The sequence below is a fragment of the Trueperaceae bacterium genome (genome assembly GCA_023954415.1).
Classification (GTDB): Bacteria; Deinococcota; Deinococci; order Deinococcales; family Trueperaceae; genus JAAYYF01.
The window spans coordinates 137,672-253,014 of the sequence record JAMLIB010000001.1 but is presented as its reverse complement, the minus strand read 5'-3'; the positions used below and the strand labels follow the sequence as shown (position 1 = coordinate 253,014).

General features: G+C 71.8%; 98 protein-coding genes, 1 tRNA gene, 1 pseudogene and 1 riboswitch (2 of these 101 running past the window's edge). Of the genes and pseudogenes, 56 read left to right on the top strand and 44 right to left on the bottom strand.

What is annotated here, in order from left to right; genetic code table 11:
- Both M9914_01115 and M9914_01110 read right to left on the bottom strand, forming a co-directional pair.
- On the bottom strand, window positions 1-1,488 hold the 5' portion of the coding sequence (locus M9914_01115; protein MCO5172770.1) for a valine--tRNA ligase. The gene continues 1,182 nt to the left of window position 1, outside the view; 1,488 of the gene's 2,670 nt are visible here — the first part of the coding sequence; its start codon is at window positions 1,486-1,488; its stop codon lies beyond the left edge, outside the window.
- A gap of 410 nt (window positions 1,489-1,898) precedes the next feature.
- Window positions 1,899-2,954: an Mrp/NBP35 family ATP-binding protein gene (locus M9914_01110; protein MCO5172769.1), complete on the bottom strand. Its 1,056-nt coding sequence runs from the start codon at window positions 2,952-2,954 to the stop codon at window positions 1,899-1,901.
- Window positions 2,955-3,055: 101 nt separating this feature from the next.
- Between M9914_01110 and M9914_01105 the strand changes: the two genes are divergently transcribed.
- From M9914_01105 to M9914_01015, 19 genes are all read left to right on the top strand, one after another.
- Window positions 3,056-4,639 (top strand): hypothetical protein, encoded by a 1,584-nt coding sequence (locus M9914_01105; GenBank protein MCO5172768.1) that lies wholly within the window; start codon window positions 3,056-3,058, stop codon window positions 4,637-4,639.
- Between the two features lie 87 nt (window positions 4,640-4,726).
- Window positions 4,727-6,295, top strand: coding sequence for a glutamine-hydrolyzing GMP synthase (guaA, locus tag M9914_01100; GenBank protein ID MCO5172767.1), 1,569 nt, complete (start codon window positions 4,727-4,729; stop codon window positions 6,293-6,295).
- A 70-nt stretch (window positions 6,296-6,365) separates the two neighbouring features.
- A complete protein-coding gene (locus M9914_01095; protein MCO5172766.1) occupies window positions 6,366-6,827 on the top strand; it encodes an EVE domain-containing protein in 462 nt (153 codons plus the stop codon).
- 127 nt (window positions 6,828-6,954) lie between these two features.
- Window positions 6,955-8,004 carry a DeoR family transcriptional regulator gene (locus M9914_01090; GenBank protein MCO5172765.1) on the top strand — a complete coding sequence of 350 codons (1,050 nt, stop codon included), beginning with the start codon at window positions 6,955-6,957 and terminating at the stop codon, window positions 8,002-8,004.
- Between the two features lie 221 nt (window positions 8,005-8,225).
- A complete protein-coding gene (locus M9914_01085) occupies window positions 8,226-9,092 on the top strand; it encodes a hypothetical protein (GenBank protein MCO5172764.1) in 867 nt (288 codons plus the stop codon).
- On the top strand, window positions 9,089-10,990 hold the full coding sequence (locus M9914_01080; GenBank protein ID MCO5172763.1) for a hypothetical protein: 1,902 nt from the start codon (window positions 9,089-9,091) through the stop codon (window positions 10,988-10,990). The genes M9914_01085 and M9914_01080 overlap by 4 nt, the downstream gene beginning before the upstream one ends.
- Before the next feature lie 55 nt (window positions 10,991-11,045).
- Complete coding sequence (locus tag M9914_01075; protein ID MCO5172762.1) at window positions 11,046-13,913, top strand: hypothetical protein; 2,868 nt, start codon at window positions 11,046-11,048, stop codon at window positions 13,911-13,913.
- Window positions 13,910-14,437, top strand: a complete 528-nt coding sequence (tsaE, locus tag M9914_01070; GenBank protein MCO5172761.1) for a tRNA (adenosine(37)-N6)-threonylcarbamoyltransferase complex ATPase subunit type 1 TsaE — start codon at window positions 13,910-13,912, stop codon at window positions 14,435-14,437. Before M9914_01075 ends, tsaE begins: the two co-directional genes overlap by 4 nt.
- Entirely contained in the window at window positions 14,434-15,066 is a 633-nt protein-coding gene (gene tsaB, locus M9914_01065) for a tRNA (adenosine(37)-N6)-threonylcarbamoyltransferase complex dimerization subunit type 1 TsaB (GenBank protein ID MCO5172760.1), read from the top strand. Before tsaE ends, tsaB begins: the two co-directional genes overlap by 4 nt.
- A 132-nt stretch (window positions 15,067-15,198) precedes the next feature.
- Window positions 15,199-16,236 (top strand): rod shape-determining protein, encoded by a 1,038-nt coding sequence (locus M9914_01060; GenBank protein MCO5172759.1) that lies wholly within the window; start codon window positions 15,199-15,201, stop codon window positions 16,234-16,236.
- Window positions 16,237-16,415: 179 nt separating this feature from the next.
- Window positions 16,416-18,020, top strand: coding sequence for a hypothetical protein (locus tag M9914_01055; GenBank protein ID MCO5172758.1), 1,605 nt, complete (start codon window positions 16,416-16,418; stop codon window positions 18,018-18,020).
- Window positions 18,013-19,176, top strand: a complete 1,164-nt coding sequence (lpxD, locus tag M9914_01050) for a UDP-3-O-(3-hydroxymyristoyl)glucosamine N-acyltransferase (GenBank protein ID MCO5172757.1) — start codon at window positions 18,013-18,015, stop codon at window positions 19,174-19,176. The genes M9914_01055 and lpxD overlap by 8 nt, the downstream gene beginning before the upstream one ends.
- Before the next feature lie 6 nt (window positions 19,177-19,182).
- A complete protein-coding gene (locus M9914_01045; protein ID MCO5172756.1) occupies window positions 19,183-19,953 on the top strand; it encodes a UDP-3-O-acyl-N-acetylglucosamine deacetylase in 771 nt (256 codons plus the stop codon).
- Window positions 19,950-20,945 carry a Gfo/Idh/MocA family oxidoreductase gene (locus tag M9914_01040; protein ID MCO5172755.1) on the top strand — a complete coding sequence of 332 codons (996 nt, stop codon included), beginning with the start codon at window positions 19,950-19,952 and terminating at the stop codon, window positions 20,943-20,945. The genes M9914_01045 and M9914_01040 overlap by 4 nt, the downstream gene beginning before the upstream one ends.
- Window positions 20,946-20,950: 5 nt before the next feature.
- Window positions 20,951-21,379, top strand: coding sequence for a 3-hydroxyacyl-ACP dehydratase FabZ (gene fabZ, locus M9914_01035; protein ID MCO5172754.1), 429 nt, complete (start codon window positions 20,951-20,953; stop codon window positions 21,377-21,379).
- Window positions 21,379-22,242 carry an acyl-ACP--UDP-N-acetylglucosamine O-acyltransferase gene (gene lpxA / locus M9914_01030; protein MCO5172753.1) on the top strand — a complete coding sequence of 288 codons (864 nt, stop codon included), beginning with the start codon at window positions 21,379-21,381 and terminating at the stop codon, window positions 22,240-22,242. The genes fabZ and lpxA overlap by 1 nt, the downstream gene beginning before the upstream one ends.
- Window positions 22,242-23,477, top strand: a complete 1,236-nt coding sequence (locus M9914_01025; protein MCO5172752.1) for a hypothetical protein — start codon at window positions 22,242-22,244, stop codon at window positions 23,475-23,477. The genes lpxA and M9914_01025 overlap by 1 nt, the downstream gene beginning before the upstream one ends.
- On the top strand, window positions 23,474-25,336 hold the full coding sequence (locus tag M9914_01020) for an ABC transporter ATP-binding protein/permease (GenBank protein MCO5172751.1): 1,863 nt from the start codon (window positions 23,474-23,476) through the stop codon (window positions 25,334-25,336). Before M9914_01025 ends, M9914_01020 begins: the two co-directional genes overlap by 4 nt.
- On the top strand, window positions 25,333-26,073 hold the full coding sequence (locus M9914_01015; protein ID MCO5172750.1) for a class I SAM-dependent methyltransferase: 741 nt from the start codon (window positions 25,333-25,335) through the stop codon (window positions 26,071-26,073). The genes M9914_01020 and M9914_01015 overlap by 4 nt, the downstream gene beginning before the upstream one ends.
- Before the next feature lie 79 nt (window positions 26,074-26,152).
- Here M9914_01015 and M9914_01010 read toward each other — a convergent pair whose 3' ends face one another.
- The 6 genes from M9914_01010 to recG all read right to left on the bottom strand — a co-directional run bounded on the left by M9914_01010 (window position 26,153) and on the right by recG (window position 33,214).
- Window positions 26,153-26,794 carry a histidine phosphatase family protein gene (locus M9914_01010; GenBank protein MCO5172749.1) on the bottom strand — a complete coding sequence of 214 codons (642 nt, stop codon included), beginning with the start codon at window positions 26,792-26,794 and terminating at the stop codon, window positions 26,153-26,155.
- Window positions 26,791-28,005, bottom strand: a complete 1,215-nt coding sequence (locus tag M9914_01005) for an aminotransferase class V-fold PLP-dependent enzyme (GenBank protein ID MCO5172748.1) — start codon at window positions 28,003-28,005, stop codon at window positions 26,791-26,793. The genes M9914_01010 and M9914_01005 overlap by 4 nt, the downstream gene beginning before the upstream one ends.
- Window positions 28,002-29,573, bottom strand: a complete 1,572-nt coding sequence (gene serA / locus M9914_01000) for a phosphoglycerate dehydrogenase (GenBank protein MCO5172747.1) — start codon at window positions 29,571-29,573, stop codon at window positions 28,002-28,004. The genes M9914_01005 and serA overlap by 4 nt, the downstream gene beginning before the upstream one ends.
- A 123-nt stretch (window positions 29,574-29,696) precedes the next feature.
- Window positions 29,697-30,623: an LEA type 2 family protein gene (locus tag M9914_00995; protein MCO5172746.1), complete on the bottom strand. Its 927-nt coding sequence runs from the start codon at window positions 30,621-30,623 to the stop codon at window positions 29,697-29,699.
- A gap of 27 nt (window positions 30,624-30,650) precedes the next feature.
- Window positions 30,651-31,136, bottom strand: coding sequence for a hypothetical protein (locus M9914_00990; protein MCO5172745.1), 486 nt, complete (start codon window positions 31,134-31,136; stop codon window positions 30,651-30,653).
- A gap of 14 nt (window positions 31,137-31,150) precedes the next feature.
- Entirely contained in the window at window positions 31,151-33,214 is a 2,064-nt protein-coding gene (gene recG, locus M9914_00985; GenBank protein MCO5172744.1) for an ATP-dependent DNA helicase RecG, read from the bottom strand.
- A 162-nt stretch (window positions 33,215-33,376) separates the two neighbouring features.
- Here recG and M9914_00980 point away from each other — a divergent pair, with 162 nt between their 5' ends.
- From M9914_00980 to alr, 3 genes are all read left to right on the top strand, one after another.
- Window positions 33,377-34,132 carry a basic amino acid ABC transporter substrate-binding protein gene (locus tag M9914_00980; GenBank protein MCO5172743.1) on the top strand — a complete coding sequence of 252 codons (756 nt, stop codon included), beginning with the start codon at window positions 33,377-33,379 and terminating at the stop codon, window positions 34,130-34,132.
- A 24-nt stretch (window positions 34,133-34,156) separates the two neighbouring features.
- Entirely contained in the window at window positions 34,157-35,386 is a 1,230-nt protein-coding gene (locus M9914_00975) for an amino acid ABC transporter permease (GenBank protein MCO5172742.1), read from the top strand.
- Between the two features lie 128 nt (window positions 35,387-35,514).
- Entirely contained in the window at window positions 35,515-36,621 is a 1,107-nt protein-coding gene (gene alr, locus M9914_00970; protein MCO5172741.1) for an alanine racemase, read from the top strand.
- Between the two features lie 61 nt (window positions 36,622-36,682).
- Here alr and M9914_00965 read toward each other — a convergent pair whose 3' ends face one another.
- Window positions 36,683-38,164, bottom strand: coding sequence for a hemolysin family protein (locus M9914_00965; protein ID MCO5172740.1), 1,482 nt, complete (start codon window positions 38,162-38,164; stop codon window positions 36,683-36,685).
- Between the two features lie 173 nt (window positions 38,165-38,337).
- On the opposite strand from M9914_00965, the gene M9914_00960 reads away from it, so the two are divergent.
- The 4 genes from M9914_00960 to M9914_00945 all read left to right on the top strand — a co-directional run bounded on the left by M9914_00960 (window position 38,338) and on the right by M9914_00945 (window position 42,602).
- Complete coding sequence (locus M9914_00960) at window positions 38,338-38,940, top strand: deoxynucleoside kinase (protein ID MCO5172739.1); 603 nt, start codon at window positions 38,338-38,340, stop codon at window positions 38,938-38,940.
- Window positions 38,937-39,575, top strand: coding sequence for a deoxynucleoside kinase (locus tag M9914_00955; GenBank protein MCO5172738.1), 639 nt, complete (start codon window positions 38,937-38,939; stop codon window positions 39,573-39,575). Before M9914_00960 ends, M9914_00955 begins: the two co-directional genes overlap by 4 nt.
- Window positions 39,576-39,609: 34 nt before the next feature.
- Window positions 39,610-41,193 carry a UDP-N-acetylmuramyl-tripeptide synthetase gene (gene murE, locus M9914_00950; protein ID MCO5172737.1) on the top strand — a complete coding sequence of 528 codons (1,584 nt, stop codon included), beginning with the start codon at window positions 39,610-39,612 and terminating at the stop codon, window positions 41,191-41,193.
- Window positions 41,194-41,306: 113 nt separating this feature from the next.
- Complete coding sequence (locus tag M9914_00945) at window positions 41,307-42,602, top strand: thymidine phosphorylase (protein ID MCO5172736.1); 1,296 nt, start codon at window positions 41,307-41,309, stop codon at window positions 42,600-42,602.
- Between the two features lie 77 nt (window positions 42,603-42,679).
- On the opposite strand, the gene M9914_00940 is transcribed toward M9914_00945, so the two are convergent.
- Window positions 42,680-43,936 (bottom strand): hypothetical protein, encoded by a 1,257-nt coding sequence (locus tag M9914_00940; GenBank protein MCO5172735.1) that lies wholly within the window; start codon window positions 43,934-43,936, stop codon window positions 42,680-42,682.
- A 547-nt stretch (window positions 43,937-44,483) separates the two neighbouring features.
- On the opposite strand from M9914_00940, the gene M9914_00935 reads away from it, so the two are divergent.
- The 8 genes from M9914_00935 to M9914_00900 all read left to right on the top strand — a co-directional run bounded on the left by M9914_00935 (window position 44,484) and on the right by M9914_00900 (window position 49,649).
- Window positions 44,484-44,711 (top strand): hypothetical protein, encoded by a 228-nt coding sequence (locus M9914_00935; GenBank protein MCO5172734.1) that lies wholly within the window; start codon window positions 44,484-44,486, stop codon window positions 44,709-44,711.
- Window positions 44,712-44,810: 99 nt separating this feature from the next.
- Entirely contained in the window at window positions 44,811-45,233 is a 423-nt protein-coding gene (locus M9914_00930; GenBank protein ID MCO5172733.1) for a DUF1801 domain-containing protein, read from the top strand.
- Complete coding sequence (locus M9914_00925; GenBank protein MCO5172732.1) at window positions 45,230-45,820, top strand: pentapeptide repeat-containing protein; 591 nt, start codon at window positions 45,230-45,232, stop codon at window positions 45,818-45,820. Before M9914_00930 ends, M9914_00925 begins: the two co-directional genes overlap by 4 nt.
- Window positions 45,821-45,992: 172 nt before the next feature.
- Window positions 45,993-46,069: transfer RNA gene (locus tag M9914_00920), tRNA-Met, on the top strand.
- 306 nt (window positions 46,070-46,375) lie between these two features.
- Window positions 46,376-47,515 (top strand): multidrug effflux MFS transporter, encoded by a 1,140-nt coding sequence (locus tag M9914_00915; GenBank protein MCO5172731.1) that lies wholly within the window; start codon window positions 46,376-46,378, stop codon window positions 47,513-47,515.
- A 193-nt stretch (window positions 47,516-47,708) separates the two neighbouring features.
- On the top strand, window positions 47,709-48,665 hold the full coding sequence (gene era / locus M9914_00910; GenBank protein ID MCO5172730.1) for a GTPase Era: 957 nt from the start codon (window positions 47,709-47,711) through the stop codon (window positions 48,663-48,665).
- 7 nt (window positions 48,666-48,672) lie between these two features.
- Window positions 48,673-49,038 carry a GIY-YIG nuclease family protein gene (locus M9914_00905; GenBank protein ID MCO5172729.1) on the top strand — a complete coding sequence of 122 codons (366 nt, stop codon included), beginning with the start codon at window positions 48,673-48,675 and terminating at the stop codon, window positions 49,036-49,038.
- A 152-nt stretch (window positions 49,039-49,190) separates the two neighbouring features.
- The gene (locus tag M9914_00900) at window positions 49,191-49,649 is read left to right on the top strand and encodes a hypothetical protein (GenBank protein MCO5172728.1); all 459 of its coding nucleotides are present in this window, start codon (window positions 49,191-49,193) and stop codon (window positions 49,647-49,649) included.
- Between the two features lie 72 nt (window positions 49,650-49,721).
- On the opposite strand, the gene mfd is transcribed toward M9914_00900, so the two are convergent.
- The 4 genes from mfd to M9914_00880 are packed head-to-tail and all read right to left on the bottom strand — an operon-like array spanning window position 49,722 to window position 55,165.
- Window positions 49,722-52,823, bottom strand: coding sequence for a transcription-repair coupling factor (mfd, locus tag M9914_00895; protein ID MCO5172727.1), 3,102 nt, complete (start codon window positions 52,821-52,823; stop codon window positions 49,722-49,724).
- Window positions 52,824-52,873: 50 nt separating this feature from the next.
- Window positions 52,874-53,716 carry a 16S rRNA (cytidine(1402)-2'-O)-methyltransferase gene (gene rsmI / locus M9914_00890; protein MCO5172726.1) on the bottom strand — a complete coding sequence of 281 codons (843 nt, stop codon included), beginning with the start codon at window positions 53,714-53,716 and terminating at the stop codon, window positions 52,874-52,876.
- Window positions 53,713-53,970, bottom strand: coding sequence for a hypothetical protein (locus tag M9914_00885; protein MCO5172725.1), 258 nt, complete (start codon window positions 53,968-53,970; stop codon window positions 53,713-53,715). Before M9914_00885 ends, rsmI begins: the two co-directional genes overlap by 4 nt.
- Before the next feature lie 31 nt (window positions 53,971-54,001).
- Entirely contained in the window at window positions 54,002-55,165 is a 1,164-nt protein-coding gene (locus tag M9914_00880) for a SpoIID/LytB domain-containing protein (GenBank protein ID MCO5172724.1), read from the bottom strand.
- Window positions 55,166-55,311: 146 nt separating this feature from the next.
- Here M9914_00880 and M9914_00875 point away from each other — a divergent pair, with 146 nt between their 5' ends.
- Entirely contained in the window at window positions 55,312-56,163 is an 852-nt protein-coding gene (locus M9914_00875; protein MCO5172723.1) for an SDR family oxidoreductase, read from the top strand.
- Here the strand turns inward: M9914_00875 and M9914_00870 are convergent.
- Together M9914_00870 and acnA are read right to left on the bottom strand one after the other, a co-directional pair.
- A complete protein-coding gene (locus M9914_00870) occupies window positions 56,160-56,579 on the bottom strand; it encodes a hypothetical protein (GenBank protein ID MCO5172722.1) in 420 nt (139 codons plus the stop codon). The two genes, M9914_00875 and M9914_00870, sit on opposite strands and share 4 nt — an antisense overlap.
- A gap of 117 nt (window positions 56,580-56,696) precedes the next feature.
- Window positions 56,697-59,429 carry an aconitate hydratase AcnA gene (gene acnA / locus M9914_00865; protein ID MCO5172721.1) on the bottom strand — a complete coding sequence of 911 codons (2,733 nt, stop codon included), beginning with the start codon at window positions 59,427-59,429 and terminating at the stop codon, window positions 56,697-56,699.
- Window positions 59,430-59,517: 88 nt separating this feature from the next.
- Between acnA and M9914_00860 the strand changes: the two genes are divergently transcribed.
- Window positions 59,518-60,234 carry a hypothetical protein gene (locus tag M9914_00860; protein ID MCO5172720.1) on the top strand — a complete coding sequence of 239 codons (717 nt, stop codon included), beginning with the start codon at window positions 59,518-59,520 and terminating at the stop codon, window positions 60,232-60,234.
- A 227-nt stretch (window positions 60,235-60,461) separates the two neighbouring features.
- Complete coding sequence (locus M9914_00855; protein MCO5172719.1) at window positions 60,462-60,878, top strand: hypothetical protein; 417 nt, start codon at window positions 60,462-60,464, stop codon at window positions 60,876-60,878.
- Window positions 60,879-60,986: 108 nt separating this feature from the next.
- On the opposite strand, the gene trxA is transcribed toward M9914_00855, so the two are convergent.
- The 3 genes from trxA to M9914_00840 all read right to left on the bottom strand — a co-directional run bounded on the left by trxA (window position 60,987) and on the right by M9914_00840 (window position 63,799).
- Window positions 60,987-61,316, bottom strand: coding sequence for a thioredoxin (gene trxA / locus M9914_00850; protein MCO5172718.1), 330 nt, complete (start codon window positions 61,314-61,316; stop codon window positions 60,987-60,989).
- 132 nt (window positions 61,317-61,448) lie between these two features.
- Window positions 61,449-62,633: an amidohydrolase family protein gene (locus M9914_00845; protein ID MCO5172717.1), complete on the bottom strand. Its 1,185-nt coding sequence runs from the start codon at window positions 62,631-62,633 to the stop codon at window positions 61,449-61,451.
- Entirely contained in the window at window positions 62,633-63,799 is a 1,167-nt protein-coding gene (locus M9914_00840; GenBank protein ID MCO5172716.1) for a CofH family radical SAM protein, read from the bottom strand. The genes M9914_00845 and M9914_00840 overlap by 1 nt, the downstream gene beginning before the upstream one ends.
- A 110-nt stretch (window positions 63,800-63,909) precedes the next feature.
- Here M9914_00840 and M9914_00835 point away from each other — a divergent pair, with 110 nt between their 5' ends.
- Genes M9914_00835 through M9914_00815 form a run of 5 tightly spaced genes read left to right on the top strand, consistent with a single transcriptional unit; the run spans window position 63,910 to window position 70,502 of the window.
- Window positions 63,910-67,083, top strand: a complete 3,174-nt coding sequence (locus tag M9914_00835; GenBank protein ID MCO5172715.1) for a hypothetical protein — start codon at window positions 63,910-63,912, stop codon at window positions 67,081-67,083.
- A gap of 7 nt (window positions 67,084-67,090) precedes the next feature.
- Window positions 67,091-67,702, top strand: a complete 612-nt coding sequence (locus M9914_00830) for a GNAT family N-acetyltransferase (GenBank protein ID MCO5172714.1) — start codon at window positions 67,091-67,093, stop codon at window positions 67,700-67,702.
- Between the two features lie 25 nt (window positions 67,703-67,727).
- Window positions 67,728-68,384 carry a CBS and ACT domain-containing protein gene (locus M9914_00825; GenBank protein MCO5172713.1) on the top strand — a complete coding sequence of 219 codons (657 nt, stop codon included), beginning with the start codon at window positions 67,728-67,730 and terminating at the stop codon, window positions 68,382-68,384.
- A complete protein-coding gene (locus M9914_00820) occupies window positions 68,381-69,580 on the top strand; it encodes an acetoin utilization protein AcuC (protein MCO5172712.1) in 1,200 nt (399 codons plus the stop codon). Before M9914_00825 ends, M9914_00820 begins: the two co-directional genes overlap by 4 nt.
- Before the next feature lie 46 nt (window positions 69,581-69,626).
- Complete coding sequence (locus M9914_00815) at window positions 69,627-70,502, top strand: NAD(P)-dependent oxidoreductase (GenBank protein MCO5172711.1); 876 nt, start codon at window positions 69,627-69,629, stop codon at window positions 70,500-70,502.
- A 3-nt stretch (window positions 70,503-70,505) separates the two neighbouring features.
- Here the strand turns inward: M9914_00815 and M9914_00810 are convergent, their stop codons facing one another.
- Window positions 70,506-71,198, bottom strand: coding sequence for a class I SAM-dependent methyltransferase (locus tag M9914_00810; GenBank protein ID MCO5172710.1), 693 nt, complete (start codon window positions 71,196-71,198; stop codon window positions 70,506-70,508).
- Window positions 71,199-71,302: 104 nt separating this feature from the next.
- The gene (locus M9914_00805) at window positions 71,303-72,355 is read right to left on the bottom strand and encodes an NAD(P)H-quinone oxidoreductase (protein MCO5172709.1); all 1,053 of its coding nucleotides are present in this window, start codon (window positions 72,353-72,355) and stop codon (window positions 71,303-71,305) included.
- 56 nt (window positions 72,356-72,411) lie between these two features.
- On the opposite strand from M9914_00805, the gene M9914_00800 reads away from it, so the two are divergent.
- On the top strand, window positions 72,412-73,419 hold the full coding sequence (locus M9914_00800; GenBank protein MCO5172708.1) for a rod shape-determining protein: 1,008 nt from the start codon (window positions 72,412-72,414) through the stop codon (window positions 73,417-73,419).
- Window positions 73,420-73,422: 3 nt separating this feature from the next.
- Here M9914_00800 and M9914_00795 read toward each other — a convergent pair whose 3' ends face one another.
- Both M9914_00795 and M9914_00790 read right to left on the bottom strand, forming a co-directional pair.
- Window positions 73,423-73,953, bottom strand: a complete 531-nt coding sequence (locus M9914_00795) for a hypothetical protein (GenBank protein MCO5172707.1) — start codon at window positions 73,951-73,953, stop codon at window positions 73,423-73,425.
- Between the two features lie 191 nt (window positions 73,954-74,144).
- Window positions 74,145-75,500, bottom strand: coding sequence for an MATE family efflux transporter (locus M9914_00790; protein MCO5172706.1), 1,356 nt, complete (start codon window positions 75,498-75,500; stop codon window positions 74,145-74,147).
- A 58-nt stretch (window positions 75,501-75,558) separates the two neighbouring features.
- Here M9914_00790 and M9914_00785 point away from each other — a divergent pair, with 58 nt between their 5' ends.
- Window positions 75,559-76,650 (top strand): peptidoglycan DD-metalloendopeptidase family protein, encoded by a 1,092-nt coding sequence (locus M9914_00785; GenBank protein ID MCO5172705.1) that lies wholly within the window; start codon window positions 75,559-75,561, stop codon window positions 76,648-76,650.
- 13 nt (window positions 76,651-76,663) lie between these two features.
- On the opposite strand, the gene M9914_00780 is transcribed toward M9914_00785, so the two are convergent.
- The 3 genes from M9914_00780 to M9914_00770 all read right to left on the bottom strand — a co-directional run bounded on the left by M9914_00780 (window position 76,664) and on the right by M9914_00770 (window position 80,660).
- Entirely contained in the window at window positions 76,664-77,350 is a 687-nt protein-coding gene (locus M9914_00780) for a TIGR00730 family Rossman fold protein (GenBank protein MCO5172704.1), read from the bottom strand.
- A gap of 154 nt (window positions 77,351-77,504) precedes the next feature.
- Window positions 77,505-78,134, bottom strand: a complete 630-nt coding sequence (locus M9914_00775) for an HAD-IA family hydrolase (protein ID MCO5172703.1) — start codon at window positions 78,132-78,134, stop codon at window positions 77,505-77,507.
- Window positions 78,135-78,320: 186 nt separating this feature from the next.
- A complete protein-coding gene (locus tag M9914_00770; GenBank protein MCO5172702.1) occupies window positions 78,321-80,660 on the bottom strand; it encodes a Smr/MutS family protein in 2,340 nt (779 codons plus the stop codon).
- Window positions 80,661-80,700: 40 nt separating this feature from the next.
- Between M9914_00770 and M9914_00765 the strand changes: the two genes are divergently transcribed.
- Window positions 80,701-81,798: a hypothetical protein gene (locus M9914_00765; GenBank protein MCO5172701.1), complete on the top strand. Its 1,098-nt coding sequence runs from the start codon at window positions 80,701-80,703 to the stop codon at window positions 81,796-81,798.
- 85 nt (window positions 81,799-81,883) lie between these two features.
- Here the strand turns inward: M9914_00765 and pta are convergent, their stop codons facing one another.
- Window positions 81,884-84,034, bottom strand: coding sequence for a phosphate acetyltransferase (gene pta, locus M9914_00760; protein ID MCO5172700.1), 2,151 nt, complete (start codon window positions 84,032-84,034; stop codon window positions 81,884-81,886).
- Between the two features lie 217 nt (window positions 84,035-84,251).
- Here pta and M9914_00755 point away from each other — a divergent pair, with 217 nt between their 5' ends.
- Window positions 84,252-84,809 (top strand): RDD family protein, encoded by a 558-nt coding sequence (locus M9914_00755; GenBank protein MCO5172699.1) that lies wholly within the window; start codon window positions 84,252-84,254, stop codon window positions 84,807-84,809.
- Between the two features lie 86 nt (window positions 84,810-84,895).
- On the opposite strand, the gene M9914_00750 is transcribed toward M9914_00755, so the two are convergent.
- From M9914_00750 to M9914_00735, 4 genes are read right to left on the bottom strand one after another with little or no spacing between them, the layout of a single operon-like run.
- Entirely contained in the window at window positions 84,896-85,381 is a 486-nt protein-coding gene (locus M9914_00750) for a hypothetical protein (protein MCO5172698.1), read from the bottom strand.
- A gap of 13 nt (window positions 85,382-85,394) precedes the next feature.
- Window positions 85,395-85,802 carry a DUF2249 domain-containing protein gene (locus M9914_00745; GenBank protein ID MCO5172697.1) on the bottom strand — a complete coding sequence of 136 codons (408 nt, stop codon included), beginning with the start codon at window positions 85,800-85,802 and terminating at the stop codon, window positions 85,395-85,397.
- Window positions 85,792-86,118, bottom strand: coding sequence for a cupin domain-containing protein (locus M9914_00740; protein MCO5172696.1), 327 nt, complete (start codon window positions 86,116-86,118; stop codon window positions 85,792-85,794). The genes M9914_00745 and M9914_00740 overlap by 11 nt, the downstream gene beginning before the upstream one ends.
- 1 nt (window position 86,119) lies before the next feature.
- Window positions 86,120-86,398 (bottom strand): DUF1858 domain-containing protein, encoded by a 279-nt coding sequence (locus M9914_00735; protein MCO5172695.1) that lies wholly within the window; start codon window positions 86,396-86,398, stop codon window positions 86,120-86,122.
- A 122-nt stretch (window positions 86,399-86,520) separates the two neighbouring features.
- On the opposite strand from M9914_00735, the gene M9914_00730 reads away from it, so the two are divergent.
- Genes M9914_00730 through M9914_00720 form a run of 3 tightly spaced genes read left to right on the top strand, consistent with a single transcriptional unit; the run spans window position 86,521 to window position 88,460 of the window.
- A complete protein-coding gene (locus M9914_00730) occupies window positions 86,521-86,742 on the top strand; it encodes a DUF2249 domain-containing protein (GenBank protein MCO5172694.1) in 222 nt (73 codons plus the stop codon).
- Between the two features lie 6 nt (window positions 86,743-86,748).
- Window positions 86,749-88,131 carry a hypothetical protein gene (locus M9914_00725; GenBank protein MCO5172693.1) on the top strand — a complete coding sequence of 461 codons (1,383 nt, stop codon included), beginning with the start codon at window positions 86,749-86,751 and terminating at the stop codon, window positions 88,129-88,131.
- Window positions 88,128-88,460 carry a metal-sulfur cluster assembly factor gene (locus tag M9914_00720; GenBank protein ID MCO5172692.1) on the top strand — a complete coding sequence of 111 codons (333 nt, stop codon included), beginning with the start codon at window positions 88,128-88,130 and terminating at the stop codon, window positions 88,458-88,460. The genes M9914_00725 and M9914_00720 overlap by 4 nt, the downstream gene beginning before the upstream one ends.
- Window positions 88,461-88,513: 53 nt before the next feature.
- Here the strand turns inward: M9914_00720 and M9914_00715 are convergent, their stop codons facing one another.
- Window positions 88,514-89,191, bottom strand: coding sequence for a Crp/Fnr family transcriptional regulator (locus M9914_00715; protein MCO5172691.1), 678 nt, complete (start codon window positions 89,189-89,191; stop codon window positions 88,514-88,516).
- Window positions 89,192-89,255: 64 nt separating this feature from the next.
- Between M9914_00715 and M9914_00710 the strand changes: the two genes are divergently transcribed.
- Complete coding sequence (locus M9914_00710) at window positions 89,256-90,491, top strand: MFS transporter (protein ID MCO5172690.1); 1,236 nt, start codon at window positions 89,256-89,258, stop codon at window positions 90,489-90,491.
- A 55-nt stretch (window positions 90,492-90,546) separates the two neighbouring features.
- Window positions 90,547-90,649: riboswitch (TPP riboswitch) on the top strand.
- 40 nt (window positions 90,650-90,689) lie between these two features.
- Window positions 90,690-91,796: a thiamine ABC transporter substrate-binding protein gene (locus M9914_00705; GenBank protein ID MCO5172689.1), complete on the top strand. Its 1,107-nt coding sequence runs from the start codon at window positions 90,690-90,692 to the stop codon at window positions 91,794-91,796.
- Window positions 91,797-91,807: 11 nt separating this feature from the next.
- Here M9914_00705 and M9914_00700 read toward each other — a convergent pair whose 3' ends face one another.
- The 3 genes from M9914_00700 to M9914_00690 form a co-directional block, all read right to left on the bottom strand.
- Window positions 91,808-93,625: an ABC transporter ATP-binding protein/permease gene (locus tag M9914_00700; protein ID MCO5172688.1), complete on the bottom strand. Its 1,818-nt coding sequence runs from the start codon at window positions 93,623-93,625 to the stop codon at window positions 91,808-91,810.
- A complete protein-coding gene (locus M9914_00695) occupies window positions 93,622-95,526 on the bottom strand; it encodes an ABC transporter ATP-binding protein/permease (protein MCO5172687.1) in 1,905 nt (634 codons plus the stop codon). The genes M9914_00700 and M9914_00695 overlap by 4 nt, the downstream gene beginning before the upstream one ends.
- Before the next feature lie 366 nt (window positions 95,527-95,892).
- On the bottom strand, window positions 95,893-96,897 hold the full coding sequence (locus M9914_00690) for an LLM class flavin-dependent oxidoreductase (GenBank protein ID MCO5172686.1): 1,005 nt from the start codon (window positions 96,895-96,897) through the stop codon (window positions 95,893-95,895).
- Window positions 96,898-96,972: 75 nt separating this feature from the next.
- Here M9914_00690 and M9914_00685 point away from each other — a divergent pair, with 75 nt between their 5' ends.
- Window positions 96,973-97,776, top strand: coding sequence for a hypothetical protein (locus M9914_00685; GenBank protein MCO5172685.1), 804 nt, complete (start codon window positions 96,973-96,975; stop codon window positions 97,774-97,776).
- 54 nt (window positions 97,777-97,830) lie between these two features.
- Here the strand turns inward: M9914_00685 and M9914_00680 are convergent, their stop codons facing one another.
- The 5 genes and pseudogenes from M9914_00680 to M9914_00660 form a co-directional block, all read right to left on the bottom strand.
- Entirely contained in the window at window positions 97,831-99,555 is a 1,725-nt protein-coding gene (locus tag M9914_00680) for a chloride channel protein (protein ID MCO5172684.1), read from the bottom strand.
- Window positions 99,556-99,650: 95 nt separating this feature from the next.
- A complete protein-coding gene (locus M9914_00675; GenBank protein MCO5172683.1) occupies window positions 99,651-100,451 on the bottom strand; it encodes a thioesterase family protein in 801 nt (266 codons plus the stop codon).
- Between the two features lie 7 nt (window positions 100,452-100,458).
- Window positions 100,459-100,839 (bottom strand): DMT family transporter, encoded by a 381-nt coding sequence (locus M9914_00670; GenBank protein MCO5172682.1) that lies wholly within the window; start codon window positions 100,837-100,839, stop codon window positions 100,459-100,461.
- A gap of 171 nt (window positions 100,840-101,010) precedes the next feature.
- Window positions 101,011-101,400, bottom strand: a pseudogene (locus M9914_00665) (DMT family transporter).
- Window positions 101,401-101,703: 303 nt separating this feature from the next.
- Window positions 101,704-103,524 (bottom strand): MFS transporter, encoded by a 1,821-nt coding sequence (locus tag M9914_00660; GenBank protein MCO5172681.1) that lies wholly within the window; start codon window positions 103,522-103,524, stop codon window positions 101,704-101,706.
- Between the two features lie 91 nt (window positions 103,525-103,615).
- On the opposite strand from M9914_00660, the gene M9914_00655 reads away from it, so the two are divergent.
- The 3 genes from M9914_00655 to M9914_00645 all read left to right on the top strand — a co-directional run bounded on the left by M9914_00655 (window position 103,616) and on the right by M9914_00645 (window position 107,394).
- Window positions 103,616-105,211: an iron ABC transporter permease gene (locus M9914_00655; GenBank protein ID MCO5172680.1), complete on the top strand. Its 1,596-nt coding sequence runs from the start codon at window positions 103,616-103,618 to the stop codon at window positions 105,209-105,211.
- A 171-nt stretch (window positions 105,212-105,382) separates the two neighbouring features.
- Window positions 105,383-106,384: an ABC transporter ATP-binding protein gene (locus tag M9914_00650; protein MCO5172679.1), complete on the top strand. Its 1,002-nt coding sequence runs from the start codon at window positions 105,383-105,385 to the stop codon at window positions 106,382-106,384.
- Complete coding sequence (locus M9914_00645; protein ID MCO5172678.1) at window positions 106,381-107,394, top strand: thiamine diphosphokinase; 1,014 nt, start codon at window positions 106,381-106,383, stop codon at window positions 107,392-107,394. The genes M9914_00650 and M9914_00645 overlap by 4 nt, the downstream gene beginning before the upstream one ends.
- Window positions 107,395-107,478: 84 nt before the next feature.
- Here the strand turns inward: M9914_00645 and M9914_00640 are convergent, their stop codons facing one another.
- Window positions 107,479-108,144, bottom strand: coding sequence for an aquaporin (locus M9914_00640; protein MCO5172677.1), 666 nt, complete (start codon window positions 108,142-108,144; stop codon window positions 107,479-107,481).
- Between the two features lie 290 nt (window positions 108,145-108,434).
- On the bottom strand, window positions 108,435-110,633 hold the full coding sequence (locus M9914_00635; GenBank protein MCO5172676.1) for a hypothetical protein: 2,199 nt from the start codon (window positions 110,631-110,633) through the stop codon (window positions 108,435-108,437).
- A 445-nt stretch (window positions 110,634-111,078) separates the two neighbouring features.
- Between M9914_00635 and M9914_00630 the strand changes: the two genes are divergently transcribed.
- Complete coding sequence (locus tag M9914_00630) at window positions 111,079-111,507, top strand: hypothetical protein (GenBank protein ID MCO5172675.1); 429 nt, start codon at window positions 111,079-111,081, stop codon at window positions 111,505-111,507.
- 18 nt (window positions 111,508-111,525) lie between these two features.
- On the opposite strand, the gene M9914_00625 is transcribed toward M9914_00630, so the two are convergent.
- Both M9914_00625 and M9914_00620 read right to left on the bottom strand, forming a co-directional pair.
- Entirely contained in the window at window positions 111,526-113,967 is a 2,442-nt protein-coding gene (locus M9914_00625; GenBank protein ID MCO5172674.1) for a hypothetical protein, read from the bottom strand.
- 52 nt (window positions 113,968-114,019) lie between these two features.
- Window positions 114,020-115,343, bottom strand: partial view of a nitronate monooxygenase gene (locus M9914_00620; GenBank protein ID MCO5172673.1) — the 3' portion only. Its footprint extends 131 nt past the window's final position; only the last 1,324 of its 1,455 coding nucleotides appear in the window; its start codon lies beyond the right edge, outside the window — the gene reads right to left on this strand; its stop codon occupies window positions 114,020-114,022.

The window sequence follows — 115,343 nt, the reverse complement described above, 5'->3', positions numbered from 1 at the left end:
GCTCGTCGGGTAGAACTTCAGGAAGAACGGGTCCGCCTCGTCGGGCCACCCCAGGGTGCTGAACGGCCAGAGGTTGGAGGAGAACCACGTGTCGAACACGTCCTCGTCCTGCCGCAGCTCGATGCCGGCGTAGCGGGGGTCGTCCGTGGGGTCGAGGTCGGGCCGGTCCACGGGCGGCACGTAGACGTTGCCGTCCGCGTCGTACCAAGCGGGGATGCGGTGGCCCCACCAGAGCTGGCGAGAGATCGTCCAGTGGCGCAGCTTCGCGAGCCAGTCCTTGTTCACCTTCGCGTAGCGCTCGGGCACCACCGCGATCTCGCCGGCCTCCAGCCCGGCGAGCGCGCGCGCCGCGATGGAGTCCGTGTCGTAGAACCACTGCAAGGACAGGATGGGCTCGACGGGCTCGCCCGTGCGCTGCGACAGGCCGAGGGCGATGGCGTGATCGCGCTCCCCTCGCAGGTGACCGCCGGCGGCGAGCAGCGCCACGACCTCGGCGCGCGCCTCGAAGCGGTCGAGGCCGCGCAGCTCCTCCGGCACCAGCTCGCCGGCCAGGCGCGCGTCCAGGTCGATGACGCTCGGGCGCGGGAGGCCGTGCCTCTCGCCGATCTCGAAGTCCGTCGGGTCGTGCGCCGGCGTGATCTTCAACGCGCCGGTGCCGAAGCCGAGCTCCACGGCCTCGTCGAGGATGATCGGAACGTAGCGGTCCGTGAGGGGGATGCGCGCGCGCCGCCCCACGAGGGCCGCCGCGCGCGGGTCGTCCGGGTGGAGGGCCACGGCCACGTCCGCGAAGATCGTCTCGGGGCGCACGGTGGCGATCGTGATCTCGCCGTCGTGGCCTCGCCCGTCGGGTGCCTGGAGCGCGTAGGCCAGCTCGTAGAGCTTGCCCGGCCGCTCCTCGCGGTCGACCTCCAGGTCCGAGAGGACCGTCCGGCTGACCGGGTCCCAGTTGACGATGCGTTCGCCGCGGTAGACGAGCCCTGCGTGGTAGAGCTCGACGAACTGGCGGCGGACGGCGCGCGACAGGCCCTCGTCCATTGTGAAGCGGGCGCGCGTCCAGTCGGCGCTGACGCCGAGGCGCTGGAGCTGCTCGAGGATGATCCCCCCGTAGCGCTCTTTCCACTCCCAGACGCGCTCGAGGAACGCCTCGCGCCCGAGCTCCCGGCGGCTCGTCCCCTCCTTGCGCAGCGCCTTCTCGACCTGCACCTGCGTGCTGATGCCGGCGTGGTCCGTGCCGGGCTGGAACAGCGCCTCGAACCCCTGCATGCGCTTGAAGCGGATGAGGACGTCGATGATGGTGTTGTCGAAGGCGTGCCCCAAGTGCAGGTTGCCCGTGACGTTGGGCGGCGGGATGACGATGCAGAAGGGCGGCTTGGCGCTGCGCGCGTCGGCGGCGAACGGCTCGCGCGCCCAGCGCTCCGCCCAGCGCGCTTCCAGCGCGGCCGGGTCGTAGCGGCTCGGCAGGTCGTCGGCTTGGATGAGCTCGGCCATGGACTCCTCCGTGTCCGGGCGCTCGTGGCGCCCGCCGGAGGGGCATCGGGTTACGAGAACGCCCCGTCCGGCTCGTTGCGGACGAGGCACGTGCGTGACCCCGCGGTACCACCGCATTTCCCCCGCGCCGCGGGGGCACTCTAGGTCGCTGCTCTCAGGCGCGGCAGCCCGCGGGGGCGCCGGGCACGCGCTGGCTTCTCCAGGCCGGCCCACTACCCCAGGGCGGCGAACCGCCCGACGGGCGACGTTCGGCGCTCGCTCCCGGTCCGCGCTCGCACCCGGCAAAGCGCCGGCACGGACTCTCTGGCGGGGCGGGTGCGCCTACTCTTCCCGCTGCCAGGATGATAGCACCGGCCCGGCGAGCTCACCCGGCCGTCAGGGACGGCCCGGGTATTCACCGACGGCCCGACTCACCCCACCATGGGTAGGGCGTTCTGCGACTGGATGCTGATCTGCCCAGCCGTCAGCCGCGCCGCGCGCCGCAGCTCGATCGAGCTGGCGTTCTCGGGGTCCGAGACGACGATCGGCACGCCGCCGTCGCCGCTCTCGCGGAGCCTGCGCGTGATGGGGACGCGGCCGAGCAGGGGCAGCCGCTCGCTCTCGGCCCAGCCGGCGGCCCCGCCCTCGCCGAAGATGTAGTCGCGGGTGCCGTCCGGCAGCGCGTAGTAGCTCATGTTCTCGATCACCCCCAGCACCGGGATGTGCGTCTTACGCGCCATCGTGTAGGCGCGCTTGACGTCGACGAGCGCCACCGCCTGCGGGGTGGTGACGAGCACCATGCCCGTGACCGGCACGAGCTGGGAGAGCGAGAGCTGCACGTCGCCGGTGCCGGGCGGCAGGTCGACGATCAGGTAGTCGAGCTCGCCCCACACCGTCTGCTTCAGGAGCTGCGTGAGGGTGCCGTGGAGGATGGGGCCGCGCCACGTGAGCGCCTGGCCGTCCTCGACCAGGTTGGCGATCGAGATGACCTTCACACCGTGGTTGCGCAGGGGGAGGATGTGCTTCTCGTCGTCCGCCATGAGGCGCTTGCCCTCGACGCCGTACATCTTGCTCTGGCTCGGACCGTAGATGTCGGCGTCGAGCAGGCCGACCTGCGCCCCCTCGAGGTGCAGGGCGGCCGCCAGGTTGGCCGCCACGGTCGACTTGCCCACCCCGCCCTTGCCCGAGCCGACGGCGATGACGTTGCGCACCCCCGGCAGCGGCATCTGCGCCGGTCCGCGGACCTTGGAGCCGAAGACTATCTCCACGGCGGTCGCGCCCGTGTGCCTAGCGACGGCCGTGCGCACGTCCTGTTCGATCTTCGCCTTGAGGGGGCAGGCGGGCGTCGTGAGGGTGATCTGGAGCTTGACGGCGTCGCCGTCGACGGCGACGGAGTCCACCATGCCGAGGGTGACGAGGTCCTGGTTGAGTTCCGGATCGTTGACGCCCTTGAGGGCCTCGAGTACGCGGTCGCGAGTGACGTCCATGCTGAGCAAGAGCGTACCAGCGTGAGTGGGCGGGTGGCTGCCGCGCACTTTACCCAAGTCGCCTTGTGACCCATGGGCGGCGCGGCTATACTCACAGGCGCGTGGAACAAACGGGTCGCTTCCAGCGCAACCAGGAGCTCAGGCGCGACGGCGATGTCGTCACGAACGTCGGCGTCGACGTGGTGACCGGACTACCGGTCCTCGTCTACGACTTCCCGGGCTCCCCCACGCTCACCCCCGGTCAAGCCGAGCTCGACGGTATCCCGGCCGTGCTCGCGGCCTCCGCCGCCGACGGTCGCGGCTGCCTCGTGGTGGCGTACCCGAACGACGCTACGCTCGTCGCTCCGGGCGAGAGCGTGATAGACGACAAGTTCGCGCTGCGCGCCGCCACCATCCTGCGCGATGCGGCGAGGCGCGGCATCGCGCATGGCGACCTCGGGCCTGGGCGCTTCCTCTGGTCGGGCGGCGCCCTCTACCTCGAAGGGTACGGCGTCCCCTGGCGCCCAGGCCTGCCCGTGCCTCAGAAAGGCGCTCCCGTGCCGGCGGCGCTCACCGCGGCGCTGCAAGCCGACCTACGCAACGCCGTCAAGGCGCTCGCGCAGCTGGGCGAACGGACCTTGAGCGCCGAGGTCATGGCCGTACTGCGCGCGGCGGCGGCCGGCTCGAGCAACACCGACGCCGGCGGCCTTCAAGCCACGCTCAGACGGCTCGCCGGCGGCGCCGTCACGGTCCCGTCGGCCGGCTTCGCCGACATCGTGCTACCGACCACCTCGGGCACCCAACCCGCCAGGTCGGGCTCTCCCGAGTTCGACGCGCTCGAGTTCCCGTCGGAGGGCCCGCCCTCCGGCTCGCCGCCGCGTCCGGAGACCCGCACGCCGCCTGTCGTCCGGTCGGACGACGTCCTGAACCTCGATTTCGCCGGCGAGGACGGCGACCCCGACCAGGCGGGCGACCTATGGACCGCCCCCACGCGAACGCCCGCCCGAGGCACGCCGACCCCTAGGGTTCCGCCCGATCAGCCGCCCGCGCGACCGGCCGAAGAGCCGAGCCGACCGGCTTCGCAAGGGGGCCGCCCGACGCCATCGGAGCCGGACCCCATCACCGTCCTGAGCGACCCGGGCACGCGCCCAGCGGCAACGGGCAAGCCGAGACCGGCGGAGCCGCGACCGCGGGGGAGCGAGGGCGAGACCGGCTTCGTGAAGCACCTCCCACCCGGCGCTACCTACCGGCCAGGCACGCTGGACGACGCCCCGCGACCCGCGCCCATCCGCGTGACCGACACGTTCTCGCCCGTGATCCGCAGGCGCTCGTGGCGCGGCCCCGCGCTGCTCGTGCTCTTGGTGCTCCTCGTGGCCCTCGGGACGTTCCTTGCCCTGAGGGCCCAACGCGCCAGCAACCTCGGTCAGGTCGGAGCCGGCGCCGTCAGGCACCTCGTCGACGTGCGCGTCGACCCGACCAACCTGCCGCCCGTCAGCCTCGTGGTGGACGCGAGCCCGGACGGCTCCGGCTACAAGCCCGGCACGATCATCGGCTCGGTACCCCGGCGCGTCGCCTTCGACGCCAACGGCGCCTGGGTCGTGCACGCCCAGTTCCAGGGGCGCTCAAGCGAGCACGTCACGCTGCACGTCCCCGACGACGTCGTGATCACGCTCTCCTTCCCGGAACCGACACCGCCGGCGCCGTGACGGCCGCCGCGGCGTCGCCGGCCGACTCCACCGCTCTCGCCCGAACCCTAGACCGGCCCTCCGAGGCCGCCGCACGGAGTGTCACGCATGCCTGACGCCAAGACCAGCGCCAACACCAGCACCAGCACCAGCATCGTCGTAGTCGACTACGGCTCGCAGTACAGCCACCTCATAACGCGGCGCCTCCGCGAGCTCCAGGTCCTGTCCGTGCTCGTCCCGGCGGCGGCGACGGCGGAGCAGATCGCGGCGCACGCCCCGGCCGGCGTGATCCTATCGGGAGGGCCGAACAGCGTGAACGACGCCGGCGCGCCGCGCCTGACGCAGGGGCTGCTCGACCTCGGCCTACCCGTCCTCGGCGTGTGCTACGGCATGCAGCTCCTCGCCAAGGAGCTGGGCGGCAACGTGGGTGGCGGCGGCGCGCGCGAGTACGGCAAGGCGCCCCTCGAGCGCTACTCCGGCGAGCTCTTCGCGGGCGTCGAGGGCAAGTTCATCGCCTGGATGAGCCACGGCGACTCGGTGACGCGCGTGCCGTCGGGCTTCACCGTCACCGCCGTGTCGGAGGGCGGGGCCGCCGCCGCGATGGAGGACCGGGCACGACACCTGTACGGCCTGCAGTTCCACCCCGAGGTGCACCACACGGCGAAGGGCATGGCCGTGCTCGAGCGCTTCGTGGAGCTGACCGGCGTGGCGCGCGACTGGACGCCTGACGCGATCGTCGAGGCTAGCATCGCGAGCGTGCGCAGGACGGTCGGCGCGAACGAACGCGTGCTGCTCGGCATCTCCGGCGGCGTCGACTCCACCACGCTCGGCCTGCTGCTGCACCGGGCGCTCGGGGACCGGCTCGTGGCGGTGTTCGTCGACCACGGCCTGCTGCGGCTCGGCGAGGCGGAGGAGGTGGAGCGTGCCCTGCGCTCGCTCGGCGTCAACCTCACCGTCGTCGACGCGGCCGACCGGTTCCTCGCCGCGCTGACCGGCGTCACCGACCCGGAGGAGAAGCGCAAGATCATCGGACGGGAGTTCGTCGAGGTGTTCTCGCAGGAGGCGCGGCGCCAGCAGGACGCCGGGCCCATCCGCTACCTCGCCCAGGGCACCCTCTACCCCGACGTCATCGAGTCGGCCGGCGTGCCGGGCGCGGCCAACATCAAGTCGCACCACAACGTCGGCGGCCTGCCGAAGGACCTCGGCTTCGAGCTGCTGGAGCCGTTCAGGGCGCTCTTCAAGGACGAGGTGCGCGAGGTGGCGGAACGCCTGGGCCTCCCCCCGCACCTGCGCGACCGGCACCCGTTCCCCGGCCCCGGCCTGGCGGTGCGCATCATCGGCGACGTGACGCGCGAGAAGCTCGAGGTCCTGCGGCGCGTCGACGACGTCTTCATCTCGGCACTGCGCGAGTTCGACCTCTACCACGACACCTGGCAGGCCTTCGCGGTCCTGACCCCGCTGCGCTCCGTCGGCGTCATGGGCGACTCCCGCACCTACGCCAACACCGTCGCCCTGCGCGCCGTGTCGAGCGTCGACGGCATGACGGCCGACTGGACGCGCCTGCCGAGCGAGTTCCTCGCCACGGTCGCGAACCGCATCGTCAACGGCGTGCCCGAGGTCAACCGCGTCGTGTACGACATCACCAGCAAGCCGCCGGCCACCATCGAGTGGGAGTGACGTCCACCACGCCGGCCCGGTCGCCGGCGGACGACGACCGCGCGCGGCCGACGCCGGGTAGAGTCTTGGCATGGCACGCTGCTGGCTGGTCAAGTCCGAACCCGACTGCTACTCGTTCGACCAACTCGTCGCGGACGGCCGCACGGCCTGGGAGGGCGTCCGCAACTACCAGGCCCGCAACTACATGCGAGACGACATGCGGGTCGGCGACCTCGTCCTCTACTACCACTCGAGCACGGCGGTCCCTGCCGTCGTAGGGCTGGCCAAGGTCGCGTCCGAGGCTTACCCGGACGCCACGCAGTTCGACCCCGCCAACGAGTACTACGACCCGAAGGCGACGGCGGCGGCCCCGCGCTGGTACCTCGTCGACCTCGAGCCGGTCAGGCCGCTCGAACGACCGGTCACGCTCGAGGAGATGCGCGCAGACCCCCGCCTCGAGAGCATGCAGCTCCTCGCCCGCGGCAACCGCCTGAGCGTCATGCCCGTCGAGCCGGAGCACGCCAAGCGGGTCGAGGAGCTGGCGGCGGCCTGAGGCCCGGTGCACGGCAGGCGCGGGGGTGGCTGACCGAGGGCCGGCCCAGCATGTCGCCCTTAGGCCCGGGCGGCACGCGAAGCCCGGCACACCCGGCCGTTCGCGCGTGGTGGTAGCATCCTCAAGCATGAAGGAGCGTAGGACACGGGTCCTCGAGCTGGTGGCCGAGTCGTACATCGCCACCGCCCACCCCGTAGCGTCAGGCCACATCGCCGCGCGCCTCGAGGTGAGCCCCGCCACCGTCCGCTACGACTTCGGCTCGCTGGAGAGCGCCGGCCTGCTCCAGCAGCCCCATACTTCGGCCGGCCGCATCCCGACCGCGCTCGGCTTCCGCGTGTACGCCAAGAGCCTCCTGCCGCCGCGCCCCCTGCGCGCCGCCCAACAGAGCCGCCTCGACGAGCACCTGAAGGGCGCGGAAGGCGACGACCTGCTCGCCCTCGCCTCGCGCCTGGCGGCGGAGCTGTCCGGCTACGCCGTCACCATCCACCTGCCGGCGGACGACGCGCTGCACATCCTCGAGATCCACCTGTCACAGCTCGCCTCCAACCGACTCCTCGCGGTCGTCGTCCTCGAGAACGGCCTCGTGCGCCAGCTCGGCGTCACCGTCGACCCCGCCCCGCACGGCGACGTGATCGACGACGCCGAGCGCAACCTGAGGCAACTGGCCCAACCGGTCGGCGAGGTCCCTTCCGCGCTGCTCGAGCTCGCCAACCGCGCCGACGCCGAGCTGAGCCGCACGCTCGTGGCGCTCGCGCGCGCTTGGCACGACCTGCAGCCGCCGCGCGTCTTCAGGGAGGGGTTCAGCCACCTGCTGGACGAGCCGGAGGGCGCGGACCCGAGCTTCATGCGCCTGGCCCTCGAGTCGCTCGAGTCGGAGTCGAGGAACGCGTCTCTCCGCGGCGCCAAGGGCATGAGCGACTACGCCGACGCTTCCGAGCCGGTACCTCCGGCGGGCGCGGCAGGCTCCGCGGCGGGTAGGGAGCCGGCCGGTCGCGGCACCGAGGGTGAGCTCTTCGTCGACCTCGACGAGCGCGTAGCGCGCGTAGGGGCCTCCTTCTCGCTCGGGCGCTCGAGCGGTCACCTGGCCATCGTCGGGCCGGCACGGATGCGTTACCCGGAGACGCTCTCGGTAGCGCAGGGCCTGGCCCGCGCCTTGGAGCGCCCCGGTAGAGCCTGACCGGGAGGTACGCCTACGAGGCGTTGGCCAACGGAATATCTCACAACGAACGCGCCCATCGCGGCACTATGCTCCTTGACGGGTGGACGCCTTCGCTGGCGGGAGCCGTGCGTGAACCGGGCGCACGTGAGCAAGCGTCGCGCACCGTGAGCGTCCCGCTCCCAGTAGGGCAGCGCCTCGCACCCCACCAAGCCGTGACCGGCGCGGCACGAAGGAGGGCTATGCCGAACGATGTCTACGTCAAGACGCACACGGCGCTCTCCGCCATCGTCTCGCCACGGGTCGCGGCCGGGGTCCTCGACCAGGCCATCGCCTCCGCCGGCTACGACGGTGACTCCGTGACCGTCTCGACCATGCGACACCTCCTGGCGGGCGCCGTGCGCAAGGGCCTCGCCGGCACGTTCCCGCGTGCCGCCCTCACCTACCACCTGAAGCTCCTAGCGGACGAGCTGGCCGCCTCGGCGCCACCTCAGCCCAAGCACCGCACGCCCGTGGCCGACGCCTTGATCGCGGAGGCCGAGGCCGAACGCGCGTACGTCTCGTTGACGTCCGAGCGACTGGCCGCCGTCGAGCTCACGACGGACCCGGGGCCCACCCTGCCCGCGCCGACGACCGCCCAGACCGGCCCCCTCGCCACGTTGCCGAGCACCCAGTTCGTTCCCGACGCCGCAGACGGCCGCCTGGCCGGTCGCGCGCCCGTCGTGCCGCGGAAGCGGCGCCGCACGTCCCGCGCCGCCGAGCCGGCGCCGCGGCGCAAGGTCGCCCGCCTCGCCGAGCCGGCGCTCGGCAGGGTGCTGAAGCTCTTCGGCGACATCGAGGCGGTCCGGCAGGTCGTCGTGCTCCGGCGCAGCGCCATCCTCCTGCAACGCGGGGAAGGCGTCGACCCGGAACGCCTCCCCGGTCTGGTACTTTCTTCTCGTCACCTTCTGGCGCGCTCGAGCGACTTGCGCGCCCTGTCGGTCGAGCACCCGAGCGGTGTGCTCTTCCTGTTCCCGTTCGGTGAGGACAGCTTGGTCGTCGTCACGCAAGGAACCGTCAACATCGGTGCCGTCCTGAACGCGCGCGCCGCTCTCGAGGAGGCTGCATGATCCGCCGTCAACTCTCTCTCGCCACCGCGGTGCTGGTCGTGGCGCTTTGGTCGGGAGCCGCGTTCGCGCAGGAGGATTCGCTTCTCCAGCGCTACGACCTAGCCCTCGAGAACCTGCAGGTCGCCACCGCCTCGGTGCCGGGTGACGGCCTGCAAGCGCGCGACGAGCTGGAGCGCGCCCTCAACGCGCTCCTGACCCTCTCGCGCGACGCCACCAGCTCTAACCTCGTGCAAGCGATGGAGCGCACGTTCGAGCGCACACGCGTGGCCGTCGAGAACCAGAGCCGCACCGACATGGCCGTCCAGACCGCCGTGCTCGGTGGCGGCTTCAGCCGCCTCGTCCTCGACTCGGCGTTCTCGAACGCCGACGGCGACCTCGCCCTCGCGCGCGGACGCCTCGAGCACCTGGCCAGGAGTCTCGCGTTCAGCGCGGACGCCGTCTCCGAGATCACGAGCGCCGGCTCCTCCGCAGCGCTCAGGCTCGCCTTCGAGGCGGGCGCCGCCGACGCCGTGGCTGCCGAGCTCGAGGTGGCCGCGCGGCTCTTCGACGATGACCGCGACGGCGCGTACGTCAGCCTCGCCAAGGCCTACGGCGACTCGCTGCTCGTGCAGGACTCCCCGCGCGTCGACGCCACGCTGAACCGCGACCTCGTCGGCGCGGCGCAGGCGCTCGTCGCCGGCGACCGCGCGGAGCTCGACGCCGCCACCGAGCGCGCCACGACCTCCCTCACCCGCCTGGCCGCCGCCGCCCGCAGCGCCGCGACCGACGCCGGAGCCGCCGACCAGACCGCTACCCAGCCCACGGACGAGGTCGCGGCGCAGGAACCCGCCGCCCTCGCCCCTGACGTGCTACCGGAGGTGGTGGCCGGCGCCCAGAGCGAGCCGGTCGCCGAGGAGCCGGCCACGGTCGAGACCGCCGAGACCGCCGAGACCGCCGCGCAACCGGCCGAGGCGCAGGGCGACGGCGCCCTCACGGGCCCGGACCTGGAACAAGCCGTCGCCGCCCGGTTGGCGGAGATCGAGGCCGAGGAGCGCCGGACGCACGTGGACGCGGTGAGCCTCGACCTCGTCGGGGCCGGCGTCCCGCGCGCCCTGGCCGGCCGCGAGGCGGAGCGCGTCGTCGACGCCGGCTTCGCCGACCTAGGGGCCGTCTTCACCGAGCTCGACGCGGGCGCGGGCCGCATGCTCGCCGGCGTCCGGCGCGGGGACCAGACGGAGGCCCACGCCGCCCTGACCGGTATCGCCTCGACTTACGGCGCCGTCCTGGCGCCGAGCCTGAGGCAGGTCGCCCCGGACGTGGCGCAAGGCACCGATGACCTCCTCGCCACGCTCGCCGACACGGCGCGCCTGTCCACCACGGACGCCGCGCTGGTCGGCGCCAGGACCGGCATCATCAGGGGCGCCTTCGCCGGCGAGCCCGTCGGCGTCGCTGACGCCGTCGAGACGACGGTCGCGACCGCCTGGTCCGGCTTGCCTCGCAACGTCGTGTACATCGTCCTCGCGCTCCTGGCCATCGTCCCGCTCGTGCTCCTGAAGATGGCCTTCGGCGGCAGCAACCGCAACTGGCGGCTCGTCGGCTGGGCGCTGTTCCTCCTCCTGGTCCCGACCTTCTACCAGGGGATCGTGGCCTTGGTCGACCTCCTCTCCGGCTACGTCGACATGGCGTGGCTCCCCGACCTCGGCCGCTGGTCGATGTTCGGCGGCCTGACGGGCCAGGCCGTGTGGGCCGTGCTCGTCCTCGTCGCGCTCGTGCTCGCGATCGTGGGTCTGCGCGGCATCTGCGTGCAGTTCGGCCTCCTCGGCGGCCAGAAGAAGAGCGTCGCCCCGGCGCCCGCCGCCGCGGTGCCCAAGAAGAGCAGCACCGGCAACACCACCATCGACTGGGACGAGGAGTTCTGATGCCATACGGCAGCCGCGGTGAGCGGTCGAGTGGTGGCGGCGCCACGTGACCGTCATGACCACTTCCGTCTACCAGGCCGCCGTGATGGAACTAGAGTCGGTGCTCTCCCCGAGGATCGTCTCCCGCGCGCTCAAGGACGGCCTGCGCCAGCTCGGACGCGCCCCCGAGACCGCCGACCTCGCCGATATCGAGAGGGTCATGAAGGCGCAGGTCTTCAGGCAGCTCCAGGTCATGATGCCCGTGACGCAAGCCAAGGAGACGGTCGCCGGCATCCTGGAGCGTCTCACGGGCACCTCCGCCGCCACGCCGGGCGACGCGAGCGCTTCCGAGTCGAGCCTCGAGGCCGTCGGTCAGCGGCTCGCCGCCGTCCAGGCGGAGCTGCGGCCGTTCAACCTCTACTTCGAGTGGCCGGAGGTCCAGAAGCTGCGGGCGCAGGTGCAACTGGTCGACGGCGAGTACGGCGCGGGGCGCTCGGCCCTAGCCGTCTTGCAGGAGGCCGAGGAGCAGCTCGTCGTCGTCAAGCAGAAGCTCGAGGACCAGCTCGTCCTGCAAGCCCGCGACCTGGGGGAGCTCGCCGAGACGCTCGAGGCCGTCAGGGAGCTGGGCGGCCCGCGCGTGCGGCGCTTCGAGACCCTCGTCAACCAGGTACAGGCCGCGCAAGCTCAGCGCCAGCTCGCGCCCGCCGAGCTCGAACGGGCCCATCGTCAGGCGCGCGAGCTCAGGCGCGCAGCAGAAGCCGAGGCCGCGCAGCTGGGCGGGGCGGTCCATGGCGCCGGAACGACCGCGGCGGACGCGACGCCTACGCCCGAAGTCGAGGCGCCTGACGGCGTGGCCGAGCAGGGCGCCGACCGCCACGCGCGGCCCGGTGCCGCCCCGACCGGGGCGTCGGCCGCCGGCCGCACCGAACCGGAGCGGTCGGGGCCGGAACCGGATGCGGCCGCGCTCGCGGACACGCCGGCGCCGCGGACCTTCGACGTCGTGCCACCTAGCGTGCGGGACGCCGAGTTCGAGGACCGCATGCGGCTCCTCGACATCGCGGCAGAACGCCACGACCTCCGGGCCATGGAGGGCGAGTTCGGCGCCGTCATCGAGTACTACCCCGAGCTCGGCAAGCGGCTCGCGGAGCTGCGCGGCGAGCTGGAAGCGGAGCGGTCGGTGGCCGGCGAGCTCACCGGGTTCAGGCAGGACCTCGAAGCGACGGGCGCCGCGCTGCGCACCGACCTGAAGGAGGAGTTCACCGAGCTCCGCTCGGCTATCGACGGGCTGCGGCCCGAGGTCGACACTACGGAGCTCGGGCAGGCCGTGCGCGTCACGCTCGGGATCCTCGAGTCCGGCCTGCCGAGCTACACGGACGTCGAGCACGTCCGGCGCCTGCACCAGCTCGCCAGCGAGCAGGCCGAGGTCATGGACCGCGAGGACGAGGCGCGCGAGCAGAGCCTGGAGGCGCAGGCCCAGCTGCTCGTCAGGCTGGAAGCCACGCTGACCAACCGCCAGGACGACGAAGGCGTGCGCGAGCACGTGGAACGGCTGCGCTCGGAGATCGACCAGCTGCGGCTGGCGCAGGAGCAGAGCGCCGTGGCCCACGACCTCGTCTCGGCGGCGCGCGAGGCCGAGGAGGCCTTGGAGCGGAGCCTCGCCGAGCGCGCCACCGAGGCCAGCGAGCGGCGCCTGGCGCGGCTCAACGCCCTCAGGGCCAAGCTGGAGCGCCTGCCGGTCACCGCGACCCTCGGCGACCGCGCGGCCGCGCTCCGCAGCGAGGTAACGCGTCTGATCGACGAGCAGGAGAGCGCGGCGGCCGTCGCTGGGTTGCTCCTCGACGAGCGCAAGGCCGCAGCGCCCTTGGAGGACTCCGACATCGAGTCGCTCGGCACGGAGATCGAGGCGCTGAGGGAGGAGCTGAGCGGCAGCCTCCGCGGGCGCCTGATGCGTCTGGCGGAGGAGGCGACCGAGCTCGGCAACCACCCGCTCATGGAGCACATCCAGAAGGCGCTCCTCGGCCTCGAGCTCGACCGCTACCCGGACCTGGCGCAGCTCCACGCCGCGCTGCGTTACGAACGCGAGGCGCAACGCCAGGAGCAGGTCGACGAGCTCAAACGCCTCTCGCAAGCCGCCTCGCCGTTCGAGAACTCCGGCGCCGGCGCCGAGCTCAAGGACCTCCTTGCCGAGGCGCGCCGCGACCTCGAGGCCGGGGAGGCCCCGCACACCCTCAAGCGGGCGGCCGAGCGCCTCGCGGAGCTGGAGCGCGCCGCCGAGCAGACGCTGGCCGGCATGCCCGCCCGCCTCGACGCCGCCCTCGTGGCCCTCGAGCCCGTCGCGAAGCTGAACAGCGACGGCGTGACCACGGTGCGCCGGATCCTCAGCCACCTCGACTCGCAGCGCGAGGCGCTCCCGCGCCTCTCCCGTGGCCTCCAGCTCCAGCTGGACAGCGCCCTCTCCCAAGCCGAGCGCATGCTCGTCGACCTCAAGGACGAGTACGAGGCGACCAGGCTCGTCGCTGACAGGGTCGTCAGCGGCGGCCTGCTCGACGACGTCCTCGGTCTCCTGAAGGTCACGGGGTCGAGGCCGGCCACCGAGCCGGCGTTCGAACGCGGCCAGGTGCTGGCCGACTACGTCGACGACGAGCGCCTGACGAGCGCCACGTGGCTGGCGAGCGACGGGAGTGTCCTCGCCCACGAGGGCCGGGACGACGAGCAGTCGCCGGCGGCCGGCATGGTGCGCCTCGCGCGGGCCGCCGCCGCCGAGCTGCCCGGCATCGACGCGCTGCAAGCGCACGACGGCGACGAGGTCCTCCTCCTCGTCCTCCTGGCGAACGGGGAGCGGATCCTGCTGCGCACGTTCGACGCCGACCACGCCGGCGCCCTGGTGCGCCGGGTGCGGCGCGACGCCCGCGGCTGGCCGCTAGCGGGTAGCTCCGAGCCGTGAGCGGCGGGGCGGAGGCGGAGCGGCCCATCCCCCTGACCACGCTGGGAGACACCGAGCGCCTCGCCGGCGAGGCGCTGGCGGCGCTGCCGCCCGGCGCGCTGCTCGTGCTCTCAGGGCCGCTCGGTTCCGGGAAGACGACGTTCACCCAGGCGCTCGCCTCTCACCTGGGCGTTGCGGCGCCCGTGACGAGCCCTACTTACACGCTGGTGCACGAGTACCCATCGCCGGAAGGTCCCCTCGTCCACCTGGACGCCTACCGGCTCGCCGGGGGCGCGGGTCTGGCGGGCGCCATGCTCGACGACTACGGCTCCCGGGCACGCCTCGTCGTGGTCGAGTGGGGCGAGGGGCTGCTGGAGGCCTACCCGGAAGCGTGGCAGCTGGCCTTCTCGTTCGCGCCCGCCGCGCCGGGCACGGCGGGACCGTCGCGCCAGGCGCGCTGGTTGCGGACGCACGGCCCCACGCACGAACGGACCGGCACCGGCGACGACCAGACCGGCACCGCGAAGGAGAGTACCGGAGCGTGAGCGGCGGCGGCCCCCTGCTGCTCGGGATCGACTGCTCGACGACGCACCTGGCCCTCGCCGTCGTAGACCCGGGAAGCGGCACGCTGGCGGCCACGTCCGACGACGTGGGCCGCGCGCACGCTGCGCTCGTCGTCGAGGCGCTGGCGGCCTTGCTCCGCGCCAGCGGCGCCGCGGCGCGCGACTTCGCCGCCGTCGGCGTCGGGGTCGGGCCCGGCTCGTACACGGGCGTGCGTGTGGGCGTGGCGACCGCCCTCGGCATCGCCCGCGCCTGGGACGTCCGGTGCGTCGGGGTCTCGAGCCTCGCCGCCATGCCGGCCGCGTTGGTGGCCCCCAGCGCGCGCGTCGTCGCCGCGAGCGACGCGCGCCGCGGCAACGCCTACGCTCAGCTCCTGGAGCGCCGCGACCCGCAGCCGTGGGCGGTGAGCTATGCGGAGCTGGAGGCGCCACGCAAGCTCGCTCGCTCGGAGTTGGCCACCGCGTATCCCGGCGTCCCCCTCCTCGAGTACGGCACCGTCGTCGCGGCGAACGGCACCGCGACGCCCGTGGTACCGGAAGCCAGCGCGTTGGCCTGGGGTGCGGCGGGGGCCGCGGGCGGCGCGGACGAACCGCCCAAACCTCACTACCTGTAGCGTTATACTGCCTCACCGCGAGACTACGGCGTCCTCGCGGACCGCACCGCGACGAAGGGCTTTCTTGCCCCAGTGGCGGTGAGGCCCGTTGGCCGTCGTGGTAGCCGGAAGCGCCGTGGAGCGGAAGTGAGTATGTTCTTCAGACTCGGAAAAGAGATGGGGGTCGACCTCGGCACGGCGACCGTCCTCATCTATGTGAAGGGCCAAGGCATCATGTTGCGCGAGCCGTCCGTCATCGCGATGGTCCGCGACACCGGTGAAGTGAAGGCCGTCGGCGAGGAAGCCTACCGGATGCTCGGCCGGACGCCGGGCAACATCGTTGCGGTCCGTCCGATGCGCGACGGCGTCATCGCCGACTACGACCTGACCGAGAAGATGCTCCAGGCGTTCGTGCGCAAGGTCCTCACGGGCCCGAGCCGCCTCTTCAAGCCGCAGATCATGGTGTGCGTGCCGTCCGGCGTCACGGAGGTCGAGCGCCGCGCCGTGCTGCAGGCCACGCGCGAGGTGGGCGCCCGCAAGGCGTTCCTCATCGAGGAGCCGCTGGCCGCCGCCATCGGCGCCGGCGTCAACATCGCAGAGCCGACCGGCTCGATGATCGTCGACGTCGGGGGCGGCACGACGGACATCGCCATCATCTCGCTCGGCGGCATCGTCGTCTCCGAAAGCCTGCGCATCGCCGGCAACGAGTTCGACGAGTCGATCATCAGGCACATCCGCCACAAGGAGAACCTGCTCATCGGCGACCGCACGGCCGAGGCCGTGAAGATGGAGGTCGGAGCCGCCATGCTGCGCGGTCCGGGCGACGACCAGAGCCTCGAGGTCCGCGGGCGCGACCTCATCAACGGCCTGCCCAAGAGCATCACGGTGACCACGAGGGACGTCGTAGAAGCGCTCAAGGAGCCGATCGCCAAGATCGCCGACGGCGTGCGGCGCGTCCTGGAGCAGGCGCCGCCCGAGCTCGTCAGCGACGTGATCGACCGCGGCATCATCATGACGGGCGGCGGGGCGCTCCTGCGCAACTTCGACGAGCTGCTGCGCCAGACGACCGGCATCCCGGTCATGGTGGCTGAGAACGCCACGGACTCGGTGGCGCTGGGCACCGGCCAGGCGCTCGACATGATCCACGTGCTGCAGGACGCGCTCATCTCAGACAACTTCCTGAGGCGCTGAACGTGGCGGCGCACACGCGCGCCAAGCGGAATGCCGACAGTGAAGGGGCCGCTGGTCACGCGAGGCGTGCCCGGCGGTCCGCGCTTTCCTCGCGCCTCCTCGCCTGCAGCGCCCTCCTCGCCTGCTCTGCGGCGCTCGCCCAGCCCGCCCGCTCCGCCGCCGACCTACCCGTAGAGGCGGTGGTCGTAGGCGACAGGGGTCACGGCGTCACGGCCGCGGCGGGCAACCGGCTCGAACGCTTCACGGTCGAGGTGCTCGCCGTGCAGTGGGACGCCGGTTCCGGCTTCCCGCTCGTGCTCGTGCGCGCCGGCGGTCCGGTCATCGAGGCGGCCGGCGGCGTCGCGGCCGGCATGAGCGGCAGCCCCGTGTACATCGCCACCGAGGCCGGCGACGCCCTCCTCGGCGCCATCGGCTACGTGTTCCCACGCGCCGACCACGACCTCGCGCTCGTCACGCCCATCTCCGTCATGCGCCGCACGAGCGGCGGTCCTCTCCCCCCGTTCGTCGAGGTGCCCGGAGTCGGGGTCGCGACGAGCGCCGCCACGCCCGTGCTCATGACGGGCGTGAGCGCGCGCGCCGCCACCCTGCTCGCACCACTGTTCAGGTCGGCGGATGTCGCCGCCTTCCCCGTCCCGGGCGGCGGGGCGGCCGGCGCGGCCGGCGATCAGGCGGAGTACGCGCTCGAGCCGGGCGCCCCGCTCGCCGTCTCGCTGGCCTGGGGCGACGTCGCCATGCAGGCCGTAGGCACGGTCACGGCGGTGGAGGGCGGCGAGGTCATCGCGTTCGGTCACCCGTTCCTCGGGATCGGCTCCGTCTCCCTGCCCATCACGCCGGCCTACGTGACCGCCATCGTCCCGTCCTCGGACGTGCCCTTCAAGCTGGCGAACGTCGGCACGCAGGTGCTCGGCGCCATCGAGGAGGACCGGCCAGGCGCCATCTCCGGCCGCCTGGGCGTCGTGCCGCGCAGCCTGCAGGTCGACCTGAGCGTCGTGGGTGTCGGTCCGACGGCCTCGTACTCGTTCGCGGTCCCGGCCGACGACCGGCTCTACCCCACCCTGGTCGGCACCGGCGTACTCTCGCTCCTGGACCGGCACCTCGCCGCCACCACGGCGGGCTACGCGGAGGTCGCGTGGGAGATCGGCCTGAGCGGCGGCGAGCGCGTCAACGTCATCGAGCAGACGAACGCCACCGACGACATCGCGTACCGCGCCGCGGTCCTGACGATGACCCCGCTCGTCATCCTGGCCGACAACGAGTTCCGCGAGAGCGGCGTAGACCACGTCTCCGTCGCGATCCGCCTAGAGGACAGGCAGCGCATCGCCAGCCTCGAGGAGGCCATCGCCGAGGAGGACGTGGTGGCGGCCGGGGAGAACGCGCTGATCCACCTACGGCTGCAGCCGTACCGGCAGAACGCCATCGTCCGCACCATCAGCGTGCCGATCCCGGACGACGTCGAGGGCGAGCTCACGATCCTGATCCGGGGCGGCGACGTCCCGCGCGACACGGGCGACGCCCGCGTCGACGAGCAGGAGGTCGACAAGCCGCGGTCGTTCCCCGAGCTCCTCGACGCCCTCAGGCAGCAGGTGCAGGCGAGCGAGCTCGTCGTCGAGGCGATCACCGACGCGGGCGAGGTCAGGCGGCTCTTCCGCACCCCCTTCGCCTTCGTGATCGACGGCAACGAGGAGCTGACCGTCACCGTGACCACGGCGCAACCGGACGCGGAGCCGGAGCGACCGGGTCCCGGCGACGAGGGCGAGGGCACGACCGGCGGCGCGGATGGCTGAGACGGCCGGCCACGCGTACGCCGAGCTGGCGGCGGAGCTCGCGGCGCTCGCGGGCGCGGCCACGGCCGACGCCCCACCGCCGGGCGGCGCGCGCATCCGGCGCCTCGTCGACGCCACCGTCACGCGGCACCCCGAGGCCGTGCTCGTGGACGCCGCGTGCGTCATGAGCAAGGAGGCGGCCGCGGCGGGGCCGCCGGCCAGCCGGCCGGCGCTCCTCGTCGTGCCGACAGGCACGGGCTGGGCTGCCGACTACGGCGCCGGCTTGCTGGAGGTACCGGACGCGCGCCTCGCGCTCGCGGTGCTGAGCGCGCGTTTCGCGCGCGCGTACGTGCCCGCGGCCGGCGTCCACCCGCTGGCCAGCGTCGCCGCGAGCGCGAGCGTCGGGGAGGGCGTCCGGATAGCGGCGGGCGCCGTGATAGGGGCGGACGCCGAGCTCGGCGCGGGCTGCGTGATCGACGCGGGAACCGTGGTCGGCGAGGGCGTCAAGCTCGGCGCGGACTGCCGGCTCCACCCGAACGTGACCTTGTACCCGGGCACCGTGCTCGGCCGGCGCGTCATCGTCCATGCCGGGAGCGTCGTCGGAGCGGACGGGTTCGGGTACGCCGCCTCACCGCGCGGCGCGCTCAAGGTCCACCACTTGGGAGGCGTCGTGCTGGGTGACGATGTCGAGATCGGCGCCAACACGTGCCTCGACCGCGGCACCCTCCTCGACACGGCGGTGGGAGCGCGCACCAAGATCGACAACCACTGCCAGATCGGGCACAACGTCGTCATCGGGTCCGACACGCTCATCGCGGGCATGGCGGGCATCGGGGGGAGCACGAGGATCGGCTCCGGCGTGATCCTCGGGGGGTACGTGGCCGTCAGCGATCACGTCAGCATCGGCGACGGCGCGCGCATAGCCGGCCGCAGCGGAGTCACTAAGGACGTGCCGCCCGGCGCCACGTGGGCCGGCTTCCCCGCACGCCCCCACCGCGAGTTCGTGCGCGAGCTCTACCTGCTCGGCAAGCTCGAGGAGCTGTGGCGCCGGGCGCGCGCCGGCAGGACCGTGGGCGAGGCCGCGGGTGAGGCCGCCGGGCGCGTCGGCTCCGGCCCCGCGTCCGACCACGACGGCGCAGCCGCCGAGCACCCGGGCGACGCGGCCAAGGACGCCTGAGCGCCCGTGACGACGGTGACGGGACGCACCATCCATTCCGGCCTGACGAGCAGCGTGACGCTGCACCGCGCGAGCGGCCCCCTGCGGTTCCTGCGCGGCGGCACGGAGGTGCCCGCCGACCTGGCCCACCTGTCCGGCGCCGAGCGCGCCACGAGCCTCTCGGCGGACGGCGCGAGCGTACACATGGTCGAGCACCTCCTCGCGGCCTTGCGCGTGGCGGGCTACTTCGAGGGCGTCGTCATCGAGGCGAGCTGCGACGAGCTGCCCATCCTCGACGGCTCGGCCGAGCCTTGGACCGCGGCCGTCGCGGAGCTCGGACCGCCGCCGCCCGCGCCGGCAGCGCTCGTTCTTGAGCGCGAGGTCGAGGTCGCGCTGCGAGGCGGCCGGGCGCGAGCGACGCCCGGCGAGGAGGCCCTCGCGTACACGGTCGCGTTCGAGCACCCGGCCATCGGCGTGCAGGCGTGGGAGGGCGGACCAGGCGCCTACGCCGACCTGCTGAGCGCGCGCACGTTCGGCTTCGAGCGCGATTGGGAGGCCCTCAAGGCGCGGGGGTTGGCGCTGGGGGCGAGCGAGGCGCATGTTATCGTCTTCGCGATGGACGGCCCGACTCGTCCTCTACGCCACCCAGACGAACCCGTACGCCACAAGGCCCTCGACGCCGTCGGGGACTTGGCGCTCCTCGGCCGCCCCGTGCGGGCGCGGATCGCCATCGAGCGCGGCTCGCACGCCCTCCATCACGAGCTCGCGCGCGCCGTGGCCATGGCGGCCGCGTCGTGAGCGCCCACGACCTGGTCCCGGACGCGCCGCTGCGCGTGGCCGTCGTCGGTACGGGCGTCATGGGGCGCTACCACGCCACGAACTACGCGACCCTCCCCAAGGTCCGCATCGCGGCCGTCGTCGAGGTCGACGAGGGCAGGCGGCACGAGGCCCAGCAAGCCTACGGCTGCGCCGGTTACGCGACGCTCGCGGAACTCCTCGCCCACGAGGAGATCGACGCCGCCAGCGTGGCAGTGCCGACGAGCCTCCACTACCGGGTCACGCGGACCCTGCTCGAGGCCGGCGTACACGTCCTGGTCGAGAAACCGGTCGCCACGGACGTGGCCCAGGCGCACGCCCTCGCCCGCCTCTCCGCGGAACAGGGGCTCGTGCTCCAGGTCGGCCACATCACGCGCTTCTACAGCGCGGTGCAGATGTTGGCACGCGAGGTGAGGCAGCCGTACCTGATCGAGGCGCGCCGCCTCTCCCCTTCCCAGCGCGTGAAGGACGTCGGCGTGGTCCTGGACCTCATGATCCACGACATCGACATCGTGTTCGGGCTGATGGGCAACGGCAACGGCGTGGTCGAGGTGGTGGCCTCGGGGCTGCCGCTCAACGGCTCGCCCCTCGAGGACGTGGCCGTCGCCCAGATCAAGTTCGAGAACGGCTGCCTCGCCCGCTTCCTCGCCAGCCGGGTGTCGCCCGACCCCGAACGCACCATGCTCATCGCCGAGCGCGACAAGACGGTGCGCGTCGACTTCGCCAAGGAGCCGTACAGCGAGGTGCAGTTCTTCCGAACGCCGGGCAGCGCCGCCCACTCGGGACACGTGAAGCTCGACCGGCACCTGGTGCACGACGAGAACCCGCTGCGCAAGGAGCTGGAGCACTTCCTCGCGCGCATCAGGGGCACGACCGACCCGATCGGCACCCTGGACGACGACATGCGCTCGCTCGAGCTCGCCACTCGCATCCTCGCCGCGATGCGAGAAGGCAAGAGCGTACCTGTACACTGACGGACATGGCCGTAGACATCCGCGGCATCCTCCCGCACCGTTACCCGTTCCTCCTCGTCGACGCCTTCGTGAAGCAGGAGGGCGACACCTTCGAGTGCCTCAAGAACGTCAGCTACAACGAGCCGTTCTTCGTCGGGCACTTCCCCCAGGAGCCCGTCATGCCGGGCGTGCTGATCCTCGAGGCGCTCGCGCAGGCCGCGGCCGTCGGGGTGGCGGTGCGCGAGGGCGCCGGTGTCGGGGGCGGCGCCGGCGTCGGCTACCTGACGGGCGTCGACGGCGCCAAGTTCAGGCGCAAGGTCGTGCCGGGCGACCAGCTCCGCCTCACGGGCACCATCGTCCTGTTCAGGCGCGGCCTCTGCAAGGTCGAGGCGCGGGCGCTCGTCGGCGACGAGGTGGCGGCCGAAGCGAACCTGTCGTTCATGTACGCGCGTTGATGGCGGAGCGCGAGCGGTCGGACGAGCGGCTCGCCGGTCCCGGGGGGCCGGACGAGTTCGTCGCCGCCGGGGCCGAGCGCGCCGGCAAACCAGCCGGCCGCACCGGGGCACCGGCCGCCGTCGACCCTCGCGCGAGGCTGGGCCGGGGCGTCGAGATCGGCCCGTTCGTGACCATCGAAGCTGACGTCGAGGTCGGCGAAGGCACGCGCCTGCTGCCGGGCACCGTGCTGCTCTCCGGCAGCCGCGTCGGGCGGCGCTGCACGCTCGGGCCTTACGCGGTCGTGGGCGCGGAGCCGATGGACACCGCCTTCCACGGCGAACCGAGCCTGGCCGTACTCGAGGACGACGTGACCCTGCGCGACTTCGCCACCGTCCACCGCGCCACCGGCGAGGGGCGCGAGACCCGCGTCGGGCGAGGCGCGCTCGTCATGAGCTACGCGCACGTGTCGCACAACACGAGCGTCGGCGAACACTGTGTCATCACCACCGCCGTGCAGCTGGGCGGCCACGTGCAGGTCGGTCACCACGCCGTGCTGGGCTCCGGAGCGCTCGTCCACCAGTTCGCGCGGGTCGGCGCCTACGCCATGTTCGGCGCCGGCAGCGCCACCAACCAGGACGTCCTGCCCTTCAGCATGGCGCGCGGGAACCCGGCGCGGCACTACCGCCTCAACGCGGTCGGCCTCAAGCGCAACGGCTTCGCGGGCGAGCGCTACCGCGACCTGGAGCGGGCCATGCGCTTCATGCGCCGTAAGGACCACGCGGCGCTCGCCGAGCTCGCCGCCACGAACGCCGACGCCCGGGAGCTCCTGGAGTTCGTCGCCTCAAGCCGGCGCGGCGTGCTGCGCTTCGTCACGGCCGGCTGATGGCTCGGGAGGAGTTCCAGCTCGTGCTCGTCAGCAACGGGCCGGGCGAGCTGTACACCTGGGTGAGGCCGGTCATCGAGGAGGCCAGGAGAGCGGCCCCTAACACCCGCGTGGCCATCTGCCTCGTCCCGTGCCAGTTCGCCGGCGGCAACGAGGCGAGCATCGCGGCCACGTTCGCCCCCGACGCGCTCACCACGCCCGCCCAGTACTTGCGCGCCGCCGCCCGCGGCGGCGTCCCTGACGAGCTCCGCCCCAGCGAGCCGGGCGTGCCGGGAACCGTCGTCGGCCTCGGCGGCGGCGCGGCGTACGCGGCCGGGCTCGGCAAGCGTCTCGGCTACCCGGCGTTCCGCTACAGCTTCGAGCCCAACTGGCACCCGGGGCTGGAGGCGCTCCTCGTACCAGACGACGCGGTGCGCCGGCGCGCGGTGCGGCACGGCGCGCCGAGCGAGCGCGTGCGCGTGGTCGGCAACCTGGTAGCGGACGCCGTCGGCGACTCCGTGCCGGAGCCGGAGCCGGGCCGGCCCCACGTGCTCCTGTTCGCCGGCAGCCGCGACGCGTTCGCCGTCCACGTCATCCCGCTCCTCATCGCCACCGTCGACCGGCTGGCCGTGGCGCTGCCCGGGGCGCGCTTCGTATGGCCCGTCAGCCGCCTGCTCCAGGCGAGCACCATCGCGGACGGCGTCGCCGGACGCCACGCCGCGACGCTCGGCGGCGTCGCCGGCACCCTCGCGCGGGGCGAGCACGGCGATGTCATCGCTACGCCCGGCGGCGCGTTCCTGGAGCTCGTGCCCGAGGAGGACCGCTACCGGCACATGCGCGCCGCCGACCTCGCGGTCACGATCCCGGGCACCAACACGCTCGAGCTCGGCATCGCGGGCACTCCCGCCCTCGTCCTGCTGCCACTGAACAAGCCTGAGCTCATCCCGCTCGAGGGGGCCGGGCACTGGCTCGGGCTCGTACCGGTCGTCGGGAAGTACCTCAAGCGGCACGCCGTGCGGCTCTTCGTCACGCGCCTCAAGGTCCCCGTCTCGCTGCCCAACCGCGTGAGCGGCGAGGACCTCATGGTCGAGCTGAGCGGCCACGTCGACCCGGAGCGGGTGGCCGACGCCGCGCTCACCCTGCTCCGCGACGAGGCCGACCTGGCGCGCAGGCGGGAGCGGCTGGCGGAGACGATGCCGCGGCGCGGCGCGGCCGCCGAGCTCCTGCGCGCCGTCACGCCCAGCCCGACCGTATGACCGCTCCGACCGCCGCCCCGGACCGGACGGGCGACCTCCTCCGCCCCCGCTCCACGGCGGCGTGGCTCGGCGCGGCCGCGGCCCTCGTCGGCGCGGCGTTGCGGGTGGCGATCGTGCCTCTCTTCGTCACGCCGCTATTCGACCAGGTGCTGCGCTCCCAGGACGTCGCCGCGCTGCCGCGCGTCCTGCTCACGGCGGGGGCCGTCGCGGTGGGTGGCAGCCTCGCACTCTGGGCGCAGGACGCCCTGCTCGGGCGCGCGGCGGCCCACGTTGGCGCGCGCTGGCGCGAGCGGCTGTACGCGCGCCTCCTCGCCGCGGAGCCGGGCACGCTCCCCGCGACGAGCGGGGCGCTCTCCGGCAGGATCGTCACGGACCTGCGCGAGGTCGAGACGTTCTACCGCTTCGGGTTGGGCGCGCTCATCGCCGAGTCGGCGACGCTCTGCCTCATCCTCGCGCTCCTGTTGCGGGCGGACCCCCGCGCCGCGCTGGCGCTCGTGGCGCTGGCGCTGCCGGCGGCCGGCATCCTGCGCCTGCTGGGCCGCAAGCTCGAGCGGGCGAGCCGCAGCGCGCTCGAAGGCAGCGAGGCGGTCGGCCATCATCTCCAGGAAGGCCTCAAGCACCACGAGCTCGTGCGGGCGTTCGGAGCCGGTGACGAGATGCTCAGGCGCTTCGGGGCCGCCAACCGCCAGGTGGAGGTCCAGAGCGCGCGGCGCAGCCTGATCGCCGGCCTGCAGGTGCCCGCCACGCAGGTGCTCGTCTTCGCCGCCATCGGCGTCCTCGTCGTGATCCTCGTCGACGCCGTCGGGCGCGGCACGTTGACGGTGGGGGACGTGGTGGCGTTCCTGACGCTCGTGGCCCTCGCGGCCGCCCCCCTGCAGCTCCTGCCGCATAGTTACGCCATGTACCGCGAGGCGCGTGCTGCCGCCCGGAGGCTGCGGGCGCTGGACGGGGGGGCGCTGGCCGGGGGCGCTCTCGACGCGAGCGCTCTCGACGCGAGCGCTGGCGCGGCAGACGACCGCGCCCGAGCGGCCATGAGCGCCAGGCCCACGACCTTCGAGCTCCTGGACATCGCGACCGACCCGGACCGCCGGCGCGCCGGCTCCGAGCCGGGCGCACGAGGCGCCGGCGCGGTCGGCGGGTCGGTCGGCGCTCCCGCCGACCGCCCCGATGACACCGACCCGCCCCTCATCGTCCTGCGGAACGTCGCCTACGCCTACGTGCCCGGCGTGCCCGTGCTCGAGCGCGTGAACCTGGAGCTGCCGCGCCGCGGGCTCGTCGTCGTCACTGGCGCGAGCGGGAGCGGCAAGACCACCCTCCTGCGCCTCCTCCTGCGCTTCGCCGCCCCCAGCGCGGGCACGATCGAGCTGCGCACGGGCGGTCCGCCGGCGCGCGCGCCAGGCGCGCTGGCGCTGGCCGACGTGCCGGAGGCGGAGTTGCGCGCTCGCCTCGCGTACGTGCCGCAGGGTCACGAGCTCCTCTCCGGCGCCCTGCGCGACGCCCTGAGCATGGGCCGCGCCGTCGGAGAGGCGGAGCTGTGGTGGGCGCTCGAGGGCGTGGGCATGGCGGCCGCCGTCAGGGCGACGCCCGGCGGGCTGGACGCGCCGCTTGGCGAGGACGGCGGCGGCTTCTCCGGTGGCCAACGTCAACGCCTGGCCATAGCCAGGGCCCTGCTCGGCAAGCCGGACGCCGTGCTGCTCGACGAGCCGACCTCGAACCTCGACGACGGCAGCGAGGCGGAGATCGTGGCGCTCCTCGTGCGCCTGGCCTCCGACAGGCTCGTGCTCGCCGTAACCCATCGACCGGCGCTGGCGCGCGCCGCCGAGCGTCTCGTCGTCGCCTCTACCGGAGCCGACGCATGATCTACGACACGGCGCCCGATATCTACGACCTCCAGTACGCCACGTACCGCGACGACCTACCGTTCTACCTGCGCCTGGCCGACGAGTACGGCGGCCCGGTGCTCGAGCTGGGGTGCGGCACCGGCAGGGTGACGGAGGCGCTGGCCAGGGCCGGTCACGCCGTCGTCGCCGTCGACGCCTCCGCTCCCATGCTCGAGCGCGCGGCGGAGCGCCTGGCCGGGCACGACCAGGTGAGCCTGGTGCACGCCGACATGCGCGAGCTGTCCCTCGGGCGCACCTTCCCGCTCGCCGTCGCGCCCTTCAACACCCTCATGCACCTCTACACGCTTCCGGACCAGGACCGCGCGCTCGCGGCGGTGCTCGACCACCTCGAGCCGGCTGGCACGTTCGCGTTCGACGTCTACCAGCCGCACCTCGGTCAGGTGGGCGTGCTCCGGCGCGAGGGCGCGTTAGTGGCCGGTCTGGGGAGGGGCGCCGACCTGTTCCTGGTGCAGGAGCACGACGCGGAGCGCCAGCTCGTGGAGAGCCGCTACTACCTGGACGAGCAGGGGGACGACGGCAGGCTCACGCGCAGGACAGCGACCCTGACGCAGCGTTACTTCGGGCGGTTCGAGCTGGAGAGGGCGCTGCGGCATGCCGGCTTCGCGGACGTCCGGCTGTACGGCGGCTTCGACCTCGGACGCTGGCTCGCAGGCAGTCTCGGCATCGTCGGGATCGCCCGCAAGCGCGGGGCGTAAGGGCGGTCGAGGCGGCGCCGGAGCGCTCGAGAGCGCCCCGGCTCTCCGCCCCCTCAAGCCGCCGGGCCCGAAGAGCCCCTCACACCTCCAACGAGAGCCGCTCGACGATCGTGAGGTCGCGCCTCACGACGATCGCCTCAGGGAGCTTCAAGGACTGCCAGAGCTCGAACGGCTCGAGCCCGTTCGAGCCCGCCAAGGCGAGCGCCATCACCGTGCCGTGCGACACGACCGCTACCCGCTTGCCGGGTCTGGTAGTCAACGCGTCGGCGACGCCCCGGCGGAAGCGCGCCTCGGCCTCCCGCGCAGTCTCGCTCCCGAACACGAGGACGTCAGGGCGGCCGAAGAAACGCTTCACGGTACGCAGGAACTCGGCCTCCGGCATGAACGGGACGTCGTCCCTGTGGTGCTCCTCCAGGTCCGTGCCGGTCGTGGTCGGAACGCCAAGGACGAGCGAGAGGGTGCGTGCCGTGGCCAGGGCCTTGGGCTCGTGGCTGGAGACCACCGCGTCCACCGGCCCACCGGAGCCACCGGCGGGCGCCGCAAGCCGCACGCCGGCGAGCGCCATGCCGAGCGCCGCCGTCAGCTCCATCGCGCCGGGCGCCAGCCGCCACGTGGCGGCGGCCGCGCCGGGAACGGGCGTCGTGGGGGCATGCCGCACCAGCACGAGCTCGCCGCCACCCCGCGCGGCAGCATCAGGGGCGGCGGTCTTGGCCGCGCTCACTCGGCCTCGTCCATGGCGCGCAGGGCGGCGACCGCCGCCACCCCGCGGGGTGCGCCGACCTGCACGTCCGCGAGCGCGTCCTCGAGGAGTTGGGCGGCGCCGATGGCGTCGTAACGGTCGGCGTGCCCGAGCAGCGACGGCCTCAGGAGCACGGGCCCGAGCTCGTCCTGGCCGCCGGCCACTACCGCGCCGCGCGCGCGGGCCGCCTTGACGACGTCGGGGGCGCTCACGCCGTCCGGCACGAGCAGCGCCGCCACGGCGGGGCTCGGGCGGTGCGCCAGCGGCCGCATGCCGAGCGCGACGCCGGCGGCGAGAAGGCCGGCGTTCAGCGCCGCCCGGCGCCGCCACACCGCCTCGAGACCTTCGGCGAGCAGGAGCCCGAGGGCGACGTCGAGGCCCGCCACGAGCGACACCGCCGGCGTGTACGCCGTCTCCCCCGCGGCCTGCTTGCGCCGCTCCCGGTGGAGATCGAGGTAGTAGCGCGGCTGAGCGCTCTTGGCGGCGCGCTCCCAGCCGCGTTCCGAGAGCCAGACGAACGCCAGCCCCGGCGGCGTCATCACGCCCTTCTGCGAGCCGGACACGACGGCGTCCAACCCCCACTCGCGCGGGCGCAGCTCGGCGCACGCCAGGCTCGTGACGGCGTCGACGAGCACGAGCGCGTCGGGCCGCTCGGCGCGCACGAGCGCGGCGAGGGCCTTCACGTCGTGGAGGGCGCCCGTCGAGGTCTCGCTATGCACGAGCGTCACGGCGGCCAGGTCAGGCAAGGCGCGGAGCCTGTCCGCCAGCGCGGCGGCGTCGAACTCCGCGCCGAGCTCGGCCGTGAAGCGCTCGACGGCGTAGCCGAGGCGCTCGGCCATGCCGGCCCAGCGCTCACCGAACTTGCCGGCCTGTAGGGCGAGCACCGTGCCACCGGCCGGCACGCTGCTTACGAGGGCCGCCTCGAAACCGGCGGTGCCGCTGCCCGTCACGATCAGCACGTCGTCGCCCGGCACCATGAAGACCCGGGCCAGGCGCGACCTGGCGCTGAGGAACGTCTCGCGCGCCGCGGCGGCGCGGTGATGGGGCACGGGGCGCGCTACGGCCTCCAGGACGGCGGGCGGTACCTCGACCGGGCCGGGGGCGAGGAGGCGCTCCCTGAAGCCCGCGGCTCCCCCTGCGCGCTGGGCCCTCGGCGCGCCGTTGGAGCCGGCGGGGCGCTGGGGTCCGGTCACAGGCGCACCAGGCGTAGGCTACGGATCACGTCGGTCATGCCGGCGAGCACCTCGAGCACCGCCTCGCTCGGCGCGGAGTCGAGGCTGACGACGAACATGGCCAGGCCGTCGTCGCTCACCCTGGAGAGCTGCATGCTGTTGATGTTCACGCCGGCGTCGCCGAGCACGGTCCCGACCCGGCCGACGGCCCCGGGCCTGTCGACGTTCGTGCAGACGAGCATGGCGCCCTCCGGGCGGATCTCGAGGTTGTAGCCCTCGATGCTCGTGATGCGCGGCTGACCGGCCAGGACGGTGCCGCCTACGCGCGTGACGCCCTCGGCCGCCTCGACCGTGACAAGCACGTGGGTCGTGTAGCCGCGGTTGGCGGTCGAGGTCGCCTTGCTGACCCGGATGTCGCGGTCGCGGGCCAACGACGGCGCGTTCACGTAGCTTGGCGGGGTGTCGAGGAAAGGCTCCATGAGGCCCTTCACCACGGCGGTGGCGATGGGGTCGGGGTCCAGGGGGAAGTCGCCCGAGAACTCCACCTCGACGGCGTGGACGCGCCCGCGGGCGAGCTGCGTCGCCATGCCGCCCAGGCGCTCTCCTAGGGTGAGGTGGACGCCGAGCGCGGCCATGACGCTCGGAGCCAGGGCGGGGGCGTTGACGATGCCGACCGAGTAGTCGCCCTGCAGGACCGCCAGCGTCCGCTCGAGTATCTGCTCCCCGACCCGGTGCTGCGCCTCGCGCGTGTTGGCGCCCAGGTGCGCGGTCAGCACGACATCGTCGCGTAGCAGCAGCGGATGGTCGGGGCGCGGCGGCTCGAGCACGTAGACGTCGAGCCCCGCTCCGAAGAGCCGCCCGGACTCGAGGGCGGCGAGGAGCGCGTCCTCCTGGATGATGCCGCCACGCGCGGCGTTGACGACCACGGCCCCGACCGGCAGGGCGGCGAGCTCCTCGCCGCCGACCATGCCGCGCGTCTCGTCCGTCAGCGGCGTGTGGACGGTCAGGAAGTCCGACCGCGCCAGCATGGCGTGCAAGTCGTCGAACAGCTCGACCTTCAGCTCGTCGGCCCTACGTCGGTTGATGTACGGGTCGTACGCCGCCACCTGCATCCCGAGGCCCTGCGCCTTGCGCGCCACGAGGGAGCCGATGCGCCCGAGGCCGATCACCCCGAGCCGCGCCGACTCGACCTCGCGCCCGAGGTAGGCGCGGTCCCACTTGCCGTTCCTGAGGAGCTTGTCGGAGCGCGCCACGCCGCGCGCCGCCGCGAGCATGAGCGCGATGGCGAGCTCGGCCGCCGAGACGTTGTTCGCGTCCGGAGCGTTGACCACCAGGATGTCGCGCCTGCTCGCCGCGTCCAGGTCGATGTTGTCGACCCCCACCCCGCCGCGCCCGACGACCTTGAGCCGCTTGCCGGCTTCGAGCAGCTCCTCGTCCACTTGCGTTCGACTGCGGGTGATGATGGCGTCGTAATCGCCTATCACTCGCAGGAGCTCGGCCCGGCCGATGCCGGCGCGGTCGTCCAAGGTCGCTCCGGGATCGGAGAGCACCCCGAGTTGGATGTCATCTGTGACGAGGATGCGCATCATACCGCGCGACTCTACTACTTTCGCCGGAGCATGTCGGGGGCGGCAGGGGCCGCGCGCGTCGCGGCCTCGACCCGCCGGCGACCCCGAAGGGCCGTTCGGACGCGGCCCTGGACTACCGCCGCCTCAGCGGATGAAGCCCGTCACGGTCCAGCCGGTGGGCACCGGGAAGGAGTCCACGCCCAGGACGTCCATGAAGAGGTCGCCCTCGAGTTGGGCCAACGTGACGTGGTGGGCCAGCGCGGCCTCGAGCGTGGCGCGCGCCTCCTCGCCCAGGTCGGTGAGCACCGGGTAGAACGTGAGGTCGACGCGCGACGACTCGCCCGCGGCCAGGGGCACGGGGCTCATGTCCTCGGAGGCCACGTGCCACCGCCCGAGCGCCAGCGTCAGGTCCTTGCCGTAGAGGAAGTAGCCGATGTCGCCGGGGTTCACGGCCTGGAGCACGAGCTGCACGACGGGCACGTCGGGGCGGAGCATGAACACGCGGCTCTCAGCCTCGTCGAGGCGCAGCAGCGGCGCCTGGACGGTCTGCCGCGCCAGGGTGGCGCCGCTGACCAGGACCTTGCTGCGGGTCTCGTACACGTGCGTGGGTGTGGAGAAGCGCATGACGCCCTCGACCCTGAACTGCAGGGGCCGGCCGGCGAACGCCCGTGCCGCCGCGCCGAGCAGGTCCGGTTGGCCGGCTAGCGAGGTGGCGATGTCGAACTTCATGGGCGTGGTGGAGGCGGCCTCGAGATAGACGTCCGGCGCGAGCGCGCCGCGCACCACCTGCTTCCCTTCCAGGTAGACGACGTACGTGACGGTCTGGAGCCTTATGCCGTACTCGTTGGGGTTACGCGCCAGCGCCCCGATCGTGAGCTCCAGCCGCCCACCAGCGCCGGGCGGATCGAAGCGTTCGATACTCGTCTGCCCGGGCACGAGCTCGAACTCGACCGGCAAGGCGGTGCCGATGGCCTCGACCGTGCGCACTTCCGTGCGCGGGGCGCAGGCCGCGAGGGCCGCGAGCAGCAGCCAGAGGGCGGCGGGATGGTGAGAGACGGACCTATACCCCACGATGGCTAGAGTCTACTATCCGCGCCGTCACGGCTGCCGCCGCTCACCGGTGGGCTCGCTCGGCGCGCGTGCGGCCGGCGCGAACGGCACGAGCAGCGCCGCGAAGAAGACGCTGGCCAACACGTACGCCGCGCCGGCGAGCGCGTCAGGGGCGTACTCCTTGGGCCCCCACGCCGGACCGAGCGTGACGGCTTCCAGCACCGCGTAGGCGAGGGTGGCGAGGAGGGGCATGACCACGGCCAACCAGGGGCGCTTCCGCGTGAGCGGGCCGGCGCCGATCGCCGCCGAGACGACGATGAGCAGCGCGCCGGCGACGAAGACGAGCACGCGCGTGCCCGGCAGCCCGGCCCGGCTCGCGAGGCCGACGAGGTAGCCGGCGTGGGCGACGAGCGGCGCGAGGGCGATGGCGGCGAGCGCCACGAACCGCCGCCGCGTGAGCGCCACGCGCAGGGCGAGGCCGACGAGGAGGCCTGCGAACGCGGCCAGGAACCCGAAGCGTAACAGTAGCCTCATACAGCTGGCCTCATCTATATGACCTCCCTGACCATCACGGCGCGGCTGCGCCGCCGCAGCTCGGTGACGAGGCGCGCCGCCCACGCCGCCTCGAGGTCGGGGTCGGCCTCGAGCATGCGCTGGGCCAGCGCGCGCGCCGCCTCGATTATGGGGCCGTCCTCGACGATGTCGCCGACCGTCAGCTCGGGCAGGCCCGACTGGCGGGTGCCGCGCAGGTCGCCGGGGCCCCTGAGACGCAGGTCGACCTCGGCGATCGTGAAGCCGTCGGCGTGCTTGACGAGGACGTTCAGGCGTTCGCGCGTCTTGCGGCTCGTGTCGCCGGCGACGAGCACGCAGTGGCTGGCTTGCGCGCCGCGCCCGACCCGGCCGCGGAGCTGGTGGAGCTGCGCGAGGCCGAAGCGCTCGGCGTTCTCGACGATCATGACGGTGGCGTTCGGGACGTCGACCCCCACCTCGATGACGGTAGTGGTCACGAGCAGGTCGAGGTCGTGCCGCCGGAAGGCGCCCATCACGGCGTCCTTCTCCGCCGAGCTCATGCGGCCGTGCAGGAGCCCGATGCGGACCGCCTCGGGCAGGATCTGGCGCAGGTCCTCCTCCAACCGCGTGGCGGCCAGCACCTCGTCGAGCGCCTCGCTCTCCTCGATGAGGGGCGTGACGACGTACACCTGACGCCCCTCGCGGACCTGCTCCCAGGCGAAGCGGTAGACGTCGCGCCGCTTGTTCGCGCTCATGAGCGCCGTCTTGATGGGCACCCGCCCGGGCGGCAGGCCCGCGATGGTGGTGAGCTCCAGGTCGCCGTAGTCCGTGAGGGCCAACGACCTGGGGATCGGCGTGGCGCTCATGACGAGCACGTCGGGCATCGACTTGATGAGGGCGCGCCGCTGCTCGACCCCGAAGCGGTGCTCCTCGTCGATGACCGCGAGCCCGAGGTCCTTGAAGGCGACGCCTTCCTGGATGAGCGCGTGCGTGCCGACAGCGAAGTCGGACTGGCCGGAGCCGATGCGCTCCCTGGCCGCCCGGCGCTCGCCGGCCGTCATGGCGCCCGTGAGCAGCTCCATGCGGACCCCGAGCGGGAAGAGGTAGTGCCGGAGGTTGGCGAAGTGCTGCCTCGCGAGGATCTCGGTCGGGGCCATCAGGGCGGCCTGGGCGCCGTTGCGCACGGCCACGTACACGGCCGCGGCGGCCACCGCGGTCTTCCCCGACCCGACGTCGCCCTGCAGGAGCCGCGCCATCTGCCTTGGCTGGGCGAGGTCGGCGAGGATCTCGCGCAACGCTCGCGCCTGGAACTCCGTCAAGCTGAACGGCAGGGTCGAGAAGAAGTCGTCCAGGTACTCCTGCCGCACCTCGAAGGCCCGCGAGACGGCCGCGCGGTCGCGGCTCCGCAGGACGGCGAGCTGGAAGAACAGGAAGTCGTCGAACTTCAGGCGGCGTAGGGCGGCCTTCAGGGCCTCCTCGCCCGCGGGGAAGTGGGCGGAGCGCACGGCCGTGTCGAGGGGGACGAGGCCGTTGTCCTCGAGGATGGAGCGCTGAAGGTAGTCCGGGACGGTCGGCAGGGCGTCGAGGAGGCGCCTGGCCGCGCGCCGCAAGTACGCTTGGCTCAGCCCCTGCGTCGTCGGGTAGATGCCCACGATGCGCCCGAAGGAGAGTGACTCGCTGTCGTCGTCGACCTCGAACCCTTGCACGCTCAGCTCCAGGAGCCGCCCGTGGCGCTTCACCTTGCCGGAGAGGACGAGCTTCACTCCGGGGAACAGCTGCTTCTCGAGCCACGGCTGGTTGAACCATACGGCCGTGAGCCGCGCGCCCCTGCCGTCGGCCAGCGCCGCGCGCGTGACGTGCAGGCCGCGCTTGGTGCGGTTGCCGATCCTGCTCGTCACCTGCCCGGAGACGGTGGCGACCGCGCCGTCCTCGAGGCTGCCGTAATCGGGGAGCACGCGCCGGTCCTCGTAGCGCCTCGGCAGGTGCAAGAGGAGCTCGCGGTACGTCGTGACGCCGACCTCGGCGAGCTTCTTGGGCGCCTGGGCGCCCAGGTCGATAGCGCGCGAGTCCAACCGCGCGTCCAAGTCGAAGACGGTGCCCATCGCCCTGCGAGTCTACGCCAGCGCCTCATGCGTCCTTAACCCGGAGCCGACCCCGTCTCCGGGAAGGTTGCCACGGCCCCGAGGACGCGCGTATCCTTGACCGGACGGAACAACCCTTCGTGTGCCCATCGGGGGCGCACGCAACCTCTGGAGGACGACCACATGAAGCGCACCATCGGTACCTTGCTCGCCCTAGTCATGGCCGGCTCGCTGGCCTTCGCCCAGTACGACCTCGGCGGCCGCACCCTGATCGTCGGTTCCGACACGACCTACCCGCCCTTCGAGACGGTCGACCAGAACGGCGACATCGTCGGCTTCGACGTGGATGTCGTGAACGCCATCTGCGGGGTCGTCAACTGCGTCGCCCAGTTCCAGACGACGGCGTGGGACGGCATCTTCGCCGCCATGGCCAACGGCGAGTTCGACATGATCGCGTCCGGCATCAGCATCACGGAGGAGCGCGCCCAGGTCGTCGAGTTCACCGACCCGTACCACGAGGTCAGCCAGGCCGTCGCCGTGCGCACGGACGACGGTGACCTCACGCTCGCCGACTTCACGGACGGCAGCCTCATCCTCGGCGCCCAGACGGGCACCACGAACGCCATCCTCGCCGAGGAGCTCGTCGGCCGCGACCGCCTGCGCATCTACGACGACTTCAACGCGGCCATCCTCGCCCTCATCAACGGCGACGTCGACGGCGTGATGATCGACGACACCTCCGCCGACGCCTTCGTGCAGCAGTACGCCGGCCAGATCGTGGCGGCCATCCGCAACGTCCAGTCCGGCGACACCCTCGGCTTCGCCGTGCAGCCAGGCGACGAGCTCGTCGACGCGCTCAACTACGGCCTCGCGGCCATCAAGGCGGACGGCACCCTCGATGCCCTCGTGGAGAAGTGGCTCGTAGAGCAGGCCGACTGAAGCAAGACTAAGTAGCTGACACGCATGGAACCTCGCAAGCGCGCGGCGGCTGGTAGCGGGCAAGGCACCGCTACCAGCTTCGCCGCGCGCCGCGGTTTCCTCAAGAACATCCGCCCTAGCTACCTCATCCTGCTGACGGCCCTGCCGTTCGTCGTCTACCTCTTCGCCTCCTCGGACCGCTACCAGGCGGCGTTGAAGTTCCTGCTCCCCGGGCTCGGCACCACGGCGCTCGTTACGGTCGTCGCGTACGTCGCCGCCTGCGCGCTCGGCCTCGTCCTCGCCGGCTTCCAGCTCCTCAAACAGGGCGAACGCACGGCGCGGAACTACCTGATCGGCTCGGTCGTGCTCCTGCTCGGCGCAACGTTGCTGCTCACCAGGCCGCAGGAGCAGTACGCCCTCATCGGCGAGGGCGGCGGCCGCGTCGCCATCATCCAGGGCACGCCCGTCTCGGCCTCGGACCCCGTGAAGCTCGGCAACTACCCCGGCGCCGAGGCGCCCCAGGCCGTGCGCGCCGTCACGGACCTGGCCGCCGCGCTCGACCGCCTGCAGACGGGGCAGGTCAGTTCGGCGCTCATCCCGGTCGCCGGCGTGCCGGAAGGCGCTACCGTCATGTGGCGCACGTCCTTCCTCGCCCCGGCCCTCAAGCGGCCCGGCATGCTCCTGCTCGTCCTCGGTCTGCTCGGGCTCGCGCTCACGTTCGCGTCATGGCAGAGCGGCACCCACCCTCTGCGGCTCGTCTCGGAGCTCTACGTCGATGTCCTGCGCGGCATCCCCATGCTCGTCGTCATCCTCTACGTCGGCTTCCCGCTCCAAGGGGCCATCCGCGACGCCACGGGCGGCTTCATCGACATGTCGCGCGTGACGCGCGGCATCGTCGGCATCAGCTTCGGTTACGCCGCCTACCTCGCCGAGATCTTCCGCGCCGGCATCGAGGCCATCGGCAGGGGCCAGACGGAGGCGGCCCGCAGCCTGGGCCTCACGACCTGGCAGACGGCCAGGTTCGTCGTGCTCCCGCAGGCCCTGCGCATCGTCGTGCCCCCCTTGGGCAACGAGTTCATCGCGATGCTGAAGGACACGTCGCTCCTCTCGGTCCTCTCCGTGCGCGACATCACGCAGCGCGCCCGCGAGTTCCAGGCGGCGAACTTCGAGGTGTTCCCGCCCTTCAACACGGTGGCGATCCTCTACATCGTGCTCACCCTGATGGCGTCGTCGCTGGCGAAGTCCGTCGAGCGCCGCACTTCCTGGTCGCGCTGAGCGTTCCTGGGGCTCGCTACCCCGACCCGGGCGAAGAGCGCCCGGCGTGCCCCCGCCCACCTGCTCTGGGTTCCCCTTCCGCTCTGGCGGGGCGTAGGCGGTCCTGGGCGGCTTGATAGACTCTCGCCATGCGAGAGAGCCCCGTCGCTCACGTCGACCTTGCCGTCTTGGACGACAACTACCGGATAGTCAGGGAGCACGTCGCGCCGGGCGTAGCCACCATGGCGATGGTCAAGGCCGACGGCTACGGCCACGGCATCGAGGCGGTCGCCAAGCGCCTGGCGGCGGCCGGCAGCGAGTGGTTCGGCGTGGCCTCCCCCGGCGAGGCGCTCGCGTTGCGGGCTGCCGGGGTGCGCGCCAACGTGCTGCTGCTCAGCCCCATCATGGACCCGGGCCTCGTCACCCGCCTGTGCGACCTCGACGTGGCGCTCGTGGCCACGGACGAGGCGTCGGTCGAGCGCTACCAGGCCGCCGACCTCCCCAAGCCCCTGCGGCTGCACGTGAAGGTCGATACCGGCATGGGGCGGCTGGGCCTGCCCCCCGCCGCGGCGGCCGGCGTGGCCGAGGCAGTCGCGCGCGCGCCCGGCCTGGAGCTCGAGGCGCTGTGGACGCACTTCAGCGACTCGGACGGACCGGAGCGAGGGACGACCGTCCGGCAGATCGAGCGCTTCGTCGAGGCGCTCGACGCCGCGGCGGCCAGGGGCCTGCGGGTTCCGCTGCGGCACGCCTGCAACTCGGCCGGCATCCTGGCCTACCCGGAGGCCCACTTCGACGTGGTGCGGCCGGGCATCCTCCTGTACGGCTACGCGCCGAGCGCGGAGTTCGCCGCCGCCGAGCCGCGCGTGAGGCCCAGCATGCGCCTGAGCGCGCCCGTGACGTTCGTGAAGCGCGTTCCGGCCGGCACGAGCGTGAGTTACGGGCAGCTCTGGACGGCCGCCGACGACGCGACGCTGGCGACCGTGCGCATCGGTTACGCCGACGGCTACCCGCGCATGCTCACGGGCAAGGCGTGGGCGAGCCTGAACGGCGCGCGCTGCCCCATCGTCGGGCGGGTGTGCATGGATCAGCTCATCGTGGACGCGAGCACGGCCGCCGGCGTGGCGCCTGGCGACCGCGTGACCCTCTGGGGCGGCGACGGACCGAGCGCCGACGAGCTCGCGAGCCAGCTCGGCACCGTCGCCTACGAGTTCATCACGCGGGTGATGCCGCGCGTCGAGCGGGAGTACCTCGGCTGACGCTCGCGGGCCGCGGCCCCCACCGGGGCTGACGCAGGCCGCGGCCTCTCCGCGGCGCTCGTCAGCCGTCGGCGGCTTCCGCCACCGCCGCGACCTCTTCCGTGGGCTCCTCCGCGGGCTCCTCGGCCGCCCCCGGCGGGCTCGGCTCGACGATCGGCGTGGCGATCACGCTGATCACGCGCCGCTCGTCCGCCTCGTCCACGACGAACTTGACGCCCTGGAAGTCGACCTCCTCGCCCGAGCGCGGGATGCGGTCGAGCTTGTCTATGAGGAAGCCTGCGACCGTGTCGTAATCGCCGTTCGGGTCGAACGACAGCTTGAGGGCATCGGCGATCGTCTCGATATGCGTCCCGCCCTGGAGACGGAAGCTGCCGTCCGGCAGGGCGACGACGTCCTCGACCTCGTCCTCGTCGGTCTCGTCGTAGATCTCGCCCGTTATCTCCTCGATGATGTCCTCGAGCGTCACGATGCCGGACGTGCCGCCGAACTCGTCGACGACCACGGCCAGGTGGTTCTTGCGCACGCGCATCTCGCGCAGGAGGCTCATCACGGAGAGCGTCTCCGGCACGTACTGCACGGCCGTCATGAGGTCGACGACCTTCGTGCCGTCCAGCGCCTCCGGCCTGCCGAGGTAGGGCAGCAGGTCGCGCGCGTAGACCATCCCCTTGATGTCGTCGACGCCCTCGCCGTAGACGGGGAGGCGGCTGTAGCCGTGCTCGGTGACGACCGCCTGCAGCTCGCGGAGGCCGGCGTCGGCGGGGATGCCGACGACGTCGACGCGTGGCGTCATGACCTCGCGCACGACCGTCTCCTCCAGGTCGATGACGCCCTTGATCATGGCCTGCTCCTGCGCCTCGATCACGCCGGACTCCTCCGCGTTCTGGAGCATGAGGCGGAGCTCGCTCTCCGACATCAGGGCGGCGCTGTTGGGCGTGATGCGGAAGACGCGGAGGAACTGGCCGGTCAGCCAGTTGAAGGCGAGCCCGAGCGGGTAGAGGACGACGGAGAGGGCGAACACCGGCCGCAGCACGAGGCGGGTGACCCTCAGCGGGTCGTGCGCCGCGACCGACTTCGGGGCGAGCTCGCCGAAGAGGAGGACTAGGACGCTCGTCAGGACTGCGGCGAGCACCAGTGCGCCGCCCGTGCCGACGCCGATGGCGGCGGCGTTGTGCAAGAGCAGGTTCGTGACGAGCACGGCCAGGCCGGCGTTCACCAAGGTGTTGCCGATGAGCAGGGTGCTGATGAAGCGGGCGGGGTTGCGCTCCAGCGTGGCGAGGGCGCCCGACGGCTCCGCGCCGTCGTCGCGCAAGCGCCGGAGCTTCCACTCGCCGACCGCCGTCAGGGCCGTATGCGCGGTGGACAGGAACGCGGAAGCGAGGAGGAGCGCCACCATCGCGACGACCTGGACGGCTGTGACGGCCGGGGCGGGCGCCGACATGGTCGCGGGCGCCTGCGCGAGGGCCAGGCTAGAGGCTGTGAGTACGAGTAGGGCTAGTGGGGCGCGCGTCGAGCGCCGCGATCGGTCCGGAGGGTTGTCTTCCATCGATTGTGGGGATTGTAGCACGCGTTCGAGCCCCGGCCGGACCCCGGGCGACTCGGTCGCCCGCACGCCGGAGGTGGTCGCCGCCGCCCGGCGACCCCTCGGACGCGGCGGCCGCACGCGCGCAGGCGGCCCGTCTGGCGCCCGCCCGGAGCGCGGTATGCTCCGTCCACGTGATGGCGACCATCGTCGTGGAAGGACCGATCGGAGTCGGGAAGACGAGCCTCGCGCGCTACCTGGCCGAGGACCTCGGCGCGCGCCTCCTCGTCGAGGTCGTCGAGGAGAACCCCTTCCTCGCCCAGTTCTACGAGGACCCAGCGCGCTACGCCTTCCAGACGGAGACGTTCTTCCTCCTGTCGCGCTTCAGGCAGCACTCCGAGCTCGCGCAGGCGTCCATGTTCCAGCGGCACACGGTGGCTGACTACGTGTTCGACAAGACCTTTCTATTCGCGTCCCTGACGCTGGAAGGCGCCGAGTTCGAGCTCTACTCCGACCTCTTCCATCAGCTCCGCTCGCGCCTGCCAACCCCCGACCTCATCGTCTACCTGCGCGCGGAGCCGCGGCTGCTGCTCGAACGCATCGCCAAGCGTGGCCGCCCGTTCGAGGCCGACATCCAGGCGGCGTACCTGGAGCGCATCTCGGCCGCGTACGACGACTACTTCGCCCACTCCGCCGTCCAGGTGCGGACGGTCGACGCCGGGGCCATCGACTTCGTCGTCAACGAAGGCGAGCGCGCGGCGCTCATCCGAGACATCCGCGGCTGGGCCGGGATAGCGTGAACCAGGACGGCATCTACGTCGCCGTGGCCGGCAACATCGGCGCGGGCAAGTCGAGCCTCACCAAGGTGCTATCCAGCCGCTATCACTTGTCACCCGTCTACGAGGCCGTCGACGAGAACCCCTACCTCGAGGACTTCTACTCGGACATGCGCCGTTACGCCTTCCACTCCCAGGTCTTCTTCCTGGCGGCGCGCCTGAAGCAGCACCTGCGCGAGGTGAACCCGGGCAGGCGCGTGATCCAGGACCGGACCGTGTACGAGGACGCCGCGATCTTCGCGCGGCTGCTGCACGACGACGGGGTGATGGACGACCGCGACCACGCCTCCTACCGCACCCTCTACCACGCCGTGCTGGCGGCCCTCAGGCCGCCGGACCTGCTCATCTACCTGCGCGCCGGACTGGGCACGCTCAAGCGCCACATCGCCCAGCGCGGCCGGGCGTACGAGGCGAACATCGAGGACGGCTACCTCCTGCGCCTGGGCGACCTCTACGAGCGGTGGGTGGAGGACTACTCCCTCTCCCCGGTCGTCGTGGTCCCGGCGGACGACCTCGACTTCGTGAACGACCAGGCCGACCTCAAGAAGGTGCTCGACCTGCTGGAACGGAGCGGGCTGACGGCTCCGGTCGTCAGGTGAGCGGGGCGCGGCGGTCGGGGGTCGGGCGATGAGCATGCCCCGGAACGAGCGCGCGCCGTTGTGGGACGCCGGCCCGGGTCCCCTCCCCCTGGGTGACCTCTGGCGCGCGGCGGCCGTAACCGGCCCCGCGGCGATCCCGCCGCTGGCATCGGCAGTACAGACCGGTCTAGCTATCACCTTCGAGGGGCTGGACGCCACGCGGATCACGGCGGTGGCCCAGGACCACCGCGCGGTGAGGCCGGGCGCCCTGTTCGTGGCGCGGCGGGGGGCCAAGTTCGATGCGCACTCCCTCCTGCCGGAGGCCGCGCGCGCCGGCGCGGCGGCGCTCGTAGGCGAGCTCGGCGCCCATGAGCTCGCCCACGCGCCCACGGTGCCGTACCTCCGCGTCCCCGACACCCGCGCCGCCCTCCCCCACCTGGCGGCGGCGTTCGAGCGTCACCCGTCCTCGCGCATGCGGGTCCTCGGCGTCACGGGCACGGACGGCAAGACGACGACGAGCTACCTCCTGCACTGGCTGCTGCTCGCAGGCAGGGAGGCGGCGCTCCTCAGCACGGCCGGCATCCGGCTGGGTCACGTCGAGCTCGAACCGCTCAGCGGCCACTTCACGACCCCGGAGGCCACCGAGGTCCAGGCGCTCCTCGGGCGGTTCCTCCGGGGCGGGGCGAGCCACGTCGTGCTCGAATCCAGCTCGCACGGCTTCTCGCTGCACCGGCTCGACGCGGTGGAGTACGCCGTCGGCGTGTTCACCAACCTGACCCCCGAGCACCTCGACCACCACGGCACGCTGTCCGATTATCGCGACGCCAAGGCCACCCTCGTGCGCCGCGCCGCCACGGCCGCCGTGAACCTCGACGACGAGCACTCGCCTTACTTCCTCGCCGCGGCGCGCGCGGCCGGCCGGCGGACCGTCACCTTCGGGTCGGCGGCGGGCGCCGACGTGCGGATCGGACACCTGAGCAGCTCACCAGGGAGGCTCGAGTTCGAGCTGGAGGTCTTCGGCGAGCGCGCGACCGCGCGCCTGCCCATGGTCGGCGCCTTCAACGCCTGGAACGCGGCCGGGGCGGTGGCGGCCGCGGTGGTGGAGGGGGTGGCACCGGAGGCGGCCGTCGCACGCCTCGCCACGTTCCCCGGCGTGCCCGGCCGCATGCAGGTCGTCCAGGCGGAGCCCGCGACGGTGATCGTCGACTTCGCGCATACCGCCCCCGCCCTCGCCAAGGCCCTCGCGGCCGTGCGCCGCGAAGGCCACCGGCTCATCGTCGTGGTGGGCGCCGCCGGCGAGCGGGACCCGGGCAAGCGCGCGCCCATCGGCCGGGAGGCGCGCCTCGGGGCCGACGTCGCCGTGTTCACGGAGGAGGACTCGCGCTCGGAGAGCACGGCCGCCATCCTCGCCGAGATCGGGGCGGGGGCCGCCGCGGCAGGTGGTCGTGAGGGCGTCGACTACGTCCTCGAGCCGGACAGGCGCGCGGCCATCCGCCGGGGCGTCGAGCTCGCACGCCCCGGCGACGTCGTGCTCCTGGCAGGCAAGGGGCACGAGCGCACCCTCGAGCGCTCCGGCGAGACGCTCGCGTGGGACGAGGCGAGCGAGGCCCGCGCCGCCCTGGCCGGCGCGGGCGCGTAACCAACCCGGCGCGCGGCTTTTCGCTACAGTTGGCGCATGAGCACATCCAGACCCGTCAGGGGCGCGAAAGCGCCCGTGTGCACCTCGGCGTGGGCGAGAGCGGTGGCGCGCGCGTGAGCGTCGAGCCGCGACCCATCGACATGATCCTGGCCAAACGCGCCGGGCGCGCCCATTCGGCCGCCGAGCTCGAGGCGTTCATCGCGGGCTACGTGAAAGGCGCCGTGCCCGACTACCAGGTCGCGGCCTGGCTCATGGCCGTGTGCTGGCGGGGCATGACGGACGCGGAGACGGCGGCGCTGACGCTGGCGATGGCCCGCTCTGGCGACATCCTCGACCTTGGCGACCTACCGAACACGGTCGACAAGCACTCCACGGGCGGCGTGGGCGACAAGACGACGATCGTCCTCGCGCCGCTCCTGGCCGCCATGGGCGGCACGGTAGCCAAGATGAGCGGTCGCGGCCTTGGGCACACTGGTGGCACCGTCGACAAGCTCGAGAGCATCCCAGGCTTCCGCGCGGGCCTCGGCGACGAGGAGTTCAGGCGCGTGGCGCGCGAGGTCGGCGTGGTCGTCACCGGCCAGTCGAAGGACCTCGCGCCGGCCGACGGCCTGCTCTACGCGCTGCGCGACACGACCGGCACCGTCGAGTCGTTACCCCTCATAGCCAGCAGCGTCATGAGCAAGAAGCTCGCGGGCGGCGCCAAGTCGATCGTGCTCGACGTCAAGGTGGGCAGCGGGGCGTTCATGAAGACGCTGGACGACGCGCGCGCGCTCGCGGCCGCGATGGTCGCCATCGGCACGCTCGCGGGGCGCAACGTCCGCGCCATCCTCTCCGGCATGGCGCAGCCGCTCGGGCGCATGGTCGGGAACGCGATGGAGGTCGAGGAGGCCATCGCGTGCCTGCGCGGCGACGGGCCGGACGACCTCCTGGAACTCTGCCTCGTGCTCGCCGAGGAGGTGCTCACGGCCGCAGGGCTGCCCGTGTCGCGCGCCGCGCTCCTAGACACCGTCGCGAGCGGTCGTGCCTTCGAGCGCTTCGAGCGCTGGATCGGGGCGCAAGGTGGCGACGTCACCAGCTTGGACAAGCTCGAGCGCGCGCCCGACACCTTCGCGCTGAGCGCGAGCCGCGCCGGGGTGGTCAGCCGGCTCGACGCGCTCGCCGTCGGCCGCGCCGCCGGGGTGCTCGGCGGCGGGCGCAGCAAGAAGGGCGAGGCGATCGACGCGGGCGTGGGCATCGAGCTGCACGCCAAGGTTGGCGACCCGGTCGCGACGGGCGAGGCCCTCGCCACCCTCTGGCACCGCGGTGGACGCGGCCTGGAGGCGGCCACCGCGCTCCTCACGGACGCTTACGAGGTCGGTGAGTCCGCCGCGCCTGAGCCGCTCGTGTTCGAGCGGGGCAGCGGCGGCTGAACCAGCGGGGTCTGCCCGACCGGCGCGCGTGGCGGTTCGCGTTCGCCGTGCCTCGGCCTATCCGGCCAGCCGTGCGCTCACTGGCTCGGGTCCAGGTAGCCTCCGTACGGGTAGGCGAGCGGCAGCTCCACGCCGCCGATGACGCGCGTGGGGGCAACGTCGCCGTCGAGCGTCGAGGCGTTGTCGAACACCTTGACGTCGTTCCCATCGGCGTCGATGACGACGAGCCGGTCGTTGGCCAGGTCGTAGGAGACCTGCGAGAGTCCGACGAACTGCGTAGCCGGGCCGGTGACGTGCCTGTCGGGCAGCACCATGCCGGCGATGCTGGAGACGTTGGCTATCACGTAGACCCCGTCGGTGGACTGGTCCGCGAGGTACAGGTCGTCGCGCCGGGCGTCGTAGGCCGCGCCCCAGATGTAGGAGACCGAGGCGTCGAGCTCAACCAACCGAGCGGGCGCGGCGTCGCCGACGACCGTCGAGGCGTCGTCGTAGACGCCTACCTTCCCGTCGACGTTCGAGACGAACAGACGGTCGTTGGCGACGTCCAGGCGCAGGCGGGTGTCGAACTCCGAGACGAGGCCGCTCACGTTCGGGCCCTCGAGAACGCGGTCGGGCTCCTTGCCGGCCGCCGCCGTCGACGCGTCGTCGTAGGCCACCAGCGCGTAAGAGAAGGCGACGTACAGGATGTCCCTCTCCGCGTCGTAAGCCATGCCGGCGGGGTTCTCGTGCCCCAACGAGGAGAAGCCGGTGGCGGTCACGTCGCCCGAGGCGCTCGACACGTCGTCGACCCTGAAGACGTTGGTGCCGGACGCCTGGACCCCGATGAAGGCCGCGTCGCGAGCCGGAGCGACGACCAGCTCGTAGTAATCCGTGGCCGGGTCGACGCCGTCGATGCGGAAACTGCGGTCAGGGGCGATGTCGCCGGTCGCGCCGTCCATGTCGTCGTAGACGTACACAGCCGTGTCAAGCACGTAGAGGGTGCCTGGCGCGGTGACGGTCACCTGCGCGCTTGCCCGCCGGGCCGGGTCGGTGACCTGGGCGGCCGCCACGGTCACGACCGGGTCGGTCGGTACCCTGGCCGGCGCCTGGTAGTCGCCGCCGGCCACGGTGCCGGCGGCCGCCGACCCCCCGATCAGGTCGTTCACCGACCACTCGACGGCGCCGACGAGGTTCTGGCTCTCGAAGAGCACGTGCGAACCGACCTTGGCCGTGAGCGGGCCGGCGGGGTCGAGGGTCGGCGTAGGTAGCGGGGGCGGCGGCGCGGGCGTCGTGCAGCTCGCCAGGGCCGACAGTAGGACGATCGCGGTGAGCGCGTGAAGGCGGGTGATCCTCATGGGCGTTGCCTCCTGATGGTGGGCGACGCGCTTGCCTCGCGACTGGGTGGCGCCTGGTCGCCGATCGGGCTTTCGAGCCCACGATAAACAACCGCCGGTGCACGGCTTGTGACGCATCGGACTCGCGTATGCAGTTGACAGTCGGCCGGCCGGCTGCTACTGTCATGCCTCTCGGGAGCCCGAGGCTCCCAGCCGCGTCAGCGCGGCATGCCCGCGACGTTAGTGGGCGAAAGCGAGGAGGTGAGCGATGACCAGAGCAGATCTCGAGCCCGGCATTGGGGCGAGCGAGCCCGTTAGTGGGGCGCAGCAGGCACACGTCGTCGCCAGCCGCCACGCTCCGCGCGGACTCCGCGCCGTCTTCGGCACGCTGTCTTGACCTTCGGCACGCCGTCCCAAGACGCACCGCGCTCCACAGCGACCCTTCTTCCGTAAGTCCCCGCAACCGTTCTCTCACGCCGTCCGCTCGGCCAAGTAGCCGCGCCTCGCGAGCGCAGACGCTCGTAGGTCCGCTGCCGCCGGTTCGAGCGCCATCTGGAGGGCAACCACCATGCTAGAGCTCAGCCACTCGAGGCTTCGCGCCGCGGAAGAACGCGTGAGCCACCTGCGAGGCCAGGCCGCCCAGCGCGCCGTGGCCCTCGCCGTACTCGCCGACAAGCGCAGGCGCGCACGGGAGAGCGCCCTCGCCGCCGTCCGCGCGGAGCTCGCCGAGCTGGAACAGCGCGCGGCGAACGCCTGGCGCCTGCAGAGGCACTCGCACCGCTCCGGCGGCATCTAACGATGCGGGGCGCCTCCCCACTACCGCGGTGGGGTCGGGAGCGTCTCCCCGACCCCACCGCCTGTATGCTCCTGACATGACCGCCCCGGGAGGAACGCCATGACGAAGACGCCGAAGCTCGTCCCGACCGACGTGGCCGTCGCTGCCCACCTGGCCGCCCTCGAGCGCCCGGAGCAGCGCGCCGACGCGGAGGCGCTCGTACAGATGATGCGCCGCCTGACGGGCGAGGAACCGAAGATGTTGGGGCCGAGCATCGTCGGGTTCGGGCGGTACCACTACAAGTACGAGAGCGGGCACGAGGGCGACGCCCCGTTGGCAGGCTTCGCGCCGCGCAAGGGCAACACGGTCGTCTACCTGACGCCGGGGTTCGCGGAAGGCAACGCCGACCTGCAGCGCCTCGGAAAGCACAAGGCCAGCAAGGGGTGCCTCTACATCAAGCGTCTCTCCGACGTCGACGTGGCGGTCCTCGAGGAGCTGGTGCGCACCTCGATCGAGGTGACGCGGCAGCGCTACGGGGGATGAGACCGCCGAAGGAGCCGCTGCGCTACGCGGACCAGCGCTTCGTCGGGCTCTCCCCGGCTGAGCTCCCCCTGGCGGGCGCCATCGTGATCGGCTGCGAGTTCGCCTCGTGCGACCTCACCGAGGTCTCGCTGAAGGGCGCCAACCTCTCGGACTGCCGCTTCGTCGGTTGCGAGCTCGCGCTCTGCGACCTCGCCGACGCGGTCTTCCAGTCCCTCGAGTTCTCCACCTGCCGGCTGACGGGCGCCCACTTCGAGACGCTGAGCCAGCTGCCCATCGTGCCTAGCGCCAGGTTCGACGAGTGCGACCTGAGCTACACCTCTTTCCAACGCATGGACCTCAGGGAGTTCGCCTTCACGTCGTGCCGCTTCCTCGAAGCCGAGTTCGTCGGCTGCGACCTGCGCGCCGTGGACTTCAGCGGCTCGGACCTGGCCAGGTGCGTCCTCACGCGCAACGACCTGCGCGCCACCGACCTGCGCACGGCGCGCAACTACGTCTTCTCGCTCCAGGCGAACGAGGTGCGGGGCTTGCGGGTGCGGTTGCCGGAGGCGGCGGCGCTGCTCGCGGCGGCCGGGGTCGAGCTGGATTGAGCGGCGCCCACCACCCGGGAAGCGGTTGGTCCCGTCCTGAGTAACGCATCATCCGCTAGGCATGAGAACCGAGGCCGCATGCTCGTATCACCTTGACATGCGCCGGCCCGGATTAGTACACTTGCTTTTGCGTCGCCGACGGCCCCGAGGCCGCGAGGACGCCCGCTTGCGGCGCGGGGTGGAGCAGTCTGGTAGCTCGTCGGGCTCATAACCCGAAGGTCACAGGTTCAAATCCTGTCCCCGCAACCAACACCGTTCACAGGGTCACCCGCCGGTGGCCCTGTGTTCTTCTACGAAACGTCCTACTGCCGTAAGCGCCCTGGCTACCTACGCGCCTACAGTTGAAGCAGCTCGTGCCCCGTTAGTCAGCCCGCCGTGGGAGGCGACCAGGCCTTGAACGACACCGCAGCGCGATCGACCGCACCCACCGCCTCACGACCCGAGCCCGCGTCGGCACGGGCAGGCGCCCGTGGCGCCCCGGCCGGCCCAGAAGCCTCGCACAGCGGTCGCAAGGGCATAGCCCCGCTCACCCTCCTCGTCGTGGTCGGAGCGCTCATGACCGTCAGCGCCCTCGCGACCGACGCCATGCTGCCGGCCTTCCCCGCCATGGCGGCGCACTTCGGCGTCTCGGACGCCGCCATCCAGAGCGTCGTCAGCGTCTTCATGCTCGGCTACGCCCTTCCCCACCTCATCGTCGGCTCGTTCGCCGACCGCTTCGGCAGGCGCCCCGTGCTGCTCATCGGACTGGGCGTCTACCTCCTTGGCGGCCTGATCGCCTGGGCGGCCCCGTCGCTCACCGCCCTCCTCCTCGGCCGCTTCGTGCAGGGCCTCGGCGCGTCCGCCGGCCCGATCCTCTCGCGGGCCGTGCTCCGCGACCTCTACCAGGGGCGGGAGCTCGGGCGCATGCTCTCGTTCGCCATGATCTTCTTCGGGGCGGCCCCGCTCCTGGCCCCCGCCGTCGGCGCCCTGCTCCTGAGGCTCGGTCACTGGCAGGCCATCTTCGCCTTCCTCGTGCTCGTGGCGGTCGTGCTGGCACTCCTCGTGTGGCTGGTCCTGCCGGAGACCGCGCCCCGCAAGGACGCGGGCGCGCTCAGCCTCCCAGGCGTCTGGCGCAACGCCAAGTCGATCTTCACCGACCCGGTCTCGGCCTGGACGGTCGTGGTGCTCGCCCTGGTCTACGGCGGCCTCATGGCCTACCTGCTCTCCGCGCCGACGCTCTTCATCAACCACTTCGGCCTGGACGAGGGCGGCTTCGCCCTCGTCTTCGCCGTCATCGCCTCGATGACCTTCCTCGTTCAGCCGCTCAACGTGAGGCTCCTGCGCGTGGCCTCCCCCGAGCGCATCCTGCGCTTCTCCGTGCCGCTGTTCGTCGTCGTGAGCGCGGTGCTCGTCGCCCAGGTCGCGCTGGGCGTGGCGACCCTGCCCCTGTTCACGCTCAACCTCATGGCCTTCTTCATGTCGTTCTCCCTCACCCTCGCCAACGGCACCACGGTGGCCCTCGACCCGCACCGGGAGCGGGCAGGCATGGCGTCCGGGCTGATGGGGTTCGCCCAGCTCTCACTCGGCACCGCGCTCGGCAGCCTCATAGCGGCGTTCGCCGACCGCGGGCCCCTACCGTTCGCGCTCGGGCTCCTGGTCCTGTCGCTGCTCAGCTACCCGGCCCTGCGACTGGCGTTCCGCCGGCGCGCGGCGTGAGGGCGGGATCACCGGCGGATGGCGCGGTGGCGGGCCGAAGCCCCTCCGGCGCTCGGCGTGACAACGTCCGCCCCACAGGCGGCGTGGCCGTGCCGCCGGGCGCCGGGCAAGGCGCCGCCGCCATGACGTGCGCTCGGCCGAGTTACGCACTAACATCGAGTCAGGCCATACGGCCGCGAGAGGAACCACGCGCTTGAGCGACACCACGAACCACGAGACCGCCGGCGACGCGCCGGGCGCCGAGGGGCCGGTCACGCGCTCCGGCTTCATCGCCATCGTCGGCAAGCCGAACGTCGGCAAGTCGACGCTCCTCAACACGCTGCTCGGGGTCAAGGTGGCGCCCATAACGCCCAAGCCGCAGACCACCCGGCGCGGCGTACGCGGCATCTACACGTCCGAGGACCGCCAGCTCGTGTTCGTCGACACCCCGGGCTTCCACAAGGGCGGCGGCAGCGCGCTCGACCAGGCCATGCACCGCGAGGTGCGCGACGCCATCGTCGACGTCGACGCGGTCCTCTGGGTCGTCGACCTCCGCAGGCCGCCCAACGACGAGGACAAGTCGGTCGCGCGCCTGCTCGGCAGCTCGCTCGGGCCGGCCACGCCCCTGATCATCGTCGGCAACAAGGTGGACGCGGCCAAGTACCCGGAGGAGGCGCTCCGGCTCTACAAGGACCTGGCGCCGCAGGCGCGCCGCGCGCTGGCGATCTCGGCCCTCAACGATCCCAAGGCCGTGTACGCCTTGCGCGAGGACCTCCTCGACGCCATCCAGGAAGGGCCCTTCTACTTCCCGACCGACATCCGCTCCGACCAGTCGCGCGAGCAGTGGGCCGCCGAGCTCATCCGCGAGGCCGCCATGATCCACCTGCGCGAGGAGCTCCCGTACAGCGTCGCGGTGCAGGTCGTGTCGTGGGAGGACGCCGAGGAGGGGCGACCCATCGTGATCGCGGCCGAGATCTGGGTCGAGAAGGCCGGGCACCGCCGCATCGTCATCGGCAAGGGCGGCGCCATGATCAAGGAGATCGGCAAGATGGCGCGCAAGCAGCTCGAGATCTTCCTCCAGGAGAAGCTCTACCTGGAGCTCGAGGTCGTGGTGCGCGCGTCGTGGCGCGAGGACCGCGAGGCCTTGCGCGAACTCGGCTACGAGCCGTGAGGGGCGCTTGGCGCTAGCCGCCCGCTGGCGGTCGCTCGAGCGGCTCCCGGCCCCGCGCGGCAGGGACGCCATGCCCGGCGTCTACGAGCTGGCCGACGCCACCAAACGCACCCTCTACATCGGCCAGTCGGCGCGCGACGTGCCGAACCGCATCAGGCAGCACCTGGCGAAGGGCGGCTGCGTCGCGCAGCACGCCTGCTACTGGCGCTACGAGTACAGCCGCGTGCCCCAGGCCGAGGAAGCGCGCCTCCTGGACGAGTACCGCGCCGAGCACGGCGGCGAGCTCCCGCCGTGCAACGCGGCCACTCCGCTCGTTCGGGACGCGAGGCGCAGGGCCGCGGAGCGCTTCGGCGGCGGCGACCGCGAGCCCTAGCCGCGCGCCAGCGAGACGCACCGACGGAAAACCCGATTGCCATCGGATAGTGAGTGAAAACCCCGACTTGTCGCTCTCACAGACCCGTGATATAACCGGTCAGGCGAGGAGAACGTAATCCTAGTCTTCTCAGATCGGTTTGGAGGGTTCGAATGCGCAAGTTCTTGGTCAGCCTGATCGCCGTCGCCGCCCTGGGTGCCGGTGCAGCCTTCGCGCAAGGCGGTATGTGGGCCGGCGTCAGCGCCGGGTACCCAGGTGCCGCGCTTCATTTCGGTGTCGACGACATCGCGCCGAACTTGGCTGTCCGCCTCAACGCGGGCTACAACTACATCGGCACGGCCGGCTTCGCCATCGGCGCCGATGTCCTTTACGACCTCGATGTCGACATGGGTGACACGCCCATCCAGGTCTACGTCGGCGGCGGTGTCGGCCTCGGCGTCGGCTCGGGCTTGGCCCTCGGCATCAACGCCTTCGTCGGCGGCGAGTTCAGCCTGGCCAGTGCCGGCCTCCCGCAGGGCGGCGTCTTCCTCGAAGTCGGCCCCGCCATCGGCGTCATCCCGACCTTCGGCTTCGGCGTCACGGGCCGCCTCGGCTTCAACTACCACTTCTAAGCACCAGCTCGACGCTTAGAGCTAGGCGCCCCACGGTCAAGGCCGCGGGGCGCCTCCTTGTGTGCCTCGTTGCTAGCCGACCAGGTACAAGAGCTCGAGGAGCGCCCCCGGCACCTCGACGTCCTTCAGGCCCCGCTTCTTCACGCTGAAGCCGGGCGGGTAGCGCGTCGGCTCGACCTGGAACGGCAGCGCCTTGAGGCGCTTGGCGTCGTAGTCGATGGCCTCCACGTCCGCGGCGAGCGCGACCTGCACGTCCGTCATGTGCTCCTTGATGGTGACGACGCCCTTGGCCCCTGCTACCAAGCGGAGGCGCGTGAGCTCGATGAAGGAGCGCACCTCGGGAGGGAAGGGCCCGTACGCCTCCCGCAGCTCCTTGGCGATGCGGTTGACCTCGGCGAGGCCGCCCGTGCCGGCCAACCGGCCGTAGTAGTTGATGCGCACGGCGTCGTCCTGGATGTAGGCGGGGCTGAGGCGCGCGTCGACGCTCAGGTCCACGGTCACTTGCGGCACCTCGGCCGCGCGCAGCTCCCCCTTGAGCTTCGCGACCTCCTCGGCGAGCATCTCCGTGTACACCTCGAGGGACACGGCGCTGATGTGGCCGTGTTGCTCCGGCCCCAGCAGGTTGCCGACGCCCCTGATCTCCATGTCCTTCTCTGCGAGGAGGTGGCCGGAGCCCAGGTCGTTCAGCTCGGCGATGGCGTACAGCCGCCGCTGGGCCTGCTCGGTCAGCCTGCCGGGGTAGAGCATGTACGCCCACGCCTCGGTCTGCCGCCGCCCGACGCGCCCCCTGAGCTGGTAGAGCTGGGCGAGGCCCAGACGGTCGGCGCGCTCGATGATGAGCGTGTTGGCGCCCGCGATGTCTAGGCCGGACTCGACGATGGTCGTGGAGAGGAGCACGTCGTAGGCGCCCTCCTCGAAACCGAGCATGATCTCTTCCAACTCGGCCTCCCCCATCTGCCCGTGCGCGACGCCGATGCGCGCCTCGGGCACGAGCTGCCCGAGCGTGCGGGCGCGCATGCTCATGGAGCCGATGCGGTCGTGGATGTAGAACACCTTGCCGCCGCGCTCGAGCTCGAAGACGACCGCCTCGCGCACGACCATCGGGTCGTACGGCTGCAGCACCGTCTGGATGGGCTTGCGCCCCTCGGGCGGCGTCATGATCTGCGACACGTCGCGCAGGCCGACCAGGCTCATGTAGAGCGTGCGCGGGATGGGCGTGGCGGAGAGCGAGAGGACGTCGAGGTTCGCCTTGAGGTTCTTGAGCCGCTCCTTCTGCCCGACGCCGAAACGGTGCTCCTCGTCCACCACCAGGAGCCCGAGGTTCTTGTACTCGATGGCCTCGTTGAGGAGCCGGTGGGTGCCGACGACGATGTCGACGCTGCCGTCCTTGAGGCCGGCCAGCGTAGCCCGCGCGCCCGCGTCGGTGGAGAAGCGCGAGAGCATCTCGACCCGCACGGGCAGGCCCTTGAAACGCTCGCTGAACGTCTCGAAGTGTTGGCGCGCGAGCACCGTGGTCGGGACCAGGACGGCGACCTGCGCCGAGTTGCCGACGGCACGATGCGCCGCCCGGATCGCGACCTCCGTCTTGCCGAAGCCGACGTCGCCCGAGACGAGCCGCTCCATGGGCACCTCGCGCGCCATGTCCGCGAACACGGCCTCGACGGCCTCGGCCTGATCCGGCGTGAGCGTGAACGGGCAGTTGCGCTCGATGAGGACGTCCCATTCGGGTTGGGCCGGGAACACCGTGCCCTTGCTCACCTGCCGCTTGGCGTAGGTCTTGATGAGCTCGGCCGCCAACGCCTCCGCGCTCGCGCGCGCCTTCTCCCTGGCGCGCGCCCACTCGTTGGTCCCGAGGGTGGAGAGCCGCGGCGGGTCGTCGGTCGTGCCCGGGTGGCGCCTGAGGAGCGGCAGCAGCTCGACCGGCAGGTAGAGCTTGCCCTCGCCTGCGTACTGGAGCTGGAGGTAGTCGCGCACGACGCCCACGACCTGCCGCGCCTCGAGGGCGACGAAGCGGCCGACGCCGTGGTCGGGGTGGATGAGGTAGTCGCCGACGGTCAGCTGAGAGGCGTCGCCGACCCGCTTGCCGGCGAGCTTCGTCGCCTTGCGACCGCCCTGGTAGCCGTACAGGAGCTCCTCGGTGAGGACGACCTCGCGCCGCCCCTCGTCCTTGTAGCCGCCCTGGACGCCGGGCGCGATGGCCAGCGACACCTGGCCGGGGTGATGCTCGACGCGGTTGCGCCAGTGCGACTCGTAGGCGTCGATGACGCGCTCGCGCAGGTAACGGCCGCTCCGCTCGAACTTCAGCAGGAGCTGCACGGAGTAGCCGTCGCGCAGCCAGACGTGGAGGTCGCTCGTGAAGTCGCTCAGCTTGCCGCGGTAGTAGGGCAGCGCCTCCACACCGGCGCGGCGCTCCTCCAGGGCCAGCGGGTCGCGGCCGAACGACACGACGTCGCGGCCCGCCAGGTGGCCCCAGAGCCACTCGTTGGTGGCGCCCGGCAGGTCGCCGGGGTAGAGCTCCGGCGCGTCGAGGAACACGGTGCCGGGCAGCGTGGCGAGCAGGCGCGTGGTGAAGCCGCCCGCGCCAACCTCGTCGAGGGCGCGGGGCGCGATCACCACGCGCTGCGCCCGCTCGCCGGCTAGGAAGAGCGCGTCGAGCTCGGCGCCGAAGAACTCGAGCCGCACGCTGCCGGGAGGCGCCTCCGGGAAGACGACGTCATCGTCGTCGCCCTCCGCCGCGGCCCCGGTGGGCTCCGGCAGCGGCTCGCGGTAGATCGTGAGCGTGTCGCCCCTGACGGTGAAGCCGGGTGCGGCGTCCCTGACGTAACCGTAGTCGACGAGGCGCGTGAGCAGCTCCTCGCGCGGGTAGCTGCGCCCCTCAACGAGCTCGAGCGCGAACGACTCCGGCCGCTGGGGGAACGGCATCACCGCGTGACCGAGTGTCAGCACGACCTTCTCCCGGCGCTCGAGCCAGTCGCTCAAGGTCGGGTCGACGGTGCGCAGGGCTCCGAAGACGTGCGTGTCGTCGAAGACGGCCGCGCGGTCGCTCGTGGTCAGGAGCACGGCCGGGCCGGGCGAGCGCGCGAAGAGCATGAGCCTGGCGACGGCGCCCAGGCCGAGGTAGCGTCCGCCTGCCTCGACTGTGGAGGCGGGAGGCTGCGTGGTGGTGTCGTTCACTACGTGACCTTCCGGTGGCTAGGCATGCCCGAACTCCCGGAGCGGCCCGTTCAAGGGTCGGTGTCCGGGTAGGCGAGGGCCGAGCGGTACGCTTCGTTCCTGGGCACGCCCAGGGCGAGCAGCGCTTCGCGCAACAGCCTACCGCGAACCCCGGCGCCGGCCAGGGCGGCGGCCTGCGCGGGCGCGCCGGGCGCGTCCGCTTCGGGTTCCGGCGCGGGCCCGACGACCACGACGACCTCGCCGCGGGCGGGGTTGCCGCGGTAATGCGCCAGAAGCTCGACCAGGCTGCCCCTGCGCGTCTCCTCGTGGAGCTTCGTCAGCTCCCGGCTCACGCTCGCCTGGCGGTCGGAACCGCACGCTTCGGCCAGGTCGGCGAGGGTGGCGACGAGGCGCTGGGGTGCCTCGTACAGGATGGAGGTGGCGGCGGAACCCGCGATGGCCTCCAGCCTGCGACCGCGCTCGCCGCCCTTGCGGGGCAGGAACCCCTCGAACGTGAAGCGCGCGGTAGGGAGGCCCGAGAGGACGAGGGCGGGGACGAACGCCGTCGGGCCGGGAAGCGCCTCGACGCCCACGCCCAGCTCGATGGCGAGCCGCACCAGCTCCGCCCCGGGGTCGGAGATGCCCGGGGTGCCGGCATCGGTCACGAACGCGACGCGCTCGAAGCGCTCCAGGAGGGCCGGCGCCCGGCTCGCGATGGTGTGGGCGTCGAGGCGTTCGAGGGGCGTCGTTATGCCGTAGCGGTCCAGCAGCACGCGGCTCCTGCGGGTGTCCTCGGCCGCCACGACCTGCGCCGCGCGCAGGGCCTCGAGGGCGCGCTGCGTGACGTCGGCCAGGTTGCCTATGGGCGTCGGTACGAGCGTCAGCCGGGCGCTCTTGGCAGCGGCGCGGTTCACGCGTCCCGCTCGCCGGCACGCTTGCGGGCGGCGGCGCGGGCGCGGGCGAACCAGCCGAGCGCGGCGAGCAGCGCGACGGCGAGGCTGACCACCACGCCGGCGTCCCGATGGAGCCCGAGGGACACGGCCAGGCGCGCGAGCATGGGCAGGGCGAAGGTCACCGCCACGAGCAGGCCGAGGAGGGCGGCGTAGTTCAAGACCGTGCCGCCGTCGGGCGTCGCGTCGGCGCTGCCGCTCGCAAGCTCATCCGTCAAGGCTACCAAGTAGCGGCTCAGGGGTAGCGACTCAGGGGGTCTGCGCTACGAAGCGCGTCAACGTCGTCGTCGGGTAGAAGTACGCCAGGATGCGGCCGTAATCGTAGCCGGCCTGGGCGAGGGCCCTGGCGCCGTACTGGCTCATGCCCACGCCGTGGCCCCACCCGTCGCCGCGCACGCTCAGCGGCCCTTGCATGGAGAAGCGCATGGACTTGAGCCCCCAGCCGCGCGCCAGGCTCGTCAGCTGGCTACCGCCGATGACCGTAGTGCCGCCGGTGCCGGCGACCTCGAGCGACACGACCCGGCCCGACTCGCTCGTCTCGAGCACGCGCAGCGCGGTGACCGTCCCGACGCCCCGGTCGGCGGCCACCAGGCTGGCTGAGACCGCGGCGGCGTCGAGCCGCGCCGTCCACGCCCGGTGCGGCGTGCTGGAGGCCGCGTCCCGCACGGCCACTAGGTAGGGGTAGCTCGTGCCCCATACTTCCCTGCTCGAGGCGATCATGCCGCCCGAGTCCGAGTGGTAGTAGGTGCGCGCCGTGGCGCCGCCGTACGTGACGACGACACCAGTCGTCGCCGCGACTGCGTCGTCCGTGCGCGGCTGCTCGGCCTCGACGCCGCCGTAGACCTGGCAGTCCGTCGTGGCGCATAGGTCGTAGCGGGCCTCCGGGTCGAGCGAGACCAGCGTGTACGAGCGCGACGCCACGGCCTGCGCCTTGAGCGCCTCCATGGGCCACGAGGCGGCCATCTCCGCCGGCACGACGCCCCGCAGGTACGCCTCCAGGTCGAGGACGTTGACGACCTCTACCTCGTCGCCGACGGCGCTGAGGCGGATCGCGCCCCGGTAGTGGGTCCCGAACGCCTCGAGGGTGCCACCCTCGGCGTCGAGGACGAGCGACGTGCCGATCTCGTGACCGTCGACGACGAGCTGGCCGTCCCGGGCGCCGACGGGCCAGGCCAGCGGTCCGGGCGTGAAGAACCCTCCCCTGCCGTCGACCACGCCGGAGTGTGGGCCCGCCATGCTCACCGTGACGCTGCCCGTCACGGCCAGCAGGACCCGCACGGGCGTCGGCGCCGCCACGTAGGTCTGCGCCGCGGCGGAAGAGCCGCCGGACCACGCCAGGAGCGCCGCCAGCAACGAGATCAGGAGCACGACCGATGGGGCTGGCCGGCGGACGGCGTGGTAGTGGAGACGCATCGCTCGCCAAGTATGACCCCTGCGTGCCAGGGTGTCGCAGGGGATAGCCCACACCGCCGGGGTCGCCCGGCCCGTCGGGCCGCCGTGTCTCTCCGCCACGAGGCGCCATACCGCCACCCGGCACGTGAAGCGTGCGACCATGTGGCATGTTCAGGTCTGACCTGCTGCTGGACAAGGTCGTGTTCGTCACGGGTGGGGGCAGCGGACTCGGCCTCGCGATGACCCGCCGCTTCCTCGAGCTGGGCGCGAACGCCGTGATCGCGAGCCGCCGCCTGGAGCTCCTCGAGGAGCAGGCGGAGCGGCTCGCGGCCGAGTTCGGGCGCGCCGTGCTCCCCGTCGCCCTCGACGTCAGGGACCCGGAGGCCGTCGGGGCCGCGTTCGACGCCGCGTTCACCCGGTTCGGCAAGGTGGACGCCCTCGTCAACAACGCCGCCGGGAACTTCATCTCCCCCACCGAGGCCCTGTCGCACCGAGCGTTCGACGCCGTGCTCGGCATCGTGCTGCACGGCAGCGTGTACACGACGCTCGAGCTCGGCAAACGCTGGATAGCGACCGGGGCGAAGGGGGCCGTCCTCTCGATCGCGGCCACCTACGCCGAGCGGGGCTCAGGCTACGTCGTGCCGTCGGCCGTAGCCAAGGCGGGCGTCGTCTCGCTAACGCGCTCGCTGGCGGGAGAGTGGGGCAAGTACGGCATCCGCCTCAACGCCATCGCGCCGGGGCCGTTCCCCACCGAGGGGGCCTGGAGTCGCCTGATGCCGACGCCGGAGATCGAGCGCCTGTTCGCGGACCAGGTGCCGCTCGGGCGCGTCGGGAACCACGCGGAACTCGCCAACCTCGCGAGCTTCCTGCTCTCCGACGAGGCCGGGTTCATCACGGGCGACCTCGTCTACATCGACGGCGGCGAGAGCGTGTACAACGCGGGCGAGTTCAACGTACTGGACGCCGTGACGCCCGAGCAGTGGGCGCAGTTGGCCGCCGCGCGCGCCAAGACGCGCTAGAGGTCGGTGCCCCCAGGCAGCATGAGCGTGAAGAGGCCGGTCGCGTCCTGGTAGCGGACCAAGACCGTGTAGACCCCGCCGCCGTTCTCGAAGACCCGGTCTAGCGCCGCCCTCTGGCCGGCCGAGTAGGTCACCTCGTAGACCTTCGTCTCCGGGCCAGCCGCCTGCGAGGTCTGGAAGCTCGTCGGGCGCTGGTAGCGCACCTCGATGGTCACGGAGCCGCGCTTGACGTCGCCCGTGAAGCGCACGGGCATGTCGGTCCTCTGCGTGGTCCTGCGGGACGTCGTGGACGTGAAGTCCTTCTTGTACACGAACACGGGCGTCTGGCTCGGGATGCCCAGGTACCAACCCCGCGTCTCCCCAACGGCGAAGAAGACGATGGCCAGCACGACGATGAACCCGATGAAACCGCGCATGGTGGCAGTATACCGGCCGTGGGGGGGGGGGGGGCGGGGGGGGGGCCCTGTCAACGCGCCGCCGCCCGACGGCCGGCTCCGATCGCCCCTGGTGGAGCTAGGTCTGAGCGCCGGCGCTCAGGCCGTAGCGCGCGTCGCGGAGCGGTGCAGGTTGCGCAGCACCGTGTGTAGGATGCCGCCGTTGCGGTAGTACTCGACCTCGACGGGCGTGTCGAGCCGGCAGGCCACCTCGAACTCGACCTTGGTGCCGTCCGCCTTGGTGGCGGTGACCGCGAGCCGCGCACGCGGCGCGACGTTCTCGTCGATGCCGATGTCGAACGTCTCGCTGCCGTCGAGCCCGAGCGTCTCCGGGCCCTGGCCATCGAGGAACTGCAGCGGCAGGACGCCCATCCCGACCAGGTTGGAGCGGTGGATGCGCTCGTAGCTCTTGGCGATGACGGCCTTGACGCCGAGCAGGTACGTGCCCTTGGCCGCCCAGTCGCGGCTCGAGCCCATACCGTAATCGTTGCCCGAGATGACGATGGTCGGGATGCCGGCGGCGATGTAGTTGCGGCTCGCCTCGAAGATGCTCGTGACCTCGCCTGTCGTGAAGTCGGTCGTCAGGCCGCCCTCGGTGCCGGGCGCCAGCTGGTTCTTGAGGCGGATGTTGGCGAACGTGCCGCGGGTCATCACCCTGTCGTTACCGCGCCGGGAGCCGTACGAGTTGAAGTCGGCCTTCGTAACGCCGTGCTCGGTGAGGAACTTGCCGGCCGGGCTGTTCAGCGCGATGGAGCCGGCGGGCGAGATATGGTCGGTCGTCACGGAGTCGCCGACCTTGACGAGAGCGCGCGCGCCCCGTACCGGGGCGATGCTTCCCGGGTTCTCGGGCATGTCGATGAAGAACGGCGGCTCCTGGATGTAGGTGGAGGAGTCGTCCCAGTCGAAGAGCTGACCGCCCTTCACGGGGATGGCGTTCCAGGCCTCGTTCGAGCGTTCGATGCCGTCGTACATGCGCCTGAACGTCTCGGGGTTCATGGCGGCCTCGAGGCGCTCGGTCACGTCGGCGTAGGTCGGCCAGAGGTCGCGCAGATAGACGGGGTCGCCGGCATCGTCCTCGCCGAGCGGGTCGTTCACGATGTCGATGTCCACCGTGCCGGCGAGGGCGTACGCCACGACGAGCGGGGGGCTCGCCAGGTAGTTCGCCTTGACGTGCGGGTTGATGCGCCCCTCGAAGTTGCGGTTGCCGGAGAGCACGGCCGCGGCCACGAGGTCGCCCTCCTCGACCGCCTTCACTACGGCGGGCGGCAGGGGGCCGGAGTTGCCGATGCACGTCGTGCAGCCGTAGCCGACGACGTAGAAGCCGACCTGCTCGAGGTACGGCAGCAGCCCCGTGTCGCGGAGGTACTCCGTGACGACCTTGGAGCCGGGGGCGAGGCTCGTCTTCACCCACGGCTTGGCGCGCAGGCCGCGCTCGGCGGCCTTCTTCGCGACCAGGCCGGCCGCCAGCATGACCGAGGGGTTGCTCGTGTTCGTGCAGGACGTGATGGCGGCGATCACGACGTCGCCGTGCCTCAGGTCCTTCTCGACGCCGCGGAACGAGAGGTGGCCGGTGCGCTCCAACGCCTCGGCGCTCAAGGCGAAGCCGCGCTTGTCGACGGGGCGCCGCAGGTCCTCCTGGAACTGGGTCTGCATGTCCTTGAGCTCGATGCGGTCCTGCGGGCGCTTCGGTCCGGCCACGCTCGGCACGACGGTGCCCAGGTCGAGCTCCAAGACCTCGGAGAACTCGGGCTCCGGGTCGGCCGGGTCGTGCCACATGCCGTTGGCGCGGCAGTAGCGCTCGAGCGCCTCGACCTCGTCGGGCATGCGGCCCGTCTGGCGCATGTAGCGGAGCGTCTCCTTGTCCACCGGGAAGAAGCCGACGGTGGCGCCGTACTCGGGGGCCATGTTGCCGAGCGTGGCGCGATCAGGGACCGTCATGGTCGCCATGCCCGGGCCGAAGAACTCGACGAACTTGCCGACCACGCCGTGCTTGCGGAGCATCTCCGTGACGACGAGCACGAGGTCGGTGGCCGTGGCGCCCTCTGGCAGCTTCCCCTTGAGGCGGAAGCCGACGACCTCCGGGATCACCATGTAGTAGGGCTGGCCGAGCATGACGGCCTCGGCCTCGATGCCGCCGACGCCCCAGCCGACGACGCCCAGGCCGTTGATCATGGTCGTGTGGCTGTCGGTGCCGACGAGCGAGTCGGGGAACACGACGTCCTTGTCGCCGAGCGGCTTGGAGAGGACGCCGCGGGCCAAGTACTCGAGGTTGACCTGGTGGACGATGCCCGAGGCCGGCGGGACGACGTTGAAGTTGGCGAACGCCGACTGGCCCCAGCGGAGGAACTCGTAACGCTCCATGTTGCGCTGGAACTCGATCTGCGAGTTGTGGAGGAGGGCGAGGGGGTCGTCGTACTCGTCGACCTGCACGGAGTGGTCGATGACGAGGTCGACGGGCACCTGCGGGTTGATCTTGTCGGGGTCGCCGCCCATGCGCCGCATGGCGCTGCGCAGGGCAGCCAGGTCGACGACGGCCGGCACGCCCGTGAAGTCCTGCAGGATGACGCGGGCCGGCATGAACGGGATCTCGTCCTCGTAGCGCCTCTTGGCGTCGTAGGCGGCGAGGCGCTCGATGTCGGCCCGGGTGACGAGGAAGCCGTCCTCGTTGCGCACCAGCGACTCGAGCAGGACCTTGATGGAGAAGGGCATCCTGTCTACGCGTCCGAAACCCTGCTCCTGCAGGGCCGCGAGCCGGTAGAAGTAGGCCTCGCCCGAGCCCGTGTCTAGCAGGGCCTTGGCGCCGAACGTGTCGTGCTTGCTCGTGTTGGTCATGTCGTGCTCCCTAGCGGTGGTCACGGCTTCAAGTGGCGCGCTGCTCACGCGCTCTCGCTGAACCAAGTTTGGGGCTAGTCTATGTGATATGACAGCCTTACGTTCACATAGGAACCTGGCCACGTCCACGTACGACGACGCCCCGCCGGCCAGCCACGGCGGCGCAGCGCGCACGCTGATCGTCACGGACGAGCGCGCGGCCGAGGCCCTCACCGACCCGACCACCCTGCGCCAGGTCGCCCCGTTCCTCGGACGCACGCTCAGCGTGGGCGAGGCGGCCAAGGAGGTCGGGGAGAAGCCCAACACCACGCTGCGGCGCGTGCAGCGCTTCGAGCGGCTCGGCCTCCTGGAGGTGGCCGAGGTGGTCCCGAGGGCCGGGCGCGCCGTCAAGCGTTACCGCTCCACCGCGGACGTCTTCTTCGTGCCGTTCGAGGCGACGCACGCCGAGTCGCTCGAGGCGGCGCTCGCCGAGCGCGACGCCTACTGGGAGCGCCTGCTCAGGCGCAACGTCGTGCGCGGCCGGCGGGAGGCCCTCGGCGACTGGGGCACGCGTTTCTACCGGGACGAACGCGGCCACCTGCAGGTCCAGACGGCCGTGACCCCCGACGCCAACGCCACCACGCTGGAGCCGGACGCCCCGGCCACCCTCTCGCTCTGGCGCGACCAGCTGCAGCTCGACTTCGCCGACGCCAAGGAGCTCCAACGCGAGATGTTCGCCCTCGTCCAGCGCTACCAGCGGCGCGCGGGCTCGCAACGCTACCTGGTGCGCATGGGCCTCGCCCCCGTGCTCGACTCGCGCGTGTGAGGCCCCGCTGCTGGCGGCTGGCGCGGCCCTACCCGCGCCCGGCGCGGGCCTACCCGAACGCGGCGTGGCCTACCCGAACGTGGCGTGGGCCTACCCGCGCGCAGCGCGGGCCTACCCGCGCGCAGCGTGGGCCTACCCGCGCGCAGCGTGGGCCTACCCGCGCGCAGCGCGGGCGCTCACCTGCGTCCCACCCGCGCCGGTAACATGAGGGCATGGGAGCGCGAACTGTGACATCCGTAGCAAGCGGGGCACGCGGCCTCGGCGAGGCGGCGCGGCGGGCACGGCCGGCGCGCATGGGCACCGGCGGCTGGGCGAGGCCCCTACTCTTCCTGACGCTCGTGGCGCTGCTCGGCGCCTGCGCCCCGGGCGCCTTCGGGCCTGCCGCCTCCACGGACCCCGTGGCGACGGAGCTGGAACGCACCGCCCAGGTCCTCTACCACCGCATGGAGCTCGGGCTCCTCGAGACGGGCGTCTACACCACCAACGCCCTGATCGACGTCAAGCTGCCCGAGGGGGCCAGGTGGACGCTGCAGGAGTTCGCCACCGACGGCTCCAGCTACCTGCTCGTGCTGCGCTCGTCGCGCCTGGCGAGCACGGCCTGGCGGGTGTCGCCTAGGGGCGTTAGCCGCTTCAACCCCGGATGAGGCGCCGCGCCGTCAAGCGGCGCTGCGCCTCACGCACCAAGAGGGCGGGCCCGGAGCGCTCCGGGCCCGCCCTCGTCACCGTCGCCCGCATCGAGGACGCTGGCGCGTTCAGGCGGTGACGGGCACGTGCTTCTTGAGCCGCGCCTCGTAGTTGGCCTTCGACTGGGCGCCGACCATGACCTCGACGGGCTTGCCGTCCTTGAAGAGCATGACCGTCGGGATGCTCATGACGCGGTACTCCTGCGCCACCCGCATGTTGTCGTCGACGTTGAGCTTGCCTACCTTCACCTTGCCGGCGTAGTCGGAAGCGAGCTCCTCGATGACCGGTCCCACCATGCGGCACGGCCCGCACCACGGGGCCCAGAAATCCACCAGGACGAGGCCGGAGCCGGTCTCGGAAGCGAAGTTGCCGTCGGTGAGTTCGAGCGAGTTGGCCATGTTCTCTATTCTCCTCCCTCAAGCGTGCTCGCGGGCGTATACCACTTGAGTGCCCCTGCGGCGGCGCGCCGAGGGCATGCCGCTTAGGTTACTTGCCGCGACTACCCGGCGCATGTAGCGGGCTCGACACGCTCAGTCCCACGCCACGAGGTCGGCGGCCGGAGCGCCGCGCACCACGCGCGGGGGCTGCATGCCGAGGGCCTTGTACCCCCCCTTGACCGCGGCCCGCAACGCGGCTCGGGGGTTGAGCTTCGCGCCCTGCACGGCGAGCGCCTCGGCCACCTCGCGGGTGACGTCGAGGTCGGGGCTTGACCCGCGCGAGTCCGTGCCGAACGCGACCTCCACGCCGTGCTTCGCATAGAGCGTCCACGGGAAGGTGCCGCACTCGAGCGCGGCGTTGGAGCGCGGGCAGTGCACGACCACGGCGCCTACCCGCGCCAGCAGGCGCGCGTCGTCGTCGTCGACGTGGACGCCGTGGACCAGCGTCGGCCCGGCCGCGAGGACGCCGAGGTCGTGGAGGTAGCGCACGGGGCGTACGCCCGTGGCGGCGAACGCGAAGCCCGCCCGCGCGAGCGACTCCGCCAGCTCGCCGGTGCCCCGCAAGTGGAGCTCGAGCTCGGCCGGGCTCTCCGCGACGTGGATGGCGAGGGGGAGCCGCTCGGCGGCGGCGTACGCCGCGAGCCTGACGAGCAGGGGGGCGCTCACGGTGTGCGGCGTGTGGGGCGAGAGGCCGACGCGCATGCGGCCAGGGCGCTCGAGCGCCCTGAAGCGGGCCACCGCCTGGACGGTGGCGGCGAAGACGGCGTCGGCGTCCTCCGGGCGCGGTGCGAAGACCTCCCAGTAGGCGACGCCCGTCAGCGCGTCCTGACCGAGCAGGTACTCCATGGTGGCGGCGTCCGTCACGATGTCGCCCACCACGCGGGTGCCCGCCGCGCCCAGCTCGGCCACCCCCTGCTTGGCGGCGGCCAGCCCCCGGTGGCCGCCGCGCGCGTGGGCTACGACGGCCCCGATGAAGCCGGCGTACGAGCCGGGCGTGTGCGGCATGGCGGAGAGGTCCAAGTGCGTATGGGCGTTGACGACGGGCGGCGACACGGCGAAGCCGCACTCGACGACCTCGGCGTCGGGGTACGTAGAGCGCGCCTCGGTCATGGCGCTCGTGCGCACGACGCTCGCGACGCCCGGGGCGAGCTGCACCGTCACGGCGCCGTCCTCGCGCGGCAACCCGAGCCCGTCGTACACGACCCGGGCGTGGGCCACCACGCGGCCGTGGCCCCGGTCGGCGCCCCCGATGACCTCGGGGAGGGGCCGTACGGCCATCAGCGCGCGGTCAGGGCGTCGGCGGCGCGGGGTTGTCCGGAGGGCGTGCTCGGGAGCGCCGGTAGGTCGAACTCGCTCGGGTCGACGCGCCTGAGGATGTTGTAGAGCGAGTCGCGTTGGGCCGGGCGGTAGCCGGCGTCGACGATCTGCCTCACGATCTCGCTCTCGGGCGTGTTGCTGTGCTTGGCTCCGGCCTGCGAGACGACGTTCTCCTCGAGCATGGTGGAGCCGAAGTCGTTGCAGCCGAAGTAGAGGGCCGTCTGCGCCACCTTGTAGCCCATGGTGGGCCAGGACGCCTGGAAGTTGACCACGTTGTCGAGGAGCAGCCGGCTGACGGCGACGTTCTGCAGGTACTCGTGCGCCCCGGCGCCCGGCGCCTTGCCGTGGATGCGCACGCCCTCCGTCTGGAGCGTCCAGGAGATGAAGGCCGAGAAGCCGTTGCCGTGCGTGGCGGCGGCGCGGTCCTGCTGGTCGCGCACGCGCATGAGGCTGGCGACGCGCTGGGCGTGCGTCTCGCCGAAGCCGATGACCATCGTGGCCGTCGTGTACAGCCCCAGCTCCTGGGCCTCGCCCATGACGCGGATCCACTCGTCGGCCGAGATGCGCCCCGGGGAGACGTGCTTGGCGTGGCGCACCTCGTCGACCAGCATCTCGCCGCCGCCGCCCGGCAGGCCGTCCAGGCCGGCGGCCTGGAGCGCGACGAGCACCTCCCGGGTGTCCATGCCGGTGAGGCCCGCCATGCCCTTGATCTCCTCGGGGCTGAACGCCTCGACGCGGATGGTCGGGTGCCGCTCCTTGAGGTGGCGCATGAGGTCGAGGTACCAGTCGAAGGGCAGGTAGCGGTTCACCCCGCCCTGCATGAGGATGCGGCTGCCGCCGACGGCCTCCAGCTCGACGATCTTCTGCGAGATCTCGTCGAAGCTCAACGTGTAGGCGTCCGGCTGCCGCCGCGTGCGGTAGAAGCCGCAGAAGGCGCAGCCGACGGAGCAGACGTTGGAGTAGTTGATGTTGCGGTCGATCAGGTACGTGACGGTCTCCGGGTCGGTGCGCAGCGCGCGGGCGGAGTCGGCCGCCGCGGCCAGGTCGAAGAGCGGCAGCGAGTAGAGCTCGAGCGCCTCGTCCGGTGTCAGGCGCGCGCCGGAAGCGGCCTTGCTCAAGAGGCTCATGGGCGAGAGTCTACCACCGGCCGCGCGGGACGCCGGTCCCGGCGGTGACGCGATGTCCGACCTCTTCGGGGTTGTGTACTCGGATGTTGGCGGCCAGGTAAACTGGCCGCATGCGGAACCCGTCGCCGACAGAGCCGGTCAGCCCCTGGCGCCCACTGTTCGAGAACGTCCGTCAGGCCGTCGGCCACCGGCGGGACGAGCACGGCGTCGTCGGGAGCATCAACTGGCTGCGTAGCGCCATGGAGGCCCACGGCGCCAACCCGAACGTCGTGAGGAAAATAATCTACCGCGACAAGGGCCGGCTGCCGGACAAGCGCGCCCTCTTCGTGATCCTGGACGAGCTCTGGCGCGAGGCGGGCAACGCGCCGCTCGACCTGCCGGAGCTCCAAGCCGCGCTCTCCCCCACCGCCGGTACGGAGCAGGAGGTCCTCCAACTCCTGGGGCGCGACAAGCGCAGGGCGTACCGCGCGATGATCGGCGGCATCAGGGCCGGCGAGATGCCCAAGGTGCTCGTGACCGGCCGGCCCGGCTCCGGCAAGACGCTGCTGACCGACTACGTCCGGCAGGGCGTCGAGCTCCTGTTCGACGGGGGGCTCGACGTGGTCCGCCTCGAGTTCGGCGGGACGGACCTCGCCGCCTCCCTTGTCCGCCTCGCCACCGAGCTGGGGGTGCCGACGGACGTCATGGAGGCGCGCCTCGTGCGCATCGCGACCGCCAGCGCCTTCGCCGTGCAGGCCGACGCGCAGGCCGAGCTCGCCCGCGTCGTCCTCGAGGCGGTACGCCAGCGGCAAGCCCCGATCCTGTTCCTGTTCCACGTGTCGCAGTCCCTCGCCAACCAGGACAGCCTCGGGCTCGTGCCCTTACGCCTCGCCAACCCGGACGTGCCGCGCGTGAGCGCCGTCGAGTGGCTGTGGGTCACGCTCTTCGAGCCGTTGGCGCGGTTGCAGCGCGTCATGCTGTTCGTGACCATCACGGACCTCCCGGCGCGCGCCATGCAGCGCCTCGGCAACTTCGCCGACCCCATCCGCCTCACCCCCCCGACGGTCACGGAAGCGCGCCGCTTCGTCAAGGCGCGCGTGCCGGACCTGAGCGCGGGGCGCCAGGAGGAGATCGTGCAGCGCGCCGGCCGGTCGTTCGAGGAGCTGCGGACGTTGACGCTCCTTGCGCAGGCCCGCGCCCCGCAGGAAGTCGGGATGCAACCGGACGAGCGCTACATCGAGCAGCTCTCCGGCCTCGTCACGGCCGGCGACTCCGACCTGCGCGCCTTCCTGGCGGCCATCGCCGTGCTCTCGCCGCCCGAGCATCCGGCGTTCGCCGCCGCCACGCTGCAGCGGCTTCGCGACGTGACCAGACCCCTCGGGTCGTTCGAGCTCTCGTTCCTGGACCCGGTGCCGGGGCAGCCGGACCACTACCGCGTCTTCTCGCGCCAGCTCGCCCGCGCGCTGCAGACGCGGCTGGCGACGGACGAGCCGGCGGTGCACCGGCGCATGCAGCTCGCCGCGGCCGCCCTGTACGCGCCCACCGCCGCTCAGGACCCCTCGAGCGCCGCGGCCGCCCGCCACCTGCACCACCTCTTCGAGGCCCGCGACTGGCGCTCGCTGACCGAGCGGCTGGCGGCGCACGCCGTCTCGCACGCGCAAGTGCGCCAGGTCTGGCAGGCCGCCTTCACTGAGCTGCGCGCGGGGCCGGAGTTCGACGCCGTGGCGAAGCAGGTGGCGGCGCACTACGTGCGCCTCGGCGCCTACGGCCACCCCGAGGCGCTCAAGGCGTTCGAGGCGGCGGCCGCCTCGAACGACGCGGCCCTGCGAGCCTGGACCCTCGTCAAGCGCGCGGAAGGCGAGGCCCTCGCCGGCCGCTTCGAGCGCGCCGAGGTGCTCCTCGACACCGCGCCGGACATAGGCGACCCGTTGGCGCGCGCGGAGAGCGCACTGGCGCGCGCGAGCATCGCCAGATGGCGCGGCGACCTGGCCACCGCGGCCGAGCTGATCACCGGCACGGTGCGGGGCGAGCTAGCACGCGTCACCTCGACAGGGCGCGAGGCGCGCCTGGCCGCCGTCAAGGCCGGCGTGTGGGAAGGCATGATCGCGAAGGACCGCGGCGACCTTAAGGGCGCCTTGGCGCGCCTCGACGCGGTGGAGGGCACGGACGACCTCGTGCGCGCCCGCGTCCAGTACCAGCGCGGCGACATCGCCATGCGCCTCGGACGGTTCGACACCGCCAAGGCAGCCCTCGACTTCGCCGTCGAGTTGGCCCACCGCTCCGAGGCCCTGGCGCAGGAGCAGGCGCGCTACCTGACCCGCCGCGCGTCCCTGCTGAGGGTGCGCGGCGACCTGACCGGGTCGGTCACCGACTTCAAGGCGGCGCGGGCGCGCTTGCACGGCGCCGAGCTGACCGAGGCGGAGACGGCCCTGAGGCTCGCGAAGGTGGACGCCGAGTGGGCCTTGACCGCCCTCGCCCTCGGCGACTTCGAGGAGGGCACTTACGCCGTCACGCGGGCGCTGGCCGGCTTCCGCGAGCACGCCGGGGGGAACGACTCCCGCCCGTACCGCGCGCTGCGCGGCACGCTGACCTTGGCGATCGCCTATGCCTGCCGCGGCCTGGCCGTCCCCTACCGCCGGCCCTTCCCCGTCTTGCGCGACGGGCTCGACGGACCCGACCTGCGCCACGCGCGCCAGCGCATAGACGAGGTCCTCGGGGCCATCGACGACCAGGCCTCGCACCGCGGGCTCCGCCTCGACGCGCGGCTCCTCGCCAGCCAGTTCGCCGTCGACGGCGCGACCGCCCTCCGGTTCGCCGAAGAGGGGTTGAGCGACGTCGACCACGAGCACTCGCGCGCCAGGGCCCTCGGCGCCAGGGCGGCGGCGCACATGCGGCTGCTGGAAGCGAAGGCGGTCCTCGCCGACGTGCAGGCCGCCGCGGACGCGCTCGGCATCGGGCCTGCGGCGGGCGAAGGGGGCGACGCCGGGCTGCGCGCCCAGCTGGCGAGCTACGCCGTCGACGCCCATCTGGCCCTCGGCGACGCGAAAGGGGCGGCAGCGACGTTGACCGCCAGCCTGGACGACGCCACGTTGAGCCCGTACCACGAGGGCCTGCTAAGGGCCTTCGGCGAGTCCGCCGACGAGCGGGGCATAGGCGACGGCTGGAAGTCCCACAGGCGCCTGCGCGCGCTCCTCGGCGTCGACGGCACCGGGCCCTCGACGCCCGCGCGGCTGCCCGACGCGCTCGTCGCCGCCTGGCGCAGCAAGGCGCAGGCCCCCGCCGGCGCACCGGGCGCGACGGCCTGAGCTGCGCATGCAGCACGCGGACGAGCCGGTTCGGATCGTGGCGTGCGCCCCGGCGGCCGAGGTCGCCGGACTGCGCGCCCACCCCGGCCTCGACCGCTTCCGCTCGCCCGAGCTGCAGCTGGCGGCCCTCGCCGACATCGCCGCGGACCCCAAGGGGTGCGTCGTCGCGGCGCTCGCGGGCGCCACGCTCGTCGGCTACGTCGCCTTCCACCCGCCGACGGAGATCGAGTCGTGGGGCGCCGACGCGACGGGCGAGCTCATCGAGCTCGGCGCCATCGAGGTCGCTCCGGCCTACCGCGGCCGCCGCCTCGCACCAAGGTTGCTCGAAGCCAGCTTCGCCGGCGGCCGCTTCGACGCGACCGTCGTCTTCGCCACCCTCTACGTCTGGCATTACGACCTCGCGGGCAGCGGCATGACCGACCTGGCTTACCGCCGGATGCTCGAGAGCCTCTACCGCTCCGTCGGGATGGAGACGTTCGCCACGAGCGACGAGGAGATCCGCAGCAGCGCCGCCAACGCCCTCATGGCGCGCGTCGGTCCAAGGGCAGACGAACGCGTCGTGGCCGAGTTCCACCGCCTGCGCAAGGGCGTTCCCGGCCTCTCACGAAGCCCCTGGTAGCATCCCAGGATGGAGGAGCAAGTCGATGCTCGTTAACGAGATCATGTCCCACAAGGTCGTCGCCATCGGCCCTGACACGCCCATCAAGGACGTCCAGGCCCTGATGGAGCTCCGCAACATCCGCCACTTCCCCATCCTGGCCGAGCCGAGCGGCGGCGCCTCCGACCGTCTGGTCGGCATCGTCTCCGACCGCGACGTGCGCCTCGTCGGCGCCGACCACCCGAAGGCGCCCCCGGGCGTGCGGGCGAGCGACCCCGTCAGGCTCCTCATGGTCCACCCGGTCCTGACGGCGGACCCGAACGACCCGATCGAGGAGGCGGCCAAGGTCCTGCGGGACAACAAGATCGGCGCCATGCCCGTCATGGAGGACGGGCGCCTCGTCGGCATCGTCACGGGCATCGACATGCTCGACGCGCTCATCAGGATGTCCGGCGTGCGCGGGGCCTCCAGCCGTCTGGAGGTCGAGCTGGTCGACCGGCCGGGCGCGCTGGCCGGGCTCCTCGACCGGGTGGCGAGCCGCAACGTGAACGTCTCGAGTGTCATGACCTCGCGTTCCGATCCAGACGCCGACACGGTCGCGTTCGTGATGCGCATAGCGACCGTCGACGGCCACGGCCTCGCGGCCTACCTGCGCGGTCTCGGGTACAACGTGCTGTGGCCGCCGGAGGCACCCGAAGCGTGAGCTCGCCCGGGCCCGGCGTCCTGCTCGTGCACGACCAGCGCACGGCGCGCTTCGAGCTCGCCCCCGACCACCCGTTCAAGCCCGTGAGGATGGAGCTGACCCGCTCGCTGCTCGAGCATGCCGGGGTCCTGGCGCCGTCCGAGGTCGTGCCGCCCGCGCCCCTCGAGGAGGCCGAGCTGTTCGGTGTGCACGAGCCGGAGTACGTGGCCGACGTGGCGGCGCTGTCCAGGGGCGAGGCCGTCGAGCGGGCCAGGCAGCGCGGCCTCGGCACGGCGGACAACCCGGTCTTCCCCGGCATGCACGAGCTCGTCTCGCTCGTCTGCGCCGGCACCGTGACGGCGATGGAGCTCGTCGCGACGGGCAAGGCGCTCCGCGCCGTCAACCTGGGCGGCGGCCTCCACCACGCGCTGCGCGACCGGGCGTCCGGCTTCTGCGTCTACAACGATCTCGCCGTGGCCATCCGGCGGGCCGTCGACCGCCACGGCCTGCGGGTCGCCTACGTCGACCTCGACGCGCACCACGGCGATGGGGTCCAGTGGCTGCTCTACGAGGACCCGAACGTGCTCAAGGTCAGCCTGCACGAGTCCGGCCACTACCTCTTCCCCGGCACCGGGCACCCGTACGAGACGGGCAAGGGCGCGGGGCGGGGGCTCTCGGTCAACGTCCCGCTCGAGCCCTTCACGGAGGACGATTCGTACCTCGAGGCGTTCGACGTCGTCGTCCCGACCGCCTTGCGGGCGTTCGAGCCGGACGTCATCCTCCTGCAGGCCGGCGCCGACCCCCACCGCTACGACCCCCTGGCCGACCTCTCCCTGACGCTCACCGGGATGCGGGCCGCCTACGACAGGGTCGTGGCGCTCTCCGACGAGCTGACCGGCGGGCGCATCGTCGCGACGGGCGGCGGCGGCTACGACCCCTACCGCACGGTCCCGCGCGCGTGGGCGCAGCTCTGGAGCGCGCTGACGGGGCGTGAGCCGCCCGCCGAGCTGCCAGGCGACTGGCAGGCGGAGTGGCGCTCGCGGCTGCCGGAGGCCCCCATCCCTGACCGGTGGACGGACGGGCCGAGCGATTTCAAGCCGCACCCCAAGCGCGAGCAGGTGGCGCGGCGCAACCGCGTCGTCGCCGGCAGGACGGTGGAGGCGCTGCAAGCCATCTGGCGGGACACGGGGCTCGTGAGCAGGGTAACCTCGTCCTGAACGCCGCGAGCGCCCGTCGGGGCCGCCGGCTTTGGAGGACAACGACATGCGCATCGGCTTCATCGGACTCGGCACCATGGGCGCGCCGATGGCCGCCAGGCTCCTGGCGGCGGGCTTCGAGGTCACGGTCCACAACCGCACGCGCGAGCGCGAGGAGCCGCTGGCCGCGCTCGGCGCCAAGCGGGCGGCGAGCCCGAAGGCGTGTGCCCAGGAGCGCGACGTCGTGTTCACGATGGTGTCCGACACCCCGGACGTGCAGGCCGTCGTGATAGGCGACCACGGCGCGATCGAGGGGCTGGCGGAGGGCGCCGTGCTCGTGGACATGAGCACCATCAGCCCGGCCACCACGCGGCGCATGGCCGCCGCCCTCGCCCAGCGGGGCGTCCAGATGCTCGACGCCCCCGTCTCGGGCGGCAGCGAGGGGGCCAAGAACGGCACGCTGTCGATCATGGTGGGCGGCGAGGCCGCCGCGCTCGAGCGCGTGCTGCCTGCCCTCGAGCACCTCGGCCGCACGATCACGCACGTCGGCCCCGTCGGCAGCGGGCAGGTGGCCAAGGCCGTCAACCAGGTCATCATCGCCGGCACGTACGCTGCCGTCGCCGAGGGCATGGCGTTGGCGATGGCGGCCGGCATCGACACGGACGCGGCCCTCAAGGCGCTCGGCGGCGGCGCGGCCGGCTCGTGGGTGCTCGCGAACCGGGCCAGGAACATGCTCGCCGGCGACTACCCCCTCGGGTTCAGGACCCGCCTGCACCGCAAGGACCTCGGCATCGCGCTGGCGTCGGCGCGCGAGCTGGGCGTGAGCATGCCCGTGGCCGCCTACGTCGAGCAGCTGGAGACGAGCCTGGTGGCGCGCGGCTTCGGCGACGAGGACATGTCGAACGTCGCCCGCGTCGTGCGCGAGCAGGCCGGACTGAATTGAGGCCTAGGGCGAGACGGCGACGACCCAGACGCGCTCCGCGTCCGGACGAGCCGGCCCGCCCTCCGGGTACTCGATGACCGCGACGTCCTCGAAGCCGGCCGCCTCGAGTAGGCGCACGAGGTCCGCGGCTGCGTAGCCCCGCTCCTGGTGCACTTCCGTGAACGCGCCCTGGGCCGGCGCTTCGGCGCCCGTGTCGCAGTACGCCTCGACCGTGGCGAGCCCCGTCGCCTCGTCGTAGGCGTGCGTCCAGCGGTAGTAGACGTCGTCCGTCCAGCCTTCCGAGACGCCGCCCTGCCATAGCTCCCGCAGACCGGTCGGGGTGTTCACGTCGAACATGAAGACCCCGCCGGGCACCAGGTGCTCGCGCACCCTCGCCAGGCAGCGCGCGAAGGCCGCCTCGTCGAGCAGGTTGTTCAGGGCGTCGAACACGGAGTACACGAGGTGGAAGCGCCGCGGCAGGGAGAACGCCTCGAACGTGCCGTGGTGGAACGCGATGCCGGGCAGCTTCCGGCGGGCGACGGCCAGCATCGCGGGACTGGCGTCGAGGCCCTCGACCTCGTACCCGAGCTCCCACATGGGCAACGTGGCGTTGCCGGTGCCGCAACCGAGGTCGAGGAGCGCGCCGCCTGCGAACCCACGGCGCTCGGCGGTGCGAAGGATGAAGGCAGCCCAGTCGTCGTACTCGATGTCCGCCATCAGGCGGTCGTAGACGCCCGCGAGGTCGGTGTACGGCGCGGCCGGTCTTGGGCCCGACGCGTCGGTTCGCGAGCCCGACGCCGCAGGTCGGAGGCGCGGCACCGCTACTCGAGCTCCAGGACGAGCTTGCCCGCGTTGCGGTTCGCCCGCATCCGCTCGTGCGCCACATCCGCGTCACGCCACGGGTGGACCTGGTCGAGCACCGGCCTCAGACCGCGGGCGGCCAGCTGCGGCCCGAACCTGTTCCAGAGCGCGCGCTTCACCTCGACCTTCTCGGCCACCGGACGGCCCCGCAGCGTCGAGCCGATCACGTGCAGGCGCTTGGCCATGAGCCGCCGCAGGTCCAGCTCCACCTCGGCGCCGCCGAGGGTCGAGATCACGACCAGCCGCCCTCCCGGCCTCAACACCTCGAGGTTGTCGGCGAAGTACGCGCGCCCAACGATGTCGAGCACGACGTCGACCCCCGGGGGAACGCAGGCGGCGATGACGGCGGCGAACGACTCCTCGTGCCTGTCGACGGCCACCTCGGCTCCGAGCTGCAAGCAGAGGCTCGTCTTCTCCGGCCCGCCGGCCGTGGCGAGCACGGACGCGCCCGCCGCCGTGGCCATGGCGATGGCCATCGTGCCGACGCCGCTCGCACCGCCGTGAACGAGCAGGCGCTCGCCGGGGCGCAGGCGTGCCTCCATGAACAGGTTGAGGAACGCCGTGAACGCCGCCTCGGGCCACGCCGCGGCCTCCACGAGGCTCCAGCCGGCCGGTACGGGCATGAGGAGCGCCGCGGGGACGACGGCGTACTCGGCGTAGCCGCCGCCGGGCAGCAAGGCGCACACCCGCTCGCCGGGCAGCAGGACGACGGCTCCGGCGGCCCCTGCGGCGCTCGCCCCCTCGGCGTCCGCCGCCTCGCCCCAGCTCAGTCCCGGGCCAAGCTCGGCGATCTCGCCCGAGACCTCCAGGCCCAGTACGTCCGTGACCCCGGGCGGCGGCGGGTACATGCCGGCGCGCTGGGCGAGGTCGGCGCGGTTGACGCCGGCGCACCGCACGCGCACGAGGACCTCCCCGGGACCGGGTACGGGGCGCGCCACGTCGGCGACCACGAGCCTGCCGCCGGCACCCGGGACGAGCGCCGCCATAGTGCCTGCGTACGAGCCCTCACTCACAGCGCCATGCTAGCCGACTCGGCCACGGGCCTCGGGCTACCTGGTAGCGTGGGCCCATGATCGGGGTCGACCTCGGCACCACGAACGTACGCATTCACGTCAAGGGCAAGGGCGTGCTCCTGCGCGAGCCGGCGGTGATCGCCGTAGTGAAGGGCACGACGGAGGTGAAGGCCGTCGGGCAGGAAGCTTACCGGATGCTCGGCCGCACCCCGGGGAACATCACGGCCGTCAGGCCGATGGCCGACGGCGTGATCGCCGACTACACCCTCACGGAGAAGATGCTGCAGGCGTTCATCCGGAAGGTCCTCACCGGACCGGCGCGCTTCCTGCGCCCGAACATCATGGTGTGCATCCCGTCCGGCATCACGGACGTCGAGCGGCGGGCGGTGGTCCAGGCCGTCCACGAGGTCGGGGCGCGCAAGGCGTTCCTCATCGAGGAGCCCGTGGCCGGCGCCATCGGAGCCGGCATCGCCATCGCCGAGCCCATCGGCTCGATGGTGATAGACATCGGCGGCGGCACCACCGACCTGGCCATCATCAGCCTCGGCGGGATCGTCGTCTCGCAGAGCCTGCGCATCGCGGGCAACACGTTCGACCGCGACATCATGGTCTATGTGAGGGCCAAGTACAACCTGCTCATCGGCGACCGCACGGCCGAGGAGATCAAGCGCACGATCGGCGCGGCGAAGATAATCACGGAGAGCGACAGGCAGAGCATGGAGGTGCGCGGCCGCGACCTCATCGACGGCATGCCGAAGAGCGTCACCGTCACCACCGAGGATGTCGTGGCGGCGCTCAAGTCGTCGCTCGAGCGCATCGCGGACGGCATGCGCAAGGTCCTCGAGCAAGCGCCGCCCGAGCTCGTCTCGGACGTGATCGAGCGCGGGATCGTCCTCACCGGCGGTGGGGCGCTGCTGCGGCACCTCGACGACTACCTGTCCAGCATCACGTCCATCCCGGTCGGCGTCGCGGCCAACGCCGCGGACTGCGTGGTGCTCGGCACGGCGCAAGCGCTCGACATGGTGCACGTGCTCAAGGACGCGCACTTCGAGCGGACGCGCTGAGGGTCAGCTCTCCGCGGTGACGTCGTGCCCGGAGCCGTCCGGCGCGAGGGCGTCGTTGCCGGGGGCGTCCGGCGCCAGGGCCGGGGCCTTCACCGCCGCCTTGGCCAGCGTGCCCGTGGTCAGGAAGCCAAGCGCGTACGCCACGCCGACGAGCAGCAGGAGCGCGTACAGGCCCACCCCGCGCTGCTCGGTGGCGAAGGCAAGCGCGAGGAACCAGGTGACGGAGCCGTACAGGGTGGCCAGCACGAGCGTCGCCGTGAGCGCCGGCCGCCTACCCCTGACCGAGGTGAGGCGCAGGCCGGCGAAGGCCGCGAACACGGTCTCGAGGATCGCGAAGCCTACGAGGACCCACATGAGGACGGAGCTCTGGTGGACGGCGACGCCGGAGGTCAACAACCGCACGACGATGGCGACGAGGAACGCGAGGACCACCTGCGCCATGAACCCGACGACGAACGCCGGGCGCAGCACGGCGGCGGCGGCGAGCTCGTCGAGCGTCGGCGCGTCGAGGTAGCGCCGCAACGGGGCGATCACGCGCGCCCGCGCGCACGCTTGGCTGGAGTGCGGGCGCCGAGGCTAGTGCTTCTCAGGCTCGACCGTGTTGCGCGAGACCCACACGCTGGTCACGACGAAGAAGGACGAGAACAGCCCGATGGCGATCATGATGATGATCGCGTTGCGGGCAATAACCAAGAACTCGCTCATCTCTACCTCCGACAGGGAGTCTACCCAGTTCCGGGCCCGCGCGTTCGCGACAGCCTGGCGAAGCGCGCGCTCATCAGCGCGGCGGCCGTCGCCAGGCCGGCCACCATGCCGTACCAGAGCCCCTTGGCGCCGACCCCGAGACCGAAGGCCAGGAGCAGCCCGACGGGCATGGCCACGATCCAGTAGGAGACGAGCGTCAGGAGCATGGGCACGCGCGTGTCCTTCAAGCCTCGCAGGGCGCCGATGGCCGTGACCTGCACGCCGTCGAAGAGTTGGAAGAGGGCGGCGATGCTCAAGAAACCGACGGCCGCCACGACCATGGCGGCGTTCGCCGGAGCGTTCACGTCCGTGTAGAGGCCGATCACGAAGCGCGGCGCCACGAGGAAGAGCGTGGCGGAGCACGCCATGAACCCGACCGCGACGCCGATGCCCATGAACCCCGTCCGCCTGACCTTGGCCATGTCGCCCGCGCCGGCCGCCTGCCCGACGATCACGCTGGTGGCTATGGCCATGCCGAGAGGCACCATGAACGTCATCGAGGCGGACTGCATGGCCACCTGGTGCGCGGCGAGGACGGAGTCGCCGAAGCGGGCGATGAGCAGGCCGGAGAGGCTGAAGAGGCCCACCTCCATACCGGTGGTGAAGGCGATCGGCCAGCCGATCTTGACGAGCTCGCCCATCACGCGCAGGCGCAACTGGGCCATGCCGGCCAGGACGCGCTGCTGCGGGTAGCGCAGGGCGACGAGCGCCGCGGCCAGCAGGAACATGATCGTGTAAACCCCGGCCGTCGCGAAGCCGGTGCCGACGACGCCGAGCGCGGGGAAGCCCAGGTGGCCGAAGATCAGCACCTCGCAGAGCACGACGTTGAGAGCGACGCCGAAGAACGCGATGTACATGATGGGCCGCGCGTCGCCATGGCCCTCCAGGAAGCCTCGGAGCGCCGTGAAGCCCAAGTAGAACGGGAAGCCGAACGAGATCGCCCTGAGATAACCCCCGGCCAGACGCGCGGTCTCCTCCTCGAGGCCGAGGCGCAGCAGGACGGGCCCGACCGCGTAGAAGACGGCGATGCCGGGGATGGCCAGCACGAGGGCGAGCCATAAGGCCTGCGAGGCGGCGTGGCCGGCCTCCGAGCGCCTCCCTCCCCCGAGCGCCTGCGCCACCGTCGGGCCGACGGCGAACAGCACCGAGGACATGACGATCCCGGTAGTGAAGTAGAAACTGCCGCCGAGCGCCATGGCCGCGAGGGCGCCCGCGCCGAGGCGACCGACCATCAGGGTGTCGACGAAGCCGAGGCCGTTCTGGGCCAGCTGCGCAAGCACCAGCGGCGCCGCCAGGCGCAGTAGGCCGAAGAACTCGCTTCTGCGCGTGGCGACCACGCCCACCAGGATAACCGCAGCGGGCAACCCTGCAGCAGGCCGCGGTAGCATGGCGGGCATGCGGATCGCCGTTGCACTGCTCGTGGTCCTGTTGCTGGTGGCGGGCGGCCTCTGGGCCCTTGGCCTGCCGCCGTTCAAGGGCCGCACGCGCGAGCCGGCGAAGCCCGACCTGTTCGCCGCCATCGCGTCGCCAGACCCCGGCGCCGTCACCGCCGCGCTGGAAGGGGGCGCCGACGTGCACGCCCGCGACCTCAGCGGCTACACGGCGCTCATGGTCGCCGTGCGCGAGAACGCCCCGACGGCCGTCCTCGACGCGCTCCTCGCCGCCGGCGCGGCGCTCGACGACGTGACGGAGAACGGCTCCAGCGCCCTCATGCTCGCGGCCGCGGCGGGCACGCCCGCCCAGGTCATCCACCTGATGAACGCCGGCGCCGACCCGACGCTGCGCGACACGGAAGGCCGCAACGCCTCCGACCTGGCGCGCCAGAACGCAGCCGTGCGCACCTCCGGGGTCTTCCCGAGGCTCCAGGAGCTCGGCACGCGCCCGTTCGTGCGCGGCTGGCCGAGCGGTTACGTCGTGCCCGTCGAGCATGCGACCATCAGCTCGCGCCGCAGCCACCTGCCCGGCGCCCTGCGCGCCTACCGCAACGGCTATCACGAGGGGTTCGATTTCTACAACGGCACGGTGAGCGTGAACATCGGCTACGGCACGCCCATCGTGGCGGTGGCCGATGGCGTCGTCATCCGAGCGGACAAGGGCTACGTCGAGAACAGCCAGGCGGAGTACGACGCCCTGATCACGGAGGCGTTACGCGGCCTCGACACTCCGCCCGAAGTCCTCGACCGCCTGCGCGGGCGGCAGGTCTGGATCCGCCACGCCGGCGGCTTCGTGACGCGCTACGCGCACCTCGCGGCCGTGGCGGAAGGCGTTGCCGTCGGCAGCGTCGTACGGCAAGGCGACGTCATCGCCACGACCGGTAACTCCGGCACGGCCGAGGCCGCCCAGGGCACGCAGGACGACCCGCACCCGCACGTCGAGGTGTGGCGCGGCGACACGACGTTCCTCGGCTCGGCCTTGGAGCCGGAGGAGATCTGGAGCCTGGCGGCGCAAGTCTTCGGCGTCGCGGCGCTGCCCCCGTTCCACGACTGACCCCCAGGGCGGCCTACCAGGGGAGGTTGAAGCCGGCCTGCGTCGAGTTGCGGTAGTAGGCCTCGATCTCGGCCGGGATGGTGCTCACGTCGTCGACGACCTTGAAGAGGTGCAAGTCGCCTTCGGATATCGTGCCGGCGCGCTGCAGCGTGCCCTGTAGCCACTGCAGCAGCCCGCGCCAGAACTCCACGCCGACCAGGTAGACGGGGAACGGCTTGATCTTGCGGGTCTGGATGAGCGTCAGGGCCTCGAACAGCTCGTCGATGGTGCCGAAGCCGCCGGGGAACACCACGAAAGCCGTCGAGTACTTCACGAGCATGACCTTGCGCACGAAGAAGTACTTGAACTGCAGCGTGTCCGTCTGGTACGGGTTCGGTGACTGCTCGTGCGGCAGGTCGATGTTCAGGCCCATGCTGCGCCCGCCGGACTCCATCGCGCCGCGGTTGGCCGCCTCCATGATGCCCGGCCCGCCGCCCGTCAGGACCGTGTACCCCTCGCGCACGAGCGCGCCGCCGAGCTGCTGGGCCTTGGCGTAGATCTCGGTGCCCTCCTTGAGGCGGGCCGAGCCGAAGACCGTGACGGCCTTCCCCACGTCGGCCATCTCCTCGAACCCCTGGACGAACTCGCCCATGATCCTGAACATGCGCCACGAGTCCTCCGCGAGGGCGTCGATGACGTACTGCTTCTCGATACCGTTCATCCGCCTAGGTTACCTGCAAGGGACGCGCCCACGGGCGCGCGAACGGCTTGCCAGAAACCGGGCTCCGCACCTGTTCGCTGGGGTGCGCCCAAGGGCGCACGAACGGCTCCACGGAGGCCCGCGCCCGAAGCCGGCCGGCGGTCATACGAACCGCTCACAGTAAGTTCAGGAGCGGGCCGATGGTCGGCTCGACTACGTCCGGTCCGGCGGAGGCCAACGTGGCGGCGTCGTGCGTGCCCCACGTGACCCCGAACGTCCTGAGGCCGGCCGCCCGGCCCGCCGCGATGTCGCTGGTCGTGTCGCCGACCATCCACGCGCCACGCGCCCCGGCGGCGGCGAGCGCGCGCAGGATCACGTCGGGCGCCGGCTTGTGCGGGAACCCGTCGGTGCCCTGCACGTGGTCGACGTGATCGGTCAGGCCGACGGCCGCGACGAGGTCCCTGGCCGTGGCGGAGCGCTTCGTGGTCGCCACGAGGCGTGCGTAGCCGCGCTCGCCCAGCTCGCTCAGGACGTCGACGACGCCCGGGTACGGCCTCGTCTTGTCGGCCAGATGGAGCCGGTAGCGCGCGCGGTACGCCGCGACGAAGGCCTCGAGCCGATCGGGGCGGACGAAGCCGGCGTACATCTCCTCGAGCGGCCTACCGACGAGCGCGCGTACGGCCGAGCGCTCCGGCTCGGCCTCGCCGAGCTCGGCGAACGTGGCGATGAACGTGTCCAGGATGTCGTCCTGCGAGTCGACGAGCGTGCCGTCCAGGTCGAAGACGATCGCGAGCCTTGGGTGCATGGGCCGAGTATCGCAGATGAGCTACGGTCGACGCCTGCGAGGACCGTTCCGCTCGAACGAGGGCCGCTGCCGCCTTGGCGGCGGGGATGCGCGCTCGGAGCGGACCGTCCCGCTCGAACGAGGCGCTCCGTTCGGTCGGGGTGGGCGCGGAGGCGCGCTTAAGCGGGAGTAGGCGCCGGCTCGAGCTCAATAGCGCAGGTAGGCCACGGTGACGCCGTGACCGCCCTCGTAAGGCACGGCGTCCTCGAAACGCTCGACGAGCTTCTCGCCCTTGAGGTACGAGCGCACGGCGTCGCGCAGAGCGCCCGTGCCCTTACCGTGCAGCACCCGCACCGACTCCGCCTTCAAGGCGTGCGCCTCCATGATGAAGTCGCGCAGGAGCTCCAGGCCGGCCTCGACCCGCTCGCCCCGCAGGTTGAGCTCGCGGGGGGTGCTCGACTGGCCGAGTGCGACCGGGCTGCGGCGGGCGGCGGGCTTGGCCCCGGCCTTGACCGTCGCCTTCACCGGGTCGACGTCGCGCACCGGCACCTCGACCTTGATGAGGCCGAGCTGCACGACCACCTGGTCCCCCCTGCGCTCTAACACCGGGCCTTCGGCGTCGTAGCTGGCGACGCGCACGCGCATGCCGACGCTTAAGGGGTCGCGGGCCGCCACGGGGTCGCCTTGCGCCGCGGCCCCGGGGCGGGGCGCGTCGCGGCCGGCGAGCTTGCGCGCCTGCCGCCGCAGTGCGCCGATCTCCTCGAGCGCCTTCGAGCGCAGCTCCGGCTCCTCGCGCGCACTGCGCTTGAGCCGGGCGGCGTGCTGCAAGGTGTCCTTCAGGAGCGCCTCGGCACGCGCTGCGGCCGCGGCCATCACCTCGCCCTCGCGGCCTCGCAGCATGGCGATCTGGTCGCGCAGCTGCTCGGCCTCGCGCACGGCCGTCTCGCTCGCCACGCGCGCCTCGGCGAGCTGCTCCTCGAGCTCCTCGCGCTGCTCCTCCAGGGCGAGGAGCAGGCCCTCGAGCCGCCCGCCCTCCGGGCCGAGCAGCTCGGCGGCGCGGGCCAGCAGCTCCTTGCCGAGGCCGAGGCGGTCGGCGATGGCCAAGGCGTAGCTCCGGCCGGGCTGACCCATGACGAGCTGGTAGGCGGGCCTGAGCGCCTCGACGTCGAAGCGCATGGCCGCGTTGGTCACTCCGGGCGTCTCTGAGGCGAAGACCTTGAGGGGCGCCAGGTGCGTCGTCACGAGTCCGCGGGCGCCTGACGCCACCACGGCCTCGAGGATGGCCTGCGAGATCGCGGCGCCCTCGTCCGGGTCCGTGCCGGAGCCGAGCTCGTCGATCAACACGAGCGCGTGCTCGTCGGCGCTGTCCACGATGGCGCGCAGGTTACGCAGGTGACCGGCGTACGTACTGAGGCTCGCCTCGATGCTCTGCTCGTCGCCGATGTCGCAGAGGAGCTCCCGCGTGTAAGGGAGGAGCGGCTGCCTGGCGCCGTCCGCCGCCACGAACAGCCCGGAGTAGGCCATGAGCGCGGCGAGGCCGACGGTCTTGATGAGCACCGTCTTGCCGCCGGCGTTCGGGCCGGTGATGACGAGCAGACGGGTGCCGTCGTCCAAGAGGATGTCGTTCGGGACGCAGTCGGTCACGAGCGGATGCCGGGCGCCGGCCAAGCGCACCCGTCCGGCCGGGTCGAACGCCGGCCGCGTGAGGCGCCAGTCGGACGCGAGGCGGGCCGAGGCGTTGACGACGTCCAGCTTGGCCACGACCTCGAGGCTGGCGTCGAGGAGCGGCTCGTCGGCGAGGCGCCGTCCCAACGCCAGGAGGATGCGCCTGACCTCGTCGCGCTCCTCCATCTCCAGGAGCGCGAGCTCGTTGTTCAGGTCGACGACGCCGGCCGGCTCGATGAACACGGTGGCGCCGGAGTCGGAACGGTCGAGGGCCAGGCCCGGCACGCGCGCCTGGTGGTTGGCTCTGATCGGGATGACGTAACGCTCGCGCCTGAGCGTGATGATCGGGTCCTGCACGTACTCCGAGTACTGCTCTAGCAGGCGGGTGAGCCGGTCGCGGATGCGGCCGCGGAGCGGGTTGAGACGGCGCCGGATGTCGTAGAGCTTCGGGGTGGCGTCGTCGCGGACGTTGCCGTCGGGGTCGAGCTGCTCCCTCACCAGGCGCAGCACGCCGTCGAACGTGCCTATCTCCAGCGCGAGCTCGGCCAGCGCGGGGCGCTCGCTATGGAGGATGGCGCGGCGCAAGGTCGCGGCGCCGTCGAGCGTGTACGCGATCGACAGGATGTCGGTGCCGTCGAGCAGGTTGCCGTCGCGCACCCGCCGCACCAGCCCGCGCACGTCCTCGATGCCGCCCAGGGCAAGGAAGCCGCCATCGACCACCTCCTGGACGCGCTCCAGCGCCCGTTCGGCGACAGCCTCGTCGTGCAGCGGCGCCAGGGCGTTGGCCAGCTCGACGCCCATGAAGGTGCCGGCGCGCTCGGCGAGGGCCGCGCGCACGCGCTCGAAGGAGAGCTTGGCGAGCGTGTTGTCTGAGACCTGCACAGCGCACAAGTATACGTGTCCGGTCGGTTACGCTCCGTCCATGAGCGAGGAACGCCACGCGCCCGAGGCGCGACAGGCTGCCGGGGCGGCCGAACGTCGCGCGACCGAACCGCGCCGCGACGCGGTGGCGAGCGCGGAGGTAGCGGCCTCGCCCCTCTTCGCCTGGGATCACACGCTCGCGGCGCTGACCGACTGGGCGGCGGCGCCGGACCGCGGCCGACCCACGGCCGACGGCGCCGGCTGGCTCATGGCCCTGCGGGTCGGCGCGGCGCCAGGCAAGGTCGTGGTGGCCGAGCTCAGGCAGGGCGGGGCGGAAGGCCGGCTCGTGGCGCGCGTCGGCGCGGACGAGACCCCGACGGCCGCCGACGTCGCGGCGGCGACGGAGCAGCTACGATGGCGCCTCGCCCTCGACCTCGACACGCGCGCGCTCCACGCGGCTCCGGAGCGCGACCCCGCGTTCCAACCCGTGGCCGCCGCCCTCGCCGGCTTCCACCCGCCGCTCTTCGCCAGCGCCTTCCAGGCGGCGTGCTGGACGGTCGTCAGGCAGAGGACGCCACCTGCGTTCGCGGCGGCGAGCTTCGGGCGCATCGTCGAGTACTTGGGAGAGGCCGTCGCCGTGCCGCCCGGCCTGCTCGCCTCCACCACGCCGTCCGGAACGGCGCTCCGCGAGCCGGTCGGGGAGCCGCCTCGTTCGACCGGCGACTCCCCGACCGCCACACGGCTGAGCGTCTTCCCGTCCGCGGCCGCCCTCGGCGAGGAGGCCCGACCGGCGCTCCTCGCCGCGACGAACAACCTCCGCAAGGTTGACCGCCTCCGCGGCCTCGCCGACGCCTTCCTGGGCCTTGACGAGGGCTGGTTGCGCGCGGCGCCTTACGACGAGGTCTTCGCGTGGCTGGCGAGGCTCCCCGGCCTCGGGCCGTGGTCGGCCGAGCAGGTGGCCTGGCGCGGCCTCGGCCGCTACGAGCGCACCCCCTGGCGCGACGCGGGCGCCTTGACGGCCGTCGGCGACGTGTACGCCGGCGGGCTGACCTTGGCGCTCGGCAGCGCCAGGGAGCTTGCCGAGCGTTACGGCTGGCTGCAAGGCCTCTGGTTGCGGTACCTGAAGGCGTACCCGCGGGTCCGCCCTCGGAGCGGCTGAGCCGTTACCGCGAAGCCGGCGCCTCCTCACGCCGCTCGGCGACCGTCGCCCTAGCGCGCTTCACGGCGCCCCCGAGGCGGCGGGGTCAGTCGGGGCCCTCGCCGACCTGCGTCGCCTGCACGGCGGTGAGCGCGATCGTGTAGACGATGTCGTCGACCAGGGCGCCTCGCGACAGGTCGTTCACGGGCCGCCGCAAGCCTTGCAGCATGGGCCCCACCGACACCACGCCCGCGGAGCGCTGCACGGCCTTGTAGGTCGCGTTCCCGCTGTTGAGGTCAGGGAACACGAGGACGGTCGCCCTGCCCGCCACCGGGCTGTCCGGGGCCTTGCTGCTGGCCACGCTCGGCACCGCCGCGGCGTCGTACTGCAGCGGGCCGTCGATGGGGAGGTCGGGGCGCCGCTCCCGCGCGATGCGGGTCGCCTCGCGCACCTTGTCGACGTCGGCGCCCGCGCCCGAGGTGCCCGTCGAGTAGCTGAGGAGCGCAACGCGCGGCTCGATGCCGAAGGCCGCGGCGGAAGCGGCCGACTGCACGGCGATGTCGGCCAACTCCTCGGCGTCGGGGTCGGGGTTGACGGCGCAGTCGCCGTACACGAGGACCTGGTCGGGTAGGCACATGAAGAAGACGGACGAGACGAGCCTGGCGCCCTTGTGGGTCTTGATGAGCTGCAGCGCGGGGCGGATGGTGCTGGCGGTCGTGTGAACGGCGCCGGACACGAGGCCGTCCACCTCGCCCAGCGCCAGCATCATCGTGCCGAGCACGACGTTGTCGCGGAGCTGGTTGCGGGCGCCGTCGTCGGTGAGGCCCTTGTGCTTGCGCAGCTCGACCATGCCCGCCACGTACCGCTCGCGTAGCGCGTCCGTCGGCTCGACGACCTCGACGCCGCGGCCGAGGACGACGCCCTGGACCTCGGCGACCCTCTGGACCTCGACCGGGTCGCCGATCAGGACGCACTTCGCGATGCCACGCTCACCGCACTCCGCGGCCGCCTTGACGGTGCGGGGCTCCTCGCCTTCCGGAAGAACGATGCGCTTGCCGGCGGCCCGCGCGAGCTCGACGATGCGGTAGAGGAACGCGGGCGGCGACAAGCGCAGCACGCGGAGGGCGCCGATACGCGCCTTGAGCGCGCCGACGTCGAGATGCTCGGCGGCGACCTTCATGACGCGCTCCATGCGCTCGACGTCGTCGCTCGGCACCTCGAGGTTCATGGCCGCCGCGCGGGCGGCCGTGACGTAGGAGTCGCTCTTGACCGCCAGCACCGGCAGGCCGGTCGCGATCGCCTTCTCGCAGAGCTTCATGACGTCGGCGTTCGGCTCCATGTCGCCGGTGAGGACGAGGCCGGCGAGCGGCACGCCGTTGAGGGCGGCCATGCATACGGCCAGGATGACGTCGTCGCGATCGGCCGGCGTTATCAGGAGCGCGTCGGGGCGGAGGCGGTGGGTCATGTGCGCCACGGAGCGGGCGACGAGCGAGACGTCTATCACGCGCCGCGTCGCCAGGTCGCCCTCGTGCAGGACCGCTGCCCCCAGGTGCTTCGCCACGTCCAGGGTCCTTGGCGAGACCATGGCGGGGCTGAAGGGGATCGCGCCGACCAACGCGAAGCCCGGGTGCCTGAAGACGCGCAGCCTGGCGCGCACCGCGTCGGCGGTCAGCTCGACCTCGGGCGTCTGCAAGCCGGTGCGAGTCGCGCCCATGACCTCCATCGGCGGGGCGTTGAGCTGGTTCACCACCACGCCGAGGACGTGCTCGCTAGCCGCGCCGCCGAACGGCTGGGCGGCCAGCTCGAGGCGGTCGTCGACCGCTTGGAGGCTGGGCTGGGGGGTCGTGACGAACAGGACCTGGCAGTCGAGGGCCTGGGCTATGTCCGCGTTGAGCGCGTCTAGGTTGGGGTGCTCCGCCGTGGCGGCGAGGCCTTCCACGATGACGACGTCGGCGCCGACCGCGGCGGTCGCGTAGCGGCCGACCAGGGCCTGGAGGAGCTCCGAGTGCCGGCCGGCGGCCAGCATGCCCTCGGCCACGTCGTAGCGCATGGGCTCGCCGGGAACGATGGTGGTGGTGCGGCGCACGAACTCCGTCGACCGTTCCGGTCCGGAGTCGTCGCCCGGCTGGCGGATCGGCTTGATGAAGCCGACGCGCAGCCCTTCACGCTCGAGGACCCGGACGAGCCCGAGGCACACGGAGGTGAGGCCCACCCCGGGGCCGGTCGGAACGACGTAGAAGCCGTGCGCAGTTGCCATGCGACCTCGTCCGCCGCGCGCCTTGGCGGGGCGCGGCGCCTTCCGCAACACCTTACGCCGCCCGGCGAAGGGCGATCGAAGGTCATGTGTCCCGCGGCGCCCGTCGCGGGCGCCGCGGCCCAAGCACCACATACCCCATGCCGACGCGTGCCCTAGACTGTGGTCGTCGGACGCCTTGAAACTTCGTAGACCTCACCGCGTCCTGGAAGGAGCGGGCATGACGGACAACGGGTCAGCAAGCGGCAACCAGGAGGCGCCGAACGGCGCACCGACGGGCGGCGCCCCACTCCCACCCAGCGGCCAAGGCGTGCCGACTCCCGATCACCCGGGCGCGACCACGACCAAGCCCGACGTCGGCAAGCGGGCGATCGCCTGGATAATCGACGCGGTGGTGGCCGCGATCCTGAGTTACGTCCCCCTCATAGGCAGCCTGCTCGGCGCCGCGTACATCCTCACGCGCGACGGCTTCGCCTTCGACTTCATGGACGGCCGCTCCATCGGCAAGAAGCTCATGAAGCTGAGGCCGGTCCGCGACGACGGCCGCAAGATGGACCTGGAGACGTCCATCAGGCGCAACTGGACGCTGGCTCTCGGCATGTTGGGGACCGTCGTCGTGTACGCGCCGTTCCTCGGCATCATCGCCCTCACGCTCCTCCTGACCCTGGTCGGCGCCATCCTCGGCCTCATGGAGATCTACTTCGTGCTGACCTCCCCCGACGGGCGCCGCTACGGCGACCGGTTCGCCGGCACGCGCGTCGTGGAGACGGAGAGCTAGGAACGTTGGGGAGGGAGCCGGCGCGGCGAACCGTCGGGCAGGCCGGCGGCCTGACGGGCGGCGCCTAGGGCGAGGACGGGCGGCGCTCAGGCGCCGCTCTCGTCATCGGGCGCGGCGGGAGCGGTCTTCTTGGGCGCTGCGCCCCCGCGGCGCCCAAGGCCTTTCGCGCGGAGCGTCTCGAGCGTTACGACCCTGCGGCTCATGGCGAGCGCGAAGGCTACCATCGCCGCCAGCACCAGCACGCCGCTCGCCACGAAGGCCACGTGCCAACCGCGCGCGAGCGTCATGCGCCACGCCGGCTCGCTCACCACGCGCAGGACGAGCCCGGCCTGCAGCAGGAGGAAGGTCGCGCGCTCCCACGCCGTCTGCTTGATACCGCCCGGCCTCGGCAGCATCCAGAAGGCCACCCCCATGACCATGCCGAGGAAGAAGCCGACCAAGCCCATATGGGCGTGAGTGGTCCTGAACGGGCCGGCCAGGCTCGGCCAGATGCCGACCACAACGCCGAGTAGCCCGGTAGCGACCAGCCAGCCGAGGGCGGCCCGCAGGAACGCGACTTGCCACCTGCTCACGCGCTACGACAGCTCAGGCGACCTTGCCTATGCGCACCCGCCACGTCTGCGGGCCCTGCTCGAGGTACTCCCACTCGACGGCGCCGGCCCGCTCGACCTGGAACTGGTAGTAGAGCGGCTTCGGGTCGTGGTCGTTGACCAGCTCGAACGACTGGCCCGTCTCCAGGTCGTCGAACGTCCTGAATAGGAGCGGGTGACGCTCACGCGGCGGGATGGTCCTCACGTCGACTCTCTTCATCGCGGTTCCTCCTTCTGCCCACTTGATGGCTCCCGTTGGGCAACTGGCCATGGCGTCCAGGGTGAGGCTCATGGCCGGCACGTGTCCGACATCGTCGCGGATGCCGGGCGCTATCTCGTCGCAGATGCCGCACTCGATGCATACGTCCATGTCCACGTACATCTCTTGCGGTCTAAGTGACATGCTTCGCCCCCAACTGCCTCACCCCGATCACGGTGAACGCGCCCTCCCCCGCCTGCAGCGCCTTGCGGGTGCCCGGCGGCAGGTACACGACGTCGCCCGGCCCGACCCGGTGCGTCTCGTCGTTCTCGCGCACGGTCCCGGAGCCGCTCACGACCGTGAACACGGTCTCGGCCGCGTCGTTCTCCGGCGCCTTGATCTCCTGGTGCTTCTGGAGGCACAGGAGCATCACGGCCATGTTGTCGCCGACGATCAAGGGGCGCGGCACCGGACCGCGCTCCGAGAAGCGGGCGAGCCCCTCCGTCTTGTAGAGCGCCACTTCAGTCCTCCTCCTCGACCGCGCCGGCGCCGGGCGCGAGCAGTGCCGGCAGCCCCATGGCCGCGAGGGCGCCAAGGAGCGCGGCCACCTCCGGCTCGCCCAACCCCCGCAGGCGGATGGCCTGCCCAAGGTTCACGGTGTGAGCAAGCGCGAAGCGCATGGGCGCCTGCACCAACGGCGTGAACCCGTGCCGGACGAGCGTGTCCAGGGCGTCGGGGTGCGCGTCGAGGATGCGCGAGACGCGCGCCTCCAGGAGGGTCTTGCGGCCAGCGGCCGTCAAGCCGCCGTGCCTCTCGTGCCGTGCCTCTGGCCCTGCCACGCTACGTAGCCTCGCAGGCGCTCACCGGCACGACCATGACGTAGGTCATTGGAGGCAAGGGTGCGCCGGGCGGAAGCTAGGGCATGACCGAGAAGTTCCTCGACAACCGGGGTATGGAGCCGCCCAACCCCATGATCCGTACCCTCGAGACCCTCGAAGGGATGGCGCCCGGCGACGTGCTCGTCATCCACAACGACCGCGTGCCCATCTACCTCCTGCCGCAGCTGGCGGACGCCGGCGCCACCTACGAGGTGGAGGAGCAGAGCGACGGCAGCGCCAGGGTCCGGATCACCAAGGGGGCGTGAGCGACCATGATGCCGCGCCTCGGCGCGGACGGCGCCCCGCCCGCGCTGCCGATCTCCGCGCTCCTGGTCGGCGCGCTCGCCGTGGCGCTCGGCGGGGCGGCGCTCCTCCTCTCCCCCGCCGCCTTCACGAGCTACCTTGGCGCGCCGCGCGTCGTGGCCCTCAACCACCTCTTCACGCTCCTATGCGTCGGGCTCGTGTTCGCCGGCACGTTGCAGCAGCTCCCGGCGGTCATGTTCGTCACCAAGCTCGTGTGGCCGCGCCTCGGCTGGCTCACGCTCCCCGTACTGGGGGCGGGGAGCGCCGCGGTGGTGGTCGGCTTCCTCCGCGGCTTCGACGCGAGCTGGCTCGTGCCGGGCGCCGCCGCGGTGAGCGCCACGTGGCTCGCGCTACTGGCGCAGCTCCTGGCCACGGCGGCGCGCCGCTGGCCGAAGGACGCCGGTAGTCACGCCCTCATCCTCTCCGTCGTCTTCCTTACCCTCGCGGTGACGCTCGGCTTCGCCCTCTCGGGCGCGCGCTCATCGCCGCAGGTCGCGGCGCAGCTCGGCTACCCGGTCAGGCTCCACTTCACGGTCGGGCTCTTCGGGGCGTTCCTGTTGGGCATCGTCGGCTCCGGCCAGAAGCTCCTCTCCATGTTCGCCTTGGCGAAGGGCGGCCCCCGCTGGCGGGTGCGCTACGCCTACCTGGCGGTCTGCGCCGCCGTGGTCACCGAGGGCCTGGCGGCGTTCGCGCGCCTGCCGCTCGACCACGCTGCCGAGGTCATGCTGGCGGTGGCCTGCGCGCTCCAGGTCTGGGAAGTGTTCGGCATCCTCCGGCGGCGCCTACGCAGGAAGCTCGAGGCGCCCATACAGCGGTACGTGCTCGCGCACGCGTTCTTGCCGCTCGCAGGCGTCGCGCTGCTCACCGGCCAAGGCGGGGCGGCCGTCGTACTCTTCCTCGTCGGCTTCGTCGGCCTGGCCGTGAGCGGGATGCTGGTCAAGATCCTCTCGTTCCTGACCTGGACGTGGCAGTTCGCCGGCGCGGCGACCGGCGGCGTGTCGGGCGGCGCGCCCCTCCTACGCGACCTGGTGAGGGACGAGCTCGAACCGGTCATCACGTGGGGTCTCGCGGTCGGGGCGCTGAGCCTCGCGGCCGGTGTGACTTGGCGGGCGGAGGCGCTCGTGCTGGTTGCCGGCGCCGCCACCCTCGCGGGCGGGGCTGCGCTCTTCGCCCAGGCGTGCCACGTGGTGCTGACGACCGTCGGCGCCAAGCGGCGCCTGGCGAGAGCGGCCGCCGACCGGGCGCGCACGCAAGGTGGCGCCGGCCAGGCCGAGGTCGCGGGTACAACGGCAGGCGGCGAGACCCCCGGCGCAGCGAAGGTCGCTCGCGCCTTGGAGGACACGGGAGCATGACCCAGACGGAACTCACGGAGATCAACGCCGCCACGCCCGCGCGCAACGTCCTGGAGGCCCTGCGCGCCGTGATAGACCCGGAACTGGGCCTCGACATCGTGAGCCTCGGCATGGTCTACGCCGTGGCGGTCGTGGACGCGAACGTCGCGATCGAGATGACCCTCACGACTCCCGGCTGCCCGCTGCACGGGAGCATCGAGGCGGACGTCAAGCACTGCCTCGGCAACGTGCCCGGTGTCGACGACGTGACCGTCGACCTGGTGTGGGACCCCCCATGGACGCCTGACTCCATGAGCGACCAGGCGAAGAGGTCGCTCGGCTTCTACTGAGGGCGCGGCGCGTGCGGGCGGAACCGCGCGGGCCGACCCCGCGGCCCCCGAGCTCATCGGCCCGCGGCGTTGGCCATCTCGCCTAGCTGCTTGCGGTCCACCTTGGCGACTGTGCGGCCTTGCATGGTGATGGCGCCGCCGGCATGCAGCCGCGACAGGTTGCGGCTCACGAGCTCCGGCACCGTGCCGAGCTGAGCGGCGATGGCGCCGTTCGTGTCGAGGACGAACGGCACGCCATCGTCGGCGACGCGGAGCAGGTAGGCGGCGAGGCGGTGGACGACCTCCTGGAACGAGATCTGCTCGACGAGCGCCACCAGCCGCCTGAGCCTGCGGCCGAGCATGGTCATCAGGTGCAGGGCTATCTCGGGTCGGGCCTTGAGGAGCCGCTGGAAGCCCTGCTGTTCCAACCACAGGACCTCGGAGTCCTCGGCCGCCTCGGCGCTGGCGGGGTACGGGCCGCCGTCGAGCGACACGAGCTCGGCCACCGTGTTGTAGGGGTGTTCCATAGCCAACACGACCTCGCGGCCGCTGGCGGGCGAGATGACGTACACCTTCACCTTGCCGCTCACCACGACGGCGAGCCCCTGGGCCGGCTCGCCGGCCATGAACAGGGGTTGACCCGCCTCGAGCCGCCGCCGGTGCGCCACCCCCGCGAGGGCCTCGAGGTCGGCCTCCGATAACTCGGCGAAGAGGGGGCAGCGGGCGAGGACCTGGGCGGCGGTGAACTGCACGTCACTACGCTAACCGGTGGCGCTCTCGGCACCAGGTCCAAGTGAACGGGGGTAACATGCGCCGGTGGCGCGGACGAGCTGGCAACGCATCCTCTTCGTGATGTTCTTCGCCCAGCTCCTCGCCTCGATCGGCTTCTCCACCATCTTCCCTTTCCTCCCCAACTACGTCGAGTTCCTCGGCGTGCGCGGCTCGGGCTCGATCATCTTCTGGGTGTCGGCCGTGTTCAGCGTGCAGGCGGTGGCCATGATGATCGCCTCGCCGATCTGGGGCGCCATGTCGGACCGGATGGGCCGCAAGCTCATGGTCGAGCGCGCCCTGTTCGGCGGTGCGATCATCGTCCTCCTCATGGCCTTCGTGCACTCGGCCGAGGAGCTGACGTTCCTGCGCCTCATCCAGGGCCTGACCACCGGCGTCGCCTCGGCGGCCTCCTCCATGGTCGCGTCCTCCGCTCCGCGCAACCGCCTCGGCTACGCGATGGGGATGATGCAGACGGCGAGCTGGGCCGGCGCTTCCATCGGCCCGATGATCGGCGGGGTGCTCCAGTACTTCTTCGGCTTCCGGCTCTCGTTCGTGCTGACGGCCGTGCTGATGCTGGCGGGCGGGCTCCTCGTGTTCTTCGGGGTGAAGGAGGAGTTCACGCCGCCCGAGGGGCGCAAGGGCGGCGTGAGCGGCATCGTCGGCGCCTGGCGCGACGTGCTGCGCACGGCCGGCGTGCCCCTAGCCTACTTCCTGCGGTTCAGCGCCTGGCTGGGCCGCACGATGCTCGTGCCGTTCCTGCCGCTGTTCATCGCCACCATCACCGTCGACCGTGACCTGGCCGGCATGTACACGGGCCTGGCCATCGGCCTCGCCGCCGGCTCCTCGACCCTGAGCGGGGTCGTCCTCGGGCGCCTGAGCGACCGCATCGGCTACAAGCCGGTGCTCGTCGTATCGACCTTCGCGTGCGCGCTCTTCTACGTGCCGATGGCGTACGTCGGCAACGTCTTCCAGCTCATCGCCGTCAACGTGCTGATCGGCTTCGCCATCGGCGGGGTGTTGCCGGCCATCAGCGCCATGCTCGCGCGCCTCACCCCACCGCAGGTGGCCGGCGCCGTCTACGGCATCGACAACTCCGTCTCGGCGGCCTCGCGAGCTCTTGCGCCGATCGTGTCCGGCGCCGTCGTCACGGTCACGAGCCTGCCGGGCGAGACGAACTACCGCACCATCTTCCTCGTCACCGCCGCGCTGTTCCTGGTCACGGCCGTCGTGGCGGCGTGGTTCCTGCCCAAGCGTGGGGCAGAGCCGGAACCCTCCGTCTAGAGCCTTACCGCGCGTCAGAAGCCATTGACCGGCATGACCCATGCGGGTAGCGTGGCTATGTCACCAGGGGTGTCCGGCGCCACGAGCGCCGGGCTGAGATCACACCCTAGAACCTGACCCCGGTCATGCGGGCGGAGGGAGAGTGACGCAGAGCGCCAAGCGCCGCGCGTCCGTCGGTGACGGTTAGGACGTGAGGCCATGCGCAGGTCGTCGACCGTACTCTTCTCATCGGTACTCTTCTCGTTGGCGCTGTCGCTGTTCGCCCTCGGCGCGGCTCAGCGCATCACCGTGCTCACGCATGACTCGTTCGCCCTGCCGAGCGAGCTCCTCGCGGAGTTCACCGAGCGCACCGGCATCCAGGTCACGTTCCTGCAGGGCGGCGACGCCGGCGAGGTCGTCAACCGCGCCGTGCTCACCAAGGCGCGTCCGCTCGCCGACCTGCTCTTCGGGGTCGACGACAGCCTACTGGAGCGCGCGCGGAGCGAGGGGATCTTCGAGCCTTACGTGAGCGGCGAGCTCGGCAGGGTGAACGGCACGCTCCTGTTGAGCGCGGACGGCCTGGTGACCCCGGTGGACGTCGGCTACGTGCTGCCGAACGTCGACACGGCCTGGTTCGCCGACCGCGGCCTTGCCCTCCCCACGGCGCTCGAGGACCTCGCGGCCGACGAGTACCGCGGTCTGACGGTGGTCGAGAACCCGGCCAGCTCGAGCCCCGGGCTGGCGTTCCTCCTCGCCACCGTGGTCCGCTTCGGCGACGCCGAGGCGGGCATCGCCGCCACCCACGGCGGCTACGCCGACTGGCTCGACTACTGGGCCGCCCTCGTGAGGAACGACGTCGCCGTGGCCGACGGCTGGTCCGACGCCTACTACACGCTGTTCACGCGCTACGGCGGCGATCGCCCCGTGGTCGTCAGTTACGCCACGAGCCCCGCCGCCGAGGTCATCTTCGCGGACGCGCCGCTCGCCGAGGCCCCGACCGCCAACCTGCAGTGCGCGGGCTGCGGCTACCGCCAGGTGGAGGGGATCGGCATCCTCGCGGGCACCGCCAACCACGCGGCGGCGGAGGCGTTCGTCGACTTCATGCTGAGCCGCGCCGTGCAGTCCGCCATCCCGCTCGCCATGTTCGTCGACCCGGTAGTGGCCGACGCGACCCTGCCGCCCGAGTTCGAGCTCTACGGCCGGGTGGAGGACGGCGTGGTGGCCTCGGCCCTGCCGGCAGCCGTCGTGCAGGCGCACCAGGCACGCTGGCTGCGGCAGTGGACCGCGGTCGTGCTACAGGGCAGGGACCCCGCCGGCGTGCGCTGAACGGGAGCGGCTCAGCCGACCGCGGCGGCATCGCCAACCGCGACCCCGTCGGCGCGCGCCGACTCCCCGTGTTCGCCGCGGAGCAGGGCGCCGAGCTCGGGCGCCTCGTCGAGGACGTCGGCGAGCCTGCCCTGCGCCACCACCCTCCCCTCCTCGAGGACGATCACGCGGTCGGCCCGCTCGAGGGCGGCGCGGCGGTGCGAGACGACGAGGCAGGTCGTCCCGCCGGCCACGAAGAGTCCGTCCCACAACCGTCGCTCGGTCTCGACGTCGAGGGCGCTGGAGATGTCGTCGAACACGAGCAGCTCCGCGCCGCGCAGCAGCATGCGGGCGGCGGCGGCCCGCTGCACCTGGCCGCCGGAGAGCCGCACGCCGCGGGTACCGACCTCCGTGTCCAGACCGCCTCGCATGTTCGCGAGGTCGGGCCCGAGCACGGCCAGCTCGAGGGCGGCCGTCACGTCGGCGTCGCTGACATCGGCGCCCATCACGACGTTCTCGCGCAAGGTGTCGGAGAACAGGCGCGGCACCTGGGAAGTGTAGGCGGCGCGCGGCGGCACGAAGAACGAGGCGGGGTCGGTCACGAGGGCGCCGTTCCACGCGACGCTCCCGGCGTCGCGCGGCAGCAGCCCGAGCAGCGCCCTCAGCAACGTCGTCTTCCCCGACCCGACGCGGCCGGTGACCACCACGAACTCGCCGCGCCGCACCGATAAGGTGACGTCCTCGACGCCCCTGGCCCCGCCCGGATGGTGGGCGGTTAGGCCGACGACGTCGAGGCGTTCGAAGGGTGCGACGCGCGGGAGGCTCCTGACGAACGGGGCCTGCGGGTGCTCGAGGTCGTAGGACCGCGGCGTCACGAGCGCGTCGACCGGGGCGTCGACGAGCAGGCGCCCGAGGCGCTCGAAGGCCACGCCCGTGCGCTTGTGCTGCACGACCATCAGGCCCATGAACGACAGGGACTGCGTGAGGCGCGGCAGGTACGTGACGAACAGCGCGAAGTCGCCCACGGTGAACGAGCCGTCCTTGAGCGCGGCCGCCCCGAGCAGCAGGATGATGCCCGTGGCGATGTTGACCATGTTATCGGTCACGCTCCTGAACAGCTCGGTCAGGAGCGTGTCGGTGAGGGCGCGCTTCTTGCGCACCGAGTTCAGGGTGGCGAAGTGGCGCAGCACGAACGGCTCGCGCCCCGACGCCTTGACGGCCTGGACGCTGCCGAACGTCTCCCCCAGGAAGTCCGTGACGCGGCTGGTGGCCTCGCGGCTCAGCCGCCGCGCGTTGCGGATGTGGGGCCGCAGGAGCCGCGTCAGGAGGACGGTTAGGGCGAGCGGGACGCTCGCCAGGACCGTCATCACCGGGTTGATCGTGAGCATAGTGGCGAGGGCGGCGAGGGCGAAGGCGGCGAAGCCCCAGAAGTCGCACCAGTACTCGTAGTACTCGCCGATGTCGTTCACGTCGTCGCGGAAGCGCGTCACGGCCTCGCTCGGCGAGTCTGGCAGCCGGCGGGAGCCGCTCGCCTCGACGAGGTAGCGCAGGAGCGAGCTGCGCACGTGCAGCGTGATCTCGAGCCACCAGGTCGCCCAGGTGTAGATGCCGCCGACGAACATGAGGATGCGCAGCGCGTCCGTGCCGAGCCCGAGGGCCAGGTAGCTCCAGGCGTTGGCACCGGCGCCCGCCGCCCCCGAGAGGGCGTCGAACACGCCGCGCATGGCCAGGCCGAAGATGATGGGCGAGGAGTGGATCAGCGCCCAGAGGATGGCGGTGAACACGAAGTACGTGCGCCGCTGGCGCCCGAGCGCCATCACCAGCCGCAACGGGTTGGTCGAGAAGGTCATGCGAGTTCCTCCAGCGCTTCGTCACGCGCGGCGCGCGAAGCGAACTCTTCGCCGGGGGCGAGGGCCTCGCCGGGGGCGAGGAGTTCGCCACCTGCGCTGCTCTCCCCCGGCGCGAGGTTGAGGTCGAGGCTGAGCGCCGCCCTGCGCAGCCGCGCGTAGCGCGAGCCCGGGTCCTGCGCCAGTCGGTCGCGCCGACCGTGCTCAACCAGGCGGCCGCGGTCCATGACGAGGATCTCGTCGACGCGCTCGACGGTCTCGAGGCGGTGCGCGATCACGATGGCCGTGCGGCCCGCGAGGAGACGCTCCATCGCGGCCTCCAGGCGGCGCTCCGTGGCCGGGTCGAGGCGCGAGGAGGGCTCGTCGAGCACGATGAGCCCGGGGTCGGCGAGGAAGACGCGCGCGAAGGCGATGAGCTGAGCCTCGCCAGCCGAGAGGTTGCGGCCGCCGGAGTCGATGAGCGTGTCGAGGCCGTCGTCCTGCCGCTCGAGCCAGTCGGTCATGCCGAGCTCGCTCAGCACGGCAAGGATGCGCTCGTCGCTCACGCTGTCGTCGAAGAACGAGAGGTTGTGCCTCAGGGTGCCACGGAAGAGCTGGACCTCCTGCGACACGAGGCCGACCCTCGAGCGCAGGCCGTCGAGGTCCGCGGCCTTGGCGTCCGTGCCGCCGAGCCTCACGACGCCGGCGGTCGGGTCGTAGAGGCGGAAGAGGAGGCGCGTGAGGGTGGTCTTGCCGGAGCCCGTGCGTCCGAGCAGGCCGACGCGCGTGCCGGGCGCCAGGCGGAAGCTCACGCCGTCCAAGGTGAGCTGGTCCGGGCCGACGTCGGGGTAGTGGAAGCTCACGTCGTCGAACTCCACGGCCAGCGGACCTCTCGGCAGCAGCGCGGTGCCATCGCGCCGCAGGGCCGAGGTCATGCTCATCAGCTCGCCGATGCGCTGCACGCCCGCACCGGCCTTCTGGAGCTCCTGGAGCTGCTGCGTGATCTGCTCGATAGGGTTCTGCAGCATGAGGAGGTACTGGAACACCATGTACGCCGTGCCGACGGTCAGGGCGCCCTGCCGGACGAGGCTGATGGACGAGCCGACGGTGACGGCCATGCCCACGACGAACAGCGCGTAGCTCGAGAGCCACACGATGGAGCGCAGCATCCAGGCCCTGCGCGTGTCGTGGTAGACCTTGCGCATCACGCCGCCGAAACGGTGCATGGTGTAGGCGCCGGCGCCGTTGCCGCGCAGGTCGTCGAGCCCCTGCAGGCGCTCCTCGATGAAGCCGAAGAGCTTGGCGTTCGCCTCACGCTCTAGCTGCGTGGCGGGCACGCCGGCGCGGCGGGTGCGGGAGAGCACGACCCACTCGAGGACGACGAACCCGGTGAGGACGGCGCCCATCAGGCGGTTCTCGAACCAGAGCGCCGCGAGGATGCCGACGAGGAGCAGGGCCCCTCCGAACACCCTCACGGAGAAGACGGAGAGGAAGTTGGTGAGCGACGTGACGTCGCCGTCGATGCGCTCGATCATCTCGCCGGACGTGCGCGCGTTATGGAACGCCATGTCGAGCCCGAGCGTGTGCGCCGCGAGGTCCTCGCGCAGGAGGTTGGTGGCCGTCCAGCCGACGGCGGCGGCCACGTAGGTCGCGACGGCGTTCATCACCTGCGTCAGGAGCGCCACGACGAGGAACGTGAGGGCGATGCGCGTGAGCTCCGCGCCGGGCGCCGCGCCCAGCGCACCGTCTATGAAGCGCCGCAGGAGCTGCGGCACGAGGAGCTGCAAGCCGGTAGCGGCGAGGAGCAGGAAGGCCATCGCCACCGCCCAGCCGCGCTGAGGGGCGAGGTAGCGCACGAGGATCGACGAGAGCGACGGGGCGCCGCTCGCGGGACGTCTACTGGTTGGGGCCGTGCTGGTGGTCATTCTCGCCTCGAAGGTCTCAGATGCTCGATCTGGTGAGGGTCTGTCGTTCCGTTAGCGCGGTTCTTGCTTCTTGCGATCGACCCACACGACGAGAAAGCGACCGTGGGGCCTCGTTCGGGGGCTGCCCACGGTCGCGTCGGTTACTAAACTCTGTTCAGCGAGCGACGAGCAGGCAGTCCTCTCCCGTAAGCGGCTTGCCGGCACCCAGGTGCCGACGCACGCGTACGTTGAGGAAGAAGACGCCTGCCATGACGCTGGAACTTTAGCGGCAAGGCCCAGGGGTTGTCAAGCGCAGGAAGAACTCACGGGGCCGCTCTCTCCGATCTGGTGGCGGCGCTCCGCGCCCAGCGCGTCGCCCGTCGGGCCTCAGGCGAACGCCTCCGCGAGCAACGCGTAAGACCGCATGCGCTCCTCGTGCGCCGCGATGTGGGTGGTGACGATGAGCTCGTCGACCTCGAGCCGCTCCGCCAGCTCCAGGAGCCGAGAGCGCACGCGGTCCGGCGTGCCCCACACGAGCATGCGGCGCGAGTGCTCGGCCATCGCGGCCTCCTCCGGCGTGAACCGGTAGGCCGCGACCTCCTCGGCCGTCGGTAGGGGCCCTCGCTCGTTGCGCCTTATCCGCAGCCACATGAGGTCGTGCCCACGCGCCAACTCCTCGGCCCGCTCGGCCGTGCCGGCGCAGATGACGGAGACGCCGAGGATCGCGTACGGCGCGGCCAGCTCGGCCGAGGGCCGGAAGCCGTCGCGGTAGGCACGTAGAGCGGGGACGGCGTGATCGGGACTGAAGTGGAAGGCGAAGGAGTAGCCGCGCCCGGTCTGGGCCGCGTACCGAGCGCCGTACATGCTCGATCCCAGGATCCAGAGGGGCGGGAGCTTCACGCCAGGCAGCGCGGCGCTCACACGACCCAACGGGTGGCCCCCCAGGAAGTCCGACTCGCCCGCGTAGGCTCGAAGCATCTCGACCTGCTCCGGGAAGTCGTCCGCGGCGAGGTGGTCGGCGCTGCGTCGCAGCGCGAGCGCCGTGACCTGGTCGGTCCCCGGGGCGCGCCCAAGGCCAAGGTCGATACGGCCCGGGTACAACGCCTCGAGCGTGAGGAAGTCCTCGGCTACCTTCAGCGGCGAGTGGTTCGGCAGCATGACGCCGCCGGAGCCGACGCGGATGCTCGTAGTCTCGCGGGCCAGGACGGCGATCAGGGTGGCAGTGGACATCGAGGCGAACGCCGGGGTGTTGTGATGCTCGGCGACCCAGACCCGGCGGTAGCCCGCCGCTTCCGCGAGGCGGGCGAGCTCGACGCTGTTGCGGAACGCATCCGTGGCGCTGCCGTCGGGTGGGACGGGCACGAGGTCCAAGACGGAGAGTGGGATGCTCATGCGACGACGTTAACCGGCCTCCGATCGGCCCTAGGTATCCGCCATCCGGACACCCCCCATGAGTCAGAATGGCGCATGCCTGCAAGGGCCGGCGCACCGTCCGGCACTCGATCCGTCACCTACCGCGGAACGGTCCTGGACCTGCTGGTCGTGGCCTTGAACCTGGTGGCGGGCCCCCGAGCCACCGACTGGGTGACGGACCTCATCAGTTACGCGCCGGACGAGAGGACGCAGGGGCTGATCGTCGGCATCGGGACGGGCGCCATGCTCCTGCTGCCCGCGCTCGCGGCCGTGTTGAAGCGCCGCCGCACGCAGGCGCGCCTGGCGGCTCTGGCCGAGCAGGAGGGCGTGGAGCGGATCCAGCTCCGCACGGGCTGCCTCTTCAACCCGATCTTCTACCTCTCGGTCAACCTGATCCTCGGCTGCGCCGTGGTGGCCGGCATCGGACCGCTGGTCTTCGGCTCCGATCTCATGGACCGCGGCGAGGTGTTCGTCCCGCTAATCCTCGGCGTCATAGTGGCGAGCGTCTGGCAGACGGTCATCGTCTACCGCTACTTCGAGCCGCTGCCGGCCAAGGCGCGCCCGTCAAGGTTCCTCGAGTCGCGCGCCGCGGAGTTCCTTGGCGACGCCTGCATCTACGTCAACACCATGCTCTTCCAGGTCGTGTGGCTGACGGTCGCCACGACCCAGTTCGAGCCCGTCACGAGCGTCCAGGACGCCTTCGGGCGCCTGTTCTACATCTTCTTCGCGGCGCTGCTCGCCTACTTCCCACCGCGCATGCTCTACCTGGTCGAGGAGCTGCGCCGGCCGCGCGGGTACCTGACGCTCCTGCTGGCCAACGCCGCCATGCTCTACCGGCTGTTCGTGGGCGGGGGCTGAGCGGCCGCCATCGCGTGTAGGGCCCCCAGGTCGTTCGTGGCGGGGGTCGAGGAGCTAGTCGGTCACCTGTGACAACCGGCGCTTGAAGGCGCCCATCGAGTCCTCGGTCGCCACGACCGTCAGCCTGTCGCCCGCGTGCAGCTCGGTGGAGCCGTCCGGGATGATCGCCTGGTCGCCCCTTAGCACGCTCATGAGCAGTACCTCGGCCGGGAGCGCGAGGGCGCGCAGCGGCACGCCCGCCAGGCCGCTCCCCTCGGGGACCTGCGCCATGAAGACGAGCTCCTGACCGCCCGCCAACGGCACGCTGTCACCTTGCTGCAGGCGCTTCACGAGTTCGCTGTCGACGACCGCGGGGTCGAGCGTGACGGCGCGTTGCTTGAGGAGCCTGACCACGGTCTGCAGGTACTCGGCCTGATGGACGGGGCTGTCGCCGGGGTGAGCCACCGCGTCTTCGTGCAGGGTGGGGTACTTCATGCCGCGGCTGATGCGCTCCTGGACCATGAAGCTGATGGCGACCGCCATCATGGTCGGCAGGATGAGCTGGTAACCGCCCGTCATCTCGGCGACCATGATGAGCGTGGCCAGGGGAACCCTCGCGGCCCCGGCGAACACGGCCGCCATGCCCACCACCGCGAACGTCTGCGGGGGTGGCGCCGACGGCGTGATGGCGCCGAGACCAGCGGCCATGAAGCCCCCTAGCATCACGCCGACGTACAGGCTCGGGGCGAACGTGCCCCCGGACCCTCCCGAGCCGATGGTGAGGGCCATCGTGACGAGCTTGCCGACCGCCAACGCGAGCATCAGCCATAGCCCCAAATGGCCGTCGAGGGCGAGCTGCATCCACCCGTAACCGCTGCCGAGGAGCTGCGGGAACACCATCCCGATCAGCCCCATGGCGAGGCCGCCGAGCGCAGGCTTGAGGAAGGCGCGCAGCTTGAGCGCGGAGAACCAATCGCGCACGGCGTAGTAGACGAGCGGAACGAGCACGGCGAGGAGCCCGGCGGCCACGCCGAGGAGGGCGTACCACCCCAGTTCGCGCACGCCGGTGAAGCTGATGCCTGCGCTCAGCTCGAACAGGGGCGCGAAGCCCGTGAACGTGCCGCTGACGGCGTAGGCGGTGGCCGCGCCGATGAACGTGAACACGAGGGCGGCGCTCTCGAAGGCAAGGCTGCTGTAGAGCACCTCGACTGCGAAGATAGCCGTGCCGAGCGGGCTGCGGAAGATGGCGGACAGCCCGGCAGCCATGCCCGCCAGCATGAGCGTGCGCCGTTCGTCGTCCGGGAGCTTCAACCAAGTAGCGGTGATGGCGCCGAAACCGGAGGCGATCTGCGCCGTTGGGCCCTCGCGACCGGCGGAGCCGCCGGAGCCGATGGTGATGGCGCTCGCGACGGTCTTGACGATGGGGATGCGCGTCCTGACATAGCCGCCGAGGCGGTGGAACGAGCGGATGGCGGCGTCCGTGCCGTGCCCCTCTGCCTCCGGCGCCACGGCGGCGATCAGCAGCCCGACCAGCAGGCCCCCCAAGGTCGTGGACACGGGGATCAACCAGTTGAGCACCGGTTGTGCCGGCGAGGCCCCGAGCGCCACCGCCTGTTCGGGCTCGAGGGCCGGCATGCCCGCGATGCCCACGATGAACAGGTCGCTGGCGACGTTGACCATCCACAGGAAGAGATGGGCCCCGCCGGCGCCTACGAAGCCGACGATGACGCTGAGGAGCACCAGCCTTGAGGTCTTGTCGAGTCTGAGGAGCCAGGTCACGTACGCCCTTCGGAACGGCATACGGTAACCCGTTCGCGGTCGGGTGGGCACCGATCCGTTCGGCTACCGCGACATAGACCCATGATCGAGGCCCGCCTCCGATGCCGGCTACGCCGCTAGCCCACCACCGGCCTGACCGTGAGCGCCTGCGCCAGGGCGCCGAACGGCCCGGACTCGTCGTGGAGGACGCTGCGTGTCATGCCGAGGCCCGTCGGCCCGAACGCGACGGTCGTGTCGAGCCCGAGCCAACCCGCTGCCGGCGCGCGGAAGAGGTGCACCGTCAGGTCGAGGTTCGGGAAGGCGGCCTCGTCCATGGCCACGCGCGGCGACATGCCGTTGGCGACGTCGATCAGGCCGAGGACCGTGGCGGTCGGGCTGACGCGCTCGCCCGCGATGAGCTCGAGGCCCGTGCGCACCCAGCCGGTCGCGCGACCCGGTTCGCTCTGCGAGCGTCGGAGCTCGACCGAGCGCACGAACTCGCCGTACCAGTAGTCGCCGAGCTCCGCCGGGGGCGTGTCGGCCGGACCCGGTATGCGGGGCAGCGCCGTGCCCGCCATGTGGGCCGTCGCGTAGGCCGCGGCCAGCCAGGCGCGGGCGACGACGGCGGGCCTGCCCGCGTGGCTGAGGCGCGCGCTCACGAGCTCGATCGTCCTACCGGGCCGCACGAGCTCGACCTCGATCTCGACGGGCTCGACGGGCACGGTGCCCAGGATGTCGTAGGTCACGCGCGCGACCTGCAGGTCGCCGCGTCCGCGTGCGGCGGCGTCCACCTCGATGGCGTGGGCCAGCGCACCGAAGAGCGGCGCGACGTGGTACTCGGCGGGGTTCCAGGCCCCGCCCACGTACCTGGTGGGCCGGAGGCGCGTGGTCGATTCGCGGACGAAGTAGGCGTTCGGCGTCGTCTCGCCTTCACTCATTGGGGCATCATCGCACCCCTTCGCGCCGCAACTGCACGACGAGCGTCCCGACGACGACCAGCCCGAAGGCCACGACCTGCCTGATTCCGAGCGGCTCACCCAGGAAGAAGTAGGCGAGCACGGCGATCTGCACCAGCATCGTGTTGTTGATGACGCTCGATTCGGTGGCCGAGAGCCTACGCAACGTGAGGTTCCACAGCGTGAACGCGAAGGCGGTGTTGACGAGCGCCAGCCACACCACGATCAGCCAGCCGCGCGCCGAGAGCGCCGGCAGGCCTTGCACGAACGCCCCGGCCCCTAGCAGCACCAAGGCCCCGGCTCCCATGCTCACCGCGGTCACGACGAGCGGCCCGAGCTTGCCGCCGCGGTTGACGGCCCTGCCGAGCAGCGCGGAGGCGGCGTTCGCCAGGGCGCCTAGCCCGGCTACCGCCCAACCGACCGCCGCGCCCGCCGCTGCGCCGGTCGCGCCCGCGCCCGGCGCTCCCGCTCCCGGTAGGAAGTACACGAGCGCCCCGACGAGCACCAGCCCGACGCCGACCCACTGCGCCGGTCTGAGCCCCTCGGCGAGCAAGAAGGTGCCGAGCAGCGCCACGAGCACGGGCGTGAGCGAGAGGGCCAGGCTCACGGACTGGGCCGGCAAGTAGGCGAGCGCGACGAACTGCGCGCCCTGGGTGAGGCTGTACATGACGAGCCCGAGGAGCACCAGGGCGAGCCATGCGCGCGCGCCGAGCGCCGCGACGGCCGCGCGGCGCGCCGGGCCGGCCAGCAGCGCCGCCCACAGCACCGTGGCCGCGAGCGTGTAGCGCAAGCCCGCGAACGTGAGGGGCGGGATCTCGCCCAACCCTTGCTTGATGAGCACCCATGAGCTCGACCAGAGCAGGGTGACGAACAACGCCTGCAGGACCGCGACGAAGTGGTTGCCTTGGGGTGGGACCTGTTCTCGAGCCATACGGTGCCTCCGGCTGGTTCGCGCGGCCCCGGCCGGTCCGGTGCGGGACCCAGCTAGCGCCTGCGCGAGACCTACCCCCTCGAGGCTTCTATCCGGTGAGGTGCCTGCCGTTTCGCGCCCGCTTGCCTGTCTCGGCCGCCGCTTGCGCAGCGTTCGCTTAGGCGCGACCCGGCGTTACGTGGCGCTCGGTCCTGGCCCGGTGCTTGATCGGCGGAACCCTAGCCACCCCTTGGTCGCGAGGCCAGCGTAACCCGCGATGGCTACCTTTGCCGAACCCGCCTGTCATGAAGGCAGGCACGTCGTTCACTCCCCCGCCACGACCCCGTGCGTCTTGCGCAGCGGCTTCTCCGGCAGGAACCAGGTGACGAGCCAGCCGGCGAGGACGATGAACCCGACGATGAAGTAGATGTGCGTCACGGCGGTCGCGAACGACACGCGCACCGCCCGTACGACCTGGGCGGTGAGCGTCTGCACCTGGCTCGTGAACTCCTCGCGCAGACGCTCGAGGAAGGCGGTCCGTCCAGCCTCGCTGCTCTTCGTCGCCGAGTAGCCGGCCAGGATGCCGGTCACCGCCGCGTCCGGCAGGGCCGACTCGTTGAGCGCGCGCGAGACCGCCCCGTCGTCACCGGAACTCACCGCCGCGGCCAACTCCTCGTAGGTCGCCTCGAACTGATCCGCGATGCCCTGGGCTATCGCGTCCGCGCCCCCGGAGGTGGAGCCCTCGGCCGCTATGCCGCCCTGCCCACCCAGGCCCCCGCCCGCCGCGGCGCCGGCCGGCATGTTGGTGGCGAAGGCGTTCACGAGCCCGGTGGTGAGCACGGTGCCGAGGAGCGCGGTGCCGAGGGCGCCGCCTATCTGCCTGAAGAACTGGACGGCGCTGGTCGCCTGGCCGATCTTCCGGAAGTCGACCGAGTTCTGGACGGCCAGCGTGTAGAGGGGCATGGACGGCCCGAGGCCGAGGCCGACTATCACCATGAAGAGCGTGACGCGCCAGTAGGGCACGTCCGGGCCCATGCGCGAGAGGAGGTAGATGCCTACCAGCAGCAGGACGCCAGCGACGAGGAGGATGCGCCGGTAGTGCCCGAGGCGCGAGACGAGCTGGCCCGCGATCGTCGAGCCGACCGTCACGCCGAGCGACAGCGGCACGAGGCTCAGGCCGGCGCGCGTGGCGGACACGCCGAGCACGTTGACCATGAACAGCGGCAGGAACGCGACCAAGCTGAGGAAGGCCGCGCCAAGGAAGAACACTGCGATGTTGGCCGTGCGGAAGACCGAGTCCTTGAAGAGGGTCAGATCGAGGATCGGGCTCCTCGCGAAGAAGGAGCGCAGGACGAACAGAACGAGGACGACCACGCCGACGCCGAGGAGGACCAGCGTGGTCGGCGAGCCCCACGGGTGCTCGGTCTTGTCGAGCTGCAGCCCGAGCACCAACGGCCCGAGCCCGCCGAACAGGAGCACGACGGAGAGCAGGTCGAGGCTCCCCCTCTCCCCTCTCGGGACCAGGCGCGGCATGCGCGTGGTGACGAACCAGAGAGCCAGGATGCCGAACGGCAGGTTCACGTAGAAGACCCAGCGCCAGCCGGCGATGCCGGGGATCAGGCCGCCGCCGTGGTCCGTCAGGAAGCCACCGATGAGCGGTCCGAGCACGCTCGCGATCCCGAACACGCTGCCGACCAGGCCCTGGTACTTGCCGCGCTCGGCGGGCGGGAAGAGGTCGGCGATGATGATGAACGCGAGCCCGAGCAGCCCGGCGCCGCCGAGCCCCTGGAAGGCGCGGAAGACGATGAGTTGCGTCATGCCGTCGCCGAGCAGCGGCAGCGTGCCGAACTCACCGGCCAGCCCGCACAGGAACGAGCCGCTCAGGAACAGGCCGATGGCCCAGAGCTCGACCTTCTTCCGGTCGAACATGTCCGCGAGCTTGCCGTAGATCGGCACCAGCACCGTCGAGACCATCAGGTACGCGGTGAACACCCACGCGTAGCGGTCGAGGCCCCCGAGGTCCTCGACGATCTTGGGGAGTGCCGTGGAGACGATCGTCTGGTCGATGGCCGCGAGGAACATGGCCAGGAGGATGCCGGCGAGGATGTAGTTCCGGTCGCGTGTCGAGATGGTGGCACTGCTCACGCGGCGAATGCTATCGCAAGGCGCGGGCGGCCGACCGTAACACGACACGCGGACCCGGTCCGCGCCCCGCCCCCGTCCTACACTGGACCGCATGCGGCCGAGCCCGACCCCACGCCTGGCCGGCGCCATCGCCACGCTCTTCCTGGCGGCGTTCCTCGCCGTGCCGCTCGCCGTGATCCTCGCGCGCAGCCTCGCCCCGAGCGCCGGCGAGCCGTTCGGCGCGGGGTTCCTGGCGGCGCTGACCGACCCTTACTACTTGGGGCGCCTAGGCTTCACGCTCGGCCAGGCGCTGCTCTCGACGGCGCTCACGGTGGTCGTCGGCCTGCCGACCGCCCTCCTCCTCGCCCGCTACCGCTTCCGGGGCAAGCGGGTCCTGACGGCCGCTTTCACGGTGCCGTTCGTGATGCCGACGGTCGTGGCCGGCATCGGGTTCCTCGCTCTCGTCGGTCCGCGCGGGGTGCTGGGGGTCGACCTGCGGAACACGCTCGCCATCGTCCTCCTCGCGCACGTCTTCTACAACTTCGCCGTCGTGGCGCGCACGGTCTCTGGCTTCCTCGAGGGCGTCGCCCCACGGCTGGAGGCGGCGGCGGCCACCCTCGGCGCGACGCCCTGGCGCGTCGTGGCGCGCGTCACCCTCCCCCTTGCGCTGCCGGCCACGTTCGCGTCCGCGCTGCTCGTCTTCCTGTTCTGCTTCACGAGCTTCGGCGTCGTGCTCATCCTGGCGCCTGCGCCGGCCTTCGCGACGTTGGAGGTCGAGGTCTACCGCCTGAGCGCGCGGCTGCTCGACCTGGACGCCGCCGCAGCCCTCGCCTCGGTGCAGCTCGTCCTGCTACTCGCGGTCGGTTTCGTCTACACGCGCCTGCAAGAGCGCTTGGCAGTGAGCGTCGCGCCGGGCGACGCCACGCGGCGGCCCCGCGGGCCGGAGCGCCTGGTCATCCTCGCGGCGCTCCTCGTCACCGGCGCGCTGGTCCTCGGCCCGCTCGGCGCCCTCGTGACGCGCTCGCTCGCCGCGCCTGACGGGAGCTGGCCCTCGACGCGGAACTACGCGACCCTCCTGGTCCCGGCGTCGACGGTCGGCTTCACCGGCCTCTGGAACGCCCTGCGCAACTCGCTCCTCTTCGCCACCTTCAGCACGGCCCTCGCCCTCGCCGTCGGGTTCCTCTTCTCCCACGCCATCGTCCGCGGTGGGTGGCGTTGGCTCGACCAGGCGAGCCTGCTGCCGCTGGTCGTCAGCCCGATCACGCTGGCATTCGGCTACCTCCTCACGTACCCGCTCCTCGTGGGCTCCCCCTGGGGCGTGCCCGTCGCGCACGCGCTCCTGGCGTTCCCGTTCGTGACGCGCACGCTCCTGCCCGCGTACCGCGCCCAGCCGCCCGCGCTCGCGGCGGCGGCGGCGACCCTCGGAGCCGGACCGCTCAGGGCGCTATGGCGCGTCGACCTCCCGCTCCTCAAGCCGGCGTTCCTGACGGCCGCCGCCTTCGCCTTCGCCATCTCGATGGGCGAGTTCGGGGCAACGCTGCTCCTGGTGCGGCCCGAGTTCGCCACCCTGCCGGTCGCCATCTTCGACCGGCTGGGCAGACCGGGAGCGGCCAACTACGGCTCGGCCATGGCGCTCGCCGTGGTGCTCATGACGCTGACCGCGGTCGTCATGCTCCTCCTGCAGCGCAGGGGCAGGAGCGAGTTCTGAACGCGGCGTGGACGGCCCCGGGCGCTCGACGAGCCGAGCGGGTCGGCTGCTTATGATGCCCGGGATGAGCAGCCGTCGCCTTTGGCCCCTCGGCGGGCGCGCCAGGCAGCGGCCGGGGGAGCCCGGTCGCAGCGCTCCGGGGCGCCACCGGCGATACCCCGACCGGTCGGCATGAGCCTGCGCGTTCAAGGGCTCGTCAAGCGCTACGGAGCGGTGAGCGCGCTCGCCGGCGTCTCGCTCGAGCTCCCGGCCGCGACGACGCTGGCCCTGCTCGGCCCGAGCGGCTGCGGCAAGAGCACCCTCCTGCGGCTGATAGCGGGCCTCGAGGCGCCCGACGCCGGCGCGGTGACGTTGGACGGCGCCGACCTGGCCTCGACCCCGCCGGCCAAGCGGCGTTTCGGCATGGTGTTCCAGGACTACGCCCTCTTCCCCTACCTCGACGTGGCCGGCAACGTCGCGTTCGGCCTCGTGGAGGCCCGCATGCCCGCCCCGCGGCGCGCGGCGCGCGTAGCCGAGTTGCTCGAGCTGGTCGGCCTCGGCGGCTTCGAGCGGCGCAAGGTCGACGAGCTAAGCGGCGGCCAGCGGCAGCGCGTGGCGCTCGCCAGGGCGCTGGCGCCCGAGCCGCGCCTCCTGCTACTCGACGAGCCCCTCTCGAACCTGGATGCCAAGCTGCGCGAGGCCCTGAAGCTCGAGCTGCGCGGCATCCTGGCCGGGCTGCCCGCCGGCGCGGTCTACGTGACGCACGACCAGGGCGAGGCGTTCACCGTCGCCGAGCGCGTGGCCCTGATGCGCGAGGGGAGGATCGTGCAGGTCGGCACGGGCGAGGAGCTCGTCGACCGGCCGGTCGACGCGTGGGCGGCGCGCTTCCTGGGGCACGACAACGTCTTCGAAGGCGCCGAGGCCAGGCGGCTGCCTCCCGGCGCCGAGGCGGCGGTCCTGAGGGCGGACCGCGCACGGCTCGTCGGCGCAGCGACCGGTGGCGTGGAGGTGGGCGTGACGGACGCCATGCGCGAGGGCCTGGAATGGCGGCTGACCCTGTTCGCACCAGCCTGGGGAGTGCCCGTGGTGTGGCGCGGCTTCGACCGGGAGCTGCCAGAGCATCCCGTGCCGGGCACGCATTACGGCCTGGACGTGCCGCCCGAGGCCTGGCGCACGCTGGAGGGCGAGGCATGACGGACGGCCGCGTCATCCGGCCGACCACGGCGCTGATACTGGCGGGCGGCATGCTCCCGACCCCGGCGCTATGGCCGGCGCTCCTCGAGGGCTGCGGCGCGGTCATCGCGGCGGACGGCGGGTTGGCCCACGCTCGGGTACTGCGCGTTACGCCCGACCTGGTGGTCGGGGACCTCGACAGCGTGGAGCCGAGCCTGCTGGAACGCTATCCGGACGTGCCCATCGAGCGGCATAGGGCCGACAAGGACCAGCTGGACCTGGAGCTGGCGCTGGAGGCGGCGTGGTCACGAGGCGCCACCGGCGTGAGGGTCGCGGGCGCGGTGGGCGGCCGGCTCGACCAGACCCTGGCCGCGCTCCTCATCGCCGCGCGCGCCGCGAGCACGGGACGCGAGGTCGTGCTGTACGGCGGCCGGTACGAGGCGCGGTCGGCCGTGACCGGCTCGAGCATCGTCAGGGAGCTGCCCGGCGGCACGACCGTCAGCCTGCTGGCGCTGCAAGAGGGTTGCCGGGTGAGCATCGGCGGCGTCCGTTACCCGCTGCACGCCGCCGACCTCCCGTGGGGGTCGGGGCTGGGCGTCTCGAACGAGGCGGCGGGAGGGGCCGTGCGCCTGGACGTGCTGTCGGGAACCGTGGCCCTGCTCATCGAGCATCCGGAAGAGGACCCGCGCGCCGCCATCTGGGGCGCGCAGTCGGAACGCATCGGCGCGGCGTTGGCCGCGGCGGACCCCGACCTCGCGGCCCTCATCGAGGGCTTCGTCTACACCGACATGTTCTCCCGGCCCGGCCTGGACCTCGCCACGCGCGAACTGCTCGCCGTGGCGCTGCTGACGTCGCTGGGCGCGACGGAGGAGCTGACGACGCACCTGCGCGGCGCGCTGCGCACGGGGGCCACGGAGCGGCAGGTGCGTGAGGCCATCCTCCACGCGGCCGTGTTCGTGGGCTTCCCCCGTGCGCTCGCCGCCATGCGGGTGCTGGGACAGTACCTGGACGACCGTCCGAGACGGTCCTGAGGGCTAGGTCGACGCCCCTCAGGACCGTCCTCGGTTCACGTCAGCAGCAGCTTGAGGAGCGCATCGCTCCTCGAGGCTGGTGGCTCAGTTCGCCTTGCCTTCCGGCGCCTCGATGAACGTCTTGTAGACGGCGCCCGCGACGATGCCGCCGAGCACGGGGCCGAGCCAGTAGAGCCAGAACTGGCCGAGGAACGCGCCGCCGGCCAGCAGGGCCGGCCCTAGGTGACGAGCCGGGTTGAGCGCCGCGCCCGTGATGGGGCCGGCCACGAGGATGCCCATGGTGACGGAGAGGCCGATGAGGAAGCCGCCGAGCTTCGGCGCGCGCTTGTCGACGGCGGTACCGAGCACGGTGAAGACGAGGAAGAAGGTCAGGACGGCCTCGAGCAGGATGGCCGCGCCGACGCCGACGCCGGGAGCGAGCGCCGGGGTGCCGGTACCGGCGACCGCGGTCTCGGCGGGCAGGCAGAGCTTGATGAGGATGGCGGCCACGAACGCGCCGGCCACCTGCGCCACGAGGTAGCCGAGGATCTTGCCGGCCGGGAACTTGCCCGCCGCCCAGAGACCGATGGTGACGGCCGGGTTCAGGTGCCCGCCGCTCACCGCGGCTACGGCGGTGATCATGACCGCGAGCGCGATGCCGTGGGCCAGGGCCACGCCGACGAGGTCGGCGCCGATGGCGATGGCGCCGACGCCGGCGAAGATGAGCGTGAACGTGCCGACGAACTCGGCGACCAGGGGCTTGATGTTCATGCAGGGTCCTTTCTCATTTGGTGCTCATCGACGATGGTAACCGGTTGCGAGCGCATCGTCCACACCCCACCCAAGGTTGCATTCAGGTCGATTCACTCGGTAATCGGGTGCTCGCTCACTTATACGGACATGGGCTGAGCGTTGCCACCTCCGCCGGCGCGGCCTAGTGCCTGTGTGACCGACGTCATCGAGCCATGAAGGAGCGACCTAGGGGGCAACCCGACGCGACCCGGCGTATCCTAAGAGGGTAGCGAGCGTTCGTCCCGGTGACCCTGATCAACGAACAGCGCTCACCTGTTGACCTTGACCTCGAACGTGGCGTTGGCCACCCAGTCGTACCAGAGGTCGACCTGCTCAGGGATGTTGAGCGGCTTCGGCACGATCCCCGAGTAGTCGACCGCCGTGAACAGATGCACTACGTACTCATCGTTAGGTCTGTCATACCGCGCGTACGCAGTAATCGGCGACGCGGCGTAGTACGACGGTTTGGTCGGAGACCGCCAATCACAAACGCCGTAATAATCGGCAGTGAAGCCGTCTTCGATGGTACTGCCGTTGATCTTAGCGTTGGGGTCGATGAATACGGTCTTGTTAGGCCCGCGAAGACGGAAGTCCTGGTTCGTGTTGCGCTCGTCCCCCTGGCCGCCTACGCCTGTGATCGTCACCAGATAGGTCTTGGCGCCCTTCTCGGCCTTGAAGCGCAGGAGCATCTCCGCGCAGCCGAAGCGCATACCGTCCTTGAACATCCCGGTCGGCGTGGCGCCGTAGTTCACCTCGAGGCGCGAGTCGATGACGCGGTCGTCACCCCGCACCGAGGCCGCCATGCGCGCTATCGGGCTGGCGCCCGCCGGTATGGTAGTCGCGCCTTCGTCGACCTCGAAGACCTCGACGGCGATAGTGTCGTAATCGTAATTCGTGATGCTGACTGGCGAGTTATGGAAGTACCACACATCCGACTCGGCGGTATCCAGCGTCTTACCGTCATGCAGCAGGTCGCTAAGCTCACCGTACGTCCCGCTCGTCGTCCAACGATACAGGTAGTTCCCGGACGTCTGACCCTTCGGCACCACGGTGAACCGCGCGGACGCGTTACTGCGCGTCACGGTCGCCTCACCTGGTGTGAGGGCGAAAAGCGCAGGAGCCGACACCGCCGTCCAATCGACGACGCTGGGCGAGCCGGCGAGGTCGTACATGATCTTCGCGACGTCGCCGCCGACGAGAACGGTCTGCACGGCAGCCGCGATGGCACTGGCGCTCGCCCGCGCACTGAGCCGCTTCTCCATAGCCTCGACAGCCGCCTTGTTGGAGGCGCTCTCCTCCAGCGCCTCCGCGACCATGTTCATCATGTCGAGGCGGAAGTTACGGTTCTCCACGAGCTCCTGCATCACGAACTTCAAACCGTTAGCGTACGAGGCGGCGCCTGGTTTGAGGAAGACTCCCAGTCCCAGCAAGTGCGTGTCGTAGATCTGCTTCACGCGCTGCCGCATGCCATTGAGTTTGGCGGCGTCAACCTTCGCCATGTTCCCGAGGCCGTAGACCTCCATCAGAGGAATGAGGAGATCGTCGAGGAACAGCTCTATCGACTTGTCCGTGGCGATGTCGCTCCACTGGTCGTGAAAGCCCGCGAAGAGCGGGTAGCTCATGATCGGCCAGGCGGCGTCCGTGGCGCTCGGACCCACCAGGATCAGGCGGTAATGAGTGCGGCTGGCGCCCTCGTGACCGGCCAGCTTCAGGGCCGGACTCATGACCGGCGACCACGGCGAGTCGCCGGTGACCACGTCCAGAAGCGCGTTCAGGAACTCCAGCTGGCCGGTAGCCGGCACCTCGACGCGCTCGACCAACACCGGCGGATCAACCGGGTGCTCGACCCTGTCGGCGTCCTCCCAAGACTCCTCGTAGGCGAGCAGGGCAGCTGGGCGACGGAAGTGGTTCTGCGCCACGACGCCCGCTCCTGACGGGTTGTGAAGTACGAAGACACCCGCCTGCCGCGTCGTCGGCTCGATGATGATGTTGCTGCCGTCCACGGCGGCGGGGGTGACCGTAACGCTCACACCGGCCTGCGAGAAGGCCGAGGCTCCGGGAACCAGAGCTGCGCTGCCTAGGTTAACCCCATCGAGAGCCACGAGGTCCAAGCGCGCGTCGCCGAGCAATGACGCATGCGCTGCCTCCAGCGCGTCGAGGAATCCCGAGTCGGGCTCCGCGACCCCGTTGCCCCCCGCCAGAAGCTGCCGCTCCAATTCCGAAGCCAGATCGGCAACCTCAGGCGCTCCCTGCAGCAGTGACCGAACCTTGTCCTGCTGTGCTGGCGGTAGCCACATGCCGCCAACGAGGTAGTACAGGAGCGCCTCCGCCGTGCTGGTCGGTGACAGTTCAGCAGCGGCACCGCTTGTCATTCCGAGAAGGAGGAGCGAGCCGTTCTGGGCCTCGACTCCAAGCTCCGTCATAGCGCCGTCGAACACGGAAACCGTGAACTCGCCCGTTGCGGACACAGGATATGTGCCGAGCGGAGTACTAACCGTCAACCCTGAAAGGTCGAGTCCAGTTCCTGCAGGCAGTAAGACCATCCCCTTCACCGTGAGCGTTCCTCCGCTCGGTGGCTGTGGGTTCGACGAACCGCCGCACGAGACCAGCAGCCACACGAGCGGCGCCAGGAGAAGAGGCAGGGTGGTGGGGCGAGCTATCTTCCACGGTCTTCTCATAGTAGGTGTAGGGTAGCCTACGTGGCTTCAGGCTTCTCTTTACTGGACACAAGGTGCCGTTCAGGTTTTAGGCAGCCCGTTCTTCATATGCAGTGCGAGCCACAGCGTCGTCCGAGTCCCCTCATTACGTTTCCACTAGCCCATACTGACGTAGCCTGAACCGTCCCGCTGTTTAGCACCGGCTTGGCGAGCCCCACTGGTTCGAGCGCGCGCAGCCCGAACGTATACTCGCCGCGTGACCGCCTCCGACATCCTGCGCAGGCTCGCCGAGCTCGGCCTCCCGGAGCGCGACTACGCGCTGCACTCCAGCGCCGCGCTCGTGCTGCGCGGCATCCTGGAGGAAGCCGGCGACCTCGACATCGTCGCGCGCGGCGCGGCCTGGGAGCGGGCTCTCGCCATGCTCGACCACGGCGCCGTCCTGGACGGCGGCCGCCAGGACCTCCGCGTGAGCGTCGGCGACGACGTGGAGATCTACGACGGCTGGATGGGCGACGACGCCGACACGGTCATCTCGCGCGCGGAACCCGTGGGCGGCGTGCCCTGCGCGAGCCTGGCCGACGTCGTCGCCATGAAGGAGCGGCTGGGGCGGCCTAAGGACCTGGCTCACCTCGAGCGCATAGCGGCTTACCTGGCTAGGCAGCGCGACCCCGGCATCGGCGCGTAGCGAGGCGCCCGCTCACGCTCACCTGTTGACCTTGACCTCGAACGTGGCGTTCTCGACCCAGCCGTACCACAGGGCCACCCGCTCGGGGAGGCTCACCGGCCGCAACACGATGCCCGAATAGTCGGCGTTGACGAACAGGTACACGATGTACTCGTCCTTGGCCCGGTCGTAATGGGCCGAGGTCGTGATGGGTTGGCCGGCGAACCGGGACGGGTCGGCGGGCGCGCGCCAGTCGCAGGTGCCGTAGTAGTCGGACGTGTAGCCGTCCTCGACGATGGTGCCGTACTTCGCGTTCGGGTCGATGAACACCGTCTGGTTCGGCCCACGGAAGCGGAAGTCCTGGTTGGCGTTGCGCTCGTCCCCCTGGCCGCCTACGCCCCGCAGGGAGACCAGGTAGCTCTTGGCGCCCTTCTCGGCCTTGAAGCGCAGGAGCATCTCGGCGCAGCCGAAGCGCATACCGTCCTTGAACATCCCGGTCGGCGTGGCGCCGTAGTTCACCTCGAGGCGCGAGTCGAGGACGCGGTCGTCGCCCCGCACGGACGAAGCCATGCGCGCTATCGGGCTGGCGCCCGCCGGGATAGTGGTCGCCCCGGCCTCGACCTCGAAGACCTCCACCTTCACCGTGTCGTAATCCGTGTCCTTGATGTTGAGCGGCGAGTCGTGGAAGTACCAGACCTCCGCCTCGCGGGTATCGAGCGTCCTGCCGTCTCGCAGCAGGTCGCTGAGCTCGCCATACGTCCCGCTCGTCGTCCAACGGTACAGGTAGTTCCCGGACGTCTGACCCTTCGGCACGACGGTGAACCGCGCGGAGGCGTTGCTGCGCGTGACGGTCGCTTGATCGGGCGTGAGGGCGAAGAGGGCGGGCGCCGACACCGCCGTCCAATCGACGACGCTGGGCGAGCCGACGAGGTCGTACATGATCTTCGCGACGTCGCCGCTCACGAGGACGGTCTGCACGGCGGCGGCGATGGCGCTGGCGCTCGCCCGGGCGCTGAGCCGCTTCTCCATGGCGTCGATGGCCGCCTTGTTCTTATCGCTTTCCTCGAGCGCTTCCGCGACCATGTTCATCATGTCGAGGCGGAAGTTGCGGTTCTCGACGAGCTCCTGGATCACGAACTTGAGTCCGTTGGCGTACGAGGCGGAACCCGGCTTGAGGAAGACGCCCAAGCCCATGAGGTGCGTGTCGTAGATGACCTTCACGCGCTCGCGCATCTTGTTCAGCTTGGCGGCGTCCAGCTTCGCCATGTTCCCGAGGCCGTAGACCTCCATCAGCGGGATGAGAAGGTCGTCAAGGAAGAGCTCGACGGACTTGTCGATGGCGATGTCGCTCCACTGGTCGTGAAAGCCCGTGAAGAGCGGGTCACCCATGATCGGCCAGGTGGCGTCCGTGGCGCTCGGACCCACCAGGATCAGGCGGTAGTGAGTGCGGCTGGCGCCCTCGTGGCCGGCCAGCTTCAGGGCCGGGCTCGTGACGGGCGACCACGGTGAGTTGCCGGTGACCACGTCGAGGAGGGCGTTCAGGAACTCCAGCTGGCCGGTAGCCGGCACCTCGACACGCTCGACCAGCATGGGCGGGTCGACGGGGTGCTCGACCCTGTCGGCGTCCTCCCAGGCCTCCTCGTAGGCGAGCAGGGCAGCTGGGCGACGGAAGTGGTTCTGCGCCACGACGCCGGCGCCGGCGGGGTTGTGCAGGACGAAGACGCCGGTCTGCCGCGTCGTCGGCTCGATGATGATGTTGCTGCCGTCCACGGCGGCGGGGGTGACCGTTACGCTCACACCGGCTTGCGAGAAGGCTGAAGCTCCGGCCAGGCCCTGACCCGGCTGGCGCCCCGAGGCGCCGGGAACCAGGGACGCGCCGTCCAGGGTAGCCCCGCCGAGCGCTGAGGGGTCCAAGCGCGAAGCGCCGAGCAGCGAGGCGTGGGCCGCCTCCAGGGCGGCGAGCAGCCCGGCGTCCGGCGCCGCGACGCCGTTACCCCCGGCCAGCAGCTGCCGCTCCAGCTCGGCTGCCAGGTCGGCGCCCTCCGGCACGCCTCGCAGCAGCGAGCGGACCGTGTCCTGCTGGGCGGGCGGCAACCACATGCCGCCAACCAGGTAGTAGAGGAGCGCCTCGGCGGTGCTCGCCAAAGACACCGTCGCGTCCGTACCGTTGGTCGTGCCGAGGAGGAGCAGCGAGCCGTCCGCCGCCTCGACCCCCAGTTCCGTCATCGCCCCACCGAACACGGTGGCCGTGAACTCGCCGGTCGCCGACACCGGATACGTGCCGATCGGCGTGCTGACGGTCAGCTTGGTGAGATCGAGACCGTGGCCGGTCGGCAAGGCTACGCTGCCCTTGACCGTGAGCGTTCCGCCACCGCTCGGCGGCTTCGGGCCCGGCGAGCCGCCGCACGAGACCAGCAGCCACAGCAGTGGCACGACGAGGTACAGCGCCGCCAGCATCGTCTTCGAGTTCTCATGCTTCATGTGACGGAAGGTACGGGGCGCGGTCTTAAACCGCGCTTAATCCAGGCTGGGTCTAGCCGACCGGAACGGTCGTCTTGTGCTCGACCCCGGACAGCAGGTAAGCCACGACGTCCGCCGCCCCGTACGAGTGGTCGCGAGTGTCGATCAGCGGCACGATCGCGGCCAGGTCATCGCCGCTGGTCACCAGCGGGAGCTCGCTGGCCCCGCGCTTGCGCGCCTGCCCCAGCCCGATGTCGGCCATGAGGGCGTTGCAAAGGCACTTGCGACCCACCGTGTCCTCGATCCTGCCGCCCTTGCGCACGTAGTCGGCAACGGGCTCTGCGGGGCAGCGGTAGCCGTGACCGCCCGCCTCGTCGCGGTAGACCTCGCGCAGGTAGCCGAGGTCGCACACGCGCCTGCGGTCCTGATAGACGGCCTCCTCGGAGACCGAGCCGGGGATCTCGACGACCTTGAACGGGAAGCCCGTCGGCGAGGCGAGGGGGTCCGTAAACACCCGGGCGCGGCCAGCCACGATCATCTCGAGCACGGCGCGCTTGAGGCCGGTAGTGATGCCGGACTCGCGGCAGTAGGCGAACAGGGTACCGACCTGGACTCCGGCAGCGCCCAGCTCCTTGGCACGCTCGAGACCCTCGGGGGAGCCGTAGCTGCCTGCGAGCCAGAAGGGCAGGCCCAACTCCGCGATCTGCTCGAGATCCGGAACGTCGCGCTCACCGTAGACCGGTTGCCCCTTCTCGTCATAGACGTCCTTCGCTCGGGGCGGGGCGTTGTGGCCCCCGGCCGTCGGGCCTTCGACCACGAAGCCCTGCACCGCGCCGTTGGCCTTCTTATGCAGCATGCTGGCGAGCGAGTGCGAGGAGACGATGGGATAGAAATCGGGACGCACGAGCGCGGGCAGGCCCTCCGCGCCGAAGCTCGCCGGGTCGAAGACGAGCGGCGGGACCTCAAGGGCGTGAGGGCCGGTCTCCGTGATATCCAGCCTGAAGGCGGCCGAAGCGTGCCTGGCCAGGCGATCGAGAGCGCCAGGGACCTCGCGCGGGATGCCGGCACCCATGAGTACCTTGTCGACACCGGCAAGCATGGCGCCGTACAAGGCGGAGAGGTTGGGCAGCTGCAACTTGGTGAGCAGGTTGACCCCCACCTTGCCGCCATGCCCCTCCTTCGCGAGGAAGACCTCGACGAACGAGCCAAGCATGCTCAGGGCGTGATGCGCGTGGCTGTCGACGACGCTGGGCATGGGCGCGCGCAGATAGGGTTTCCCGAGCGGCCGACCGCCGGGCAGGAAGTAACGGGCCAACGTCGCCTTGACCACGTCGGGGAACGGGAAGGCCGCCATGGCGCGACGAACGACGCCGTCTGAGTCGCCGTCCTGGAGCCGC

Excerpts from the sequence above, each read along its gene's own strand:
- M9914_00775 (MCO5172703.1), bottom strand. The coding sequence starts at position 78,134 with ATGCACCCAAGGCTCGCGATCGTCTTCGACCTGGACGGCACGCTCGTC.
- M9914_00835 (MCO5172715.1), top strand. The coding sequence starts at position 63,910 with ATGCGGAACCCGTCGCCGACAGAGCCGGTCAGCCCCTGGCGCCCACTG.
- M9914_01095 (MCO5172766.1), top strand. The coding sequence starts at position 6,366 with ATGGCACGCTGCTGGCTGGTCAAGTCCGAACCCGACTGCTACTCGTTC.
- M9914_00990 (MCO5172745.1), bottom strand. The coding sequence starts at position 31,136 with ATGAGGCTACTGTTACGCTTCGGGTTCCTGGCCGCGTTCGCAGGCCTC.
- M9914_00960 (MCO5172739.1), top strand. The coding sequence starts at position 38,338 with ATGGCGACCATCGTCGTGGAAGGACCGATCGGAGTCGGGAAGACGAGC.
- M9914_00815 (MCO5172711.1), top strand. The coding sequence starts at position 69,627 with ATGCGCATCGGCTTCATCGGACTCGGCACCATGGGCGCGCCGATGGCC.
- M9914_00700 (MCO5172688.1), bottom strand. The coding sequence starts at position 93,625 with ATGACCTTCTCGACCAACCCGTTGCGGCTGGTGATGGCGCTCGGGCGC.
- M9914_00880 (MCO5172724.1), bottom strand. The coding sequence starts at position 55,165 with ATGCGTCTCCACTACCACGCCGTCCGCCGGCCAGCCCCATCGGTCGTG.
- M9914_00705 (MCO5172689.1), top strand. The coding sequence starts at position 90,690 with ATGCGCAGGTCGTCGACCGTACTCTTCTCATCGGTACTCTTCTCGTTG.
- M9914_00725 (MCO5172693.1), top strand. The coding sequence starts at position 86,749 with ATGATGCCGCGCCTCGGCGCGGACGGCGCCCCGCCCGCGCTGCCGATC.
- lpxA (MCO5172753.1), top strand. The coding sequence starts at position 21,379 with ATGGCGGAGCGCGAGCGGTCGGACGAGCGGCTCGCCGGTCCCGGGGGG.
- M9914_00690 (MCO5172686.1), bottom strand. The coding sequence starts at position 96,897 with ATGAGCATCCCACTCTCCGTCTTGGACCTCGTGCCCGTCCCACCCGAC.
- M9914_01060 (MCO5172759.1), top strand. The coding sequence starts at position 15,199 with ATGTTCTTCAGACTCGGAAAAGAGATGGGGGTCGACCTCGGCACGGCG.
- trxA (MCO5172718.1), bottom strand. The coding sequence starts at position 61,316 with ATGGCCAACTCGCTCGAACTCACCGACGGCAACTTCGCTTCCGAGACC.
- M9914_00765 (MCO5172701.1), top strand. The coding sequence starts at position 80,701 with ATGAGCGAGGAACGCCACGCGCCCGAGGCGCGACAGGCTGCCGGGGCG.
- M9914_00655 (MCO5172680.1), top strand. The coding sequence starts at position 103,616 with ATGCGGCCGAGCCCGACCCCACGCCTGGCCGGCGCCATCGCCACGCTC.
- M9914_00810 (MCO5172710.1), bottom strand. The coding sequence starts at position 71,198 with ATGGCGGACATCGAGTACGACGACTGGGCTGCCTTCATCCTTCGCACC.
- acnA (MCO5172721.1), bottom strand. The coding sequence starts at position 59,429 with ATGACCAACACGAGCAAGCACGACACGTTCGGCGCCAAGGCCCTGCTA.
- M9914_00680 (MCO5172684.1), bottom strand. The coding sequence starts at position 99,555 with ATGCCGTTCCGAAGGGCGTACGTGACCTGGCTCCTCAGACTCGACAAG.
- M9914_00980 (MCO5172743.1), top strand. The coding sequence starts at position 33,377 with ATGAAGCGCACCATCGGTACCTTGCTCGCCCTAGTCATGGCCGGCTCG.
- M9914_01015 (MCO5172750.1), top strand. The coding sequence starts at position 25,333 with ATGATCTACGACACGGCGCCCGATATCTACGACCTCCAGTACGCCACG.
- M9914_00695 (MCO5172687.1), bottom strand. The coding sequence starts at position 95,526 with ATGACCACCAGCACGGCCCCAACCAGTAGACGTCCCGCGAGCGGCGCC.
- M9914_00785 (MCO5172705.1), top strand. The coding sequence starts at position 75,559 with ATGCGGATCGCCGTTGCACTGCTCGTGGTCCTGTTGCTGGTGGCGGGC.
- M9914_00840 (MCO5172716.1), bottom strand. The coding sequence starts at position 63,799 with ATGAGCCTCTTGAGCAAGGCCGCTTCCGGCGCGCGCCTGACACCGGAC.
- M9914_00625 (MCO5172674.1), bottom strand. The coding sequence starts at position 113,967 with ATGAAGCATGAGAACTCGAAGACGATGCTGGCGGCGCTGTACCTCGTC.
- M9914_00900 (MCO5172728.1), top strand. The coding sequence starts at position 49,191 with ATGCGCAAGTTCTTGGTCAGCCTGATCGCCGTCGCCGCCCTGGGTGCC.
- M9914_00745 (MCO5172697.1), bottom strand. The coding sequence starts at position 85,802 with ATGTCACTTAGACCGCAAGAGATGTACGTGGACATGGACGTATGCATC.
- M9914_00645 (MCO5172678.1), top strand. The coding sequence starts at position 106,381 with ATGACGGACGGCCGCGTCATCCGGCCGACCACGGCGCTGATACTGGCG.
- M9914_00930 (MCO5172733.1), top strand. The coding sequence starts at position 44,811 with ATGACGAAGACGCCGAAGCTCGTCCCGACCGACGTGGCCGTCGCTGCC.
- M9914_01025 (MCO5172752.1), top strand. The coding sequence starts at position 22,242 with ATGGCTCGGGAGGAGTTCCAGCTCGTGCTCGTCAGCAACGGGCCGGGC.
- alr (MCO5172741.1), top strand. The coding sequence starts at position 35,515 with ATGCGAGAGAGCCCCGTCGCTCACGTCGACCTTGCCGTCTTGGACGAC.
- M9914_00780 (MCO5172704.1), bottom strand. The coding sequence starts at position 77,350 with ATGAACGGTATCGAGAAGCAGTACGTCATCGACGCCCTCGCGGAGGAC.
- M9914_00975 (MCO5172742.1), top strand. The coding sequence starts at position 34,157 with ATGGAACCTCGCAAGCGCGCGGCGGCTGGTAGCGGGCAAGGCACCGCT.
- M9914_00925 (MCO5172732.1), top strand. The coding sequence starts at position 45,230 with ATGAGACCGCCGAAGGAGCCGCTGCGCTACGCGGACCAGCGCTTCGTC.
- M9914_00875 (MCO5172723.1), top strand. The coding sequence starts at position 55,312 with ATGTTCAGGTCTGACCTGCTGCTGGACAAGGTCGTGTTCGTCACGGGT.
- M9914_00640 (MCO5172677.1), bottom strand. The coding sequence starts at position 108,144 with ATGAACATCAAGCCCCTGGTCGCCGAGTTCGTCGGCACGTTCACGCTC.
- M9914_01080 (MCO5172763.1), top strand. The coding sequence starts at position 9,089 with ATGATCCGCCGTCAACTCTCTCTCGCCACCGCGGTGCTGGTCGTGGCG.
- M9914_00755 (MCO5172699.1), top strand. The coding sequence starts at position 84,252 with ATGACGGACAACGGGTCAGCAAGCGGCAACCAGGAGGCGCCGAACGGC.
- M9914_00940 (MCO5172735.1), bottom strand. The coding sequence starts at position 43,936 with ATGAGGATCACCCGCCTTCACGCGCTCACCGCGATCGTCCTACTGTCG.
- M9914_01085 (MCO5172764.1), top strand. The coding sequence starts at position 8,226 with ATGCCGAACGATGTCTACGTCAAGACGCACACGGCGCTCTCCGCCATC.
- M9914_00650 (MCO5172679.1), top strand. The coding sequence starts at position 105,383 with ATGAGCCTGCGCGTTCAAGGGCTCGTCAAGCGCTACGGAGCGGTGAGC.
- murE (MCO5172737.1), top strand. The coding sequence starts at position 39,610 with ATGCCCCGGAACGAGCGCGCGCCGTTGTGGGACGCCGGCCCGGGTCCC.
- M9914_00860 (MCO5172720.1), top strand. The coding sequence starts at position 59,518 with ATGACAGCCTTACGTTCACATAGGAACCTGGCCACGTCCACGTACGAC.
- serA (MCO5172747.1), bottom strand. The coding sequence starts at position 29,573 with ATGATGCGCATCCTCGTCACAGATGACATCCAACTCGGGGTGCTCTCC.
- fabZ (MCO5172754.1), top strand. The coding sequence starts at position 20,951 with ATGGCCGTAGACATCCGCGGCATCCTCCCGCACCGTTACCCGTTCCTC.
- M9914_00685 (MCO5172685.1), top strand. The coding sequence starts at position 96,973 with ATGCCTGCAAGGGCCGGCGCACCGTCCGGCACTCGATCCGTCACCTAC.
- M9914_01110 (MCO5172769.1), bottom strand. The coding sequence starts at position 2,954 with ATGGACGTCACTCGCGACCGCGTACTCGAGGCCCTCAAGGGCGTCAAC.
- M9914_00965 (MCO5172740.1), bottom strand. The coding sequence starts at position 38,164 with ATGGAAGACAACCCTCCGGACCGATCGCGGCGCTCGACGCGCGCCCCA.
- guaA (MCO5172767.1), top strand. The coding sequence starts at position 4,727 with ATGCCTGACGCCAAGACCAGCGCCAACACCAGCACCAGCACCAGCATC.
- M9914_00720 (MCO5172692.1), top strand. The coding sequence starts at position 88,128 with ATGACCCAGACGGAACTCACGGAGATCAACGCCGCCACGCCCGCGCGC.
- M9914_00825 (MCO5172713.1), top strand. The coding sequence starts at position 67,728 with ATGCTCGTTAACGAGATCATGTCCCACAAGGTCGTCGCCATCGGCCCT.
- M9914_01090 (MCO5172765.1), top strand. The coding sequence starts at position 6,955 with ATGAAGGAGCGTAGGACACGGGTCCTCGAGCTGGTGGCCGAGTCGTAC.
- pta (MCO5172700.1), bottom strand. The coding sequence starts at position 84,034 with ATGGCAACTGCGCACGGCTTCTACGTCGTTCCGACCGGCCCCGGGGTG.
- M9914_00830 (MCO5172714.1), top strand. The coding sequence starts at position 67,091 with ATGCAGCACGCGGACGAGCCGGTTCGGATCGTGGCGTGCGCCCCGGCG.
- M9914_00800 (MCO5172708.1), top strand. The coding sequence starts at position 72,412 with ATGATCGGGGTCGACCTCGGCACCACGAACGTACGCATTCACGTCAAG.
- recG (MCO5172744.1), bottom strand. The coding sequence starts at position 33,214 with ATGGGCACCGTCTTCGACTTGGACGCGCGGTTGGACTCGCGCGCTATC.
- M9914_00845 (MCO5172717.1), bottom strand. The coding sequence starts at position 62,633 with ATGGCCGTACGGCCCCTCCCCGAGGTCATCGGGGGCGCCGACCGGGGC.
- lpxD (MCO5172757.1), top strand. The coding sequence starts at position 18,013 with ATGGCTGAGACGGCCGGCCACGCGTACGCCGAGCTGGCGGCGGAGCTC.
- M9914_00870 (MCO5172722.1), bottom strand. The coding sequence starts at position 56,579 with ATGCGCGGTTTCATCGGGTTCATCGTCGTGCTGGCCATCGTCTTCTTC.
- M9914_00935 (MCO5172734.1), top strand. The coding sequence starts at position 44,484 with ATGCTAGAGCTCAGCCACTCGAGGCTTCGCGCCGCGGAAGAACGCGTG.
- M9914_00915 (MCO5172731.1), top strand. The coding sequence starts at position 46,376 with ATGACCGTCAGCGCCCTCGCGACCGACGCCATGCTGCCGGCCTTCCCC.
- M9914_00730 (MCO5172694.1), top strand. The coding sequence starts at position 86,521 with ATGACCGAGAAGTTCCTCGACAACCGGGGTATGGAGCCGCCCAACCCC.
- M9914_01020 (MCO5172751.1), top strand. The coding sequence starts at position 23,474 with ATGACCGCTCCGACCGCCGCCCCGGACCGGACGGGCGACCTCCTCCGC.
- M9914_00675 (MCO5172683.1), bottom strand. The coding sequence starts at position 100,451 with ATGAGTGAAGGCGAGACGACGCCGAACGCCTACTTCGTCCGCGAATCG.
- M9914_01075 (MCO5172762.1), top strand. The coding sequence starts at position 11,046 with ATGACCACTTCCGTCTACCAGGCCGCCGTGATGGAACTAGAGTCGGTG.